This is a genomic window from Chryseobacterium sp. LAM-KRS1 (assembly GCF_013184525.1).
In the GTDB taxonomy this organism is placed as follows: Bacteria; Bacteroidota; Bacteroidia; order Flavobacteriales; family Weeksellaceae; genus Chryseobacterium; species Chryseobacterium proteolyticum.
In genome coordinates this window covers 57,672-173,014 of sequence record NZ_JAAOIZ010000007.1, presented here as the reverse complement: position 1 = coordinate 173,014, position 115,343 = coordinate 57,672, and the positions used below count along the sequence as shown (strand labels likewise).

Genomic DNA, 115,343 nt, shown 5'->3' with positions numbered 1-115,343 from the left:
CCAACGGATCAGATAATCTCCAAAACCAGCCTGGTATCCGTCGATTTTTACCACACGGATTTTCATTACTTTTTTTCCGGGAGTCTGCCCTTCCATTAAGCTTTCCAAAACCAAAGGATAGATGTAAATGGGAAATGTGATGGCAATATAAATAGCCATCTGAGACCATTGATCCAGGCCATTTAATAAATATCCCAAATCAAGAAAATTGAAAAATACATAGAAAGTAACGACTGCATAAGCGACTTTGATCAGGAGATCTATAATAAATGCAAGCATTCTTTCTCCAACACTGGCAATGTTGAAATTAATATTTACATTTTGTGAGGTATTAATCGCAATTTGAGACATAATTTTTATTATTTTAGCCTTTAGATTATGAGAGAAGTTTATTTCATAAAACAAAATAAAGAAAAATGGTTGGGAATTGAACAGGTTATTCAAGGGAAAATAAAAAAAAATCCGGATGACCTGTCATCGTTGTATATCAACCTCATTAATGATCTTTCTTTTGCTCAGACTTATTATCCTAAAAGTAATACTACGGTTTATTTAAATCATCTTTCTTCACAGATATTCCAGAAAATTTACAAAACAAAAAGGGTAGAGGAAAACAGAGTCCTTTATTTCTTCAAAACAGAGGTTCCTTTGTTAGTGTATCAATACAAAAGATATTTGCTCTACGCGTTTTTGTTTTTTGCATTGTTTACTTCAATAGGAGTCCTTTCAGCAATTTATGATAAGGATTTTGTAAATATAATTCTGGGTGAAAGTTATGTGAATGAAACAATAGAGAATATTAAGAAAGGAAATGCGGTTGGTGTCTATCAAAGTGGTTCTACATGGGGAAGTACCATTGGGATTATCTTTAATAACATTGGGGTAGGTGCTAAATTGTATATTTACGGAGTTTTTGGAGGAGTAGGTACACTGTATGCATTACTTTCAAACAGTGTGATGCTCGGATCCTTCCAGTACTTCTTTTATGACTATGGGGCACTTAAGGATAGTGCAAGAGGAATATGGTTACACGGTGTTTTTGAAATTTTCGCAATGGTTGTTGAAGCTATGTGCGGATTAATTCTCGGGGCATCAATTTTATTTCCAAGAACCCTGTCGAGATTCAACTCATTTAAAAATGGATTTAAAGATTCCTTCAAAATATTTTTAAGTACAATTCCTTTTACCATTTGTGCGGGAATTATTGAAGGCTATGTTACAAGGCATGCTTTAAAAATGCCATTAGCTTTAAACTTAATTATTATCCTAGGTTCGCTAACGGTTATCGGATATTATTATTTTATTTATCCATCCGTTGTCAATAAAAAAATTAAAAACACAGATGATGCAGCTATATAAAAAAAGAGATTTCGGGACCTTTATCAGTGATAGTTTTAATTTTTTCAAATTATATGGAAAGAATTATTTCAAAAACTATATTTTGCTGAATGGTTTGTTGCTGATTTTAATGACTACCATTTTTGTTTTTGGATACAGGGAACTGTTTTCCCAGATATTCGGGTCAAATATGAATGGTAACAGTTACTATTTTCAGCAGTATTTTGAAGATAATGCAGGGATGTTAATTGTTGTTTGCTTGCTTACGTTTCTGCTTTTTTTTATCCTGGTGATTGTCAATTATCTTTATCCTGTTTTTTATCTGAAAAGACTTTCAAAGGGCGAAGAAAAAATAAGGACAGATGATATTCTCAGCGATTTTAAAAATAACGCAGGAAGAATAGGTACACTTTGCCTGGGAATGGTATTTATTGTAACTCCCCTGGCTTTGATTATGATCGGCATCTCATACGCATTGATACTAATTATCATCGGATTATTTATTATGTTGCTGGTGTATCCGACATTGTTTAATGTTGTTACATTTTTGATGTATGATTATTTTAATAGTGGCCGCGGTTTTTTTGAGAGTTTAAGTTATTCGATAAGATCACAGTTTTCTTATACCAACGGAAGGGAAAAGTCTCCTTACTGGAAGTATTGGGGAGCTACAACGATCATTTTTCTTATCATGTATACCATAACCACCATTTTCACATTTATTCCCATGATATTTTTCTACAGTTCAATTCTTACTTCAGCTCCTGATGGAAATTTTGAACAAAATCCCTTTCAGGGAGCCATGGGAGTGCTTTTTTTTGTGATATATGGGATTTCCATGCTGCTTTCATTTTTTCTTTCAAATATTATGTATATCAATTCTGGATTGATGTATTACGATAGCAGGACAGATCTGCATCAGAAGGTGGAACTTGCAGAAATAGAAACCATCGGTAATAATGAATAAAATTGTTTTTTTCTTACTGATCTTTTTCTCAACAGGATTCGTGTATGCTCAGGATGACATTGAATTGCCGCCGGAAGCATATGTTGAAGATTCTTTGAGTACAGGGCATTATAAAAATATGTACCGTGCAGATTCTGTATTGATAGAACACCCGGTTTCTGAAAATACGGTTTATCCTAAAAAATTCAGGGAAAATCTTAAGTCAAGATACAAAGGAAATGAGTTTGATTACACAACGATAAAACCCAAGGAATCTTTCTGGCAAAAACTGCAACGGAAAATAGCAAGAATTCTTGAGGGTATTTTCGGTGAGGATACCTTTGGAACCTCTGCAAAGGTTACCACTATTGTGATGCGTTTATTTGCCATTCTACTTATAGGTTTTCTGCTATATTTTATTGTCAGGTATCTCATAAGTAAAGATGGCAATTTCTTCTTTGGGAAAAAGAATAAAAAAGTAAATATCAATGAAGAAGAATTGCATGAAAATATCCATGAAATCAATTTTCCTGAGAGCATTGCAAAATTTGAAGTAACAGGAGATTACCGTTCCGCAGTACGTTATCAGTTTTTGTACGTTCTTAAAAAGTTGAGCGATAAAAAGCTTATCATCTGGAATCCTGAAAAGACGAATAAAGATTATGCAGCAGAGCTTAAAACAGAACACCTGAAAAAAGAATTTTCAAACCTTTCCTATATATTTGATTATGTATGGTATGGTGAATTTAGTATTACCGAACAGGATTATTTGAAATTTAAAAATCAATATCAGACATTTAAGCCATAATAAAATCTTTAAAAATGAATAAAACTTTCAAAATATATGCTGTAATTTTCATCATTATCATGGTGATTCTGGCATTGCTTGAAGTTAATAAAAAGGAAGTTACAGACTGGCGAAAGAACTTTGATCCAAATGAAAAATCACCTTTTGGGTTATTTGTATTTAACAAAGAGTCTAAAGATCTTTTTAAAAATCAGCTTAAAAAAATAGCTGAAACACCATATGAATATTATAATGAGAATAAAAAGCAGTCTCACAATATTTTAATAATAGAAAAAGAAATTGACAGGGAATCCTGGCGCAGTATCTTGAATGAAGTCTCCAAAGGATCGGATGCTATGTTGATTGCAGGCAGGATACCAAAAGAAATTTCTGATAGTATAGGCTTTTGTGCTTCTCAAATCTCTTTTGAAGATCAGAATGTGTTAAAGCTTACAGATAAGAAATATCAGAATGATTTTATTAACTTAGATAAATTTCCGTCTGGAAGAGGATTTTCTTATGTTAAACCCGGTGTTGAGATACTAGGAAAGACTGTTGAAAAGAATAACACTGATCAGGCAAATTTTATAAAAGTAAAGTTGGGAAAGGGAAATATTTTCGTTCATAGTGAGCCACTTTTTCTCACCAACTATTATCTTCTGAAACCTGGAAATATAAAATATGCACAGGATGTTTTTTCGTATCTTAACGATAAAGAAACCATTTGGTTTGTGGAAGCTGCAGATGCCAAGGCTTCTTCCCGCTTTTTTATGAGATTTATTCTGTCAAAACCAGCGCTGAAATATGCATGGTGGGTATTTTTAGGAGGGATGATCTTATTTATTTTTTTCAATGCAAAAAGGAAACAGAGAATTGTTCCTGTAATAGAACCTCTGAAAAATACTTCTGTGGAATTTGTGAAAAGTATCGGAAATCTTTATCTGCAGGAAGGTGATTTTCATGATATGATGGCTAAAAAAGCCCAATATTTCCTGAATAAAGTTAGAATGGATCTTCTTATCGATACCCAGAATCTCGATAATGCGTTTGCAAAGAAACTGCAATTGAAAACAGGGAAAAATATAGAGGTAATTACCGAAGCTATTGCTCTTATCCGGAAAGCTCAGGATCCTTATGCCAGTGTAATGAAAGAAGATCTCACCAGAATGAATACGATCCTGGATGAAATAATACGATAAATAATATAACGATGTAGTAACTGTGGTTACGGATACATTGACAAATGATAAATTAAAATTGTATGGAAAACCTTGAGAACGAAAATTTAGAAAATCAAAGTTCTATAAATCTTGATAAAGAAGAAAACGATTTTCAATCGAGAATCGATATGATTGAACTCCGTGTGAGTTTAGAAAAAGTAAAAGCCGAAATAAGTAAGGTGATTGTGGGGCAGGAGAGTATGATAGAACATCTTTTGGCAGCGCTCCTTTCAAATGGACATGTTCTCATTGAGGGAGTTCCCGGAGTTGCAAAAACCATTACGGCAAAGTTGCTGGCAAAAACTATTGATGTAAATTTCAGCAGAATACAATTTACCCCTGATCTGATGCCTTCGGATATTTTAGGGACTTCAGTATTCAGCGTGAAAAATTCGGAGTTTGAGTTTAAAAAAGGACCTATTTTCTCCAATTTTATTTTAATTGATGAGATCAACAGGTCTCCGGCAAAAACACAAGCTGCTTTGTTTGAAGTAATGGAAGAAAGGCAGATTACAATGGACGGTATCCGATATACGATGGAGGAGCCGTTTTTAGTCGTTGCTACACAAAATCCGATTGAGCACGAAGGAACATACAGGCTTCCGGAAGCACAGTTAGACCGGTTTTTGTTTAAAATAAATGTTGGGTATCCTAATCTTGAACAGGAAGTTCTGATTATTAAGAATCAACATGAAAGCAGGACCGAAGATAAAACAGAAGCAGTAGGACGTGTTATCACTGCGCAGCAATTAAAAAACTATCAGCAGTTGGTGAAAGAGATCATTGTAGAAGCACAGCTGATGGAGTATATTGCTAAAATCATTGTTAATACAAGAGAAAATCAGTTTTTATATTTAGGAGCCTCACCAAGGGCAAGTTTAGCCTTACTTACGGCATCTAAAGCCTTTGCGGCTTTAAGGGGGCGGGATTTTGTAACTCCGGAAGATATCAAAGAAGCCAGTTATGCAGTGTTGAGACACAGAGTAATTGTTTCGCCGGAAAGAGAAATGGAAGGTTTAAGTGCTGACGAAATTATCAGACAGATTCTGGAGGGAATAGAAATTCCAAGATAAATAATAAGTGATATTATAAAATTTCAAAATGTTGAAGAGAGTAATAGATTCCTTGTAGTGGATTTATAAGGCTGTCATAAAATTTGTTATCCACAACCTGAAAAATGAGAAACTTATACATTAATAATCGCTTTTTCTTCACGCTCATTGGAGTGGGGATACTTTATGTTCTGGCTTTTTTCTTTCCAATTTTTATTTATGTAGCTCATATTGTGCTCTTGCTTTGCTTTTTGGCTGCAATGGTAGATTATCTTTTACTTTTTAATCAAAAAGAAGGTGTTTTAGCACAAAGGATCTTACCTGAAAAGTTATCAAATGGTGATGAGAATCCAATAAAAATTGATATTAAAAATAATTATGGTTTTAAGATCAATACTAAAATCATCGATGAAATTCCGTTTCAGTTTCAGAAAAGGGATTTTTTAATTCGAAAAGAAATTGATCCCGGCAGAAATGCATTCTTTCAATATATTCTTGAGCCTAAAGAAAGAGGTGAATATAATTTTGGTAGCTTAAATGTTTATACTTCTTCTCCGATAGATTTTGTTTCGAAAAGATATAGATTCCAGAAAAATGCAAATTTAGCGGCATATCCTTCTTTTGTTCATTTACGGAAATATGAATTAATGGCTCTTCAAAGTGAATTCTTATTGGGGGGTATCAAAAAAATCAGAAAGCTCGGCCATACCATGGAGTTTGAGCAGATCAAGGATTATGTTCCCGGGGATGATATCAGGACAATCAATTGGAAGGCTACATCAAAGACCAATCGTTTGATGGTTAATCAGTTTCAGGATGAAAAATCTCAAAGGATTTTCATGCTGATTGATACTGGGCGAACCATGAAAATGCCATTTAAAGAGCTAAGTCTTCTTGACTATTCTATCAATGCGACAATGGCCCTGTCTCATATTATATTAAAAAAAGGAGATCGGGCAGGGATGATGACATTCTCTAAAAAAACTGAAAACAAGATAGCTGCAGAAAACAAATCCGGTCAGCTAAAGAAAATTTCGGAATCACTTTATAATATAAAAACCAATTTTTTTGAAAGTGATTTTAATCGCCTTTATCAGGATGTAAAATATTCAATCAACCAAAGAAGCCTGATTTTACTTTTTACAAATTTTGAAACGCTGGATGGTTTGAACAGGCAGTTAAAGTACTTGCGTGGCATTTCAAAAAATCATTTGTTGGTCGTTGTATTTTTTAAGAATTCGGAACTCCAGACTTTAATTCATAAGAATCCGGAGAGTATGCAGGAGATTTATGATGAAGTTATTGCTGAAAAATTTGAATTTGAAAAGAAACTGATCATTCAGGAACTACGGAAATATGGGATTTATACAGTATATACACTTCCTGAAAATTTAAATATCGATGTTATCAATAAATATCTGGAGATAAAAGCCAGAGGAATTTTATAATTTTGCCTATGAGAATAATAACTGTTATCTGTCTTTTGGCATTTCTGATAAATTGCCAGGAGAAGCGAGAAAAACTTAAGAGAGAAGGTAAACCCGATATCATGTATTTCAAAAATGCTGATGAGGAAATGAATAGTGCTGTAAAAAACGCGAAAGAAACTTTACCCGAATTTCAAAACGCGATACAAAGTAAAAACCCTGATTATTCCAATTTTACATTAAAACAGCAGTTTGACACATCTGATGGAGGTGGAGAACATATCTGGATCGGAGATATTCAGTTTAAGGATGGGAAATACTATGGGATTGTTCAAAATGAGCCGTTTGATAAAAAAATATTGGTCAAGTTAGGAGATTCGGTTGAAGTTCCCATTGAAAGAATTAGTGATTGGAAATATAATGACAAGAATATTGTAAAAGGGGCTTACACAATAAAGGTTGTAAGAAAATATATGAGTCCTGAAGAAAAAAAAGAAATGGATGCAGAAGGATTAATTTACGAATAAAGAAAAATATTAATTAGAATGAAAATTACATTAAACAGAATAAACGACGACTTTTTATTTGAGTGTACTAATTCTCAAGGAAATTCAATCCTTTTGGATAATACATCACAACCCGGAGCAAAAGGTGTTTCTCCCATGGAAAGTGTTTTAATGGCAGTTGCAGGATGTAGTGGAATAGACGTCGTGTCCATATTAAAAAAACAAAGACAGGATATCACTGGTTTTAAAGCAGAAGTAGAAGGAGAGAGAGTACCTGTCGATGATGCTAAGCCTTTTAAATCAATTAAAGTTCAGTTTTTTTTGGAAGGTAACATCGACCCTGCTAAGGCTTTGAAAGCAGCGCAGTTATCATTTGATAAATACTGTTCTGTTTCTAAAACTTTGGAGCCGAACGTAGAAATCGGTTATGATGTATTTGTAAATGGCGAAAAAATTTAAGGATGTTATAAACAAAATAAAAAAGCCGGATTGTTAAAATCCGGCTTTATGCTTATTATGTGTTGTTGAGGGTATTTTCTTTCTTTAAGATTTAAACATTGAGTTTCATTTTCTTAAAGGTTAACGATGTAAATATATGAAATATTTATCAATAATCTATTATAATTATTATTTTTGTTGCTTGTTTTGGTTTATGGCTAAAATTAAGGCATCAATGATGTTCAATACTAAAGGTTAATTAATTGATAAAAAAAATGTACCACTTAAGAAAGTGGTACATTTTTATTCTATCTCGGTTTCATCAATTTAGCGACCGTTGCCGTCCATCCTGTTTGATGTGAGGCGCCAACTCCACGTCCGTTATCTCCGTGAAAATATTCATAAAAGGTGATATAATCTTTGAAATGCTCATCGTGATTAAACTTATTGTTCCCCCCATTAAAAGCTCTTTGTCCCTGTTCATCTTTAAGGAATATAGAACATAGCCTGTTACTGATATTTTGTGCTACTTCATCCAGATTCCTTTTATCTCCGCTTCCTGTTGGTAATTCCACTTTCAGGCTGTTTCCATAATAGAAATGAAAACGCTGCAGACTTTCGACAATCAAAAAGTTAATAGGGAACCAGATCGGGCCTCTCCAGTTACTATTTCCTCCAAACATTCTGCTGTCACTTTCCGCGGGGGTATAATAAACCACATTTTCTGTCCCATGAACAGAGAAAATAAAAGGATTTTCTTCATATACTTTAGACATAGCCCTGATCCCATAAGAACTTAAAAATTCTTTTTCATCCAACATTCTTGTCAAGACTTTTGTTAGTCTGTTTTTACGAAGAATACTCATTAAATGTTTTCTGCCATGACCTTCTTCATCCCAATGGGAAACCAGTTTCGTAAGTTCCGGCTTATTTTTCAGCACCCATTCCATTCTTATTTTAAAGTTGGGCATTTTTTCCAATAATCCATGATCGATAATCTCCACAGCAAATAAAGGAATAAGTCCGACAATACTTCTTAAACGAAGCGTAACACTTTCGCCGTTCCCAAGTTGTAGTACATCATAGAAAAAACCATCTTCTTCATTCCAAAGGCCTTCTTTTCCATCACCCATGTTTTCCATCGCTTCCGCGATGTAAAGATAATGCTCAAAAAACTTAATGGCCATGTCTTCATATACCTGATAGTATTGGGCAAGTTCCATTGCAATTCTCATCATATTCAATGCATACATTGCCATCCAGCTTGTACCGTCTGCCTGTTCAAGATGCTCACCGTCTTTAAGTTCCATATTACGATCGAAAGCTCCGATATTATCAAGACCTAGAAAACCGCCGCCGAAAATATTTTTACCGTTTTTATCCTTACGGTTTACCCACCAGGTAAAGTTCAAAAGTAATTTTTGAAAAACCTTTTCCAGAAACAGGAGATCCGGTTTTCCATTGGTCTTTTCATCAATCTTAAATACCCTGAAACAAGACCAAGCATGGACAGGTGGATTTACATCACTTAAGTTCCATTCATACGCCGGAAGTTGTCCATTAGGATGCATATACCACTCTTTGGTTAACAAGAGAAGTTGGTTTTTTGCAAACTGGGCATCAATTAATGCATAGGGAACGCAGTGAAAAGCGAGATCCCAGGTAGCATACCATGGGTATTCCCATTTGTCCGGCATTGAAATAATGTCCTTATTGTGCATGTGGTTCCACTCTGTATTTCTTACATAGTGGTTGAAATCCCTCGGTGCATCAAAATTAGGATCTCCCTTAAGCCATTTCCCAACATTATAATGATAAAATTGTTTGTTCCATAATAGCCCTGCGAAAGCCTGACGTTGAACATTTCTTTCATCATCATTCGTTACATCGTGCTGAACTTCTTCATAGAATTCGTTGGCCTCAGCAATCCGGGTGTTGAAAATCTCATCAAAATGATGAAATGGTTCATCGGTGTCGTTTGGCGACAGCCTGAAATCAAAGGTTTTTGATTGTCCCCCACCAATAATTTCTTCAATCACAAAAGCCGCTTTTGAGCCTCTTTTTTCCGGATTAACGGTATTGGAGTTATGAATAATGTGATCGTTTATACCATCCTTGAAATAGGTGTTATCTGTTAAAGGAGCTCCGTATAATTTAGGTGTATTGGTTTCATTATCACAAAAGAGACTTTTGGCACCGGTGTTTCTTGAATAGAATTTTTTGATGGAAATACTATCATGGTTAATATCAATACAGCCGTCGTATGAGGCGTTTAGCTGCCCCTTATAAGTATTATATCCCCATTTCCAGTTGTTACGGAACCAGGCTGTTGGAGCGACAACAATAGGTGCATCGTTTTGGCTCCTGTTACAAACTGTGATACGGACTAAAAAATCGTCAGCATCTGCTTTACAGTATTCGATGAAAATATCAAAATATTCATCATTATCAAAGATTCCGGTATCAAAGATTTCAAATTCAGCTTCTTTTTTGCTTCGTCTTCCGTTTTCAGATAGCAGGTGATCATAAGGAAATTCATGGATCGGATATTTATACACCATCTTCATATAACTATGGGTAGGCGTGTTGTCCAGATAGTAAAAGATCTCTTTGATATCTTCACCATGATTGCCCTGGGGATTACTCAATCCGAAAAAACGTTCTTTGATCATTTTGTCCTTTTTGTTCCAAAATGAAAGAGCGAAACAAAAAAGCTGTTTGGTGTCCGATATTCCGGCAATCCCTTCTTCACCCCAACGGTAGGCATAACTTTCAGCTTTATCATGATTGGTGAAATTCCACGCATTGCCATTGGGACTATAATCCTCACGAACATTACCCCATTGTCTGTTGCTTACATAAGGCCCCCAGTTTTTCCATTTTATATCCTGTAATCTTTGTTTTTCTGCAGTCATAGTTCATCATTTTTCACTACGAAGGTAATTTTTTTGAAAAATAATTCCAATTTTTTCTATCTGAATAATTCTTAACACATCCTTGTAACTATAATGATTACAGGGATTTTCAGAATAAATTAATTTTTTCATGAAAAAATTAAATAAAATATTATATCTTTGCAGCATTCGATCATTCAAATATTGAAAATGTTATCAAGAAAGGTTGAGGGATTAGACCCGATGAAACCTTAGCAACCCTTTGTGCAAGCGAAGAAGGTGCTACGTTCTACCAAATTATTTTTTGGACAGATAACTTACTGAGTTTTTCAGCCATTTCCTGTGGCATTTTCAATTGTATTATAAATAATGTATAATAGAATTGAAAACAGAACTAAAACATATTAATCTTTCATATCAAACTAATTCCGGAAAGGAATGCAATATCCCGTTGAGCTATCAGACCTTCGGGAAAGAGCTGTTTTCGGCACCTGTTATTTTAATCAACCATGCTTTAACGGGAAATTCCAATGTATCGGGAACAAATGGCTGGTGGAAGCAATTAGTAGGAGATGGCCAGGTGGTTGATACCAATGTCTATACGGTTTTGTGTTTCAATATTCCCGGAAATGGGTACGATGATTTTTTAATTGAAGAATATGAAGAGTTTACTCCTTCGGATATTGCAGGCATATTTTTAAAAGGGCTAGAATTACTTAACATTAAAAGCCTATATGCGATTATCGGAGGTTCTCTTGGTGGAGGAATAGGATGGGAAATGCTGGTTAAACGCCCGGAACTTGCAGAAGTATTTATTCCCATTGCCTGTGATTTCAGAACTCATGATTGGCTGCATGCGCAATGTATGGTTCAGAAATTTTTATTAAATGGAAATGACGCTCCGTTACAAAAGGCAAGAATCCATGCAATGCTATGTTATAGAACCCCACAATCTTTAAACGACAGATTTCAAAATAAATACAATACCACAAAAAATAAGCTTGAATCGGAAGATTGGCTTGAATATCACGGAAAAGCTCTTAATGAAAGATTTAGTTTAAAATCTTATCAACTGATGAATCATTTGCTGATGAACATTAATGCCGAGGAAGAAAGGCTGGAGAATATACAGGCACGAATGCACTTGATCTCCGTTGATACAGATTTGTTCTTTCCTGCTTCCGAAATCCGGATGTGTTTTGAAAAACTGAAAGGTAAAAAAAAGAATGTTTCTTATCACGAGATCACCTCAGTTCACGGGCATGATGCCTTCCTAATGGAATACAAACAATTAAATAATATCATTAAAACCATTTTATTACAGAAAGAAACTGAACAATTACAAGAAACCTGTAATAAAGCTAAACAATAAAGAATGAACAGATGAAAAATGTTAACGAAATAAAATTTTTAAAGAACAGATCAATCATCAAATTTGAAGGAGAAGATTTCTTAGGGGAAATCGGTATTGACGGTAGAATTTTTAAAGCACTTACTTTAGCCAGGATTAGTGTAGGAGTGATCTCACAACAAGCTATAGAAAACGGAATATCAATTTTGGTTCACGAAAATGATTCTGAAAATGCGGTTAATTGTCTGATTGAGGAATTTGAAGCGGAAAGGAAATCAGGAGCAGTATCTCAGATTTATAGTATTAATAACGTTTCAGTTCTGGGGTTTGTAGCTGAAGATTTTAATAAAATACTGGCAGAACTTGCAAGAAATAATGTTTTTCCTTTGCTTCTGAATCAGATAGCAAGTGAAAAAAGAGTAAATATTGTAGTTACTTCTTCTCAGGATGAGAAAACTAAGAATATCATTGAATCTGAAATATCCAAAAAACCTAAAACCGTTCATCTTGCAATCATTGGACATGGGAATGTGGGTAAAACTCTGATTGACCAGGTATTGGAATCTTCCGAAGAAATTAAAAGACGAAAAAAAATAGATCTTAAAGTAGTGGCTGTTGCTAATTCAAGAAAAATAGCATTCAATAAAAAAGGCTTTGATCATAATTGGAATGATGAGGTTTTAGTTGCTGAAAGCCCTTCCAATGTTGATGAACTGATCAGTTTCTCCAGAGAGAATCAGCTGGAGAATCTTATTGTGGTTGATAATACGGCGAGTAAGGATTTTGTTAAGAATTATCATGCTTTAGCTGAGAACGGATTTGATCTTGTATCTTCCAACAAGATTTTCAATACCCTTCCAATAGAAGAATATCGTAAACTAAGATATACGTTGAATAAAAATAACAGACGATATCTTTATGAGACCAATGTGGGAGCAGGTTTGCCTTTGATCGATACCATTAAACTATTGCACCTGTCAGGGGAAAATATTACAAGAATTAAAGGCGTGTTTTCAGGTTCTTTAAGTTATATCTTCAATAATTTTTCAGTTAGAGATGAGAAATTTTCAACCATTATAGGAGAAGCAATGGAGAAAGGATTTACTGAACCGGATCCTCGTGAGGACCTTTCAGGAAATGATGTTGCAAGAAAGCTTTTGATTCTGGCGAGAGAGTTGGATCTGATTAATGAATTCAATGATATTAATATTCAGAATCTAATTCCTGAAAACCTTCTTTCTATTGACAAAAATGAATTCATTTCCAGATTGGGAGAATTGGACGAGGAATACCAGAAAATTAAACAAAATCAGGAGGCAGATCATGTTCTACGATATGTAGGCGATCTACATGGCGATCTTCAAAAAGAAAAAGGAGAACTTGATGTAAAATTAATTTCTGTGCCGGCTACTTCCGCATTAGGGCAATTAAAAGGATCAGATTCCATTTTTGAAATCTATACGGAGAGCTATGGTGAAAACCCTATTGTAATTATGGGAGCCGGTGCGGGAGCACAGGTAACCGCGAGAGGTGTTTTTGGTGATATTTTAAGAGTAAGTGAAACAAAATAAATCAATGTACGAATGTAACGATATAACAGTGTGTCGATAAAAATGGCTCAGATCAGATTCGATCGATTCATTGGTAAACTGTTGCATTGATACATGATATTAAAATTAAAACTATATGGAAAATTTTGAAACGTTTGCAATAAGGACGCAGACTGAACGAACTCAGTTTGATGAACATTCTACTCCGCTCTATCTTACATCCAGCTTTATTTTTCAGGATGCAGAGGATATGAGGGCGAGCTTTGCAGAAGAAAAATCAAAAAATTTATACAGCAGATTCTCTAATCCAAACGTTACTGAATTCACCGATAAAATTGTGAAAATGGAGGGTGCGGAAGCGGGATATGCTTTTGCTACCGGAATGGCAGCAATTTATTCAACATTTGCAACTTTGCTTGATGCCGGAGATCATATTGTAAGCTGCCAGTCTGTTTTTGGATCTACACACACACTTTTTACAAAGTATTTCCCGAAATGGAATATTGAGACTACCTATTTTAAGGCAGAAGATGCAGAAAATGTTGAAAAGCTTATCAAACCTAATACAAAAATTTTATATCTGGAAACTCCGACTAATCCGGCAATTGAGATTCTGGATCTTAAGTTTTTCGGGAAAATTGCAAAAAAACATAATCTTATCTTCATTGTAGATAATTGTTTTGCCACCCCTTATCTTCAACAGCCGATCAGGTACGGAGCTGATATTGTGGTTCATTCGGCAACAAAATTAATTGACGGACAAGGAAGGGTTCTTGGTGGAGTTGCGGTAGGAAAAGAGGACCTTATCCGGGAAATCTATCTTTTTGCAAGAAATACAGGTCCGGCCATGTCTCCTTTTAATGCATGGGTTTTATCTAAAAGTCTTGAAACTTTAGCCATCAGAGTTGAAAAGCATTGTGAAAATGCATTGAAAGTCGCTGAATTTTTGGAAAGCCACCCGAATGTGGAATTAGTAAAATATCCTTTTTTACCTTCACATCCAAGTTATGAAGTAGCAAAAAAACAGATGAAATTAGGAGGGAATATTGTCGCTTTTGAAATCAAAGGAGGAATTGAAGGCGGTCGGAAGTTTTTAGATAAAATAAAGATGTGTTCACTTTCAGCAAATCTTGGTGATACCAGAACAATTGTTACACATCCTGCTTCTACTACACATTCCAAATTAACCGATGAGGAAAGGAATGAAGTGGGAATCACTGCCGGCCTTGTACGTTGTTCTGTAGGGTTGGAAAACGTGGAAGATGTTATTGCAGATTTAAAACAGGCTTTAAATTAGTTGACAGTTGAGAGTTGACAGTTTATAGATAAATCATATCCTTTTTATTTTTATGAATAAAGATTATACAGAATTAGAAGTTTGGATAGAAGGGAGGCAATTAGTTGATTTAGTATACACTTTAACTAAAAAGTTTCCTAAAGAAGAATTATTTGGGTTAACTAATCAAATCAGAAGGGCTGCTATTTCAATTCCGTCGAACATTGCAGAAGGTTGTGGAAGACGGACCTCCAGAGATACATTACAGTTCCTTCATGTCGCAAGAGGTTCTCTTTATGAACTTGAAACTCAGTTTTATCTTGCCTTTGACCAAGAATATGTTACAAAAGAAGATTTTGATGTAATAAGCACTAGAATACTTTTATGTAAAAAGCTCATTAGTGGGTTTATTAATTATTATAAAAAAATAGAAAATGGAAAATAAAATAAAGAACTCTCAACTCTCAACTCTGCTCTCTCAACTTGAGAGTAGGATTTTAGTTCTTGATGGGGCGATGGGAACGATGCTTCAACGATACAAATTTGAAGAAGAAGACTATCGTGGTGAGCGTTTCAAAGATTATCCGCATCTGGTTAAAGGAAATAACGACCTACTTTCCCTCACACAGCCTCATGCTATTGAAGAAGTTCATAGAAAATATCTGGAAGCGGGAGCTGATATTATCGAAACCAACACATTCTCGGGAACTACAATTGCAATGGCAGATTATCATATGGAAGACCTGGTTTATGAGCTGAATTATGAATCTGCAAAAATTGCCAGAAAAGTATGTGATGAATTCACAGCTAAGAACCCGGATAAACCTAGGTTTGTAGCAGGATCTATTGGTCCTACGAACAGAACGGCAAGCCTGAGCCCTGATGTAAATGATCCGGGATATCGTGCCATTACATTTGATGAACTGAGAATTGCTTATAAACAGCAGTCCGAAGCTCTTTTGGATGGGGGTTCTGATATCTTGCTGGTAGAAACAATCTTTGACACCTTAAATGCGAAAGCAGCTTTATTTGCCATTGATGAAATTCAGGATGAAAGAGGAATAAAAATTCCGATAATGGTTTCAGGAACTATTACCGATGCTTCGGGAAGAACTTTGAGTGGTCAGACGGCAGAAGCATTTTTAATTTCGGTTTCACATCTGAATCTTTTGAGTGTCGGATTCAATTGCGCGCTGGGAGCTAATCAGCTGACACCTTATCTGGAAACATTGGCTCATAATTCGGATTTTTATGTCTCAGCATATCCCAATGCGGGATTACCGAATGCTTTCGGTAAATATGACGAGACACCCGAGTTTATGGCAGAACAGATACAAGAATATGTGGAAAAAGGTCTGATCAATATTATTGGAGGATGTTGTGGTACAACCCCTGAACATATCAGGGCTATAGCAGACTTAGTGAATAAGTATGAGCCAAGAAAATTGAGGAAATTTGCATGATTTGATAGATTTTTTTCATTGAATCAATTGTAAGATAACGGTTTAGTATTATTATTTTTAAGTTAAACTAAAACTAATCATATGGAAAAGCCGAGTTACTTAAAGAGTGCAGAAGACACAAAAATCTTTAATGAATTAAGAAAAAAGGTGAACCAGAGAGTCGAAAACATAGAGGAAAACAGAGATATCTACATTCAGATTAAAGCTGTTTTATTGCCCCTTATTTATATTGGGCTATATGTTTTTGCGTTGATTAATGTTGAGAAATCTTTGCTTTATATTTTGAGTTTTGTGTTAATGGGAATTATGTTGGTGTTGATCTATCTGAATTTAATTCATGAAGCAGCTCACAATAATATATTCCAAAACAAAAGATTAAATAGCTGGGTACTGCAAATTTTTGATTTTGTGGGAGCCAATTCTTATATCTGGAAGAAAAGGCATATTGCAAGCCATCATGCATATCCGAATGTAGACGGATGGGATACTGATATAGAGCAGAGTGGTTTACTGCTGATTGTTCCATGGATCCGGGCAAAAGGAGTGCAGAAATACCAGCATCTGTTTTTCTTTCTGGTGTATCCTTTATATTTATTCAACTGGATGTTTATCAGGGATTTCAGGGATTTCTTTGATAAGGAAAGGGTTATTTTAAAAACCCAGGGCGCCATTCCGGTTGTTGAGAAAGTAAAGATGGTTGTTTATAAACTCTTTTATTTCTTTTATCAGATTGTTGTTCCTGTTGTATTCTTTAAAGTTTCGATTGGATTGGCGATAGGAGCCTGGTTTTTACAGGTCATTACAGCAAGCATTTTTGCTTTGTTTGTTTTATTGCCATTACATCCGCTTCCCGATAATGCTTTTCCAAAATTAGATGAGAAAAACTCACTTCCATACAGCTGGATTCGGCATCAGTTGGAAGTAACCAATGATTTAACCAATAATAATTGGATGATCAGAAATGTATTGGGGAATTTCAATTTTCATGTGGCTCACCACCTCTTTCCAAATTATAGTTATATGTACTATAACGAGATAACAGAAGAAATAGAAGAGTTTGCTAGAGAACATGGTTTAGTATACAAAAGATTTCCAATTTTTACCGCTTTAGGCAAACATGTGGAGTTGCTGAGGCAAAATGCAAATAATGCATATTACATTTTAGAAGAATAAAAAATTGATGAAATATTTAAGATTATCGGGCCTTGAGCCTCTTATCATAACACCGGAAAGTAATTTCATCAACGTTGGTGAAAGGACTAATGTTGCCGGTTCTAAAAAGTTTTTAAGATTAATCAAAGAAGAAAAATTTCCTGAAGCATTAGATATTGCAAGACATCAGGTGGAAGGGGGAGCGCAGATCCTCGATGTTAATTTTGACGACGGATTGATTGATGGAAAAACATCAATGGTTAAATTCCTGAATCTGATTGCTTCCGAACCTGATATCGCGAGAATTCCCATTATGGTGGATTCTTCCAAATGGGAGATCCTGGAAGCAGGACTACAGGTTGTTCAAGGAAAATGTGTGGTGAATTCTATCAGTTTAAAAGGAGGGGAGGAAGAATTCATCAGACAGGCAAAAGCAATAAAAAGATATGGTGCTGCTGTTATTGTGATGGCTTTTGATGAAGAAGGACAGGCAGATACCTTAGACAGAAGAATAGAAATTTCAAAGCGGTCATATGATATTTTAGTTAATCAGATTGATTTTCCTGCTGAGGATATTATTTTCGATTTAAATATCTTCCCTGTTGCAACAGGAATGGATGAGCATAGAAGAAATGCTTTGGATTTTATCGATGCAACGCGATGGGTTAGACAAAACCTTCCCTATGCCTCTGTAAGTGGTGGAGTTAGTAACGTTTCATTTTCCTTTCGGGGGAATGATACGGTAAGAGAAGCGATGCACTCGGTTTTTCTTTATCATGCGATCCAGGCAGGAATGAATATGGGGATTGTGAACCCTGCGATGCTTGAGGTATATGATGAAATCAATAAAGAATTACTGGAGCTTGTAGAAGATGTTATTCTAGATAAAAGGGAAGATGCTACTGAACGGCTTCTGGATTATTCTGAAAAACATAAGTCTGTAAAAAAAGAGAAAACGGAAGATCTGGAATGGAGAACAAAACCTCTTCAGGACAGAATTACCCATGCTTTGGTAAAGGGGATAGATCGTTTTATAGAAGAAGATGTAGAAGAAGCAAGAAAAGAAGCAGAAAAACCATTGCATGTTATTGAGGTCAACCTGATGACGGGAATGGGTGTTGTAGGAGATTTATTCGGAAGCGGAAAGATGTTTCTTCCGCAGGTAGTAAAATCTGCACGCGTAATGAAAAAGGCAGTTGCCTATCTTCAGCCTTTCATCGAAGCGGAAAAAGATGGTTCAAGACCTGCGAATGGTAAAATACTTATGGCTACCGTAAAAGGAGACGTTCACGATATCGGAAAAAATATTGTTAGTGTTGTTTTGGGTTGTAATAATTATGAAATCGTAGACCTTGGAGTAATGGTTCCGGCTGAGAAAATTATTCAGACGGCAATTGAAGAAAAAGTGGATGTTATAGGACTGAGCGGCTTAATTACACCAAGCCTTGATGAAATGGTGTATATTGCTGCTGAGCTGGAAAGACAGAATCTGGATTTTCCATTACTAATAGGAGGAGCTACAACATCAAAAGCGCACACAGCCGTAAAAATAGATCTGAAATATAAAAACGCTGTTGTACATGTAAACGACGCTTCCCGGGCGGTAAATGTGGTAAGTTCTTTATTGGGAGACCGGAATAAGGAGTACGTGGATGACTTAAAAAGTGAATATTCGGATTTCCGTGAAAAGTTCCTGAACAGACAGATCGATAAAGATTACGTCTCTATTGAAGAAGCCAGAAGAAATCATTTTAAAATAGACTGGGAAAGCGAAGATATCTTTACACCCAACAATATCGGTGTACAAATCTTTCAGGATCAGGATCTGAATGAATTGGTTCCGTTTATTGACTGGTCACCTTTCTTCAGGAGTTGGGATCTTCATGGGAAATACCCGAACATATTAGAGGATGAGGTAGTAGGGGCTCAGGCAAAAGAACTCTTTAAAGATGCTCAGGTGATCCTGAAAAAAATTCTTGATGAGAAGCTTCTTACTGCAAAGGCCATATTTGGAGTTTTTAAAGCCAATGCTAATGAAACGGATGATATTATCATCTTTGATGAAAATAATCAGGAACAGACCCGGTTTTTGACTTTAAGACAGCAGGTTCAAAAGTCCAAAGGCAAAGAGTATCTCGCATTAAGTGATTTTATCGCTCCCCAAAGTTCAGGAAAGACAGATTATATGGGAGCTTTCTGTGTAACAACAGGTTTTGGAACAGATGAGCTTTCTGCAGAATATGAAAAGGCGAATGATGATTACAATTCCATTATGGTAAAGGCCTTGGCAGACAGATTCGCTGAAGCATATGCCGAATTTTTACATAAAAAAATAAGAACAGAATATTGGGGGTATGCAAAACAGGAAGAGCTAAGTAATGAAGAACTTATTGCCGAAAAATATAAAGGAATACGTCCTGCTCCCGGATATCCTGCTTGCCCTGACCATCTGGAAAAGAAAACCATTTGGGATCTTTTAAAAGTAGAAGAAAATATAGGCGTTTATCTTACCGAAAGTTTAGCAATGTTCCCTACAGCGTCAGTTTCCGGATATTATTTTGGCAGCCCTCATGCAAAATATTTCGGGTTGGGGAAAATCACAGAAGATCAATTAAAAGACTACGCCGTACGAAGGGGGTGTAGCATTCAGGAAGCCAAAAAATGGCTGTCACCTAATTTAGCAGATTAAAACAAGCATGAAGATTACTGAACATATAAAAAAAGCAAATGGAAAGACTTTATTCTCTTTAGAAGTGGTTCCGCCACAAAAGGGAATTGGTATTGAGGACCTTTACAGGAATATAGATCCTTTAATGGAATTCAAACCGCCTTTTATTGATGTTACAACTTCCAGGGAAGAATATATTTATCTTGATAAAGGAAATGGTCTGATGGAACGCAGAATTACAAGAATGCGCCCCGGAACCTTGGGGATATGTTCTGCTATTCAGCATAAATATAATGTAGATACCGTTCCCCATTTATTATGTGGAGGCTTTACAAAAGAAGAAACAGAGTACCTTTTGGTAGATTGTATGTATCTCGGGATTGAGAATATTATGGCACTGAGAGGAGATGCGATGAAAGGACATCAGTATTTTGAAGCAACACCAGGCGGACATGAAAGTGCGATGGATCTTGTATATCAAATTAATGATCTCGGACGTGGAAAATACCTTCATAATGAAGATGAGGTTGGTGACGAACTGAATAAATTCTGCATTGGAGTTGCAGGATATCCAGAAAAGCATATTGAAGCCCCTTCAATGAACTATGACCTCAAATGGCTAAAACAAAAGGTAGATGCGGGTGCAGATTACATCGTCACGCAAATGTTTTTTGATAATAAAAAATACATTGAGTTTGTTAACAAAGCAAGGGAAATGGGAATTACGGTTCCTATTATTCCGGGAATCAAACCCATTGCAACCAAAAAGCATTTAAAATTATTACCACAAGTATTTAAAATCGATTTGCCCGAAGAATTGATCAGTGAAGTTGAAAATGCCAGAAACAATGAAGCTGTAAAGCAAATTGGGATAGAGTGGGCAATCAATCAGTGCCGGGAACTTCTGGATTTTGGAGTGCCTGTTTTACATTTTTATTCTATGGGTAAAAGTGATAACATAAAGAAAGTCGCAGGGGAATTATTTTAATGAAGGAGTATTAATGAAAGGAATCCCTGTTGTTCTGTCAACAGGGATTTTTTTATAAAATAGGATAATCCGAATTATTGCGGGTAATGAATGTTTATAGAATTTATCTTCTTTTCATTTAAATTGAAATAATATATATTATTTGTATTGTCGTTCTGTTGATAAAAAATTATGTCATTTACACTTCTTATAATATTATAATGGTAACCTGTAGATGGCAAAACAGGAAATTCTTTTTTAGCTTTTAAGTCTAACATTACTAATTGATATGATGATGCACATAGTACATTATTATTTGTCAGTAATACAGGGTTAGAATACATTGTAGAATTTCGTAATGTGTCGTTTGTAATCATAATTTTATTAAGTGTTTTTGGATTCGTTATGTTATGGTCTGTATTAAAGAAAAACAAACCACTTTCATCTGGGTATCCTTGCATAGAAATTACTAAGCTATCTTTTCCTAAATTTAAAATCTCCTGTATAGAATATGAGTTTAAATTTGAAATTTTTTTTGATTTTAAATTATTTATGTCTAATTCATAAATGTCATAATTATGATAAGCATTTGGCACAATTGGAGAATACGATTGAAAAGTTTTCGCTTGCAGATAAAATATTTTATTGGATTGTGAAAATATATAATCGGAAATAAATCCATCACCAACTTTAATTTTCTTAGTTATTTTATGACTAAGGAGATCGTAAAAGTGAAATTCGGGACGTAATTTATTTTTAGGATAATATAAGGCAATTATAGTTTTACCATTATCAGAATATTTTGGGTTAACATAATTTCCGGGACCTTTGAAAATATTGTATGTTATTCTATTATTGGTATTAATAAGCTTAGCATATACAGAATATAGTGAATCCTCTTTGTAAGAGAAAATTATAGTCTTAATATCAGGTGAAACATCAAATCCATTCAAATATGATTTCTTTTTATTTTGATTACAAGAATATAACAAAATTAATAAAAATATATAGGGTAGTCTACTCATCTTATGCTTCGAGGTATTTGATTAACTATAATATAAGTGTATTGTCATCCGAAATTATTCAAATAATTCATTGTCATTCTTGTAGCGGAAGAATAATATCTCAATCCACCACCTATCCAATCTCCATTTACAGAAACCCCTGCTTTATTTATATATAGCTAATCTTAAGCATCAGTGTTTCCCGAGTTACTTATCAGAGCAGCATCAGTGTTGTGGATGATAATGACTGTGTTATAAAAACTAGCTCCTCGCAAAGGCAAGGAGCTGGTTTTTTCATTCCGGATCAAACCATTTCTGTCTTTTTGCTACTTCTATCATGTGAGCGATTGTTATTGAAGGTTTAGAAATGGTATTAGTCTTAATTCCTATTTTTATTAAAAATTTCTCTATCAGAAAATTGTTGTAAAAATACTTATTTACATTAAACTCATTACTGTTTTTAATATTGAAATCTTTAAAAAAAGATTCAAATAGACATTCCATATCCATAAAATCTTCATTTTTATCATTAATAATTGTTTTATATTTCAGTTCTTCATTATAATACCCACGTTTTTTAAAATAATCTACTACAATATCAGTTGTATCCATTTAATTATTTGTTTATATTATTATAGATTAATCTCCTATAGTGAATCTTCCTGCACCTAACCAAACAGCATTTCGACCATAAAAACTAGCCCAATTCCTTGTCATCCCGGCTTTCACATAGATGCTACATCCCAGCCAGCCTCATAAATGGCTCCTCCGATTCCAATAGTTCTTATTCTGTATCCATAACCTTCTACGCTTGAACTAACTTCTCCACCTTGGAATGTACTTATTTTTACCGATGTAGAAGATATTGCATTTCCATTGTCATCATACATGTAATCAGTAGTATCACAATTGTTTTTGTTATTATCCACCACACAAAAGGTTCGTGTGGTAGCCGGGTGTAAGGGTTTTATCTTTATCTAGGGTTATTATCTAACCTCCTTTTCTTCAACCATACAAAAGGATTGACTTCGTTGATTTTCATTTCGTGCGATAATGAGGAGTTATTTTTTAGTATACAAATTCTACCATATTAGATTTATATATTTTGGATTTTATCTTTAACTGAACTTGCATCTTATATTTTTACCCTTTTTCAAAGAATAAAACTCATAAACAATTAAACATTTCGCAAGGATAATCTTGGAAAACAGCTTCTACACTAAGATATACTAAAAGGCTTTTATTTAGTAATATCAATGTCTTCCAAAGATTTTTCTTTTATTAGGTTTTTTAATTCGTCAAAGCCAATCTCTTTATTTAAAACATTCTTTTTAACATCATAAAGATAATATGCTAATTTTGATTTACTTACTTCTTGAGGCTTCATGGAATAAGTGGTATCAACAGAAAAAGTAATATAGTTGTTATTATATTTAAAGTCTACAGCCCCGCTATCAATGATAAGTTTATCATCTTTCATTATACTATTTTGTTTGCCTCCTTCAAAAATAAATACATATCCAGAAGGTCCTTTTTCTGTAAAATCAGAAAAATTGTAATTAGTCGTTACTATCAAAAAAATAATCAATAAAGATAAAATACCCAATGATACTATTAACAAATGCTTTTTCATTCTGATAAAAATTTTAAGGATAAATTCTTGTTGGTTAAGTTTTATGTATGATTGTATTTACACCTTTAAAGTTTATTTGAAACTCCGTTCCTTTTCCTGCAACCCATCTTCCTATAGAGTTTGCTGTATTTCTTACAGGAGAACTAAACCCAAGGACTATTTTGTCTTTGTATTTTATAATTTGTTTATTATTACCATTTCCTGATCCTTTGGGAGTATGCAATGTGTGATTTAATCCAGCAACAACCCCTCCAATCAAAGTCCTTGCTGGATGTTTCCTCCGGTGAGTTCTGATTCAATTCCTCTGGCCTTCGGGGTAGTGAGACTAAAATGAGATTGACCTACCTTACAATCGTTTTATCTATTCCCACTTTCCTGTTTCAATCCACTTATCTGTTTTCTTCTTCTGTTTATAATATTCTTCATTATCTTCTCCATATTTCAGATAAAAAAACTTTTTTCTCCTAAAGCCTTCTTGGCTACCAAACATAAAATTGGGGAAAATAGAATAATACTTATTAAAATCCAGGACATTTGCATTGTACTCATCAACGATTCTATTCAATTTTTCGGCATTTAGCTTTAATGAATCCGTTTTGATTTTAGTATTTGATTTTCCTTCGAAACATTTCCCTAACTGAATATAAGCTTTGTTAGTTGTATATTCCAAATTCCATAATTCCTCTACTTTATTAGGATCTCTATTACTCTTATTCTTAACAATAGTACTGTCAATAGAAGATCTATCACAGTTTGAAATGTTTATAAGATTTTCTATTACTAGTGTTCTTTCCAAGCTCTCTTTGTAAAGCGAGCTCCATACTTCTTTAATATGATTATCTTTTTGTCTTAGCTTTTCTAAAACAAATGACTTGTAGCTGTAAAATACTGCAAAACATATAGCTACGAATGATACGGTACTTGCTAATAGTATTAATAAAAACTTTTTCATTTTTTTACCATTTTCCTTTTGTGCCCCCGCCTCCAAAAGTTCCTCCTTTTGGTTTTAGATCAGGGCGAATATATTCATAATAAATACTCTTACTCAAATATTGAATTCTGTATTCTAAAAATAAGTTTCTTGCTTGTAATTTAATTACATCTGCTCCTAATCCAGCAGCTATTTTTGCTTTAATAATATCAAACCTTTTACTTGATTTATTAGCTATGTCAAAACTCTTTCCAACAAGTTGTTTACTAGTTTCACCAAATACATCTCCCATAGTAGAATAAATTTCATTCAATCTTTTCAAATCGTGATCTCCATATGTATCTATTGCTTTTTCTCTGGCAGCCTTTAAAGTAAACTCTCCAACTTCAGTTGATTCCAAAAGAGTTTCTGCAACTAGACTTTCAACTACTATCCGGTCTTCATTAGTCTTATATTCTTTAACTCGCTTTTTTGCTTTAGCATCATCCCCTGGTCCCTTTGGAGTATGCAATGTATGATTTAACCCCGCAACGATACCACCTATAACGGCTCCTTGCCAGAAGTTTCCTCCTGTGAGTTCTGATCCAATCCCTCCTGCTAAGGCTCCAAAAGCAATCGTACCCACGGTACTGTTGGCAGCATCGCCTACAAGTTTCTGAAAACCTGCTGCCCCTAAACTTCCCAGAGCTCCTGAAGCAAAAGCCTGAAGAAACCCACTGCCATTATTCTGCACCATTCCCAATACTCCTTGTGAGAGGCCATGAGCCCCGGCTTGTAATACTGCATTACCAAGGTTTTCGCGGCGGCGGAAAAAATAGTTCCTATCCCAAAGGTAGCAGCACCCCCGACTGCGCCAAAGAACAGCGACTTTAAAGCTGCTCCTATATTCCATCCGTGTCCAGTGTGAGTAGTGAATAAACTATTATGACTAAAAATGGTACGAACCAGAAGCTCGTACCAGTATGGGGAGATATTTTAAAGTTTTAATGTTATATTTTTTCCATATTTCTTGAGTCCCTCAAAACTATTAAAAACAATTTCATTGTCTTTGAAAACAATTTTATCAATGGGAGGTTTATCATCAAAAATCAAGGAGTTTGTTAAAGAAGTAAATTTATTAGATTTCTCAGATTTTTGAAAAACTGTATTCCCAAAAAATAAGAACTCTCTTTTGCCCCCATCTACAATACCAATCATATTGTACTTCGGAATAACTAAAATTGGATTGTAGGACTTCATATCTTGGTTATCATCAAAAAATATAAGAATTTCATAAACCCTTTCTTCTTTATCGCTTATTTTTGATTGAACAGTCCTTGAATATATTTTTGCAGGAATAGTTTTCCCACCTTCATTGATCACATTATATTTGTATTCGTATTTTAGAAAAGTTCCTCTTTGTATTGTGTAGATAAGTAGGACTAACAATACTACTATTATAATTACCATTACTTTTTTCATTTAATTACTGTCCAAAAAGTTTAAAACCGCTATATTTTATTGCTGTGTTAACACTTGGTAATCCCACATATCTTCGATAAATATATCCATTATTTCCTGGATAATTAACAAAATGACGTGAGCTAGATCCAAAATCAGATATTTTAACTTGATTATGCGCGGCATATATAGATTCTGTAGGAGAAATCATTATACCAACATGACCTGTAGCATCTGAAAAATTAGCTGAAATTGCAACTATATCCCCTGCTTGTGGAGAACTAACAACTTGCCAACCTGGAATATTATAATTTGGATCTGCCCATTGTCCAGCAGTTACAGGTGTTCCAAATCCGATCACAGCAAGGTTTCCATTAGGATCAGGAGTATAAACTCCTGCCTCTCCTAATATATCATCCACAAATAAATTGCATTTATTGGTTCCTGCGCCAAAACGCCCTTTTTTATTATCATACGACCAATCCCCACTTCCATTATGAGCCTTTGCTTTTCTAACAATTTGTTGTCTCCTTTTTGTAGGATCATCGCCATTTCTATGCAACGTATGATTCAACCCCGCAACAATACCACCTATAACGGCTCCTTGCCAGAAGTTTCCTCCTGTGAGTTCTGATCCAATCCCTCCTGCTAAGGCTCCAAAAGCAATCGTACCCACGGTACTGTTGGCAGCATCGCCTACAAGTTTCTGAAAACCTGCTGCCCCTAAACTTCCCAGAGCTCCTGAAGCAAAAGCCTGAAGAAACCCACTGCCATTATTCTGCACCATTCCCAATACTCCTTGTGAGAGGCCATGAGCCCCGGCTTGTAATACTGCATTACCAAAGGTTTTCGCGGCGGCGGAAAAAATAGTTCCTATCCCAAAGGTAGCAGCACCCCCGACTGCGCCAAAGAACATCGATTTTAAGGCTCCCCCAAAACTCCATTTATCTATATTTCCTGTGAGTCCCAGTGTCAATGTATAAGATACCAGCCCTACAGCAGCTCCTATAAATACAGCTTTCCATATTGCAAACATTGAAATCCCTAATAATGTGACCAATTCTTCTCCACTAGGATCATCAAACATTAAAGGATTATTCAATACATATCCATACTTATTATAATTCTGGGTGTTGGTGGGGTCCTGGATATTCTCATCTGCGTTCAAGAATCTTCTTAAGAGAGGATCATATAATCTTCCGTTCATATGAATGATTCCCACTTCTGTAAAATGCTCATGACTGGTGTAGCCTCTTTCAATTAAGAGTGATGAATTACGAATTACATTTTGATCGGTAATAATAGCTCCATTCCCAATTTTAAGATGGGTAAAGTTACCCCATGCGTCAAAATGCCTTTGTTCCAATTTATTTCCTGCCTCATCACTAATCGCCAGAATACTTCCTATATAATCTTTATGCAAAAATTTATAAGATCCACTGCTCTCTGTATAGTCTTTCAAATATACAATATTGCTGTCATATGGATTGCCACCAACGTAAAGGATATGTTTCTCTCTTCCTGTAGCGTTATCTTTAATTACTTCAAAACTTCCGTCTTCACTATAAAATTTTGTAAACTTTCCTTCTCCATTAGTAGTAAAGTTACCGCCATAGTTCACCCTTTGCCTCATACTGGTTAATCCATACTGGAATGCCACATCTCCTTTTTCACCATCGATGTATACCGGGTCATTGTTTTCATTATAAACAATGTTTTGAATCAAATCATTATTGTAGTTCTGTGTTCCTGCTGCATTCAGGGTCATCCCGGTAGGTTGATAGATCTTCTGGCTGTTTTCAAACTTAATTGTTCCTACCTGATCGTTTTGGGTGATTCTTCCCTTTACGTCGTAGGCATTCCTATTATTTGATGGTTTAGCCCCTGTTACCGGATTGGTCCAGTTAACCAGACGGTTATTGTCATCATAATCAAAAGATTCAATGATGTTAAAATCTCCTCCGGTCGTTCTGCTTTTCAACTCATTTTTGATGGCATCAAAAGAGTAGGAAAGCTGTAAGATACTTGCTTTTACTTTGGAAGAGTGATTGACATCCGATAGGAAGCCATTGCCATCATAGGTGTTTCTAATATCCGCTGATCCCAGACGAGCTTGTAAGACCAGGCCTTTGGCATTGGTAGCATTCAGAAGCCAGAGAACCTTACCTGTTATTTTATCTTTGACTTGACTCAATTCTCCATTCCATGGATTGTAGACATTTTCTATTTGTATCTTAGTCAACACTCCAGAAGAGTAGAGCTGTTTTTCATAGGAGATAACTCTTGCTTTATCATCGTAGGTAATTCCTTTTTGGATAAAGTATTTTCCATTGCTGCTTTCCGATGAGGATAAAACTCTTCCATGTGGATCATAAATTATGCTGGAATTGTATGCCTGACCTTTAGAGGCTCCTGATTTTGAAATCACCCTTCCTTTATCATCATAAGAGAAAGTGATATTTTTGTTAGTGGCTTCCCCACCGTCCATTGTAGAAATTTCTTTCTGGGAAATAAGCTGACCTAGATTATTATAAGTATATTCTTTCGTTCCCTTTGGGCTAATAATCTTTTTAGGTTGTCCGGAACCATTATATTCATATTTATAGATTCCATTCGACGGATCATTAAGTTCTGATTTTCTGCCCCAAGGGTCATATTTTGTCGTGACAATATTTTCAGCGTATTGGGCTTTGATTTGTTCACCAGCAGCATTATAGCTAAATTGAATGGTTCCTCCTTTATCAGTACTTGAAATTACATTTCCTAAGGCATCTGTTGTTTTGGTGGTTGTTCTTTCATAGCCATTCAATTCTTTGACCGTTGTGGTCAGCCCTGAAACAGAAGTCTCTGCTTTCTGGCCATTGAATGAGGTCGCCGTTATCTTAGCTGGAAATACAGTATCATCATACGAAATACTATTCCACTGGTTGGCTGATTGACCTTCAAAATAGGGTTCGCTTTCTTTGATTTTTCTACCCAATACATCATATTGAGTTTCTTTAGAAATATATTGCCCTTGTCCAAAGGCTTTAGTGGAAGTCTTATATTCCTGGCCTTGTTTATTGGTATACTTTTTAGTTATATTCCCATCAGGATCATTTTGAGTCATCGTAATATTAGTATTACTATCTCTCTCATATTGATAAGAAGTGATTCCGCTCAGATTGGTTTTAGAGGTTAAGAGTTTACCCCATCCATCATATTTATTTTCTAAGGTATTGCCTAATGGATCGGTTTGCTTTTCAATCTGCCCCCAGTCATTATACACAATATTGGTTTCAAGACCTAAATTGTCCATTTTCTTTACCACAAAACGGCCTTTAGGATCATACCTGTTTTCCGTACTCTGAATCCGTGAATCTATACTATTACTTATTGCCCTTTTTGTAATATTTCCGAAGGCATCATAGTTATAGGTTTCTGTTATAGATTCGGTATTATTTCTGTTCCAGGTGATCTGTGTTTTTAACAGGTTATTTTCATAGGTATATTCTTCTTTGGTTCTTTTGGTGTCACCATAAGCCTGTACGACATCCTCTTTAATTTTCGGACGGCCAATATAATAATTAGCTCCTGTTCCTGATGGATTATGGAAATAGTCAAAGGTTGAAGTAGTTATAGCAAAGTTATTGTTGATTCTGGTTTCCCTTTTTGCAGGAAGATAATAATCTCCATAGATAATCGTGCTTGCTGTAAGGGTATTGGTTAAAAAATCCTTGATTTTATTAGTCGTAGGTATAATGGCTACCACTACCTTATGCCGGTTTGCCTCCGTAATATTGGTTGTAACCTGTCCGTCTACCAGTTGTTGTCTTTCGTAAATGGTTGATTTAAAGCTTAAAAGCTGGGTGTTGTTTTCAGAGATGTTGGCGGGGAAGATCAAATTTTCGTTATTGGTACGGATAGACCATTCTTTTACAGGAACGCCCTCATTCAATGGATCGATCTCTACTCCGGACCAGATTTTGGTAGCTTCAAACCCATCTGCATACCACGAAGAACGGGCGGTCTGGCGGAAGCCAATACTTCCCCGACCCTGCAAATGACTTACAAATCCTCTATAACGGAAATCTTGTTTACGGACTCCATTATTGGTGGTCTGAAGTAGTTGTGATACTGCATACAATCCAGAAAATTTATTTACCTCAATATAAGGGTATTCTTCTTTTTTTACTGAAGCATAAAGATTGGGATTGGTAGAGGGGTTCAGTTCCTTGTATTCTATATTTGTACTTAGATCTCCTTGCACAATGGAAGAAATTCTTGAGTAAGTGCCGGTATCTCTAAAGCCATTAGCTTCAAGAAAAATAAACCTTTCACAATCGGTTTTGCCACAGTTTTGAGGTTTCCCAAGAATAATGACTTTCTTTCCATCTCTATACATCGTTGTTGTTGCAAAAGGAACGACAACCTGATTAAAATAAAAATTCTTTGTCGGCCCATGTTGAGTGAATACGATAGGTGCTCCATTAGAATTTGCTGTAGTAAAAACTTTTGAGGAAACGCTGGTATTTTCCCAGTTAAAATGATTGTTCCAACTATGATCAACAAAAGAAACAGTAGTTGCAATGAATTCTGATCTTCCGTCTCCGTCTAAATCATCAGCAGCAAAAAGTTGCCCCGTAAACGTGGCATACCTACACCCTGATTCGAAAAACGTATTATGCACTCCCTCCTTACTCGTTTCGTAATTCAAGGTAAAATAGGCAAGGTTATTTTTTACTTCTTTTATAAAACCCACTCCATTGGAAATATATAAGTTCCAATGAGATGATTTGTCTGCTTGGGGAATCATTAAATCCGCTTTTCCGTCTCCATTAAAATCTCCTACAATAGCCCTGTCAAAAACGCCTTCCAGGCGAGATATATTTCTTATTGTTGCAGTAAAGCCATTTTGCCCTTTTTTATAACTCTCTATGGACCCATTATAAGAAATAAACTCAAGGACACCATCGCCATCGAAATCTCCGGCTAATGACTCAAATAAAGATTTTGTTCCCCCTCCCGCATGAGAAACTTGCATATCATCATACAGAGAGACAATCATCGTTCTGGAATTATTATTACACTTCCTATCAATGATAGGAAATGTTTGATCCTGATCCGGATTATTAGTTACCTCATCGTTACAATACATATCTGTAATTTTCAAGATCAGTTCAGACTGATTGTCTCCGTCAAGATCAAGTTCTTTACTTGCTTCAAGAGTTGAGTTTAGAGAGCTGTTTAAAGTTATAGTATAGGAGGGGTTATTAGGATAAGGTGCATATTCGTAATCATTGGATGAAGAATAATCATATTTGTCTCCAGATAAAGTTTTCTCAAACTCTGCTATAAGTTGATTATCATCGTTCACAGAATACCCACGTATGATTAAATCTTTTTTTAGAGTTCCATTAATTGTTTTTTGCTCTAGTGTAACCCAACCTTGTCGTGTTAATAACTGGTTTTGTGTATTTTTTATGGTAAAAGAAGTACTTGATGACCAGATTTGGGCATTCATGTAAGCAAGACTTCCAACAGGGACTTTGATATTATTTCCAAAAACATCTTTATATAAAATAATATTGGTTCCTTCATTTCTTAATACATCAACTTTTCCATCGCCATCAAAATCTCCATTAATTCCTTTATTATCTCCATTCACATCGTAAATTCGGGATTCTTTCCAATCTTTCACCGTGGCGTTTTCATAGGTGAAACGTATAGGATTGGCAGACTCTTGCTTAGCATTCTGCTCAGTAATCGACTTTACCAGCTGATATTTATTATCACTATTAAGCTCATTGAGAATCTTATATTTTTTAAATAAGAGACCATTGGTATGGACGGTAATGTCTTTTAGTAAATTAGACTGGATAAAGCTCTGTGTCTTAAGATAAGAAGTCTCTGTCAATTGTCTTGCTTCATAATTAAATGAAATAGTGTTAAAATGAGCGGTATTACTATTTTCATTTCCTCCCCATTGTATATTTGAAATGATGGCTACATTATTGGATTGAGTATATTGATAGCTAATATAATTACCTTGAGCATCTTTCCATTTTACAATATTGTAGTCTACCGGAGTTCTTGCCGGACTATTTCCTGAAGTGGTCGCTCCATACCAGGCTTGAGATCCGTCTTCAAAAGTAATCACCCAATATAATGGCCCTTTCCATGCTTGCCCGGTTATTGTTCCTATTGATTTTACTTTAATATTAGAGTATTTTTCCGTCACATATTCTGAGCCATCTTTTCCGTATTCCCCGGATTTTAAGATCAGTCTTTGTCCATTGTAGCTGTAATAATCCGACTCATCTAACTGAACTCCTTTAATCTCACCATCTTTTTCCATATTCCTTCCAGTTCTTGAAATCGAGGTGATTCCTGATAAACTCCATCCATATCCCGCAATTCCATTTCCGGAACCACTGGAATAAATAAGATTAGCCTGTGGGGCTACACTTTTTATCCCGGGAGGCAAAGCTATGGGCAGGGTAAATTGTAATTGACTTGACTCGGATACTTCAATATTTCCTTTCGTATCATGGAAGCTTTGTCCTTCCGGGGCAGTTGTGCCGTATGGATTGGTTACTCCTGCATTAGAATCTGTTGGACCTCCTCCCGGATTTTCTGTAGCAGGTCCAATCTTTGCCACAAATGGATTTGAGGTATCTGCAGCTGCTTTGAATCCCTGTGCCAGTAGTATGGCCTGTGGATCCTGTACTGTTCGTGAGGCGTTTTCCTGTTGATATAAAATTGTTTGTGAAAAGCCCAATACTGAGCAGAATGAAATAATAAACGAGTATAAAAATTTCATAGATGATAAAATAATAAGTAATACTTAATTTTTCTTGTCTAAACAACTACCTTTTTGTAACATTCCTGCTGAAAACTCTTCCGTCTTTTAAGGTAAACTGAAGGATATATACTCCCCAATCGTAGCCGGACATATTGATTTTAATCTCTTTATTAAGATCAGGCATGTTTTGCTTCCGGAATTTCCAGTTGATGGTGTTATGTTGATACAGTGCTATAGATTCAATAAGACCGTCTGCTTCGTTGGTCCAGTCTATAGTAAGAATATCGTTCACAGGAACCGGATAAAGCCTGATTTGTTTCCAGAATGTTTTTTCATCCATGGCTGGATTTTGCTGCAAGGGAGCTATGGTTCTGGTTTCCTGACTTTCTTTCTTTGTTTCATCTGAAGCCATTTTACTCGTGTTATTAGTACCACGATATCGCTGGTTTCCAGCCTCATCGTATTTGAAATAAACTTCAGTTTGCGAAAAACCAAAGAATCCCATAAGTAAGGCAGAGAAGGAAAATATTTTTCTTTTCATAAGTTGCATTTACTTGATTTTTCCTGAAAAAAGAGACTTTAATAGTTTTTCTAGTTGCTTTATTTTTTCAGATTGAAATTTTAATTGTTTGTTTTGTTCAATAGAATATAGTGTCAGCTCTTCAATTTTTTCCAGTAGCTTGGCGTCCATCTCACCCACATTGATTCCGTTTTTTACAACTTCTTCAGCGGAAGGAATATTGGGCAAATGCCCTTTTTGTTCAATATGCTTTTCGACTTCTTCCAACGAACGAAGGTGATAATCTTTCCCGAAGACATAATCAGCCCATCCATTGGTAGAAGGAACTTCAATCTTTACTTTTTCTGTTTTTATTCCGTCTTTTACAAACAAGCGATATTCATTACAGTCATTACAGGCGGATAGTGCTGTATTATTCCATGAAGTTCCGATAAGGACCTTACCATTTGCTCGTACAGTGAACACGTATTTTGCCCAATCCCCTTGTGTGTGGGGAGAAGAAAGTGTAAGCAATCCTACATCATTAGATTGATAGTGGTCATATACAAGCCACATCAGGTCCATTCCTGAACTTACATTTTGTACTGTACTTCTTACCTGAACACCATCACTGTTGATATTGGTGTAAAATTGAGCTCTTCCATAGTTTTTAAAAGCAATATTAGGGTCTGTTGGACCTCCGATGGCTACTGTACCTTCACTTGATTCGATAAGAAATTTGCCCCATTTGCTCCATTTGGGATCATTAGGAAGAGCATTTCTATAAAATACACCTCCATCATTAAAATTGATCTGATGATTTTTATTTCCTGAATTTCCTGACCACGGAGCTATAGTTAGTAATCCTGAAAATTTTCCGGCGCCGGGTGCTTCAATGATAGCTCTGTCCTTAAATTCAGCTTTAAATTCACGATTATATTCAGATGGAAGTGGATTTACATTTCTTGTATCCTGAACCTGCAGATTAGCGGCCTGCTGTGCAAAATGTAACTGAGTGAATAAAATAATGCCAATGAGTAAACTTTTTTTCATTATTGAATTTTTTATTACGATAGTTGTAGATTTAAATATACTTTTGGGTATAATGGTTAGATGGTCCTGATTTTTGAATCAGAATCATTAAAAGGATTAAGTCCATAAAAAATTAAAGGGAATAAACCTTTAAAAATGGAAAGTCATTAGAAATACATTTTATCTGTTAAAATGTATAGGGGAAATTATTTTTCATGTAGTGATCAAATTTATTTGTGTTTTTGCAAACATATGAAATGTTCACTATATGTAGATTTAAAACACGTAACAATTTGATATTCTGGTCTGTATTTGTAATTTATTTAAAAAAATAAAGAAAAAAATAAATCTGGATTTTTAAAATTTTGAAAAATATTCATAGAATGGAATGGGCTTTTAGCAAAAAAATGCTAAGTAGATTGTTGTTTATCTCCCAAAAAAAATGTTCAGGAGATTATAGCCGAGTTTAATACATTAAAAAAAGCCATCAGTTTCCATTTCTGCAAACGTTCTGAAATAGAACTAAAGGATAGGATGTCTTTCAAAATGTTTGTTCCTATCAAAAAGATACCGATAGGTAATTAACTTTCTGGTCACAGTAGTATCGAGAGTTTCTGCAATTTTTATCATTTTCGGATTAAAGTCTCCGATCCATTGAAGCTCGGTCACTTTAAAATCTGTATGTTTTCTCAGATGCTGGGTTCCTTCCCAGATCATATATCCATCAATTCCTTTCCTTTGCCATTCGGGAATAACGCCGAAAACCAATCCGATCATTTTTTCATTTTTTTTGAATGTTTTGTACCAAAGGAACTTCAATTTTTCTATACATCCGAACTTTCCGTTAAGGTATCTGATCCATTGATTCACGTCCGGAATATTCATCCACATGGCAATCGGCTTTTCATTTTCATAAACGAACCATGAAATGTGTTCGTTGATAATAGGTTTCATAGTTTTGAACATTTTCAGCACCTTACCTTCTTCCAGTCTTTTTCCTTCTCCATGCGCTGCCCAGGCACTATTATAAACCTCCGTGAAATCTTTTGCAAATTTTTCCAGATTATTTTTTTTCATGGGCTGTGCAGAGATGGACGGATTTCGGCGGTGCTTTTCATGCATTACCTTAAATACCCGTGAAACGTCCGCGAAGATAGGTCTTGAAAAGCAAAGCTGTTCAAAATATAACCTGAATCCATAATTTTCAAAGAGATCTTTGTAATAAGGAAAATTATAATTCATGCCAAATAAGGGAGGTGAAAATCCATCTGAAAGGAGACCCCAGAATTTATCTCTTTCTCCAAAATTAATAGGTCCATCCATTGCCTCCATACCTCTTTCGTGCAGCCAGTTTTTACAATAATCAAAAATAAAATTAGCTGTTTCCTGATCATTAATGCAGTCGAAAAAACCTAATCCTCCGGTTGGCTGATCCTGTTTGTAGAAAGTATTGATAAAAACAGCGACCTTTCCAACAGTCTGATTGTCTTTATTTTTAAACAAAAATCTTTGGCACTCACCGGTTTTGAAAAATTTATTCTTACTGGGATCGAAAACTTCTTCGATATCTTTGTCTAAAGGTCTGATGTAATTTTTATCGTGCTGATAAAGTACAGCTGGAAACTGCAGAAATTCTTTTTTTTGTTCTTGATCCTGTACTTCTTCAACAATAATCATAAATTTTATAAAAATAGAGGGTGAAAGATAATGTTTTTGGTTTCAATTGAAATCAATGAATCGATTTTATCCGTATTTTTGTTGCAAATTATAAAAAATGGTTGATTTTACTGATAACGACGATGATATTTTCACTGGAAAAGAACATACGCCTATAAGGGAAGATGCTTTTGATAAATCGCCACAGGAAAAGATAGAAAAGATTACCCAGCTTTTTGGGGAAATTATGGAAACTTTGGGAATGGATATGACGGATGACTCCTTAAAAGATTCTCCCAAACGTGTTGCAAAAATGTACGTGAATGAAATTTTTGGTGGACTACTTCCGGAAAACAAGCCGGGAATTTCTACTTTTTCCAATAAATATAAGTACCGTCAGATGTTGGTGGAAAAAGATATTACAGTATATTCGTTCTGTGAGCATCATTTTTTACCAATCATTGGAAAGGCACATGTTGCCTATATTTCAAATGGTGAGGTAATTGGTCTTTCAAAAATTAACAGGATTGTAGACTATTATGCAAAGAGACCTCAGGTTCAGGAAAGACTTACAATGCAAATTGTAAATGCCCTTAAAGAAGCTTTGGGAACAAAAGATGTAGCGTGTATTATTGATGCGAAACATCTTTGTGTGAACTGCAGAGGAATTAAAGATACGGCAAGTTCTACGATTACGGCAGAATTAAGTGGGATATTCAGGACTAATCCTATTACCAGACAGGAATTCCTGCACTATGTAGGAAGTCATACGACTTTGGATTAATCGAAATGGATTATCAGATTTTAAAAGATACCGTGGAGGCGGAGGTGAAAAGATTTGGAATGATTTCTGAAGAAGAATGGAGTTACAAATTTTCTGCTGAGAAGTGGTCCAAAAAAGAAATTTTAGGTCATCTTTGTGATAGTGCACTAACCAATATCAGGAGATTTGTGGTTACCCAATACAAGGAAAATGAAAATATAGTGTACGATCAGAATTTTTGGGTGAAAGCTCAGAATTATCAAAATATTCCGATAGCTGACGTGATCAATCTTTGGAAATATCTCAATCTTCAGATCGTGAATGTTGTTGAAAATATGCCGGATGAGGTTTTGCATAAAAATTGTGATACTTCAAAGACAGAGCAGAGAGTGTATACGCTGGAGTATCTGATTCAGGATTATATGGATCATTTGCAGCACCATTTAAAAACAATTTAATAATGATAAAATTTAAAAAAGTTTCAGATAAAATTTTTGTAACCACAATCATTTGTTGTTGCCAGAAATGCTGCTGTTAAAAGGTCACAATCTTTTAATACTAAAACTTTAAACTAAATTATAAATCATTAAATCTTTTAATTTTAAAATCAATGCAATTAAAAATATATAATTCGCTAACTGCTGAAAAAGAAATTTTCAAACCTATTTTAGAAGGAAACATTGGGATGTATGTTTGTGGCCCGACGGTTTATAGCAATGTACACTTAGGAAATGTAAGAACGTTCCTTTCCTTCGATTTTATTTACCGTACTTTAATGCACTTAGGGTACAAAGTAAGATATGTTAGAAATATTACAGACGCGGGACACCTTACTGATGATGGGAATGTAGATAATGACCGGTTTGTAAAGCAAACTCGTCTTGAAAAATTAGAGCCTATGGAGATCGTACAGAAATATACTGTGGATTTTCATAAAGTTTTAGATATGTTCAATCTTTTGCCTCCTAATATTGAGCCTACGGCGACCGGGCATATTGTAGAGCAGATTGAGCTGACTCAAAAGTTAATTGAAAGAGGTTTTGCATATGAAAGTAATGGTTCTGTTTATTTCGATGTTCTGGAGTATAATAAAAGAGGATTGAATTACGGGGAACTTTCAAAACGTAATATAGAAGAACTGTTTGCTAATACCCGTGATCTGGACGGGCAAGGGGAAAAGAAAAACCCACAGGATTTTGCACTTTGGAAAAAAGCGTCGCCTGCTCATATCATGAGATGGAATTCTCCTTGGGGAGAAGGCTTTCCGGGATGGCACCTGGAATGTACTGCAATGAGTACTAAATACCTCGGTGAGAAATTTGATATTCACGGTGGTGGAATGGATCTTAAGTTCCCACATCATGAATGTGAAATTGCACAAGGTAAAGCCTGCAATGATGTAGCTCCGGTTAATTACTGGATGCATGCCAATATGTTAACTATGAACAGCCAGCGGATGAGTAAATCAACAGGAAACTATATACTGCCGATGCAGCTGGTTTCCGGTGAAAATGATTTCTTTGAGAAGCCTTTCCACCCGTCAATCGTACGATTTTGCTTCCTTCAGGCTCATTACAGAAGTGTCCTGGACATTTCTAATGATGCTATGATTGCCAGTGAGAAAGGGTTTATCAGGCTGATGGAAGCCGTAAAAGTGCTGAATTCTGTTGTGCCGGATGATAGTAAAGAATCAGGTTTCAATCTTAAAGAGTGGAAGGAGAAGGCTTATGACGCGCTGACAGATGATTTTAACTCACCAATACTGATCGCGCATTTGTTTGAAGCGGTGAAATTTATTTTTGCTTTGAATGATGGGAAAGAAACCATTTCTACAGAGGATCTTGCTGATTTAAAATCTACTTTACATGCTTTTATTTTTGATGTCCTGGGCCTACAGCCTATTGAAGAAAATAATAATGAAAAGCTTGATCAGACCTTACAGGTTCTGATTGAATTAAGAAATCAAGCCAGAAAATCTAAAAACTTTGAGCTTTCAGACCAGATCAGGGATAAGTTACTTGCTGAAGGAATAGAGCTAAAAGATGGAAGAGACGGAACTACTTATGTTTTGAATTAAAAGTAGATCTTTTTACATATTACCTCCCACAGGTTTTACGGATTACGCAGCTTTCAAATAGAATGTCTGTTCAAATCAGTAGAATCTGTGGGATTTTTTTATTTGAATAAATATTAGATTTAATGAATATGCTAATTAAAGCTACTGATGTATTATTAAATTTTTAAATAATTGTATTTTTTATTATTTAATCTAGAAAATATGTAACTTAGTGATAATAAATCCTATTAATTATGAAAAAATATTTATTCCCTGTCATCTTACTGTTATTAGGAGTGAAAGCCTCCGGGCAGCAAGATTTCTTCGCACTTACCGGAAAAGATACTCCGAGCATTATTTTTAATGATTTCCGGGCCCTGGATGTTATCAATGGAACTTCCGGTGAAACTGTGTTGGCAGCTGATTCTATGGCAAAAGTATTTTCACAGTCGAGAAACGGATCTGTTATTGAGGATAAAAACTCTTATAACCATGCCCAGTCTGCAACGATGGCTGCTTTAGCTTATGATCCGTCGGGAAATAATCTGATATACATGCCGATGTTTTCTTCTAATGTATATGTTTTAAACAATAAAACCAAAGAAATTACTTTGGTAGAAAATAACGTAACAAGAGTAACCGCGTGTGATATTAATTCCCATATAACGAGAATGGCAACAGGATACGATGGAAATGTTTATGCTATTAATAATGCAGGAACTCAATTTTTACAAATTACCAGAACAGGTAATCAATATTCGGTTCATGACCTGGGAATTATTAAAGATGATATATCCAACGGAAAGAATTCTTTTACAACTATTGAAACAGGTTTTGGTGGAGATATGATTGCTGATGCAGACGGTAATTTCTATGTTTTTTCGACATCAGGAAATGTCTTTAAAATTCTGAAAAAAGAACTTAAGGCAAGGTTTGTGGGGAAGATCACCGGTCTACCTGAAAATTATTCAGTGAATGGTTCTGCCGTTAATTCAAAAGGAAAGGTAGTGATTGCAAGTGCAAAGGGAGCCCCATTGTATGAGGTGGATATGCAGACATTAACCGCGGATAAAATTCCCGGAGATCTGAATCTGCATATTTATGACCTGGCAAGTAAGTATTTTGTAAACGATAAGTCCGTAAGCTCAAATATTTTAACCCACGTAGATATTTATCCCACAAAGGTTAACGAGCATTTTATTACAATAGATATGAATGATCAAAAGATCAAAGAAAATATTATACTTAATGTGTTTGATATGTCTGGTAAAAATGTGATGAAACAAAATATATCTGCTAAAGGAGGAACTTTAAACCAAAAAGTATTTCTGAATAATTTAGTGGACGGAGCATATATTGTAAATCTTACAGAAGACTCAGGTAAAATATTATTAAATAAGAAGATTATTGTCACTAAATAATATCCTGAATTTTTATGATTTTAAAACCTTTTCAAAGTGACTGAAAAGGTTTTTTTAATGAATATTTGATCTTGAATAAGTTTTGTTTTTCGAGATTATAGTGTATTTTTATAAAAAAATAGAGATGAAATTATACTTTAATGTAGGATACAGCGCGCAAATTGGAGAAGGATTACAGTTGGTGATCAAAGAAGAAGGAGCTGCATCTAAAGTTCATAAAATGTTCTACACAGAAAACGGTTTATGGAAATGTGAGGTAGATTATTTCTCAAAATCTATTTCTTATAAATATCAACATATCAATGAAAGAGGGAATGTCCTGAGGGAAGAGTTTGTATCCCATCATTTGAATTTTCCCCATAATTATAAAGAATTTTTAATCTTTGATGAGTGGAATAATAAGAACTTTCCTGAAAACTATCTCAACAATAAAATTCTTTATAATAAACTTAATCACTTTGTTCCGGAGAAAATTACGGTTCTCAAGAAGCATACTCATTTATTCAGGATTGAAGCTCCTATTTATAACCCGGACTGGCAGGTCGTTCTTTTTGGGAACACTGAATCTTTAGGTAGCTGGGATTATGAAAGGGTAATTCATTTATCCCAAACTGACTTTGGAGTTTGGGAAGCAACAGTGGAAATTCCTGAAAATGAATTTATACAGTATAAATATTGTATTTACGATAAAAGTTTACAGAAAGTTGTAGACGTAGAAACTGGTGAGAATAGATTTACGGTTCCTAATCTTCAGCCTGATGTTTTACAGGTCCTTGCCAACCATTATTTTAAATTTAAAGCTTATCAGATGTACCATGATGCAGGAGTTGCAGTTCCTGTATTCTCTTTGAGGAGTGAAGATGGGTTTGGTGTAGGGGAATTTGCTGATATGAAAAAGTTAGCCGAATGGGCACAAAAGACTGATCTTGGTATTATTCAGATTCTTCCTATTAATGACACTACAGCTAATTATTCCTGGACGGATTCCTATCCTTATGCCGCTGTTTCTGTTTATGCTTTACACCCACAATATATTTCACTGGAAAATCTTGATTATGCTTTACCTGATGATTTAGTTGAAGAATATCAGTCAGAAAAAAAAGAATTGAATGCTTTAGAATTGATTGATTATGAAAAAGTAATTGCCGGCAAATGGAAATTTCTGAAAGCTGTTTTTAGCTTGCAGAAGACCAAGATTTATAAAGACAGAAATTTCAAAAAGTTTATAAAAGATAATGAAAGCTGGCTGATTCCTTATTGTGCGTTTTGTGTATTGAGGGATAAATATAAAACGCCCAACTTTAATAACTGGAAAACACACAAAAAATATATTGCCGGAAAAATTGCCCCATTTTTTTCTGCAAAAAGTAAAGATTATGATGATTCGATGCTTCATGCCTGGGTTCAGTATCAGCTTCATAAGCAACTGAAGGAAACTATAGATCATATTCATAGTTTGGGTGTTTCGGTAAAAGGAGATCTGCCTATTGGTATTTACAGGTATTCTGTAGAAGCCTGGGCTGAACCAGAACTGTTTGGAATGGATTTCCAGGCTGGGGCACCACCTGACCAGTTTACTGAACTGGGACAAAACTGGGAATTTCCAACCTATAACTGGGAAGCCATGAAGAAAGATGATTATCGATGGTGGAAGAACAGGTTTAAAGCTTTGGAGCAGTATTTCGATGCCATGAGAATAGATCATATTTTAGGCTTTTTCAGAATATGGAGAATGCCCATATCCGCCACTCAGGGTATACTCGGATATTTTTATCCAGCTGTTCCTATAGTAGCTGAGGAATTTAAAGCTCTGAACATTCCTTTTAATTTTGAGCGGTATTGTAAGCCTTTTATTAATGACCATATTTTATGGAAGTATTTTGCAGACGAGAGTAGTAAGGTTCTGGAGTTTGTAAATAAGAATGCCGATGGAACTTACTCATTTAAAAAAGAGTTTGATACACAAAGGAAATTATCGGACTATTTCAAAAAAAATAAGGAGAATTCTTTTTTGGAAGAAAGGCTTCTTTCTCTTTGCGCAAATGTTTTGTTTGTGACAGAAGAGAGAAATGGGAAAACTGTGTATCATCCAAGATTCAATGTATACAATACGGATTCTTATTTTTATTTGTCTGATTGGGAGAAGAATTCGATCTATAATTTGTATCACGACTATTTTTTCAGAAGGCAAGACCACCTTTGGTACGAAAAGGCCATGGAAAAATTACCTATGATACTTAACGCAACAAAAATGTTGATCTGTGGGGAAGATTTAGGAATGGTTCCGGCTTGTGTGCCTGTAGTGATGGATGAGCTCGGTATCATAGCTCTAAAAGTCCAGCGTATGCCTTCGGATGATATTCCATTTTATAATCCCAAAATTGCAAATTATATGAATGTGGTTACGGCATCATCACATGATAGCTCAACTTTACGGCAATGGTGGAAGGAGGATCCGGATTTAACTCAAAAATATTTTAATAATCAGCTGATACAATATGGAAAGGCTCCAAAAGATCTTAATGCTTATTTGGCGGAAATCATTATGAAGCAGCATTTGTACAATGATGCTATGCTGGCGGTTTTTCCTCTTCAGGAATATTTAGCGACTGATGAAGAGCTTGTAAACCCTGAAATGGATAATGAAAGAATTAATGATCCAGCTGTTTTCCCTCATTACTGGCGTTACCGCATGCATTTGAACCTCGAAAGCTTAATGGACAAAACTGCATTTAATGAAAAAATCAGTCACTGGGTAAAAGATAGTGGTCGGAAGTAAGATTTAACAATTGATTATCAATTAATTAATGATATTTTAAAAGAAGTTGAATGAAAAGATTTAACTTCTTTTTTTTATTCGTATCAAAGAGATAGAATAGAGATATTCTACTATATATTAACCAATTAACGCTATTGAGATGAAAAATATACTTTTAGGATTTGCACTGGGTTTGGCGACTTTGTCGTTCGGCCAGCAGTATCCAAATAACGGATGGGATGATGATGGGTATGATAATAATAACGGATACTACAGCAACCAGGACGATCAGAATTATTTCCCTGACGATTACTATTACAACTATCCTCAGGACTATTATCCTAATGATTATTACCAAAGCTACTACAATGATTACAGGAACAGTATCATCAATGTAAACTGGAATGTATTCTTTGCTCAAAACAGATTAAACCGGTGGCAGATTGATCAGATCTTATATCTGAATAATCTTTACTCCAGTTTTTCAAGCTGGAATAACTTCTACAGGTACAATCCGGACAGATGGTATTATGATAGATTTTATGCAATGCAAAGAATTTTAGGACCAAGGGTTTTTGTTGTTTTCCAAAACAATTACTATCACGGTTCAAGTCCTATTGTTTACTTTCAAAACTACAGAAGAAGCTATTATGTTCCAAGATATGCTGTGATGCCACGTTACAGAAATATAAACATCAATGTTTATAGAGTAGATAGGGCAAGATTCCGAAGAATGGATAATCCTACTCTTAAAGTTGTTTCCACTAGAAACTATTCTGGCTTTAGAGATAATGACAACAGAAATCAGGGAAACAATGGATTCAGAAGCCAGGGAGGTTTCAGGAATCAGGATAACAACGTTAGAAATAACAGCGGATTCAGAAGTGATAATAATATAAACAGAGAAAGATCCGGAAACAGTGGATTCCGTACAAACCGAAATCAGGATGCCGTAAGGGACAATGGACCGAGAAGAGAAAACAATAATGGTTTCCGGAACGGAGGAGGAGAAGGATTCAGACAACAAAGAACTGAAAACTCCGGTTTTAGAAAGCAAAATAATGGAAACGACAACAGAGGTTCCGGATTCAGACAAAAACTGGCAAATAATTAATTTTCATATATTATATTTAAGTGGTGTGAAGGGCAGGTTTTTATAATCTGTCCTTTTTTAATGTTATGTTTTTATTTTATGATTTTTATACTTTAAATTAACATTTTTTATGAATATTTTCATTTAACTTCTGTTTTGTTTGAGTATCAAAAAGATGTATAACAATTAATTAAAGATATAAAAAATGAAAAAATTAATTTTAGCAATAGCTTTTATCGGAATGGGAAGCTTTGCAATAGCTCAACAAACAACTCCTCAGGATCAGCAGGCAAAAAAGGCTGAAATGCAGCAAAAAATGCAACAAAGAGAACAGGAGCGCCTGGATCAGATGCAGAAAGATCTTAATCTAAACCAGAATCAGGTTGCTCAGATTAAAGACCTTCAGGCTAAGAGAAAAGCGGAAATGATGGCTGATTTCGAAAAGAATAAAGGAGAGAGACAAGCGAAGATGGAGGAAATGAAAGCTAAAAGAGCACAAATGGATGCGGACATGAAAAAGATATTAACTCCAGAGCAGTATGATAAATGGCAGGCTGATAGAAAAGCTAAAATGGAAAAAAGAAGGGCAGAAATGAAAGACAGAAAAATGATGGTTAAGCCGATGCCTGCGGGTACTGCAAATACAAATTGATAGTTTATAATTGTGTTTTTTTAATGTGTTGAGGACGGAAGTAATTCCGTCCTTTTTACATTAATTTTCATTAATTTTTTTGAAATCGGGCTTTAATTCCGTAATTTTGAATATAATCTTTTATTATGGTAAGCGAAAAAATTGCAAAATTAATCAACGAACAAATAGCCCACGAACAATATGCCGCACAATATTACCTTTCAATGTCTGCTTGGTTTTCAAGTAAGGATCTTGACGGGATTGCCAATTATTTCAGGGTTCAGAGTAAGGAAGAATTAATGCATGCAGATAAGATGTTTGATTATTTAAATGATGTAGGAGGAGAAATCATTATCGGAGAAATTCCAAAACCACCTCATGAGTTTGATAATGCAACAGATATTTTTGAAAAAGCACTTGAACACGAAAAAATAGTAACTAAAAGTATTTTCAATATTGTAAAGAATGCAAATGATGAGGGAGATTTTGCAACAACTTCTTTTTTACAGTGGTTTATTAATGAGCAGGTAGAGGAAGAGGCAAGCGCATCTCAATTGGTTACTAAAATCAAAATGGTTTGTGATAATCCTTCGGCATTGTATCTTTTTGATCAGGAATTAGCTCAAAGAGTTTTTGTTCCTGCTGCAGATGCATAAGACTTAATAGCTTTAAGATATAAAAGAGTGAACCTTATCCAGGTTCACTCTTTTTATTTTTTACGATATGATGTTTCTATTTTGATACTTTTAAAAAGATTTGTTGATGGTCTTGATTAATATCGATGGTTGGAAATTTTTTATCATAATCAATAACGATATCTCCTTTATCTTCAACTCCGTTTCCATCGGAATCCCAATTAATCGTAACGTAATACTTTACCGGATCTCCTTTCTTTACTTCCGGTTTAATTAGACTTTCGGGGTTGTTAGGTACAGGAAGTTCAATGGTAAAAGGAATTTTTTCCTGTGAATATTCTTTCTCTGCGATTAAGGTTGCCGGTACATCAGCCATATTAGCAGGTACCCCATACAAATTAACTTTAAGCTTTGCATTTTTGGGAATTACATTGTCTGTACCTGTAAACTCGATTTTTACATTTTTTCCCTGAGAAGCTTTATCTGTTGCTATTGCTTCTTTTTTGGGAGCATTGCAACTTACCAGCAATAGGGCGCCCAGACTCATTAAGGTTATAAATTGTTTCATCTTAAATTTGTTTTAGAAACTAAATTTATGAAAAAAAACCACAAGTAGGGATATATTTTATTAACGTTTCATATCCTGCTCTTTTGAAGACAGAATATTCCACTTGTTTTCCTTTAGCTGAAAAATGGTAGTATTTATTTTACAGCAACCTAATGGCGCAATGGTTGTCAAAGTTTTATTGTTACTATCTATAATTTTTGGAAAGGCTCCTTCGTTTAAAGGAAATTCTTTATTCATTTTAAATGTGCCATCATTTTTATCCTGGAAATAGTAAGAGTATGCAGGTCCACCATTGCCTCCGGAATCATACAGAATGGCAAAATCTTCAAGCTGGTCAAAATTAAAATCAGCAATGATAAAATCATGATAATTTTCGATTCCTTCTTTTATTTTTTCTCCGGATAAGAAATAATTAATTCTGTTTAAACTCAAAGAATCTTCAACGACAGGCCACGTCCCTGGTGTATACATGATTTCCTGAAAACCCTTATTATTTTTAAAGATGTTAATTTTTAATTGAACAGGCCTGTTTTCGTCATCTTTAGCAGCAACACTAACCTTAAAATCAAAATTTTCATTTTTAGATGTTTTGACTTCTTTTTTTTCTGTTGTAGGGTTTCCTGAGCCTTGTCCTTTTTCAGGGGTAGGCTTACTGCAATTTATAAAGAAAATGGAAGTTAATATAATACTTAATAGGGTTGTTTTCATTTTTACATTAAAAGGTTTAAGTATATTTTTAATTGATCATTACTGCGCCATTCGATCCAAAATATTTGGTTATTTCTGGTTATGTTTTTAACCTGTAACCAGGTGCCCTGGATTTTCAGTACTTCGATTTCATCATCAGATTTCCAGTTTTTTATATCTAGTATTTTGCCATTAATTGCTTCACGCGGAGGATTTTTTTTAGGATCCTTCGTTTCAATACTAGTTATCTGATCCTCCAAAAAATCCTTCCAGCTATAAAATAAATAGTTTTCTGAAGGTTTTATATAGGCATAATTATTTTTGGATGTTACCACCTTGTAAAACTTATCATTTTTTTCTACACAGCTGAAGAAAAGAATACCATAATCTGCCTTATTAAGAAGAGGAATAATATCTTTTCCTGGTTGTGCTTTTTTTATTTTAATATGAGATAAGGATTTATCAGTATACAGAACAATATCCTTATCCGTTTTTACTAATTGTACCAGACCTATCCCAATAGTTTGTATTAAATCATCATTCTGATAATTTAGCTCTCTTTTCTCCTGGCTTTTAAAATTATTAAAAAATAATAAAACAAACGCTATGAGTGTATAAAGGGAAAAATTTGTTTTCATCATATTTGTTATCTTAATCCTAAATGGAAATGATCCTGGTGAACTGAAGTCGCCTTACCGGTAGTATGCTTGATATCTTTTTTATAAGCATAGTTTTTATTAAAGCCCCATTTGGTTCCCACCAGGAGTATATTTTCCAAAACTTCAATAAATTTCTCTTCTGTTTTATAGGCTTCTTTTGCATCACTCCATAAAGTTTGGCCACCGTTTGAACTACCCGGATATCGTATATCGATGTCATTTCCTGCTTCATTATGTCCGGAGTGCCCTATATTTCGTCCATCATTTGCAGATATATCATTGAAATACAAGGTTTCAGAAAAATTATTTTTAGGTAATGAATAAAAGAATCCTAATAATGCTGCACATACATCTTCCGCAACCCAGTTATCACCTCCTCTGTCTCTCGTTCCGAATCTACCCCAATTAGGTCCTGTCTCTGGAAAAGGTAATAGGTTATGCTCATTTTTCTCCAGAGTAATTGTTTTCACTAATTGGTTATTGTCATAGATATCATATTGGTATTTTTTAGATGTATCGCATTTCATAACCTTAGGGCAAGTGTATTTATCTACATCAATTTTGTATTTATTAATATCTCCTGCCACTGCTTTCACTTCGTCACAACACTTCTCGCCAAATTCTTTGAGAAATCCTTTTTTCAGATGTAAATGATTGGTTGGCCCTTTTAATTCTTCCTGATAGAATTGCTCATATTTTTTCAAAACATGATCAAGTGCTTCTTCTCTTTGACCATATCCTGCCCCCGGTAAACTTGCCCACTCAGTTCTACACTTACTGATGGCTCCTTTGATATCGTCTTTTTTAATTAAATCTAATGCTTTTTTCTTTTCTTTAATCAGGTATACACAATATTTATCCTGGCTTTCAGGTGAAAAATCTGTGATACCATGATTGGTTCTCCATGTTGCAAAACCGTTATCCTGCCAATTCTTTTTTGTAATCTGGTAGGCTCCGGCGGCTGAAGAATAGTCATTTATTTGATCTATCCAGACCATTACTTTAGGGTGGTCACTGAAATCTTTTCCATGGTCTTTTAATGTACTTCCTCCTACAATTCTTGAATAACCTCCTTCATCCTGTGTACCTTCACCCACCCGTAGCATTCTCATGAATGCTCTTACTTTTGCTTCACATTCACATACTCCATCTTCATTTTTTCCTGTTGATAAGGATTCTCTTCCAACTTTTACCGCAGCTTTGTTTTCTACCATATTAGGAAGGCTGGCAGTCGCATATAAGATAGCCATATCGGAATGATCAAGATACACTGCCCTTTCCTTGGCTTCTTTTCCTTCTCCTTCTGTTACCTTAATAATGGCGGAAATTTTAAAATAATTTTTAGGCTTTCCTAATTTCGTAGGATCAACTTTTAATATAAGCTCACCTTTTTTATTGATTTTGCCTGTTTGTGTATTGAAAAAAGTCTCTTTAGAAAATTTTTCTTTTACGTCTTTCCAGTCTTTCCATTGTCTAGGACTCCATGCTATTCCGAAATATATGTCTGATTTTGTAATAAAATGCACCTCAACATTTTTGTCTACCATATTAATGGCGTAAATTTTAAAATAGAGCGGAGTGGTGATGGGGGAGTTGTATCTTTTCTCAGTGTCTGATGCATCACAAAAATAAGCATCCACGATTTTGGGAACATCAGAAACTATAAGAGAAGAGGCGAGTGCCTTATCTGCATTCTGAATGATGAGCGAAGGGTTTGTGGATTTCATTTTAAAGAACAATTCTCCTTTTTTAGTTACTCCCTTGCTTTCTATTTTCTGTTTTATAGAGTCATCTAACGTGAAAGGCCAGTAAACCGCTGTAGCAGTTTCATTTAAAGTTCCTGTCTTCTCAAAAATAATATTACTTCCCGTGCTGTCATTATCGTATACTTCCAGCTTTACTTCCTCACCTTGTAATCCCTCATATCTTACATAAGCAGATATATCCTGGCCGTAGCCGGCCTCTTTTATAATATTCCCGCTGCTTCCGTCATTATCCATCCATTTTGCAGTATCCGCAATTACTTTGGGCTGAATAACATCCAAAGATAAAGGCTTTTCACAATTTCTACCTCCCATACTGCAATTGATAGTATATTTTCCGGGAACTAAAAACTTATATGAAAATTTTTCACCTGTGCCTCCTGCCGTAACCGGACCTGTGATCTTCCAGATAATAGGTCCGTCTTTTGAAACATCGTAGTCTTTAATAAGCATTTTGCTTATTTCAAATAAAATATTGACTCCAACTTTTGGTTTTTTATCATATTTTATTTCGGTGACCACATTATTTTTTACTTCGAAACGCCAGTCGTCATCTTCGTCTTTTGCTCGTTTTCCCGTAGCGTTGGCAACTTTGCTATAGGCTTCCACAACATATTTTCCAGGCGCCATAAGCAGATTGCCAGGTATTGTAATGCTTTTACCTGTGCCCTGTAATATTCCGTTTAAATTCCACTTGATCTCCGAAGACTCATCTGAAGTAAGGTCATAAAGAGGATTGTTTCCGAAGTTATATTTCATTTTCGAAACACTGAATGACATGGCGGTTCCCGGTCTTACTACTTCGGCACCATGGCTTATTCCGATTACAGCATTACCCTCAGTTTCTCCGGACATTTGTTTTTCTATAACGTTTCCTGTATCATTTATATACCGGGCTATAATAGTATATTTTGCCTGGGTATTTTGAGGAGTAAACGTCAATGTATCTCCATCTTGAACAGCATCCGTAACAACATTTCCGCTTCCATCAAGTAAAGATAATGTAAGTCTTGATTTTTCTTCTTCAGTGAGATCAGGAATAAAAAATTTAGCTTTAAAGACAGAAGGAACACCCCGTCTGAATTTTCTGTTTTTAGAAGGATCAATCCTTGTCGAAAAATCTCCTGATGTACACTCTATATCGAGCAGAGTGTTTTCTACCACTTCAATATCGATTGAGCATGAAGGGTCACATTTGTCATATTTTCCTTTTTCAAAATCAGGACTTTTAGGCTTCCCATATCCTTCTACTCTGAATTTGCCTGTTTCTGCAAAGCTCTGTGAAAACTCAGTTCCGATTTGTTCTTTGAGAAGAATCCTGTCTTCTTTTTTACCCTGATGATTCTTGTAAATCATCCAGGAGGTAAGCTGCTTGTTTCCGCTCTTCAGGTTGGCTTTGAAATCAGTTTCTTCATTTTTTCGAAGATAAATGATATCTTTTTTACCTTTTGAATCGATTTCTTTAAAATCTTTTCTGTTTTCTATTTTTGTAAGCGTTATAGAAGTAACTACAGGATATTCCTCTTTTTTCTTAGGCTGTGCTACTGCAGGATTTACCATGGCAAGCTCTAAGGGATTGGTATTATCTGCATGTGCGTTACTTACAGAATCGGTCTGTCCATGTTTGTCTATGGTTATTTTGCCCCCAACCATACATTGCAATTCGGATATTTCTGTAAGAGTATTTTTGCCCATTACCTGTGTGCTTTCATAGGTTTTGCTCCATTTGGGTGCTGGAGCCAGAGCGCAAGGCAGGTTGCCTCCGGCAGAGGGCTTAAGGGTACATTTTCCGAATGTTGCTACCGGTGGATTGAAGGTTTTGTCCTCTTCCGTAGCAGCCAGCTTACTGCTATCGTCATTAAGAACAATTATTTTATGAGTCGTTACTTGAAGGTCAGCGGTTTGTTTTGGATTTTCAGCTTTATCACAAACACATTTTGCATTATGTACGACAAAGTATTTTCCATCGTGATCACTTTTAGCAGCGTTCTCTTCTTTTTTCTGCTCTTCTTCCTTCTTTTTTTCCTCCCCTTGTTTTTGTTCGGCATTTTTTTGTTCTTCAGCAGGGTCGGGTGGAGGAGTTTCTCCGTTCATCTCATATATTTCCTCTTTTGACGGAGTCAGGAGATTAAACCCCGGATAGGGAACATTCGGAACCTTTGGGTCAGCGCCTGCATTTTGATCATGGTATTGTTTGAGCTTAGTCCAGTCTTTGATACCCAATTTTTTGGCTATATCCTGTAACGTCTCACCGCTCTGTACCTTATATGGGATGGAAGCTGCCATATCGTTATTTTGTTTGTATGGTTATAATGTGTTGGTAATAGAATTTATCTTCTACTTCTATACAGACATCGGTTTCGGCTGATTCAATTCTTGCTGTTTTACCCGTGTAGCTGATATTATGTTTAAAATCTGCATAGAGAGGGACGTTTTCTTTCTCAAAATCAACGGCATATTCATGTTGATGAATATATCTGATAACGTCATTCATAATTTCCTGGGCATTATCTATTTTAGGTTCAAAGAATAGGATATTTTTTTCCTTTTCATAGAAAGTTTCTCCCTTCCATTGTGATGTCCCGATCGGAAGTACCTTCCAGGAAGTGTCATATTGCTTTTTATTGTTGAATTTTTGCATACTGGCTTCAGCAACTTTCATGAAATGGAGCTCTCGGATAAATTGCATAAGTTTTTCTTCAGTTTCTGTAGCATTGAAAAAATGATTCCGGATATGATTTGTGCCTTCTCCACTATAAACAGATCGTATTTCTGAGTCCGTTTTTTGTATGCGTTTTTTTATCTGATTTATATTGTGGATGCTAAGTTTGTAGTTTTCTATTTTACAGTGAATAGGAAATAATGCTTCCATATAACTGTTTGATATTTCAAGGAACTTCGTATCTATTTTTTTATTATTTACTTTAAGATTCGTCCTGCTGATAGATACATCATAATCTTCATCCTCTTTGGTTTCTACGTATAATGTATAAGACAGTAAGGCTTCATGTTCCTCTCTTCCTATTTTCACGGTACATTTATCCTGTAAAAAATAAGTGGATGTTGGGAATATGTCAGCTTTAGAAGGTATCATTGCGTTCTTATAAATGTGGTTAGAAAAACATTCCTATTGATGTTAGTGATTAAGAGCTTTTATGGCCTGAGCATTGTTAATGGTATATAACGCAAAAACTGAAATAATACTTAAAATATATAATACAAACAGTATCAATAATTTCATTGTTTTTTTGTTGCCCTTTTCCTTTCGTAAACTCAATATCTGAATTAAAAAGAGGATAGGATAAATAAAAGCCATAGCTATAAAAAAGACGAAAAGATAAGTCATTAGTAAAGAAAACACGGCCTGGAGGTTTGAAGTGTCAAAGCTTCTGTTGAAATAGGTATGTGCTGGTTTATCCCAGTAATAAATAAATGTAAGGATAGCAAATGCCACAAATATGACTACCTGAATATTGAAAATTGTTTTCCAGTTTTTTATTATAAAATTATTTATCATAATCCGTTCGTTAGTTATATCATTGAGTTATTTTCCTGCTACATACCCGAAATATCCGTCTTCAAAAGGATCAAAAGATACAGTCCATACCTTACTGATATCCCCCCATGTAAACAGGGTCAATATCACTTTTTCATTTTTTTCATCTAATGTAACTCCTTTAAGTCCTACCCAGTGGTTAGGAATCGTAAATGTACCTTTGCTGTTATTCTGAAAATTACCCGCAGTAATAAGGAGGCCAATACTATAGCCGCTGGTGAGAAGCCCGGACAATTCATTTGCCGAATTTTTTGCACTTGCCCATTTACTTGTCACAAGGTTGGTCTCATTTTTCACATCAGTGTAAGAAAGAATGTTCTTCATCATGCTTGCCACTTCGTGAGGAAGTGTGAGTCCAGTACCTCCTTCTACAAAACCGCCTGCACTTGTACCGTCGGGATCGTAATCAAAAACACTATTCAAATAGTCCTTAATTGTGAATAAAAATATAAAGTCAGCATAAGACATTTTTCCACCATTGCTGTTATTCGGATAGCTGGCATCGGAATCTTTCACTTTGATAAGGTGCTCATCCTTATCCATTTTAATTTTATATTGAGTAGACGGAACTATAGCTTCACCCGTACGGTGCATGTCTAAAATTATTTTTTCGTAATCAGAGGGTTTCTGGATAGCCAGAAAGTGCCCGATCAGTGCAATAGCACACATTGAGCTTTGTCCCTGATCTATATCTTTTCCGGTATTCATCCTTTGCTGGATTTCCGATTTTAATGTTTTGCGGTCAAAAAACCGGAATCTGTTGTGTTTGAAAAGGGTTAATTTTCCTTCATTATCTACATCGTTGATATATGCTTTGATCTCCAGATTATTTCCACATCCGTTGGCATCATTAAATGTTATACTGATTTCTTCACCAGTATTGGGACCTTCCAAAGCATTTTTGTAGAATTTACCTGTTTCAGTATCTGTATAGCTAACCGCCCACCGAATCATACTAGGATCCTTTGGTGCATCGTTGGTATATGTTTCTACTTTGAATGTATAGGTCTTTCCGTATACAAGCCCTGACTTTTCCTTGATCGTTTTACTTCCGTCGTTTAAAGAACCATCATCCAGGTCAGAAATCAGCTTAATACTTTTGACTTGCGTTGCCTCAATCCCTTTTCTGGGAATGTTGGTCTTTTCATCAAATACTACACCTGCGCCCATGGTTGCTTCTAGTTTTTGTATTATTGTTCAAACTCAAAATCTTCTTCCTTGTTTGAAAGAACATCATAAACCACATTGCCTCTTTCGGTTATATAAAAAATATCCCTGTTTCCTTTATCATATCTGATATAAGCAATGAGATCCTGGTTGTGACCGTCTAATCCTTCTCTTCCAGCCTTATACTGTTGATTCAGAACATCTGTTTTTTTATAGATATAAACAGAATATAACTGATAGTTCTTTATATCTGTCCCTGCTGTTTTGTCATCAATTTTCTTTTTCAATTTTTCATATTCATCAACGTCGTATGAAAAATTTCCTTCAACATAAAAATAGTCGATTCTATTTTTATTTTCTCCTGCTTTAAACTCGTAGGTAACGGGAGATAAAGCAACTAACTGAAAGTCTTCCGACTTGTTTTGGATACATGCCACAAATAATGTTAATAAAATGATTAAGTTTTTCATGATAAATTTAGTCCTTATCGGAATTGCCATTTAAATCTACGCTTTTTTCCATTTCTGTAATGAAAGGTCTTGCCGTTCTGTAATGCTGTAGAATATACCAGGCTTTGAAAAAATCTCCGGTATGGTATTGCGGGATAATGTCACCACCATGTTTTACGATATCATCCCAATCCAGACCATAGTGATCGTAAAACGTATATTTCAGCTTTCCGCTCCATACTTTGGTACATTTGTTATAAGAATAATCCTGGATTTCTGCTTTGGCACTCCATACCTGATGTACTGTAATCCCTAATCCTGATACTTTATCCCAGAATGACGAAAAATTTAAAAGTCCCATCGAAACAACTCCCATTGCAGCTGGATCATAATTACTTTTTTTCAGCTCCTTTTTAAAATCCGTTAGAAATTTATTATGATAAGTGATAAAGGCATCATTGCCTGCAATTTTTTTATTCAGAACATCACTCTTATAAGTTCCACCTGTGCCCTTTTTAAATCGATCCGACATTTCCAGGGCTACAGTTTCCATATCACCAATAGATAAAGACTTCATCAGCTGATCCAGATATGCTCCTAATGTTGCATCATTTAATTTAAAAACCGGATCATTTTGTATGGAGGCGGAAGATGCCGGCTTATCGGCAAAATACATGTCTTCGGCCTTTGTTCCGTCAAAATTGAATCCAGGATCCCTTTTGGCCTTGCCAATGAGCTTCTGGCTTATTCGGACTACCCCTTCTTTGCATCCTTCATCACCTTTTCCATCTTTTCCGAAACCTTGTAATATGGCACGTTTCTGACTTGAGAGCTCAAGATTTTGCTTCGTAGCCTCAATAATTACATGTTCCGATTCTTCATTGGAAACTTTGCATAGATTAGTATAGTTATTACTGACCTGTATATTGATATTATTAGCTTTTTTTACAATGGCCATATCACTGTTTTTAATGTGAATTTCCTTGCTCTCCGCTTTGAGATTTTACGGTTTTCTCACTTTGTAAGATCATATTTTCTTTAGTACTCACAACGGTAACCTTTTCAGCATAAGAGTCGCTCTTTTTGGACTGAACATTTCTTTCATTTTCAGCAATCTCTGTTCTCATATCAGAAGACTCATGAATATTTCCTGTAGCAGTTTGTAAAAGATCTCTTCCGGCTGTATCAACCATGTTTACTCCCGCATTCGATACGATATTGACATTTGCTGTAGCAAATATATTGCTGCCCGCTATGGAAGTGATATCATTTCCTGCGGACATTCTTATATTGTTTCCTGCAGTAAAGGTCATATCTTTTGGGGCATTCACAATAATGCTTCCTTTTCCATCCATAAAGTAGGTATTCCCACTCGGATCTTCTATGTAGATACTTCCTTCTGCGTCATTAAAAATTACCTTATTTCCACTTCGCGTTTGTATCGATTTTATATGATTGTTAACGCCTCCTCCTAAACCAACAGCTCCATGAAACATTCCACCCATGGCGAAAGGGAAGTCGGGATGATGATATTCAAAGCCAACCATTACCTGATCTCCAACTTCCGGAATCGCTACAAACCCTCTGTTTTGAGTGATTACATCTGTCCCTCCGGCATCAGGGCTCATCATTCTTATAAAATGAGTGGTGTCATTTAGCTGCCAGTCAAATTGTACTTGTATCCGTCCCTGATTTAACGGATCTGTATTGGAAACTACTGTGGCAATCTGTGGTTCTGCACTTGGGGTAATAAATTCCGGTTTTGGAATAAATCCGGTCCCCTCGGCTATTGCTTCAAATGATCCTGTATAGATACCTCTGGTATTAACTTCGTGAGAGACTTCAGTGATCATAAGCTTGGTGAAATAAGTCGTCTGGTTGCTATCCGGTTTTCTCATTTCTATATCTGCAACACAACCAGGATGTAAAAAAGGAACAGAGGTTGTCCCTGATACGGTAAAGACTTCTACTGCGGCACTTCCCGCAGCACTTTTTTGGGAATCATCAACATTTAACGACATATTGGCATTAATTGGAGATGGGTTCAGGGAACGGGTTTTATAGATGTCATTATTAAGATCATAAGCCTTGGCAGCCAGCTGTCCCAAATGCTTTATGCTTGCAGATGTACTTAATAATTTTGTGTGATTACTGCTGTTATATCCAAAAAACTCCGGTTTAGTATGCACCGCTCTCAGTTCCACGGAAACATCACTTACATTACTTCCGTAAGTAAGGCGTATGGGTTGATCTTTGGGTGGAAGTTTACCGAAATACAGTGTTTCGCCATCATAATAGAATTGCTCTCCGTAGGTTTCGGCAAGCCTCGCAAGGTAATTGTAATGGGTTTCCTTGTACTGGGCGCTGTAATTAATATAGCTTTTGTTCTGGGTATCAACTTTATAGTCAAATTTACCTGAATTAAGGGTCTCCTTTAAAATCCTGTCGGCAATGATAGAAGTATTCACCGGTTTATCACCGCCAAAGCTTTGTGTATGTGGAGCGGAATCCATTAAAATAGTAGGGCTGTATCCTTTCAGAACAATATTGCCTAAACTCATTTTTTCCTGACTAAAAGCCACTTTGGTAATGAGTCCGACGAAAGTTTGTTCAGGACTCTCATTTTCAGCATCCTTATATTTAAAAACGACCGTTAAGCGTTTTCCGAGAAACTGCTGAGCCTGATCAAGCTCATGATTTTGCAAAGACCCTAAAGAATCGTGAGCTAAGGTCAACTCAAAGCTATGATGTCTTCTTGTACTTTGCTGTAAGCGGAAGTGTTTGAAATGGTTAATAATTTTACCTTCAATCACTACGTCCAGCTTCACCACACGCTGTACTCCTGCAATATGATTTTCAGCAATTTTATCTGCGTTGGTAGTCTTATTTTTCATTCTTATGTTTTTGGTGTTCACTTACTAAATTAGAAATGTTTTCCAATTCAAGTTGATTAATTTTGTTAAATTTTAAAAACTGTAGTAGAATTACGACTTTTATAGATGTAAAGGTTTATTTTATAATCGCTATATTGAAAAACAAGTATAAAATATTTTATTTACTAACTGAACAATTTAAGTGACCAAAGAGAATGATTAATTGTATAATATTCTCCCGGAGAGATAAAAAGATCATCCATAGGGATGATCTTTTATGTATAAATGTTTGTAGGCATTGATTATGCACCTGGCCAGATACCTTCATAGATACCGTTACCATAATGAATTTTTTCTGCACTTACGATGAAGCTGATCAGCATACTGTTGTCATCCACAGCATCAAAGTCTACTTCATGTTGAATTACATATCCGTTCTCCCATGTTAAAGTAATTAATGTTCCTTCTTCGTGAGATTTGTTGAAAGTAACTTCACCTGTTGTAGGCTTATATTTCCCGTTAAGTAAACTTTCTAAGATGTCAGATTTTTCTGTAGCCTCGATCGTTAATTTGATGATTGCATTGGAAGGGTCAGAAGCTACACGTCCTGAAACGTCTGTAGATCTTGATACGCTGTAGTTAAGCTTTAATAATTTCTGACCTTCACTTCCGTTGAATTTTAAGATTCCTCTTGAATTTGCTGCCATAATGGTAAATTTTAATCGTTATTAAATATTATATAATTCAGTGATTATGTAGCAAATGTATAGTACTTTAATCGGACTCAAAAATTTTTAAAGACAAGATTTGATTTTTGTAGTGGTTCTACGATTTCATGTCGTAGTTCTACGATATTTTGTCGTAATTCTAAGATTTATAAATTTTAAAGATCCCTGTAATCCTTCTGTTAAAGGGATTTTGCGTTATAAATAGATGAGCTGGGTCTTGATAACTTTCCTTCCGAGACTTTCCAGTACACTTTTATAAGTTTCAATTTGACGGTCATTTTTTTCAGTGACTTCTCCGGTTTTAAAATCTACAATGATATAATCTTCACCATTTTTCAGAATTCTGTCGGGCCGGTAAATTCTGCTTTCCCCTCTTTCGGAGATCATGATATCTTTCTCGTTGATTACTTCCCATCTTTCGTCAAAGAATTCAGCATGAGTTGTAACGATTTCCTGAAGCGTTTCCTCAATTTCATTCTTTTCAGTTACTGTGATTTGCCCTTCCAGAAGGTAGCTTTCCAATACTTTCTGAATATCTTTTTTAGTATTGATCTTAGATAACAGTTCGTGAACGAAAAGTCCTATCCTCACTTTCTCATTGCGAACCTGATAGTTCTTGGATGGTGTCGCTATTTTTACAGATGTATTTTTTTCGTTGATATTTTTGAGATTCCTGATATCTTTTGTCCTGAAAGATGAGGTTTTGACTTTAGAGTTTTTTTTGAGCATTTCAGGATGTACCTCATAAAGATCAAATTCATCAGACTGTTCTGTATTTTTACCTTGAATAAATTCCAGGATTTCGAGATTATTTGAAGTTTTATTTTGTTTCTGAATATAGAAAAACAGCTGTTCTACAGGTCGAGTAGTGGCGACATACTGAAGACACAACCTGTCTATCAGATTTTTATAGGAATTCTTCTTATTGAATTTTTCAATTTCTTCATCATAGACTTCCAGGCTTTTGCTAAACTGATTGATATTAACAGATTTCAAAGCTTCATTGCTGTTGGTTTCAAACCAGTTGGAAAATTCAGCATCACGGTTTTTATTCATCATAGGAATAAAAACAACCGGAAACTCAAGTCCTTTGGCTTTATGAATCGTCATGATCTGGATAGCATCAATATTTTCTGAGGCCTGAATGGTATATGTGGAGGCTTCTTCATCCCAGTATTTTAAAAATTCTTTAGTGCTCGCTCCTGCATTTTGAGTAAAGTTAAAGAGCATTTCAAGAAAGTTTAACAGGAAGTCGGTTTCTTTATTATCAAAAGAAAACTCATTAATATAGTACTCTACAAAATTGTATAAATTAAATCGGGGGAAGTGATCTTGTTTTAGTCGTAAAGCATATTTGTTTTGGATAAACGGGAGGATGTCATCGTGGGATTCAATATCCAGAATTTCTTTCATACTCAGGGTAAAATCTGGCATGTTTACTTTTCCCAATTTATTCAGATAATACATCATCATGATTAAATTGGTTTTGTTTTTAGGATTGGTTTCCCATTTTAAGAACTCAATGACAGCCTGAATGGTATTTGAGAGTTCTAGTGTCAGTCCTTTATCTGATATGGTTTTAATATTGGTTTCTTCTCCTCTATACCTCACTTTCAGGTTCCCTAACTTCTGTGAATAGCTGAAAATATCAAAATTGCCACGACATAGAATAGTAATATCTGCAAACCTGAATCCGTTGTCAAGACAATCCTGAATGTCTTTCTGCATTCTTTCGGAAGTGTCATTGTAGAAATCCTCATTGGTGAGATTTTCAATAAGATTTACTTTGACCCTTCCATCAATTTCTGATTTAGGATTTTGTTCGGCATCCGTCCCAAATATATTTTTATGTTCCTCTTCAAGATTTAAGGCATGAAATTGATACAGTTCATTATTGAATCGAACAATATTTTTTGCACTTCGCCAATTATCTTTTAATACAAGAAGTTCGGCTTGTTTGGGAGAAATTTCTTTTTTGTTGATAATGTCCAGCATGAGCTTGCTCTCACCACCCCTGAATCTGTAAATACTTTGTTTGGGATCACCTACCAATGTAAATGTTGTATTCTCTGTCGAGACACTATGGTCTCTTAATGGGACGAAATTTTGCCATTGTAATTCCGAAGTATCCTGAAATTCATCAAAAAAATAGTGCTGAAACTGGGAGCCTACTTTTTCATAAATAAAAGCCGAAGGTTCATTTTTCAGGTTTTCATTGATGAGGATATTAAATTTGGAAAGGAGAACAAGATCATTTTCCTCTTCAATTTTTTTTAATTCATCCTGAATGTCCTTGTTTACTTTTAAAGGAAGTAATGCAGATAATATTTTCTCCTTTTTCTGTGTTTCAATATAAAGAAGAATAAGCTGCATTCTGTTTTCTAATAATTCATCAAGAATTTCTAGAATTTCAGGTTCTTTACTTTTTGATTTTGAGGCGGCTCCTTTTCTGTAATTATTAACCACAGAGTCTTCCTGAGTTGTCGGAAAAGGAAAACCAGGTCTCTTCTGATGGTAAAAATCCAGAACTTTAGTAAAAAATCCTCCAATACCGTTTTTACCTTGTGCAAAGTCCTCAACATCGATATTTCTTGATTTAAAAAGATCAATAGATTTCGTAGCGATTTCAACAGCTCTTTTCTTATTAAATACAATCTCTTTCCGGATAGTATTCTTTATATTTTCATAATTGGAATCGTCAAAATTGGTATTGCTTTTCAGCTGTTCATAGTGAATATCTTTTACAAACTCTTTTGCAGAGTGATAAAGGTTCTTGTTAAGATTGATTCGCTCGTTATTTTCGAGGCTGTAATCAACATAATCCATGAAAGAATTTGATATTGCATCATTCTCACCGATCTGATCAAGCATTTTGTCTACAGCTTCAATGAGGAAAGGCTCTGCTTCAATCTCGAGATTAAAATTTTTAGCTAACCCTAATTCGTAAGAAAAACTTCTTACCAGGCGAGAATTAAAACGATCGATTGTACCAATATTTAAGGTAGAATAATTATGAAGAATATAATCCAGTAATTTTTTAGACCGGATGTGCAATTCATCAATGGTTATCTTTAAACCTTCTTCTTCAAAAACTTTCTGAATGTTTTTTAAATCATTATTATCAGCGAAGTTGCTTGCAGAAAAGGCTCCCAACCAGGATAAAATTCTTTCTTTCATCTCATTGGCCGCTTTGTTGGTGAACGTTAATGCCAGAATATTTCTGATGGCATGCTGCTGATTAGGATAACGAAGACAGATCATCAGAAGCCTCTGAACCAGCGCATAGGTCTTTCCGGAACCGGCGGAAGCATTGATTACTGTATAAGAATTTTGCATTTTTTGAGATGAATTGAAGATGCAAGTTAGCTAAAATTTAAATGAAATTTTAACAATTGAAAATGGTGCTTTAACAAAATCAGAATGGAAAATCAAAAAAAATGCTAAAACGCGTTAACTGTGGTTAAACTTGTGGAAAACATTAAAAATAAGTTTAGATTTGTTTTATAAAAAAACTTTCCGTGAAATTAAAACTACTTTTTCTTTTATCACTCATTTTCTTCATTCAAAAAATAAAGGCACAGGATTATCTTTTCGGAAAAATAACTTCAGAAGAGCATATAGAAATGCCTGATGTTACTGTAATCAACATAAGAACTGATGAACGTGTAACCACTAATGCTGATGGACATTTTATGATCTCAGGCAGGGAAGGAGATGAACTTCGATTTATAAAAAGCGGTTACGAAAGGATGAACAGGAGAATTACAAAAGACAATATTTCAGCTCCTCTAAGCATAACGTTAATCCGGCAGACTACTCTTATTGAAGAGGTCGAAGTAAAGAAGGGACTCACAGGCGACCTGAAAGTAGATTCTAAAAACCTGAACAGACCCAGAAAAGTAGAAAAGTTAACCCAAGATATTGACAAATACATTGCCCAAAAATCTGATCCGAGAATCCTGGCGGCAAAAGCAGGAGAGTTTGTCCAGCCAAAAGGACAAGGGTTTTCAATCGGGAAAGTGAAAGATAAGTGGGACGATGTGGATCTCATGCGTTACTTGCGTGAAAGCCTCGGAGATCAGTATTTTATAGATTTAAAAATAGATAAATCTTTAATCGAGCATTTCATTTATTATGTCTTAAGATCAGGTTTTGAGAGGAGACAGATCCTTAAATACGGTTTTTGCAGTGATGCAGACCTGATGAGATTTCAAAGAGCTGTACTGTCTAGAATTTCCTCATATCGCGCTCCTCAAACCCAGAGATAATCTATGAATGTTTTATGATCAAAAATACTTTGTATATCGTACCGTGCTTTGCTTTTGCCCATTTTTATTCGCAACAAAAGATTTCAGGCAGAGTAGCGGATGAGAATAATAATGCTCTGGCGTCTGTTCTTATCTACAATATTTCCAACAACACAAAAACTCAAAGTAATTCTTCCGGTCAATTTGTAATTGAAGCTAAGGAAAACGAAGAGATCCGCTTTGTAAAGCAAGATTATTACCGTGTTGATAAGAAGATCAATAAGGAGAATATAAATTTACCATTAGATATTAAACTCCTCAAGATTGAAACTCTAATTCCGGAAGTTGAAATTCCTTATAAACCCACAGGTAATCTGGAAAAAGATAGCAAACATTATGATCAGGCAAGGAAGACCCTTGTATTAAAATCTGAAATGGATGCCTATATGAGAAGCCCTTTGAAAGAGCCATTACCCGAGAACAAAATTCCTAAAACCTTTAGTGGACATGATTTTAATGTAAGACAGGTCGATATGGTCAAATTGTTTCTCACGGGTATAGGTCTTGTAAAAAAAGCAAGCCAACCCAAAGTTACCAAACCTGATTATTATGAAACCCAAAATTTCATTAACAGGCTTAAACTGGAGATCAATTTAGATTTTCTTATAGAAAAGGGAATGAATGAAGAGCAGATAGATGAATTTCTGGTATATGCTAACGATAAAAGGTATCTTGCAAAAAAATACAGGAAAACTTTTAATAAAAGCGTGATCGAATCAGAACTAAGAATTGCTTTCATAGAATACGACAAGACCCACGTAATTAAAAATTAATAGTGCAATAAAACAATCATAATTAAATGAAAAATATAATTTTATTTATTGTTTTGTTTATATATGGAATTGCCTATTCGCAACAGATCGTTACGGGGAAAATAACAGATGATAATGACATTAATCTTGGATCTGTTACGGTCATCAACCTTTCAACAGATAAGAAAGTCTATAGTAATTCTTCGGGCGAGTTTTCTATTGAAGCTTCAAAAAATGATGAATTAAGGTTTGTAAGACCTGGATATGAAAGGATTTCTAAAAGAGTTTTTGCAGATGGTGTTGATTCTCAACTTTTCATAACAATGATAAAAATTCCTGAAGAAATAGAGGAAGTAGAGGTAAAGAAATTATCCGGGGACCTGGCTAAGGATTCAAGAAGTGTTGCTAAAGTTGATAAAGGGGAAATTGTTCAGCAGGCAGTGGGCCTTCCACAACCTGTTGGAAAAATGAGGGAAAAACCGGCAGAAGTAAAACAGGTACTACTTCCGATACTTTTAGGGCAGCTGAATGTTCAGGGAGCCTTTGATCTCATTAGTGGAAAAGCAAGAAGACAAAAACGTCAATACAGATATGACGATCTGCAGGACAATATTTTATGGGTGAGAAAGAGAGTGGATGATGATTATTTTACTAATGCAGGAATTCCTGCGGAAAGAATCTCGGAATTTATAGAGTTTTCTTTTGTTATCAAACCACAGGCCCGAACTTATGTAAAAGCAAGGAATCTCTCGGGGGTGCTGCTGAGATTAGAAGAAACTATGCCGGCATTTTTAGAACGATTAAAAAAGGATTGAACGATTTGTTAAAGAAATCTTAAAATTACGGAATGGAAATTGATGTATCCGTTCATAAGAAAATTTAAATTTAAATGACCAATCAATCAAATTCACAAAATTTTATGAACAGAAATATCATAGTAATGGCTATTGCAGCCATTGGTTTTGTTCTTGGACTAGGACTATTGGGAAATGCTATTAAAAACAGAAATAAATCTGAAAATACAATCTCTGTAACTGGATTGGGAACAAAGCAATTTACATCAGACCTTATTACATGGTCCGGAAGTTTCTCAAAAAATAATTTTGACTTAAAACTTGCTTACGACGGGCTGCTTGCTGATAAAAAAGTGATCAATGATTATCTGATTTCAAAAGGAATAAAGCAAAATGAAATTATTTATTCCTCAGTAGACATTCAGAAACAATTTCGTAATTATAATGATGCCAATGGAAATAGTGTTCAGGGAGAATTTTCAGGATATAACCTAACGCAGACTGTTTCTATAGAAAGTAAGGAAGTGGCTAAGATCGAAAGCCTTTCAAGAAATATTACGGAGATTATCAATCGGGGAATAGAATTTACATCCTCTTCGCCATCTTATTTTTATACAAAGCTAACTGCTGTAAAGCAGGAAATGATCGCTACCGCTACAAAAGATGCCAGAGAACGCGCGGAAAAAATTGCGGAAAACTCAGAAAGTGGTCTTGGCAGTTTAAAAAAGGCAACCATGGGAGTTATCCAGATCACTGCACCTAATTCAAATGAAGATTATTCTTATGGTGGTGCTTTTAACACAACTTCTAAAGAGAAAGTGGCAAGTATCACGATAAAACTGGAGTACGAAGTGAATTAATGGGAACTGTATTAAACTTATTGACCATTTAAAGTTCCAAAATGTACGATAAAATTAAAGCCGGCAGATTGTGCTGGCTTTTTATGTTTTAATGATAAACAACATCATAAATTTCTTCTTTTATTTTTTTAAGATCTGCAGGAGAATAATTTGCCAGCAGCCATAAGTCTAAGGGCTGCTTACCTTCCCCGTAACTTGGCTGTACATACATTTCTTCTATTAATGAGAATCCGTTTTTCTGGTAAAAAGAATATCGTCTCTGAGCATCTTCCCCAATATGGGCTGGTTCAATTTCAAGAATAATCCTTGGATAATTTTTGAATAAGTATCCTGTAATATGAGAACCTAGTTTCTGGCTTCTGAACTCTGCAAAAACCTCAAAATGTTCTACGAAAATGTAATCGCTTAATTCCCAGAAAATAAGATATCCAATCGCTTTAGATTCGTGCAATACAGAAATAACCTTCACATGAGGATTGCTGAATAACTTCACAAACTGGTCCCAGTCTCTTCTTTCATCCTCCGGAAAGGTTGTGGAGTAGGAGTGATAAATATCTTTTATTTTGTAATCTTCCGGTGAAGTTATAGGTAAAAATTCCATAATTATAAATCAAAAACACTTGGTCTCCTTGTGATGAAAATATCTTTAATCCAAAGCGTAAACGCTAATCCCAGATAGATAAGAAAGAAGAAACCCGCCGTGGCGAAAGTTGAGTAAATGAAGAATACCCGAAGTTTAGAAACAGGAATTCCAAGTTTAGCGCCCATTCTTGTAAGAACACCAAACCATTCTCTTTCCATTTTGTGACGGATATTATCAAGCATCTGAAGAATCTTTTAAAAGTTTAAATCCAATACTGCAATTTAAGCAATTTTTTTCTTCACAGGAATTTTTAAAATGATAAATGAGGCTTTGGGTTTCTAAGGAACTGGTAATTTTCATGTTCAGATTTTTCCAGGACTTAATAATAGTATTCTTTTCCGGGGCTATTTCTGTATAAAATTTCAATATATCGTCAGTAATTTCTTCATTATGATATTTATGGTAGGTGTATTTTAATGGCAGAATCGTATTTAATATAATCAGCTCAATAAAGTCATTACTTAATGTTTTAACCTTATTAACTGAGGAAATTTTCCCAAATTTAAAATGGGTATTCCAGTAGCCGGACGCCTGTACGTTCTTAAAAATATCAAACAAGTCCTTACTATTTTTTGAATGTATGACTTTAGAAAATAAATTTTGATGCCGGTGATAAAGATCGGCTAGTTGTGAAAGTCTAATGGTAGGAAAATTAGGGGGTCTTAACCTTAAAAATTTAGGTGGAAACCTCATTTCCAGGATTCGGTATTTTACCTTTATGAACTGAAATTCCCGTTTCCAGATTTCCATTTGTTCGTCTTCCGTGTCCTCAAGCCATCCCGAAATCCCAAAGAATAAAGCTTCAAGATGTGTTGGGTTTTGCCTGATTTTATTGATGACACTGTAATCAATACTTTCAGCAATTTGCCTGAATATATAGGCATTTACTTTTAGTCCGAAAGAATAGGCAAGACTATGAAAGAGGATAGCTTCGAAATTGTTTTTTGACTGTTGTAAAGCATATTCCAGTTCCTTTGATTTCTCATTTAGTTTCCTTAAAACATTTTCTTCGTGGAAATGAAGAGGAACATTACGCTGATCAAAAATACTTTCGCAGGGAATAAACTGATTTTTTTTGATGAGTTTCTCATATTTCCACAGAATATTTTCATCAATATAATTCTTCAGTTCAAGAGTAGGAATTTTTTTATTATTAAATTCTTCAATCTCAATATCATTTTGAAAAACAACATGAAGAATAATATTTTGATAGTTGGGATCCCCGGAATGATTATGGAAGATCCAGTCTGAAGACTTTACATGAAGCTCTATGTTTCCACTCAGGATGAGGTTATTGATTTTAATGGAAGCCAGAAGAAAATCAGGCCCGGCATTGGTATTCCATTTCCCGAAATGTATGATCTCAACGGAATTTCCTTCAATATCCTTGAAGTCAAAATTTTTGAAAACTTTAAAGTTCCAAAGATATTGAAGTAATTTTTCCGTCATGAGTGTGTCACAAATATAATAGATCTATTATACTTTTGACAACTCGTTTTTAAAATTTTCTATGGTTGTTTTGTACATTTCTTCATATATAGGAAGAACGTTTTTCAAATCGAATTTTATCGCCTGTTCTTTCGCATTTATCTTCATTTTGGCTAAAAGTTCATCATTGCTCAATAACTTGATCGTATAGTTGCTCATAGCTTCTACATTTCCGATTTCAGCTAAGAATCCTGTTTCTCCCTGGACATTTACTTCAGGAATTCCTCCTGCGTTGGAACTGATTACCGGAGTATATGCTGCCATGGCTTCCAATGCAGCCAATCCAAAACTTTCCTGTTCTGATGGTAATAAGAAAACGTCAGAAAGCTGAAGAATTCTATACAGGTCATTTACCTTTCCAAGAAGCCTGATTTTAGAAATCAAATCCGGATTTTCTTCTAAAAACTGGTTCACCTTCTCCATATCCGGACCTTCTCCTATAATGATCAGTTTGGATTTTACCTTCTTATGAACATTCTTGAAAATTTGAAGAACTTCATCCACACGTTTTACAGGGCGAAGATTGGAAACGTGTATTAGTATTTTTTCATCCGGATCAGCGAACTGTGTTCTCTGGCATTCATTACATTCATCAAATTCAGAATTGTCGATGAAATTCGTGATCACCTGGATTGGTTTTTTAATATTGAAAAACTGTAGCGTGTCTTTTTTTAAACTTTCAGATACAGAGGTAATTGCATCGGATTTGTTAATTGAAAACTCTACAGCATGTTTGTAGCTGGGATGTTGTCCTACCAAAGTAATATCTGTCCCATGAAGTGTTGTTACCAAAGGAATGTCGTTATTATCTTCCTGTAGCATCTGTTTAGCCGTAAACGCTGCATAAGCATAAGGAATGGCATAGTGTGCATGCAATAAATCCAGTTTATACAGATTAACAACTCTGTAGATCATCGAACTCAGTGCAATATCATAAGGTTGATATTGAAACAGGGGATAAGTTTGAACATTTACCCTATGAAAAAAAATATTAGGATTGGTAATATCGAGTCTCGCAGGAAGGGCTGAACTAATGAAATGGACTTCATAGCCTTTATTAGCAAGAGACATTCCCAGTTCTGTTGCTACGATACCGCTTCCGCCGTATGTTGGATAGCAAAGTATGCCTATTTTCATTGGAATATTATTGTTTTGATGTTGTAAATATAGTTGAATTCACTTTTGTTTCAGAAGCAGTTGCAGGATTCAAATCGAGTCCCATTCCTGCTTTTAGTTGATCATTAACAAGTACCGGAAGTCTTCCCTGGATCTTTGTCTTTCCCAATAGCGCATTAGCTGTAGCAATCATGGAATCGTCATTGTTTTCATAAGAAACAAGAACCGTGGAAATTTTTGAAGTATTGATATCTTTTAAAGCATAAGCACTTCCAAATACATTTAAAATAACTTTTTGATTTTTAGTTAAATCAGCAAGAATCTTTTTAGATTCTCCGGAAATTTTATATGGTTTATATGCTGTTGCATTATCCTTATGAAGTCCTGCAATAACTATAGAATTAGCTGGAATTGTACTGATTTCGTCAGCTTTTTTAAGAATGATATTTGAACCTAGCTGATTGGCAAACGTCTGATAAGGAGCTTCTTCTAAAGGAACATAATACACTTGTTTTCCGGCAATGGGAAGTAGCTTTTGCTCATCTTTTAATAGGGTAAGTGCATTAGAATAAAGATTCTGAACCAAAAGTTTGTGTGAATCATTATTCAGGTCGTTATTAATGTTTTCAGAATTTTTGGAATTGTATTTATCCAGCCCTAAATAATATTTGGTCAGTAATATTTTTTTTACACTTTCTTCAACTCTTGATTGTGGAACTTCTCCATTGTCAATAGCCTTCTGAATTAATTTTTTTCCTTCAGACACTCCCTGCGAGAAAAGCATAATATCATTACCTGCTTTAAAGGCTAATGCATCTAATTCCCCGGGCTTATATTTATTGGCTACTGCACCCATATTGAGTGCGTCCGTAATAATGAGGCCTTTATACCCTAACTTCTCTTTTAAAAGTCCGGTGATAATATTTTTGGAAACCGAAGCAGGAATTCCTTTTCCCGATTCTAACGTTGGCACATATAAGTGAGCCACCATTACTCCACCGATACCTTTAGTCATAAGAGCCTTAAAAGGTGCCAATTCAACAGCATTCAGCCTTTCGAGTTGGTGAGGAACTACAGGAAGATCCAGATGTGAATCTGTACTGGTGTCCCCATGGCCAGGGAAATGCTTAATGGCTGCTAGTATGTTGTTGTCCTGTAATCCATTAGAATATGCTATTGCAGAGCTGATGACATTATCTACCTCTGAACCAAAGCTTCTGTTTCCAATGATTGGGTTATTAGGATTTGTATTCACATCAACTACCGGGGCAAAATCCCAATTGATTCCCATCCTCTTACAGTCTTCGGCAATTTTAGAGGACATCTGGTAAATAAGATTTTTATCCTGTATGGCTCCTAAAGTCATCGCCCACGGAAATTTGTGAGCCGCTGCGATTCTCTGATATAATCCCCATTCAGCATCCATTCCGATCATCAACGGAACTTTAGATTTTTGCTGAAACTCATTTACCAGAGATATTTCTCTTGCTGCATCATCCTGCATCAGAATCAATCCACCGATCTTATCACGGGTGACAATATTTCTTACCTGGTTGATATAATCCTCGCCTTTGTTGGTATAAAGAGCAACAATGAAAAGCTGTCCTAATTTTTCATCCTGGGAAAGCGATTTGTATGTTTGATTAACCCACTGGTTTGCTTTGCTTACATCAGACTGTGAAATGCCCTTTGGTATATACTGGGCAGCGATTTTTGAACTGATAGATAAGAATATGAATAGAGAAGTGCAAACTATTTTGTTCATAACTTTTGAATAAGAACAAAAATACAATTAAAAAAATCATCAGAATGGATGTTTTTAAGTTTTTTGGTATATGTTTTGGATGTGCTTTATAAATAATATTAAAACTTTTATAAAAATGAAAAAATTTCTTCCAATCCTACTATTAGCTTTTGTCAGCTTATTTATATTCAGCTGTGATAATAAAGACGATGATAATAATTTTGTGGATCATGATACAATAGGGACTGCTTTTGACATTACCCCAACTTTTACGAAAACCAATGATAATTTATATCAGTATTCAGATGCATTTACAAATGAGTTAGTACAATCTGATGTTGTGCTTATTTACTTACAAACGGGTCTTACTAATAACAATGCTCCAATCTGGAGATTACTACCTTATACGTTCTTTACTAATAACAACGTTGCTGTTGATTATTCATTTGATTTTAGCAAATTTGATATAGGAATTAATGTTAACTCAAGCTTGAATCTAACGGCTAATCCAACGTACTATACGAACAAAAGATTTAGAGTGGTAATCTTACCTGCTAATACAGGTGGGAAAAATTCCAAGACTGCAGCAGCTCCTGTCGATTACAATGATTACTACAGTGTAATTAAATATTATAATATTGACGAGTCTAAAATAAAGACTAAGAATTAAGATATATCTTTTCAGTTTTTTTATAATTAAAAAGGGCTCCAGAATTTATTCCGGAAGCCCTTTGTTTTATTTTTAATTATCATTGTCATCCAGAAGATGACCAAAATAATCTTTCTTTGTTTTTAAATAACCTCTGCTGATATCATTCGCGGGTATTTGCAAAGGAACCCTCGAATTAAGGTGGATGTTACTTTCCGTAACATATTTTACTTTTTCAGGGTTATTGGTCAGAAGATTGATATCTTTAATTTCCAGCACATTTAAAATTTCAATGGCTACATTGAAGTTTCTGTCATCTGCAGGAAGTCCAAGTTTTAAATTAGCTTCTACTGTATCAAATCCTTTTTCCTGTAAAGAATAAGCCTTTAACTTATTTATTATTCCAATGTTTCTTCCTTCCTGACGAAGGTAAACAATAACTCCTCCATTTTCATGGATATATTTCATGGCTGCATCTAATTGCTGCCCACATTCACATTTTTTTGAATGGAAAACTTCACCGGTAATACATTCTGAGTGGAAACGTACATTAACTGGTTTTGAAAAATCTGTATTTTCAGCGATAATAGCCATATGAGGCATCCAGTCATTTTCGTTTTCAGAGAAAGCGATCATTCGGAAAGTTCCGTGTTCCGTTGGAACGTTTGCTTCCGCTTGAATTTTAATCATTAATAATAAGGTCGTTGAACTAGTTTTTAATTTCCTTTAAGAGAATCCTCTATAACAGAAATATTGGTTTTTAACCTTACCAAATATCTGTTTAGGATTTCATCATCATCTTTTGGAAGATCCTGTCTGAGTTTCTGAATTTTTTTATAAGATTTTTCAAAGCTTTTAATGGCTCTGTTCTTTCCTGAAATATTGTTGGCATCAATTGCATACAAATAATTCTGTAGGCTGTATTTTAGCGACAGAACCTCTTCATTTATACTAATAGTTTTGAATTTAGGAAAGGTGGAAATTAAATTGGATATTTCAGAAGCATTTACATTTTCTTTGATATTGATGTCTATGCTTTTTTTTAGTCCTCTATCAGAATCTGAACCTTTTGCTTCACTATAAAAATTATTAGACAACGGAGAAAAATTTAATTTTTCCGATGCGCAAGAAGAAGTTAGTATAAACAGTATTCCAAAAAAAAATAATCTTTTCATTTTTGTTGCCCCTTTTGATAAAGGATTGGGTTAAGACTTTCATCATTATACATTTTCATTTGTTTGTATACTTTCATCTTAACATCACCGTTTTCAATATCAGTAAGCAACTGATTAATAGAAGTCGACAGATCCTCTTTCTGTATGAGAAGTACATCTAATTTTGCCTGGCAATTTAATCGATGTTCTTCTGAAGCAGATTCTCTGTTTGCTTCTAATGACATATGATAAACCTTTAACGCAAGTATTGATAATCTGTCTACAGCCCAAGCGGGTGTTTCTGTGTTTATCTTTGCATGAGGTTTAGGAGTTGTATTTTTAAATTTATCAAGAAACCAGCTGTCAATAAATTCCACCAGATCAGTTCTTTTCTGATTAGAGGCGTCTATTGTTCTCTTTAATTGAAGAGCTTCAACCGGATCTATGTTCTCATCTCTTATAATATCTTCCAAATGCCATTGAACGGTATCAATCCAGTTCTTTGCGTACAAAATTCGTTCCAAACTGTCTTTTTCGAAAGGATTATTAATTAGATGGTTAACGTCATCAAATACGTGGTAGTCTTCAATAGATTGATTGAAGACTTTCCATGCAGTCTCAGTGAAATTCATTAATTCTGAAGAATTTTAGTTGCTTGAAGGATTGTTCGTCGAAGAGTTTTTATTTTCAGTAGGATTTTTATCTTCTTCCTTTACTGCGTCTTTGAATTCTTTGATCCCTGATCCAACACCTCTCATTAATTCCGGAATTTTTTTACCTCCAAAAAGTAAAACAAGCAGAATTGCTACGATAAGGATATGCTGCCATGATAAGGCAAGTATTGTTAATGTTTCCATTTCTAAATTTTTTACAAAGTTAGTCTTTTTTTAATAAGAAACCCACCCTAATGGATCAACAGGTGTAGTTCCGTTCCATACTTGGAAATCAAGGGTATAAGACCCATCAAAGTCTTGTCCTACGGTACCTACAATGGTACCTGCGGAAACCTGCTGGCCTTTAGAAACATTGACACTTCCCAGATTTGAATAAATGGTAAAATAATTTCCGTGTTTCAGCATTACCGTTTTGGTTCCGTCACTGTTAGCCAGAACTGAAGATACAGATCCCGGGAACACTGATTTTGCCCGTGTACCGGATGGTACGGAGATTTTAATTCCGTTATTCTCTTCTGTGATATTTTTAAAAACAGGGTGTGGTTGTCTTCCGAAACGGTGGGTGATCTGGCCTTTGTCAACAGGGAAGCCTAGCTTTCCTCTGTTTTCAGCAAAATTATTGCCTGCCGCAGTAGAAACTCCAAAATTCGTCATCGCTTTGGTTTCTGCTGCTTTTTTCTCGTCGTCTTTTCTCTTTTCTAATGCGGCCTCAGCTGCTTTTGCGGCTGCCAGTTTGCTGGCTGCTTCTTTTGCCCTTGCATTGGCTTCCGAAGAAGCTTTTGCTGCGGCTATTTTCCGTGCTTCATCCCTTGCATTAGCTTCAGCTCTAGCTGCTTCTTCTGTACGTTTTCTTTCCTCTTCAGCTCTTTTTGCGGCTAGCTCCTCGGCTCTTTTAGCTTCAGCTTCAGCTAATTTTCTTTCTCTTTCAAGTGCTTCTGCTCTTGCTCTGTTTTCGGCTTCTATTCTTGCCTTTTCTCTTTCCGCTGCAATTTTAGCTAAACGGATTTTCTCAGCTTCAGCCTTTCTTCTGGCTTCTTCTTCCGCTTTCGCTATTCTGATTTCTTCTGCAATGATGCTTCTGATCTGCCCTTCAAGAGCTTTGGATTGGACTTGTTTTTGTTTTAATTCAGCAGTTAATTTCGATTCATTTTTCTTAAAATCCTCAACAAGCTGCTCTTTCTGAGCTCTTTCCACATTAATAGTAGCCAGATCTTTTTGTTGATCTATCAAAAGTTGTTGCTTATCTGCAACCGATTTTTGTCTTTGGGCAATTGTTTTTTTGATCTGATTTGCAGCGTCTGTAATTTCAGCTGCTTTTTTATCCTGATAGTCCGAATATTCTTTAAGATATTGAACTCTACGAATAGCTTCTCCAAGGTTTTTAGCAGAAAGAATAAAGGTTACTTTGTTTTGTACTCCCTTGTTTTTATAAGCATTCACTAAAACTTCTGCGTAATTTTTTCTAAGTACCGCCAATTCTTTATTTTGACGGTTGATCTCCAGTTGACGAAGATAAATATCATCTTCTATAAATCTTTTTTCCTTTTGAGTGTTGTTGTAAACTTTTTCTCTTAGGGTTAATTTTTTGTTGATATTATTAAGATAAGCTATGGAGAGTTTAGATTCGTTTCTTGTTTTAGCGAGATCTGAATTTATTTGTGTGATTTGTTTTTTAAGTTCAGCATTTTGCTTCTGCAATTGTTCTTTATTTTGTTGCCCATTGTGCAATCCGAACAATAAAATACCTATTAAAAAGCTAAATTTTTTAATCATTTAATTTCAATTTTCTTATAATTGGCTGGGACTGAATAGGCCACTTCCATCTTCGAAAAATCAAATTTCGTATTTTCTAATAAAATCTGGCTTGTTTTTGAACCTTTTATAATTATTTTAACATTTTTTGGTAGACGAATTTCATTATATTCAGCCCAATTGCTATAAGAAATTTCTAACTGGTCCGGAGATAAAACATCCTTTAACTGAACGTTCAGCAGATCATAATTATCATCATATTGTAATGAGATTTTATACTCTCTTGTTTTTTCATCAGTAACAATCTTTTGATTCACAGAAGAAACCAACTGATAACCCTGCGCATTTTTTGTAAGGATGAACTGAGAATCGTTAACTTTTACGAAAGTTCGTCCAAGAAGTATTTTTTCCAGGGATTGATAATCGATGAAATTTACATTTAAGAGATGGTTCAGATATTCAAAGTCAGAATCGATATAGGATTTACTTGTCCGGTCAAATCCCTTTACTCCTTCCGGAGTAGCTATTCCTCTGGCAGCATTAATAAATAGTACAGATAAATTCATCCATACTTTTTTATTTTTCTCAATATAGATCGTTGCATCCAGGGTAGGGACGAAATTTCCCGTTTCTACGTTAACTTTGCTGTTAATTTTAATCTGTTCGAATTGAGGAGGGATTATTACATGCTCGAAAAATGTAAGTTTATCCCTTACCGGTTCTCCTGCATCTTTTGGATTGTTGTTATTCTCCACAACTGTGCTGTCCTTAATTCCACCGTTGCCACTTTTGGAAACGTGCCGTGTTTTACAGGATGACAAGATAAGAAGTAATAAAACTAATGGGATCCAATTTTTCATGTATTTGTCTTTTCGATTAAAAATAATACTTTGCAATATTAACGCCAAACCACACAAAACATTTTGTGTGGTTTGAATATATCTTATTTATTGCTGCTTTTCTTATAACTATTTAGATAGAAAATCTAAAACAGAATAATCACCCAAAGAAATTTCTCTGGCAACTCCAAAATACTGTGCTGAATTACCAATCATAGAATTAGACAGGTTTCCATGGTTGATTCTTGTGTTTTCCTGGATCAATGAATTTTCAATATTAGAATTTACAATAATAGTATTGTTACCCAATGAAACCCCGGGACCTACCTTAGAATTCGAAATCTTTACATTTTCACCGATAAAGCAAGGCTGGATAATCAGCGAGTTTTCGATAACGGCCGAAGATGGATATTGAGACATCTCTTCTCTTTCGTAAGCAAGAATTTTGCTATTGGTTTCTACCGTAGCATTTTTGTTTCCACAATCCATCCAGTCATTTACTTTTCCTAAAGTGAATTTGGCACCTTTTGCTCTTAAGTTTTCCAATGCAGTTGTTAACTGATATTCTCCTCCATTTTTTATATCATTATCCATGATATAATTGATTTCATCCATTAACTTCTCAGCACTGTTAAAGTAATAAATACCTATAATGGCAAGATCGGACACAAAGGTTGTTGGCTTCTCAACAAAATCTGTAATAAAACCATAATTGTCTAATTTCACAACACCAAATGCAGAAGGATCTTCTACACTTTTCACCCAGATAACACCATCTGAATTCTTATCAAGCTGGAAGTCCGCACGGAAAAGAGTATCAGCAAACGCGATAACTACATTGCCCTGCATAGAGTCTTCCGCACATTTAATGGCATGAGCCGTTCCCAAAGGGTCATTTTGATAATATATGCTTCCTTTTGCACCTAGTTTTTCTGCAATATGGATCAGGGATTTTTCAATTTCAGGGCCAAAATCTCCGATAATAAAGGCTACTTCTTCAATTTCTTCACCGGCAACTTTAGCAATGTCTTCTACAAGCCTTTGTACAATTGGTTTTCCGGCAATGGGAATCAAAGGTTTTGGAACGGTTAGGGTATGTGGACGTAATCTGGAACCACGTCCAGCCATTGGAACGATAATTTTCATAAGTTATATTAGGGTATTTTTAGTTGTTTTTAATCTGATGGCTTTTGTTCATAAATAAAGCCATAGTATTGAAACGGTGTATTATATTAAATATTTGTTTAATTTTTCAAATTCATTAGCATCAAAATAGAGACCAAAGTTTAGTTTTTTCTCATTCTTGCTAATAACATATTTTTCTCAGTATATAATAGAATTCCTGTGTAGAACAAAAACAATAGGTTTCCGATCCAGAAGTTATAGTCGGATACATTTGCTATGATATAACTGAAAACTCCCAAAAGTAATATGAAAAACGCGATTTTTTTCATTCGGTAAGGGATAGGATAATATTTTTGGCCCAGGAAATAAGATAGTACCATCATGGTAAAATAAGCAGTTAACGTTACCCATGCCGAAACCATAAAGCCATATTTAGGCAAAAGCACAAGATTCAAAACAATAGTAAGAATAGCTCCGGTCCATGAAATATATGTTCCTACACGTGTTCTGTCTGTTACTTTATACCAGGTTGAAAGGTTATAATATATTCCGAAAAACAAGTTGGCAATTACAATAATAGGGATAATGTTGATGGCGATCCAATAAGAACTATTGGGAACCAGAAGAAGCTTTATCCATGATACATTCGCAATGATTCCCAATGCAACGATGGAGGCAAAAAAAGAAAAATATTCAGTTACTTTCGCATAGGTTAGTTTTGCATTTTCATTTTGCATTTGTTTGAAGAAAAATGGTTCGATTCCCATTCTGTATGCCGTTACAAACAGCGTCATGAGTACCGCCATCTTGTAGCATCCCCCATAGGCTCCTGCTGAGCTGTCATCAATAATGAATTTTTGAATAAATTTATCAAAATTTTCATTCACCATAAATGCAAGACCAGCAATCATTATCGGCCAGGAATATTTGATCATCTGAAGGAAAAGACCTTTAGAGAATTGGAATTTAAGCTTCAGAATAATGGGAAAAACCAGAAGAAATCCCAAAAAGCTTGCGACTAAATTACTATAAAACGGATAAGTTACTTTTTCCCTTAGCCCAAATTTGGAGCTGATCGTGTCAGGAATGTATAAAAATAAAGCAATTACAAAAATACTTTGAAATACTGCCTGAATTACCCTTACAGCAGCATATTTTATTGGTTTGTTATGGAACCTCAGCCATGCCAGAGGAATGACAAGAAGATTGTCAAAAAAAGCAATCCATGCAAACCATCGTATAAATTCAGGAGTCTTTGAATAGCCAAAAATATCGGCGATAGGCTGGTTGAAAAGCAATACTAAGATAAGGAAGACAAGAGATAAAGTGGCTAAAAACCAAAAAGAGGTATTAAAGACTTTTTGCTCGTCATTCTTGTTGGAGGAAAATCTGAAGTAAGCCGTTTCGAAGCCGAAAGAAAGAACAATATTAACAAAAGAAATTAATGCATACAGATTGGTGAAGATGGCAAAATCATTAACATTAATATGCTTAATGAATAAATAATTCAGCAATACTACAATCACTCTCGGCATAATTGCCCCTATTCCATAGATAATAGTTTCGTTAAGAAGTTTTTTCAAAATGCGAAATTTCTTGCAAATGTAAATATTTAGAAATTGATTTTTTATCAGGGATATTAAAATTCATTCATAAACCTTAATTTTGTAAGGAATATAAAGTCTAAAGAAAAGTAAATGAGGACCCTTATCAAAAATGCTACTATCGTAAATGAAGGAAAAATCTTTGAAAGCGATATTTTAATTGAAGACGATTTAATTTCTAAAATACAACCCCATATTTCTGATGAAGCAGATCAGATTATTGACGGCTCCGGAAAATATCTTTTACCAGGGGTGATTGATGATCAGGTGCATTTTCGTGAACCGGGGTTAACTCATAAAGGAGATATTGAAAGTGAATCGAGAGCAGCAATTGCAGGTGGGATTACCAGTTTTATTGATCAGCCGAATACTGTACCTAACGCTGTAACGCAGGAATTGTTGGCGGATAAATATGAAATAGGATCCCAAAAAGCATACGCTAATTACGGATTTATGATGGGAGGGACTAATGATAATCTTGAAGAGGTGCTTAAAACCAATCCGAGAAATGTTCCGGGAATCAAGTTATTCTTAGGTTCTTCTACAGGGAATATGCTGGTTGATAATCCTGAAACCCTTGAAAATATTTTCAGCAATACAAAAATGCTGATTGCTGTTCACTGTGAAGATGAAGCAACGATAAGAGCAAATACCCAGAAATACATAGAACAATATGGAGAAGATATTCCTGTTAAGTTTCATCATCTCATCAGAAGTGAAGAAGCTTGTTATAAATCTTCCTCCAAAGCCATCGAATTAGCAGAAAAAACAGGAGCGAGACTCCATGTTTTCCATCTGTCAACAGCTATAGAGACAGCCTTGTTCAGAAATGACATTCCTTTAAAAGATAAAAAGATCACCGCGGAAGTTTGTGTACACCATTTAACATTTACCAACGATGATTATGAAACAAGAGGAGGTCTAATTAAATGGAATCCGGCAGTAAAGACTCAGAAGGACAAAGACGGACTTTGGGAAGCTCTTTTAGATGGTAGAATTGATGTAATTGCTACCGATCATGCTCCTCATACCTGGGAAGAAAAACAAAATGTTTATACAAAATGTCCATCCGGAGCACCGTTGGTTCAGCATTCATTAAATGTAATGCTCGAAAATTTCAGGAATGGGAAAATTTCTCTGGAAAAAATCGTTGAAAAGATGTCCCATAATCCCGCAATTCTTTTCAGAATAGAGAAAAGAGGTTTTATAAGAGAAGGATATAAAGCAGATTTGGTTTTGGTGGATTTAAATGAAAACTGGACAGTAAATAAAGAAAACATTCTTTATAAATGTGGTTGGAGTCCTTTAGAAGGTATGAATTTTCATTCTAAAATTACCCAGACATTTGTCAATGGGAATCTTGTATTCGATAATGGAAAAATTGCTGACGAAAAATTTGGTGAGCGATTACTTTTTGAAGTTGAGGAGTAAGTTGGAAGATTGAAAACCCAGCTGTGTATATAATAAAGAAAAAGACTACTCACTGTAGTCTTTTTTTATTTTTGTTTCGAAAAACGGATCTTGTAAATCTGCAGACTGATTATTTTTTTGCTTTGCCGCTCATATAAAAACTGAGTTTTCCACCTTTTATAATATCGGAATGCTTTAAAGTAAAGTTTTTAATTTCTTTACCATTTAAAAGAATCTTTTGAACATATACATTTTGTGGACTCTGATTAATTGCTTCAATTTCAAACGTTTTTCCATTTTCCAGATTAAGTACTGCGTAATCAACTGCCGGGCTTCCAATCGCATAATCTTCTGAACCCGGAGCTACCGGGTAAAATCCGAGTGAGCTTAAAATATACCATGCACTCATCTGTCCTGTATCATCATTTCCGCCTAATCCATCAGGAGTAGCTTTATATTGCATTTCAAGAATATGGCGAATCTGGGATTGTGTTTTCCATGGCTGCCCAGCCCAGTTATACAGGTAAGCTACATGATGAGCGGGTTCATTACCATGGACATATCCTCCAATGATTCCTTCTCTCGTAATGTCTTCAGTATCGGCAAAAAATTCATCGGATAAATGCATCGTGAACAATTCATCAAGTTTGGATGCAAATTTTTTCTTTCCTCCCATGATGGTAATAAGTTCATTGGGGTTTTGTGGAACGAAAAAGCTATAATTCCACGAATTACCTTCAATAAATCCCTGTCCGTGAGTACTCAGAATATCGAAATCCTTTTTGAAACTTCCATCTGCTAAACGGGGCCGCATGAAACCAATACTTTTATCAAAATTATTTTTCCAGTTTTCAGAACGTGTAATAAATTGATTGTAAATTTCTGTTTCTCCTAAATGTTTTGCCAGTTGAGCAATTGCCCAGTCATCATAGGCGTATTCCAGAGTATTGGACACAGAAGTCCCGCTTTTTTCAGCAGGAATATATCCTAAATCAATATATTGCCCAATTCCTTCATAATCCCTTTTATTTGCTGTTGCAACACAGGCATAGAGCGCTTCTTTTGCATCACCGGTATAAACACCTTTGATGATAGCATCTGAAACAACACTCACACTGTGATAACCACTCATGCACCAGTTTTCATTGGCGTAATGAGACCAGATCGGGAGCATTTTCAAAGAGAACTGGTTATAGTGGGCCATCATGGATTTTACAATGTCATTATTTCGTTTAGGCTGAATAATATTAAATAAGGGATGTAATGCCCGATAGGTATCCCAGAGGGAAAATGTAGTGTAATTTGTAAAACCATCTGCTTTATGAATATTCTGATCTAAACCTTTGTATTCTCCATTGCTATCCATATATATTGTTGGATTAATAAAGGTATGGTACATGGCGGTATAGAAATTGGTCTTTTCGGTATCGGAACCTTTAATGATGATTTTATTCAGCTCTTTATTCCAATTTTCCTGTGTTTGGGCTTTTACCTGATCAAAAGATAAATTTCCTGTTTCTTTCTCCAGATTATCAAGAGCATTCTTTTGGCTCACCGGGGATAAAGCAAGTTTTACCTCAATGGCCTCATTTTCATAGGTGTCAAAATCAAAATTCATTTTCAGATTTTTTCCGGCTATTTCCGGGAAATTTTTAGTCTGGTCGAATTTTCTCCAGAATCCTCCATACACTTGCTTCCCATCATAATTTTTCTGGCCGTATGATTTGAATGGTTTTGAAAACTGTATCGCAAAGTATACTGTTCTGGTTCTTGCCCAACCATTAGTCTGTCTGTATCCGGTAATGGTATGATCATTTTCTACCCGAACATATGTCCAGACATTCTTTCCTTCGTAATTATAAATTCCGGCCATCAGATCCAGAATAATGTGGGCCTGATCAGACTTTGGAAAAGTATATCGCTGAACTCCCACTCTTGTAGTAGCTGTAAGCTCTGCCAAAATATTAGAATCATCCAGTTTCACTTTATAGTAACCGGCTTCTGCTTTTTCATTCTGATGAGAGAACCTGCTTCTGTAACCACTTTCCGGATGAGAAGCGGTGCCCGGATTAAACTGAAGTTTTCCAACAGTAGGCATCATTAGAAAATCTCCTAAATCAGAATGCCCGGTTCCACTAAAGTGTGTAGAGCTGAAACCGACGATGGTTTTGTCTTCGTAGCGGTAGCCAGCACAGTATTTATAGACTTCTCCATTATATTTTCCATTAAGTTCATATGAAATGGTATCTGTTTCAGGGCTGAGCTGTACGGAACCAAAAGGAAAAGTGGCTCCGGGATAGGTGTGTCCCATTTTTTCAGTACCTATAAGAGGATTTACATATTGAGCTAGTTTTTCAAATTTTTGAGCGTTATAATTAAGGCTAAAAAACAGGAAGAATAAAAGAAATGGAGTTCCTGATATTTTCATGGATGCATAAATTTTAGAGTGGTAAAATTAAATAAAAAACAAAGAACAATTATTTATAACATTTATTTATAAACTTATTCTGAGCTTTATCCGTTGAATATTTATTATTTTTAGGAAAAATTAAATCGTATGAATCTGTATACACAACCAATGTTGCGTGAAGACGCATTAAAAGATAAAGTAGCTATTGTAACGGGAGGAGGAAGCGGCTTGGGAAAAGCAATGACCAGATATTTTCTTCAATTGGGCGCTAAAGTGGTGATTACTTCAAGGAATATCGAAAAATTACAAGGAACGGCCAAAGAACTGGAAGAGGAAACAGGAGGAAAAGTGCTATGTGTGGCTTGTGATGTGAGAAACTGGGATGAAGTGGAAGCTATGAAGGAAGCCGCATTAAAGGAGTTCGGAAGGATTGATATTTTGCTTAATAATGCTGCCGGGAACTTTATTTCACCTACAGAAAGATTAACACATTCTGCATTTGATTCTATTTTAGATATTGTTTTAAAGGGAACGAAAAACTGCACACTTTCCGTAGGAAAACATTGGATAAATTCCAAAACTCCCGGAACTGTTTTAAATATTGTAACGACTTATTCGTGGACAGGTTCTGCTTATGTTGTTCCTTCCGCATGTGCTAAAGCAGGAGTTTTGGCAATGACTCGGTCTTTAGCGGTAGAATGGGCAAAATATGGAATACGTTTTAATGCAATCGCTCCGGGACCTTTCCCCACAAAAGGAGCATGGGATCGATTATTGCCGGGAGATCTCCAGGAGAAATTCGATATGAGAAAAAAAGTTCCGTTGAGAAGAGTCGGAGAGCATCAGGAGCTGGCTAATTTAGCAGCTTACCTCGTTTCGGATTATTCTGCTTATATGAACGGAGAGGTTGTTACTATAGATGGTGGTGAATGGTTGCAAGGAGCAGGAGAGTTTAATATGTTGGAAGATATTCCTCAGGAAATGTGGGATGCTTTGGAGGCAATGATCAAGTCTAAAAAATCAAATTAATTCAAAATAAGTTAAAAAATCCCGGATTTGTAACAATTCCGGGATTTTTTTTACCTATCCATTAAGTAAGTTTATAAATTTTTAAAATGAAGTGTAAAGTATCAACCTTTGTTTCTGCGATAGCGGTTTTTCTGTTTTCAGGATCTGCTTTTGCTCAGGAAACACCTAAATATGATTATGTAGAGGCATTTAAGCCGTTTTTCTATCCACAAACAGGCACGGAAACCCGTTCTGCAAGTGGACAGCCGGGACATGCTTATTGGCAAAATTCTGCAGACTATAATCTTAACATAAGCTTAAATGACACTAAAAATGAGTTAACCGGTACTGCTGAAATAAAATATACCAATAACAGCCCGGATCAGCTGAGTTTTCTTTGGCTTCAGCTCGATCAGAATTTGTTTAATCAGGATTCCCGGGGTAATGCGGTAGTTCCTATTTCAGGAAGTAGAAATGGAGCCCATGGAGAAAAGTTGGAGGGTGGTTACAAAATTAAATCGGTAAAACTTGATGGTAAAGATGTAAAATATACGATTACCGACACCAGAATGCAGATTGATTTACCAAAAGCTTTGAAGGCAAAAGGAGGAGTAGCGAAAATTAGTATTGATTATTCATTTATTTCTCCTGAATATGGTTCTGATAGGATGGGAGTACAGGAAACTAAAAATGGTAAAGTTTTTACGATTGCACAATGGTATCCGAGGATGTGTGTGTATGATGACGTTCTGGGATGGAACACGTTGCCATATCTGGGAGCTTCGGAGTTTTATCTGGAATATGGAAATATCAATGCCAGTATAACCGTTCCTGCTAATCATTATGTTGTTGCCTCAGGGGAACTTCTTAATGGGAAAGAAGTGTATAGCAAGGAGGAAAATAACCGTTGGGAACAGGCAAGAAATAGTGATAAAACAGTAATGATCCGCCCTGAATCGGAGATAGGTAAAAATCAATCTTCAGGAACGAAAACATGGAAGTTTAAAATAGAACAGGCCAGGGATTTTGCATGGGCATCATCTTCTGCATTTGTTTTAGATGCGGCAAGAATTAATCTGCCGAGTGGCAAGAAGTCTTTGGCAATATCAGCGTATCCGGCTGAAAGTGGAGGTGAAAAAGCCTGGGGAAGATCTACCGAATACACGAAAGCTGCGATAGAACATTATTCTCAGAAATGGTATGAATATACCTATCCTGCAGCTACAAACGTTGCGGGTAATGAAGGTGGAATGGAGTATCCGGGTATTGTGTTTTGCCATATGGATTCCAAGGGAGATGATCTTTGGGGAGTTACGGATCATGAATTCGGACACAACTGGTTTCCGATGATTGTGGGATCTAATGAAAGGTTATTTGCCTGGATGGATGAAGGTTTTAATACATTCATTAATCAGCTTTCTACTGAAGCCTTCAATAAAGGGGAGTATTACAAAAAACAAAATATTGCACAAACAGGAAGTTATCTGATGAGCGATAATTTTGAACCGATTATGGTAGGACCGGATAATATGAAAGAACACAGTATCGGAGTTCTTGCTTATTTCAAACCGGGTATGGGCTTAGGCATTTTGAGAGAGTCAATCCTTGGACCTGAAAAATTTGATAAAGCATTTAAAACATATATAGATCGTTGGGCTTTCAAACATCCTACTCCCTGGGACTTTTTCCATACCATGGAGAACGTTTCGGGTGAAGAGCTTAATTGGTTTTGGCGAGGATGGTTCTTTAATAAATGGAAAATTGATCAATCCGTTAAAAGTGTAAAATATATAAGTGGTGACTTTAAAAATGGAGCTCAGATTACGGTAGAAAACCTGGGGCAATTACCTATGCCAACTACAGTTCAGGTAAGATTTAAAGACGGGACAACACAAATTGTAAAGCTTCCGGTTGAGGTTTGGAAACGTAATAAAGAATGGACTTTTCAAATTGAATCTGCTAAGGAAATCGAAGAGGTAAAGGTGGATCCTAATTCTCAGATTCCCGATATCAATCCGAAAAACAATTCTGCTTCTGTAACAGATACCAAGAAAATTGATAAAATTGATCCTAAAGATTTTACAGGGACATTTGGAAGCAAAGAGATTCCATTAAAGCTGACATTTAAAGTAAAAAACGGACAGCTTTTCGGCCAGGCCGGTGGAGATGCACAATTTCCTCTTGAATACAACGGAGATAATAAGTTTCTTTTCGGGCAGTCTGTTTTTACATTTGCTAAAGACAAGAAAACAATGACGATTACTCAGGGTGAAAAGGAAATTAAATTAACGAAGGAATAATAATTCTGTTTTAAAAAAGAATACAGAAAATTAACAATATAATCATGGTTTTAAGGCTTCTCTCTGGTAGAGAAGCCTTATTTTTGTTTAATTATTATTTAAAATAGGTGATTATGAGTTTTAGATTTTCAATTGTGTTTGTCTTGTTTTTTGTTATAGGGTTTTCACAAAACCTTAAAGTTATGAGTTTCAATATCAGATTACAGGTAGAATCTGATAAGGAAAATGCATGGACAGAACGAAAGCAAGATGTACAGGATTTATTAATGTATTATCATCCGGATTATTTTGGGGTTCAGGAAGCATTGCCAGAACAGATGAAAGACCTTAAAAAAGGATTGCAAAATTATAATTATGTCGGTGTGGGCAGGGACGATGGAAAAGAAGAAGGTGAATTTTCAGCTATTTTTTATGATAATGAAAGGTTACAGGTTGTGAAATCCGGTACATTCTGGCTTTCGGAAACACCGGATAAGCCTTCCAGAGGCTGGGATGCGGCATGCAACAGGGTATGTACATATGCAGTTTTTAAAGATAGAAAATCTAAAAAAGAATTCTTAGCAATGAATCTTCATTTTGATCATGTTGGAAATGTTGCAAGAGTGAAATCTGCGGAGTTGATTCTTAAAAAAATAAAAGAATTGAATCCTGGAAATCTGCCTTTAACTTTAAGTGGAGACTTCAATTTAACAGACAACAGTGAACCTATAAAGATTATTTCCCAAAATCTGAAGGATAGTTTTTATAACTCTGAAACCCAACACTATGGTCCAAAAGGGACATTCACCGGATTTAATGTCAATGAAATTCCTAAAGACCGAATTGATTATATTTTTGTAAAGGGAATGAAAATAAAATCTCACAGGCATATTAATGACAGAAGAGAAAACCTGCTGTATCCTTCGGATCATTTTCCGGTTATTGCAGAGCTTTCATTATAATTTAATCTTCTTTATTCGGAAAATTAATTTCAAATCCAATTCCTCTCAGGGATTGGATTAGCTTATGTGTTAATAGTGCCAGAACAACAAAAAAACTGATAAACGAGGGTGGATGTAAAAAACATACGTTAAAATTTGCTAATATCAGCATCTGTGCGGTGATTAATTATATTTCTCTGTTACATTTTACCTAATTTTGAGACTTATTTTTAAAAAATAGATATGAAGAGATTGCTTTTTGGATGTTTAATGGTTGCTTCAGCACACTATTTTTCAGGACAAGAACTATACATACCAAGAAATGTAAAAAAAGCATATGAAAATGGGACGCGTGATATTTCCGGGGCTCCGGGTAAAAATTACTGGCAGAACAAAGGGATATACAATGTAGAAGTAAAAGTAGATGATAATACAAAAATCGTTTCCGGAAAAGAAACGATTACTTATAGTAACAATAGCCCCGGCGATTTACACTCTTTAGCCATAAGGTTTGTCAATAACCTTCATAAGCCGCAGGCTCCGAGATCAGGCTTTGTGTCCAAAGACTTTCTATCTTCAGGATTGCATATCAAATCTTTTATTGTAAATGGGGAAAAATATAACATAAACAGTGATGATTGGGGAACTGTTGCAAGTGTAAAGCTGCAAACCGCTATTAAATCGAAATCAAAATCAGAAATTAAAATAGAGTGGGAATATCCATTGTCTGTAAAAAGTGAAAGAGAAGGACAGATTGATCCTGAAACATTTTATGTTGCTTATTCTTTCCCAAGAATTTCAGTGTATGATGATTATAATGGCTGGGATATGCTGCCACATTCGGACAGGCAAGAATTCTACAATGATTTTAATGATTATAATTTTGCAATCATTGCACCCAAAAATTATGTGGTTTGGGCAACGGGAGAATTTCTCAATCCCGAAGCTGTTTTACAGCCTAATTATTTAAAAAGATACAAGACATCTCTGAGGAGCGATCAGGTTGTTCATATTGCAAGCCAGGAGGAAATGAAATCAGGAAAGGTAACTAAGCAGAATAAGTGGAATACCTGGAAATTCAAAGCCGCTAATATCACGGATTTTTGTTTCGCCTTGAGTAATCATTATGTATGGGATGGGGCAAGTGTTCAGCTCAAAACAAAACGAGCAAGTGTGCAGTCTGCATACAAAGCAGGTGCTAAAGATTTTGAACATTATGTAGACTGGATGCGTTATAACCTTGATTGGTATTCTAAAAACTGGCCGGGCGTGGAATATCCATACCCTGTAATGACTGCTGTTCAGGGATATGCTGATATGGAATATCCAATGATGATTAATGATAACAGTATTCCGGATAATTTTGAAGATGCGAGATTAACGGCAGATCATGAAATTGCTCATACCTATTTTCCTTTTTATATGGGGATCAATGAAACACGATATGCTTTTATGGATGAGGGTTGGGCAACAACCCTCGAATATCTGATTGGAATTGATGAGAATGGTGAAGCTAAAGCAAAGGATTTTTATAAAAATTTCAGGGTAAAGAAATGGATCAATGATCCTTCTGCCGAACAGGATCAGCCCATTATTACCATGAGTACACAGGTAAGTGGAGCAGGATATGGGAATAATTCTTACGTGAAGGCATCTCTGTCTTATCTGGCTTTAAAAGATTATCTTGGAGATGATCTGTTTAAAAAAGCATTACACCATTATATGAACAATTGGAATGGAAAACACCCAATTCCATGGGATTATTTTAATTCTATGAATACAGGATCAGGGAAAGATTTGAACTGGTTCTGGAATAATTGGTTCTATACAAACAATTATATAGATCTCAAAATTACAAAAGGAACTCAGGAGAACGGATTGCTTACAGTAAATATTGATAATGTAGGAGGTTTTGCAATTCCTTTTGATGCTATAATAACTTATGACGACGGAGGAATTGAAAATCTTCATTTTACACCTTCATTATGGGAGAAAAATCAAAAACAGGCAGTTCTTACGATTCCTGTAAAAAATAAAGTAAAATCGATTAAGCTGGATGGGGATATTTTTATGGACTATACTCCTGAAAATAATTCTAAAAATTTATAATCAAAAAGCCTTCAGAATACTGAAGGCTTTTTGATTATTAGAAATATGCTGTTAATCTTAATCCAATCGTTATATATCTAACTTTTTCTTTAGCAAAAGAAGTGTTGAATACTTCGTTCATTTCTTCGTCGTCTTTCACCAGGTCGCTAAAGTGGTAATTCATCGTGGACTTAATCTGGTTGTATTCGGCGTAGGCGGTAATCCCGAGTTCAGGATTGAATTTATAAGTAATAGCACTTCCTAAATTAAGCCTGAAAGCCTTTGATGGTTTATAAGTTGCCAACTCCAATTGATTGTCTGGAGTGCTAATATGCTCACTTTTAACAAAAATTTTTCCGCTTGCAGGTATTGAATAGCCACCTGTAGCTTTTAACATGACTTCCCAGTTTTTTGCAAATTCATGAGAAAAATATGGACCCAAACCAAAATTGAGAAATCCTAATGACTGAGTCGTGATATCAAAGTTTTCATAGTGTTCCTCATCATCCAAAGTAAGTCTTTGAGGTTTGATCGGGAAACTACTAAAGCTAAGATCTCCTCCAATTCCCCATTTTTTTGAAAAAAAATAGGCTCCTTCTAATCCTGCATCAAAGCCAACCTGCTTTCTGTTATCGAGCTCAGATTCTTTCAGGAAGTTTGTGGTGGCGAGTGCTGATCCCACTTTTATAGACAGAAAAGAAGGGTATCCGTTACTTTCTATCCTGGAAAGCAGGCTTAGATTATCTCCTTTATTCTTGTAAAATTTATCAATGAAAAAATATCCTAATTCAATAGAAATAATCCCTACTCCTGCACCCGCAAGAATATCAGGCATCCAATGTCTGTTATTCAGGTTTCTTCCAAGTCCTGTCAATGTAGCCGCGCCATATCCTCCAATACTGTAAGCCGGATTTACGAGTCCATACTCCTTGTGTAGAAAGCTGGCGTTGGCAAAAGCCATTGCAGCGTGCCCGGATGGAAAAGAGTTTTTGGCTGATGCATCCGGACGTTCAACTTTAGATGTGTACTTTACAGAATTGACGATGATTCCCATAATAGCTAAACTTGTGGCATAAGATAAAGTAGCTCTCCCAATATTATTACGTCCTTTAATTCCCGCTAACTTCAAACCGTACACCGTAGCAGCAGGAGCATATTGAAGGTAATCGTCAAAACTAGCCTTAAAATCCGGCAGATATCGATTTCTTATGTCACGGATGTTTTTACGCTCACCCCAGGTAGCTGCTGAAGCGGTAAATAATAATGTTGGGGCAATTGATTTTTGGACCCATTCTTTTTTTAAGAAAGGTACCTTCTCTGAAAGTGCGGGAGGTTCTGAAATAGAATGAGAGAGATTGTTTTCTTGCTGAAGAGTATCCTGTGCCTTGTATAGGCATAAGGTAAGCAGCATAAAAAATGCTAATACTAATTTATTCATCATTGTGTGTTTTTTATTTTAAATTTTAAAATTTGCCAAAAATATAAAAAAAAACCTTTCTCAAAACTGAGAAAGGCTTTTTTAACATATTAAGAAAACTTATAATACTCTTAAACCTGCTCTAGGACCAGAAGAACTTACAACTGCCTGCATTCTTGTTTTTTGCCCTGCAGAGAACATAAACATTGCAGCATCATCTACATAGTCCATATAGTTCATGAACATAATAGATCTTGATACCCCACTACAAGTATTATATACAGGATATGTAGGTTTGTTATAATTAGCTCCCGTTTGTGTAGGTGTATCCGCTACCTGATCGTTTCCGCAATTTGCATCACCCCAGATATGTCTAAGATTTAAATAGTGTCCTACTTCATGAGTAGCTGTTCTTCCCAAATTGAAAGGAGAAGATGCTCCTGTTTTTCCAAAATAAGGAGCTGCAATCACCACCCCATCATTCCATAATCCTGCTGATTCAGGGAAGGTCGCATATCCAAGAACTTGTCCCATGCTACCTACTACCCAGATGTTGAAATAGTTGGTAGGATTGGTGGCGTCAATACCGCCGGAAGAAGCTTTTTTCATAGCATCATTAGTGCTCCAGCTTGTTTTAGTTGTAGATTTTCTTACGGTATTTGCTAGTCTGAATCTCACTTTTACATCCCCTGATTTTACAGATTGAAATTCTGTTGGTATTTTATTTACATCACTGTTCGTACCTCCGTAGTCAGCATTAAGAACAGCAATTTGCTCTGCTATTCTGGCATCAGAAACATTTTGTGCAGAAGTATTGTACAATACATTTACTACCACAGGGATTTCAACAGTACCATCTGCAAGAACTTTCCCCATTTTAATTGCGTTTGCAAATCTTTCAGTATTCGCTTCAATAGCTGCATACTTTTGTCTGAGTTCAGGATTGTTCTGAAGTGTTTGCTTTCTGATTTCTTCTGAAGGACAAGATCTTCTGTTGGCTAAATCTGAAGCAGTTGCAGATTTGTTTGCAGTCTCTTCACCTTGATTTGAAACATTGTCGCTGTTACAAGCGGACATGAATCCTAATGCCAGGATTCCAAATAATAGTTTTTTCATAGTTTCTATAAATTTATTTGTGGAAAAACGAAATTATATTATTTTGGGTGAGTTTGCAAGATCCCATTTTTGTGAATTGCTATTGTTTTATGGATTTTTATAAATTTTAATTCAGTAATTTATTTCATTTTATGGTGATTTTATACTTTACTGGCGGTGTTTTCGTGTTTTTATTCATTTTCATAATTTCCATATCTAAATCTTTATTTTAGTTATAATTATGTAAGTAAAATTGATATTCATTGCATAATTAATAAAAACATATTGTGTGGAGGTATGATTTACTGCTCTTCGAATGTTTTGTCTTTCTTTTGCCAGTATTTACAGTGTAAAAAGTCCCTTTCTGAATTTCAGAAAGGGACTTTTTATAATTTAAATTTGAAAAGGTTTTAATCAGTAAACAATTCGAGAAGCTAGTCGAATCCATTTTTCATGGCGAAAACAGCGAGTCCCACACGGGTTTTCAAATCTAATTTTTCACAAAGCTGGTCTCTGTAACTTTCCACAGTTCTTGGACTGCAGCACATTTTATCAGCTATTTCTTTATAACTTAGTTCAGTAACTGTATATTTCAGGAATTCTTTTTCACGCTCAGAAATCCGCACTGTATCTTTAGATTCAGTTTCATTGTTCAGATTAGAAAATATAATGCGTGACGCCCATTCCGGATAAAAGAATCCTTCCGTATTTAATTTCACAAGAGCTGTTTCCAGTTCTTTAGGGTGGGTGTTTTTTAATAAATACCCTTTTGCCCCGTTTTTGATCATTTTGATGACGCTTTTGTCATCCCCTTGCATGCTCAAGGCCATTACTTTAATATCGGGGTGGTTTTCTTTGAGCCACAGCACGGTTTCGAAACCGTCCATAATTGGCATGCTGATGTCGAGTAAGATAATATCAGGAATTTTATTGTTATTTTCGAATTTCTGAATAAGATCTTTTCCGTTTTCACAGACATAAATAACTTCAAAATCTTTAAAGTTGTCAATAATACCTTCCAATGCCTTCGCAATAAGGATGTGGTCGTCAACGATAACAATTGTTTTTTTCATGGCTGTCTTTTTAGTGTAATATTAACGGTTGTTCCTTTGTTCTTTAAGCTTTCCAGAGTGAAGTCTGCTCCTATGATTTCCGCTCTGTTTTTCATATTGGTTAATCCAATGCCATTAGATCTTATGTTAGTCCTGTCAAATCCGATACCGTCATCCTGAATATTCAGTTCCCAAAGTGCTTCACTCGAAGTATTGAGGTTAATGAAAATATTTTTGCAGTGGGCATGCTTTATACTGTTCTGAATAAATTCCTGGGTGATTCTCAAAAGTACATTCTTATGTACGAATCCCAGATCCAGTTGTTTAAAATTATGTTTAAAGCTTACATTACATTTTTTAAAAGCATTGGTGTTGTCAACTTCTTCCTGAATTAAGGTTACGATTTCCTTTTGATTGATATTATCATCAGTTAAAGTTTTCGAAAGACTTCTAAGGTCCTGAAGGGATTGGTTGATGATCTGTGATACCTGTTCTATTCTTTCATTGACTTCAGGAACTTTATTTTCGTATAAAAGCTGCTGAGTGTACAAGCTTACTAATGTGAGTTTCTGTCCTATGTTGTCATGAAGTTCACGGCCAATCTGTTGCATAGTAGCCTGTTGGATCTCCAGCTGAGTGGCCAAGAGCTCCTTCTGATGGATTTCATTTTTTATTTCAATTTCATTTAAATACTCTTTTTTTCGCTGTCTGTATTTTCTAATGTATACCATTAGCGCAGCTACGAATAATACAAAGAATACGTTAAATAAAATAATGGTTATTAAAAGTTCCGTTTTCCCCATATGAATGAAGCTGAAAATAATAAATACATGATAATATCTGAAATCTGTGAGTAATTGCAATAAATACTCCAGATTTCCCGGTTGTCATAATATAGAAGTGTATAAAATGTAAAAAATGGAAGTGTTCCAATATAAAATAATGTTACTCCCAGGTTTATATAAAACATTTTATTATTACTGAAATTGATTATATCTTCAGAATTCACCTGTTTATAGTACTCCATAATAACTAAAATCATTAAAAGTAAACACCCAAAAGTATAATTAAATGAATAAATTATTTTACTTTCCTTAAAATACAGTTCACTGGGAATAAATGAAATCAGATAAAATAAGGAAAGGATCCCGAATAGTTTTCTATTGTTGAACGATTTTGCAGCATATAACCAATAGAAAAACAAAAATTCCATGGGGATTACAAAATAATTATAATATTTGATTTTTGAGAATAAGGAAAAATTTCCATACCTGCCAAAAGACTCAAATATAAAAATTGCTATCAAATATATTGAAAAGTACTTCCAGTATTGATTTTTTAATGATTTTAGAAAAAAAATCGAAACTAAAGCGGATAAACCTTCTGTACAATATAATGAATAGTCCAGTACACTTCGCAATGAATCCATTTTTTACTTAATAGTTTTGAACAATTGGAGAATCAGGAGGAATTAAGCTTCCGTGGTTTTGTGCTAGTCCGCCTTCTTCTTCAATAGGATCTGTTGTATTTCGAGATTTTAATGCCATAGCGATTACCTGACCATTGGAATTGGATGGATTGAAATCGTAATGTAAAATCTTTCCGTTTTTGTCTTCTTTTTTTAGAGTGGGAACCATTATTAAAGTATGTCGTTCAGCGTATTCTTTTGGAACAGTATGACTTTCCATAATTGTCCAATTGTCAATCTTAGGATAAGCAGCATAATAAAATCTAATACCCAAATCACTTTCACTGGTTGCGGGATTCACTTTCTTAGCTTCTGTTTCAAGATCGTTAATGAATTTTTTCAATTTAGGTAAGTCGAACCAGATAGAATCTGCATCAGTCATTTCAAGAGTAGAATTAATTGCTTTCAGTTGATTATTACGGTAATTATTAATCAGCTCCTGAATAAAGACATTACTCATGGTGTTTGGAAGACTTAGTGTCTCCACATCACCTTCGAGAATAGGTTTTGTTTCCATAATGTTAGTTTTTTAAACACAGTGTTAGTTAGTAATGCAAATCTCGGAAAAATTTTAGGTTAAATGACAGGGATTTCTCCTATTTGTTATCCGTGATTTTACGGGAAGATGGATTTTCTTTATAAAATGGCAATTTTTTGGTGAAAAAATTGATGTTTCGAATCTTAATTAGATTTTATTTTTATGTTAAAATAAATGCTTATTATATTATAATTATTAATAATTGAATATATTTACTTGTAGAAAAAAAAATAATTTTGAAAACAAAACTTTTTAGCATTGCCATATTGGGACTTTTATCGGTTGGAATGTTATTTCAATCATGCAACAGTGATAATGAAAGTGAAGCATCAAGCGATAAAGTAATTTCTCAAAATTACAAGGACCGATTAATTGATAGTAAAACAGCTCAGGCGCTGGGAGATACTTATCTCACTAATAACTACGCTGTATTATTAGGGGGACGAACAGCTAGGGGATTGTCAGCCGAAGATGCAAGACAGGTAATTTATCCAATAGAAATTTTGGAAGCGTTTATTGCAAGTGTAGAAGAGAAAGCAGGGCAAGATGCATTAATTGGGGTTAATATCGGACAATACCCTTCTTCCGAAATAGTGGACGCTCATCAGAGAGAAGATTATAAAGGATATCAGACTATGTATCTAATGTCTTACAAAACTCCTGCAGATACTGTTTCTGCAGCTAATTGTGTAGAGGCAATGAATCATGGTAGTATTATTCCTCCTGATGCGACGGCAGATAAAAATGACATTTTAGATAAGAATATTAATAATTATCTCATAGCTAATGAAACGGCTTCACTTCTGGATAAAACCTATGCATTAAACAATGAAAAGACGTTGGATGCAAAGGGAATTGAAGTTAAAAGGCAATATTTTTATAGTATTGGTTTATTGAAGGGATATCTTCAATACGTAAAAGAACAGGCTGTGATTAATGGTATTACTGACGTGAATATTGCAATTAATATGGGACAGAATAGCTTCAGTTCGGGCGCTGTGAATAAAGGGAAGCAAAAGGCAGGAAGCCAATGTATCTTTTTTACAGCATTTCCTAAGGGGAATGATGCAAATAGTAAAAATTTGAATATTCTAAATAATCTCCCGGCTCTTAAATAACTTTGATGTCCGGATAAAAATAAAAAAGCGGTAGAAATAATAATTTCTACCGCTTTTTTTACACTTGAATCTTTTTTGATATCGTTATGTGTTACTTTCATAGCGTTGTCCAGATTTATGTCAATGTGAATTAACAAAAATAAGTGCTGTAGATTTTGTCTACAGCACTTACTACAAAAATAATATATATGAAAAAAACTATTTATTTTTCCGCCGGTCTGAAAACCAGACCTGTTTCATCGAAATAATCCAAAGTGATTCGGTCTCCTTCATTTACATTTCCGGCCAGAATCTCGCGGGATAGTTTATTTAAAACTTCCTGCTGGATAACTCTCTTTAAAGGTCTTGCACCAAAAGCAGGATCATATCCTTTATTCATTAAATAATCTACGGCATCCTGAGTTGCTGTCATGATAATATTTCGTTTTGCTAACATATCATTAAAGCCTCGTAACTGATACTGAACAATTTTTCCAATTTCCTTTTTTCTTAAAGGCTGGAATAATACAATCTCATCAATTCTGTTTAAGAACTCCGGACGAAGAGTTTGCTTTAATAAGTCAAAAACTTCTTCTTTTGTTTTCTCTACGATTTCATCCTGATTGGCTTCAGTAATGTTTTCAAAATTTTCCTGAATCAAATGTGAGCCCAGGTTAGAAGTCATAATGATAATTGAGTTTTTAAAGTTGACAACTCTACCTTTGTTGTCTGTCAAACGACCATCATCCAAAACCTGCAATAAGGTATTGAAAACATCAGGGTGGGCTTTTTCAATCTCATCCAAAAGAACAACTGAATAAGGTCGTCTTCTCACTGCTTCTGTAAGTTGTCCTCCTTCATCATATCCAACATATCCCGGAGGCGCTCCTACTAATCTGGAAACAGAATGACGTTCCTGATATTCACTCATGTCGATTCGGGTCATATTGTTTTCATCGTCGAATAAAAATTCAGCCAGCGCTTTTGCTAACTCTGTTTTACCGACACCTGTTGTACCGAGGAAAAGAAAGGATCCTATTGGTTTTTTCTCATCACTCAATCCTGCACGGTTTCTTCTGATCGCATCAGAAACAGCCTGAATGGCTTCTTCTTGTCCTACAACCCTGTGATGAAGTTCTGTTTCAAGGTGCAACAATTTCTCCCTTTCCGATTGTAAAAGTTTTGTTACAGGAATTCCTGTCCACTTAGCAATTACTTCCGAGATATTTTCTGCAGTTACCTCTTCTTTTATTAATTCGTTCTGATGATTTTGCATTTCAAGTTCCAGCTTCTGCAAGTCATCTTCTTTTTCTTTGATTTTTCCATATTGGATTTCTGCTACTTTGGCATAATCTCCAGCTCTGGAAGCTCTTTCCGCTTCTAGTTTTAAAGATTCAATATCTTTTTTAATCTGTGTAAGATCTTCACTTTTTTGTTTTTCTTTCAACCATTTTGCATTAATCTCATTCCGTTGTTCGGAAATTTTTGAAATATCTTCTTTTAAATGGTCTATTTTAGTCTGATTGCCTTCTCTTGAGATAGCAGCCAGCTCAATTTCCATCTGCATAAGCTTTCTATCCAGGACATCAAGTTCTTCGGGTTTGGAGTTGATTTCCATTCTCAACTTGGCAGAAGCCTCATCAATAAGGTCAATTGCTTTATCCGGTAAGAATCGGTCTGAGATGTATCTCTGAGACATTTCAACTGCTGCAATGATAGCCTCATCTTTGATCCTTACTTTATGATGCGCTTCGTATTTATCTTTAATTCCACGTAAAATAGAGATCGCAGATTCTGTATCCGGCTCTTCCACCATTACTTTCTGAAAACGTCTTTCAAGGGCTTTGTCCTTTTCAAAATATTTTTGATATTCATTCAGGGTAGTGGCACCTATTGCTCTCAATTCTCCTCTTGCCAAGGCAGGTTTTAAAATATTTGCTGCGTCCATAGCGCCTTCACCACCACCAGCTCCTACTAATGTGTGGATTTCATCAATGAAAAGAATAATTTGTCCGTCAGATTTTATTACCTCATTAACGACAGACTTCAAACGCTCTTCAAATTCTCCTTTATATTTTGCTCCGGCGATTAATGCTCCCATATCTAATGAATATAAAGTTTTATCCATCAGATTTTCAGGAACGTCTCCGTTAATAATTCTATGTGCAATCCCTTCTGCAATTGCAGTTTTACCCACACCTGGTTCTCCAATTAGGATCGGATTGTTTTTTGTTCTTCTGGAAAGAATCTGTAATACACGACGGATTTCTTCATCACGTCCGATTACCGGATCCAGTTTTCCTTCTGCAGCTAATTCATTAAAATTTTTAGCATATTTATTGAGAGATTGGTAAGTTTCTTCTGAACTTGCAGAATTGGCTTTGCTCCCTTTTCGTAATTCCTTAATAGCGCCTTCCAGTAAGCTTTTGGTAACCCCCATATCTTTAAGCATTTTAGAAACTTCAGATGAAGTATCCAAAAGTGACAGCCACAAGTGTTCGATTGTTACATACTCATCACCCATTTTCTTTGCAATGTTCGGCGCATCCAATAGGACTTTATTTGCTGATTGTGAGAGATAAATATTACCTCCCTGAACTTTAGGAAGTCTTTCTAAACTTTCACGGTTCCTCTCTCTTACCAAAGATGCATCGGCTTCCGATTTTTTCAGTAAAAAAGGTGAAATATTTTCATCTACCTGAAAGATTCCTTCCAGTAAATGTTGAGGTTCTATGCTTTGATTACCCAGTTCCATAGCAACTTGCTGAGCTGCCTGGATGGCTTCTTGTGATTTTACAGTATATTGATTTAAATTCATATTTTATATTTTTGGGTTGACTTAAAGTGTATAGATTTTAGACATCAGATTTCAGACCATTCAGACTTTGAATTAAATTTAATTTCTTAAATCCGTATCTAAAGTCTGATGTCCTTGATCTAATTTAATCATTTAATTCGGGTCGTATAACACAAAAAGTGTTCAATTATTGAATTTATAAATAAATTGGACAAAATTTCCGAATATTGTATTTTTAACACTGAAGTAACTAGACAAAATTTCCATTTTCATCATATCATCTGTAAATTTTGACATTCTTTTTTATTTTGAAATCAGATTAAAAGATGTATGTAAAACTTTTATGAGGCAAAAAACAACAGTTTGGATCAAAAAAGTTACTTTTGCAATCTACTGATGGAGCTTAAAGAAAAACAAAAGAAAATATTAGACGAAGCCGTTCAGCTTTTCAAAGAGAAAGGCTATATGGGAAGTTCTGTAAGAGATCTGGCAACTCAATTGAATATAAAAGCTGCCTCTCTCTATGCACATATACGTTCTAAGGAAGAAATCCTTGAATGGATTTGCTTTGGTATTGCTCAGGATTTCTTTGTTGAGCTTCAGGAAGTATTGAACACAGATATCAAACCCAGTGATAAGCTGAATTTATTTATTGATAAACACTTATCTGTTGTTCTCAAAAATCCCGATGTTACTCATATTTATTCCAATGAATGGAAGCATCTTGAGGAAAGGCTTCCTGAATTTGTTGAGTTGAGGAAAAAATATCAACAGGAAGTCGAACAATTAATTTCCGGGATCTATAAGGCCGAAAATTGGGAATTAAAATCCCCATCCTTTACTACAAGGTTTATTCTTCATACACTCAATAATTCTTATTTCTGGTTCAAAAGAAACACAGGATCAAATGTAGAGATCACTGATGAAATCAGGAATAAGATACTCTTTGGACTGCTTGGAAATCAAAAGAGATAAAAAAATTACCGTTCTGGTTATTTAGAATCATTCAAAATATGATGAAAATCATAAAAATTTTGTCAGCTTCCAAAATCTTTTTAAATTTACACCTAACAAATGTTAGTTAGTTTTATGGATTTTTCAGTTGAATATTTAGAGCTCGACCAGCTTAGGGAGCTCCAGTCCAAAAGATTGGTAGATCTCGTAGGTTATCTTGAGGAAAGATCAGATTTTTATAAAAGAAAATTTAATGAAGCGGGAATATCACCTCAGGAAATAAGGTCGATTGAAGATATTTCGAAATTACCCATTACTTATAAACAGGATTTGCGGGATCACTATCCATTTGGATTATTTACGGTTCCGAAGAATGAATTACAGAGAATACATTGTTCAAGTGGAACCACAGGAAAACCAACGGTAGTAGGATACACGAAGGAAGATGTTGATCTTTTCAGCGAGGTGGTTGCAAGGTCTTTGAACGCAGCAGGAGCCCAACCCGGGATGCAATTGCATAATGCATACGGTTATGGAATTTTTACCGGCGGATTAGGTCTGCATTATGGAGCTGAAAAGCTTGGAATGAGTGTTCTTCCTATTTCGGGGGGAATGACAACGAGACAAGTGGATTTGATAATGGATTTTAAGCCTGAAGTAATTTGTTGCTCACCTTCGTATGCTTTAACAATAGCTGATGAATTTGCTAAAAGAGGAATTTCTGCTGATGAAATCAGTTTAAAGTATGCTGTGTTGGGTTCTGAACCATGGACAGAAATCATCAGACATCACATTGAAGAGAGGCTGGGGGTTCATGCGACTAATATTTATGGATTAAGTGAGATTATTGGACCCGGAGTATCGATGGAGGATTTCGAAGAAAAAGGCGGTTCCTATATCTGGGAAGATCATTTTTATCCCGAAATTTTGGATCCGAATACAAAACAACCGGTTCCGTTTGGAGAAGAAGGCGTACTGGTGATTACCACTTTGACGAAAAAAGCGATGCCACTTCTAAGATATTGGACAAATGACATTACAAGTCTTTACTATGATGAGAGTGGAAAAAGAACGATGGTAAAAATGAGACCTCTTATCGGAAGAGCTGATGATATGCTGATTGTAAGAGGGGTAAATGTTTATCCAAGCCAGATTGAAGAAGCTTTTTCACATGTAGAAGGAGTCGTGCCAAATTACTATCTTACACCGATCGAAAAGGAGCAAATGTGCGTTGCTTTAGACATTGATCTGGAAATAGATAATGATTTTATTAAATCTCATCAACTTGAAATAAATACCGATGATTATCTTATTTTTGTCGGAAATTTTGGAAAAAATATTGAAAACGAAATAAAGAAAAGGGTAGGAATAACCACAAAAGTGAAAATCCATACTCAGGATAGCTTACCTAAATGCGAAGGTGGAAAAATTAATAGAATACTAAAGAAAAAATGAATTCATTTTATAAACTAAAAACGGTAAAAGTTCAGAAAGATACCGATGAAGCTGTGAATGTAGCAGTGGAAATTCCTGATGAACTAAAAGATAAATTCAGATTCAAGCAGGGACAATACCTTAACTTCCGGATGATGATCGACGGAAATGAGGAGAGACGTTCTTATTCTATCTGCAATGCTCCAAGTGAAAAAAGCAATACATTGGAAGTATTGGTCAAACTTTTAGAAGGTGGAAAGGTTTCAGGATATTTTAATGAACATCTTCACATGGATGAGGTGCTTGAGGTAATGCCCCCTATGGGAGGTTTCAATACCACCTATCACCCATCGAATACCAAAACATATGTTGGTCTGGCTGCAGGAAGTGGAATCAGTCCAGTTCTTTCCAATATCAAGGAAAGTCTTTACCAGGAGCCTAATAGTAAGGCATATTTATTTTACAGCAACAGAAGCATGAATCATGTGATGAAGAAAGCTGAGATCGATAAACTGGTTGAGCACTTCAAAGGAAGGCTGAATGTAGTATATCTGGTAAGTCGTGAAAAGCATGAAGATCCTATTTTTGAAGGAAGAATCTCTCCGGAAAAACTGAATCATTTATTTGAAAGATATACCGATATAGATGTTAAAGAAGCTACCTATTTCATTTGTGGTCCTGCAGAAATGATCAAAGGTATTGCTGATTATCTGAAAAAAGAAAAAAAGGTACCTGCTATTCAGGTTTTATTTGAATATTTCACAGCTCCCGATGAAGAAAATTCTGAGGAAATGAGTGATGAATTCAAAGCTATCGCCAATATAGAAAGTATGGTAACAGTGATCATTGACGACGATGAATATTCCTTCCATCTTAATTCTAAAAAAGAGAGTATCTTAGATAAGGCATTAAAAGATCAGCTGCCTGTTCCTTTTGCTTGTAAAGGAGGAGTTTGCTGTACGTGTAAAGCAGAGGTTTTGGAAGGAGAAGTCTTCATGGAAAAAAACTTTGCGCTTACCGAAGAAGAAGTAGCCAGAGGTTACGTTCTGACATGTCAATGTCACCCGACAACCAATGTGGTGATGCTTAATTATGATGTTTAAATTGTATTAACGATTAAATGTAAAAAGTATTCATGAATACATTAATACGTTTTACATTTTACAAAAGACAAAAGAAATGGACTTAGAAAAATTTGTTCAATACGTTCACGAAGAAAATAAAGTAGAACCCAAGGATATTATGCCTGATGATTACAGGAAATTATTGGTTCGTCAGATTTCACAACATGCCCATTCCGAGATTGTAGGAATGCTGCCGGAAGCTAACTGGATTTCCAGAGCTCCTTCTTTGAGAAGAAAAATGGCTCTTTTGGCTAAGGTTCAGGATGAGGCAGGGCACGGGTTATATCTTTATGCTGCAACTGAAACTTTAGGAAACGGAACAATCAGGGCAGACAGAGATGCTACTTATGAAGATATGTTGGAAGGAAAGGCTAAATACTCAAGTATCTTTAATTATCCTACACTGAGCTGGGCAGATATTGGAGCTATTGGCTGGCTGGTTGATGGCGCTGCTATTATGAATCAGGTAATGCTGATGGGTAACTCTTACGGACCTTATTCCAGAGCAATGGTAAGAATATGCAAGGAAGAATCTTTCCATCAGAGACAAGGGTATGAGATTTTAATGGCACTTTGCCGAGGAACAAAACAACAGAAAGAAATGGCTCAGGCAGCGTTAGATCGTTTTTGGTGGCCGGCTCTGATGATGTTTGGACCTAATGATGACAGCTCACCAAATTCGAAGATCTCTATGAACTATAGAGTAAAACGAGAAAGTAACGATAGCCTTCGTCAAAGGTTTATTGACGTTACTGTTTCCCAGGCTGAGTTTTTAGGATTAACTATTCCAGATAAAGATCTGAAGTGGAACGAGGAGAGAGGGCATTATGATTTTGGAGAACTTCCATGGGATGAATTTATGACCATTCTGAAAGGAAACGGACCATGTAATAAGAAAAGATTACAAACTAAAGTAAAGGCACAGCAGGAAAACCTTTGGGTGAAAGAAGCTGCAGCAGCTTTTGCGGAGAAACAACAAAAAGAAGTGATATAAGGTGATGATTTGAAAATGTACTGATCGAAAATTAATTAACACATTTTCAAATTCTCAAATTTTCAAATTTATAATTGACTATGGCAAATTTAGATATGTGGGAAGTGTTTATTCAGACTAAACCGGGATTATCCCACAAACATGCAGGAACAGTGCAGGCACCAACCGCAGAAATGGCTCTTCAGAATGCAAGAGACGTTTATACCAGGAGAAAAGAAGGAACATGTGTTTGGGTGGTTCCCAGCAAATATATTGTAAGTTCAGAAGGTATGGATCAGGAATCATTTTTTGATCCGGCAGATGATAAATTATACCGCCATCCAACCTTCTATGACATTCCTAATGATGTAAAAAATATGTAATTAATAAAGACTTCAGTATATGAGACTTCAGATATGAAAATTAAATATCTGAAATCTGAAATCTGAATCTGAAATCCATCAAAAAATGAATCCATTATATAATTATTTATTAAAATTCGCGGATGATAGTTTCATCATGGGGCAGAGACTATCCGAGTGGTGTGGTGAAGGTCCTTATCTGGAAGAAGATATTGCATTGACCAACATTGCTCTTGATGAACTGGGACAAGCGAATAACTTTTATCAGTATGCTTCAAGAGTAGCTGATAATGGTAAAAGCGAGGATGATCTGGCATTTTTGAGATATGAACATGAATACATTAATGCTCATTGGGTAGAGCTCCCTAATGAAGATTATGCCCAGACAATTCTTAAAGTGTATGTTTTTTCTATCTATCAGAAATTAATGTATGAAGCTTTATCAAATTCTTCAGATGAAGACTTATCCGCGCTTGCCCAAAAATCTTTGAAAGAGGTTAAATATCACTATACTCATGCTTCATCCTGGATGAAAATTTTTGCACAGGGAACAGAAGAAAGTAAAGTACGTCTGATAAAAGCAATTGAAAATATCTGGGAATACACAAAAGGTCTGTTTGCAAAGGTGGAAGGCGAAGATGATCTGATCACTCTTAATATTGTACCTGATGTTGATGCCCTTTATGAGCAGTTTATTGCTGTTACAGAAAAAGATTTTGCTGATTTTGGACTAGAATATCCAACGGATCATTTTATGCAGCCAAAGTCAAGAACAGGTTACCATACCGAGTATTTCGGATATATTCTTTGTGAATTACAATATATGCAGAGAGCATATCCGGGGTGTACCTGGTAATAAAATAAGATTTATTTGAAAATATACTCCCATTTAAAAATTAAACAATTGTATAATGGATTTTCAAATAGGCAAATGATTAATAAGTAATGAACCAATTATTAAACATATTATCCCAGGTTCCTGATCCGGAAATTCCGGTAATCAATATTGTGGAATTAGGTATTGTAAGAGAGGCAAAAGCTACCAGCGAAAGTTCTTGCGAGGTAGTAATTACACCCACTTACTCTGCCTGCCCCGCTATGTTTACCATTGAGGAAGATATCATGAAAATCATGAAGGAAAACGGGTGGGATGCAAAGGTTGTTACCAAAATGTTTCCAATTTGGACAACGGATTGGCTAACAGATGAAGCAAGAGAAAAACTCCGTGAATATGGAATTACTCCTCCGGAGAAAGGGGCAGATGAGCACCATATAGGGAAACCTAAAAAATGTCCACGCTGTGGTTCTATGCATTCTAAGCAGATCAGCAGATTTGGATCTACATTATGCAAAGCATCATACCAATGTCTGGACTGTTTAGAACCTTTTGATTATTTTAAATGCCATTGATAAATTAATGTACTTGTTATATTTAAGGCATATGGCTATGTAAAGCATAACGAAGCTACTGCCGGATTACTAAGCTGGTAGATGGTTACATTAATTTATATTGTTAAATTAGAGCATTGTTAAATAATAAATTTAAAAACTATGTATACACAACTTGATATCGAAACTCATTTTGATGGAAAACTCAAAATTGCCTACCTGAATCAACCTGAATCATTAAACGCATTAACAAAACCTTCTTTGGCAGATTTGAAAGATTTTATAAAATCCTGTAATGAAGATGAAACGGTAAGATGTGTGGCGATTTCCGGAAGAGGAAGAGCATTTTGCTCAGGACAGAATTTAGATGATGCTTTTGTACAGGGAAATGAACACCATGATCATGATATCATTAGAAAAATAGTAGTGGATTATTACAATCCATTGGTTACAGAAATCACACATTGCAGAAAACCTGTGGTTGCGCTGGTAAATGGCCCGGCAGTTGGAGCAGGTGCCATGCTTGCCTTGATCTGTGATTTCGTATTAGCAGTTGACAAATCTTATTTTGCACAGGCTTTTTCAAATATCGGGTTGATCCCTGATACGGGAGGAACTTATTTCCTTCCGAAACTATTGGGAAGACAATTAGCCAATTACCTTGCATTTACAGGAAAAAGATTGTCAGCAGAAGAGTCAAAAGCTTACGGTTTGGTAGCTGAAGTTTTCAACGAAGAGGAATTTATTCCAAAATCAATGGAAATTCTGGAGAAAATGGCCAATATGCCTACCGCTGCTATAAAACTTACTAAAAAAGCATTTGCTCAGTCGTACAATAATACACTCAAAGAGCAACTGGAGTTAGAAGGCGACCTGCAACAGGAAGCTGCAGAAACAGAAGATTTCATAGAAGGTGTAAACGCCTTTTTACAAAAAAGAAAACCTGATTATAAGGGAAGATAATTAATTTGAGAATGGGCTAATTTGAAAATTTGAAAATGAGAGATGACAAAGAAAATATCATTGTAAATAAGACTTTTGACTTTGCATTGAACATTATTGAATTTTCTGAAGAACTATATAAGGCTAATAGATTTCCATTGGCAAACCAGATTTTTAAATCAGGAACTTCAATTGGGGCTAATGTTAGAGAAGCTCAAAATGCAGAAAGCAAGGCCGATTTTATTCATAAATTAAAAATCGCTGCTAAAGAAGCTGAAGAAACAGAGTATTGGCTCTTGTTATGTTCTCAATCTCAATATTTAAAATCTCCGGATGAAAAAATACGATCAGATTTAAAAGAGATTGTGTTAATCTTATCTAAAATTATTTCAAGTTCAAAAGCTTAAGTAATTTTCAAATTAGCTCATTTTCAAATTTTCAAATTTAAAATATGAATGTAGGAATTATCGGTGCCGGAACTATGGGAATAGGCATCGCACAAGTAGCAGCAACAAATGGCTGTAAAGTTTGGGTATATGATGCCAACTCAAAACAGGTAGAAACGGCAACGCTGGGTTTGGAAAAAACATTAACCAAATTAGTAGATAAACAGAAAATTTCAGCTGAAAAAATGACCGAAATTCTGGCTAATGTCTCTATCGCTATAGATCTCAAAGATTTCAAAGACTGTGAATTAGTCATTGAAGCAATCATTGAAAACAAAGAAATTAAAACTAAAGTTTTCGTAGAACTGGAAAACCATGTTTCCGAAAACTGTATTATAGGTTCCAATACATCGTCCATTTCTATCACATCTCTTGGCGCAGAATTGAAATATCCTGAACGTTTTATCGGAATCCACTTTTTCAACCCTGCACCTCTGATGCCTTTAGTTGAAATTATTCCTTCCTTATTAACAGAGAAGTCTTTAGCAGAGAAAATGTATCGCCTCATGAAAGATTGGGGAAAGGTTCCGGTTATTGCTAAAGATATCCCAGGATTTATTGTCAACAGAATTGCACGTCCTTTCTATGGTGAAGGATTGAGAATCGTTGAAGAAAACATGGCCACACCAGAGCAGGTAGACGATGCCATGAGGACCTTAGGAAACTTTAAAATGGGACCTTTTGAATTAATGGATCTCATTGGAGTTGATGTTAATTTTTCAGTTACAACAACTGTCTATAAGGATTATTTTAATGATCCGAAATATAAACCTTCCTTGTTACAGCAACGTATGTCTGAAGCAAAACTTCATGGAAGAAAAACAGGAAAAGGTTTTTTTGATTATAGTGAAGGAGCTCAGAAACCGATTGCTCAAAAAGATGATGCGTTGTATGAGCAGATCTTTTTAAGAATCATCTCCATGCTGATCAATGAAGCTGTAGAAGCTAAAAGATTAGGTGTAGCGAATGATGAAGACATCGAGCTGGCAATGCAAAAAGGAGTCAACTATCCGAAAGGTTTATTAAGCTGGGGGCGAGAAATAGGATATACAAAAATCTCGGAAACCCTGCAGAACCTTTATAACGAATATCAGGAAGAAAGATACCGACAAAGCCCTTTATTAAATAAGCTTGCTTAATTTGAAGGATAAAACTATTATAATGGATTTAGATATTTTCGGAGCAGAATTAAAGCAGAGGCTTTTGATGGAAAAAGAATACCTGGTCCGGGAATGTTCTCTGATCAAAGATGATCAGGAAAGGTTGGAATTGCTGGGGAAATTTAATGATAAATATAAGGAGGCGATCAAGAGGATAGCTGATGAAAATAATTTCGATCTGAATGCTTCGTATCCTTTCGAAGACTTTTCATATGAACATATGATTCTAGGTAAAACTATGGGTATTTATGACGTATTGGTTGAAGAATTATATGAAGAAATAACAAGTATAAACTAAAAATGAATCCAAAACAAATTGCAGATTATATGCTCGGTCAGGATTATTTTTCCCAATGGATGAATATCAGAATGATTGAGGTGAAAGAAAATTATTGTCTAATAGAAATGCCTATTAAAAAAGATATGATTAACGGACTTAAGACGGTCCATGGAGGGGTGACGTTTGCCTTTGCAGATTCTGCACTGGCCTTTTCGTCCAATAATTCCGGGGACGCTGCAGTTGCGTTAAATTGTATCATCAATTTTACTAAAGCAGGAAAAGAGGGTGATATCTTTAGGGCAGAAAGTAAGCTGGTTAACGATACCCGGAAAACTGCTGTTTATGATATTCAGATCACCAATCAAAATGAAGAGCTTATTGCAAAATTTGTAGGAACAGTATATAAGATCGGAAAGAAAGTAACAGAATTATAAAATCAGACATAAGACTCAGATATCTGATTAAAAACGAGTGAAATCTTTTTGTCTGGTATCTCAAAATCTAAATAAAAAATGAACAACGTATACATTGTAGATTATATCAGAACTCCTATTTCAAAACTACAGGGAGGATTATCGGAAGTAAGAGCTGATGATTTGGCATCAATTGTTATCAAAGAAATTGTTGCAAGAAATCCCGAAGTTCCGGTAGAAGAAATTGAAGACGTTATTTTCGGGTGTGCCAATCAGGCGGGTGAAGATAATAGAAATGTTGCAAGAATGGGTCTTTTACTGGCTGGTCTTCCTTATAAAATCGGGGGAGAAACTGTCAACAGGCTATGCGCTTCCGGAATGTCCGCCGTGGCAAACGCTTTTCGTTCAATAGCTGCAGGAGAAGGAGAAATTTATATTGCAGGAGGAGTAGAGCATATGACCCGTTCACCTTATGTGATGTCAAAACCAAGTGCTGCTTTCGGAAGAGACAGCCAGATGTTTGATACTACTTTCGGATGGCGTTTTATCAATCCTAAAATGAAAGAACTGTATGGTGTTGATGGAATGGGAGAAACTGCCGAAAATTTAGCAGATATACATCAGATCAATAGAGAGGATCAGGATAAATTTGCCCTTTGGTCTCAGCAAAAAGCAACAAGAGCTCAGGAAAGCGGAAGGCTGGCAGAAGAAATTGTAAAAGTTGAAATTCCTCAGAGAAAAGGTGATCCAATAATTTTTGAAAAAGACGAATTTATTAAACCTTCTTCATCTATGGAGGGATTGGCAAAACTTCGTCCAGCTTTCAGAAAAGAAGGAACAGTTACAGCAGGAAACGCTTCAGGAATGAATGACGGAGCTGCTGCTTTAATTTTAGCGAGTGAAGAAGCGGTTAAAAAGTATGGTCTTAAGCCAAAAGCAAAGATTTTAGGATCCGCAGTAGCAGGTGTTGAACCAAGAATCATGGGAATAGGACCGGTAGAAGCAACTCAAAAACTACTGAAAAGATTAAACCTTTCTCTTGAAGATATGAATATCATCGAGTTGAATGAAGCATTTGCAGCACAGGCACTGGCAGTAACTAGAAGTTTAGGGTTGAAAGATGATGATGAAAGAGTAAATCCAAATGGAGGTGCCATTGCAATAGGTCATCCACTGGGAGTTTCCGGAGCAAGAATCGTAGGTTCTGCAGCAATGGAGCTTCATAAACAGGATATGAAATATGCGTTGTGTACCCTTTGTATAGGTGTAGGACAAGGATATGCGATGGTAATTGAAAAAGTATAATTAATTTGGAAGTGAGTTAATTTGAGAATTTGAAAATGCTTAAAGACATTCCTAATTTTCAATTTATCGCATTCTCAGATTTTCAAATTAAAAAAAGATGAATATCTATTCATACCACGGGATTCGTCCCATTATAAAACCTTCTGCTTACATTCATCCGCAGGCAGTCATTATCGGGAATGTAGAAATAGGTGAAGAAGTATATATCGGTCCCAATGCGGTAATCCGTGGGGACTGGGGGAAAATTATCATCAAGGATGGAGCTAATGTGCAGGAGAACTGTACCTTGCATGTTTTTCCCAATATAGAAACGATATTAGAAGAATCTGCACATATCGGACATGGAGCTATAATTCACTCCGGACACATCGGCAAAAACTGTCTGATCGGAATGAACGCTGTGGTAATGGACAAAGCCTATATTGGCGATGAAAGTATTGTCGGAGCATTGGCTTTTGTACCGGCGAATTTCAGATGTGAACCCAGGAAACTGGTTGTAGGAAGTCCTGCAAAAATCATTCGTGATGTTTCCGATGAAATGATTCATTGGAAAACAGAAGGGACAAAGTTATATCAGGAACTGGCAAGAGAGGGAAAAGAAGCTATTCTGCCTTGTGAGCCTTTTACAGAATATGTCCAGCAGATTCCAACGAAAATTGTGGATTACAGTATCTGGGATGATATAAAACAATAACCATACAATTAAATATGATTAAAAAAATTGCACTTATATGCAGCATGATGTTGACGATGAATAGTGTGGTGTCAGCACAAACTGTTGCTACAAAACCGCTTACAATTGGAGAAGTGAGGACGATTAAGTCTAAAACCTTAAATGAAGACAGGATATTGAATATTTATCTTCCACAAGGATATGACAAAACAAAATCATACCCGGTAATCTATCTGTTGGATGGAAGCATAAATGAAGATTTTATTCACGTGACGGGATTAGTACAATTCTTTAATCAGATGTATTCCATGCCGGAAACCATTGTAGTGGGAGTTGCTAATGTAGATAGAAAAAGAGATTTTACTTTTCATACAGATTTAAAAGACTTGCAGAAAGACTATCCTACCACAGGGCATTCTGATCAGTTTATTACATTTATGGAAAAAGAGCTAAAACCCTATGTTGAAAGCCAGTTTAAAACTACGGAAAAATACCTTTTTGGCCAGTCTCTGGGCGGACTTTTAGCAACGGAAATTCTTTTGAAAAAGCCGGAAATGTTCAATAACTATTTTATTATCAGTCCAAGTTTATGGTGGGATGATGAAAGTCTTTTAAAGCAAGCTCCTCAATTACTTACAAAATCTTCGGATACTAAAAAGTTTGTCTATGTTTCTGTAGGAAAAGGAGAACATCCGGTAATGGTAAAAGATGCCGAAGCTTTCTACGATATTTTGAAAAAAGCCGGAAAGAAAAACTGGACATTAGAATATAAAATGATGGAAACAGACAATCATGCTACTATTCTTCACAGAAGTTTATATGAAGGATTGGTGAAAATGTTTCCTTACCAGGAACCGAAGTAAATCAGTTTCACTTGATCGGTGTTCCTAAAAATATTAGATCGTAATAGTAATTCGGTTATTACTGTGAATACCTTAGGGCTCACTAATTAATTTAAGTAAAAAGTAAAAAAACTATATGGAAAAGTTAAAAAACTATATCTACGGACAATGGATAGAAGGGACCGGAAGCGGAGTTCCTTTGTACAATGCCGTTACAGGAGAGCAGGTATCTGTTTCCGATACTGAAGGCCTTAATTTTGAACAGGCTCTTGACTATGGAAGAACTGTAGGATATAAAAATCTTTCTTCAATGACTTTCTATGACCGTGGAGAAATGTTGAAAAAAGTGGCGCTTTACCTGCTGGAAAGAAAGAAAAAATACTACGAGTTATCCTATAAAACTGGAGCTACCCATGTGGATTCCTGGGTGGATATTGAAGGAGGTTTTGGTACTTTCTTTACCTACTCGGGATTGGCAAAAAGAATGTTGCCTAATACTCCATTCTGGGTAGATGGAGATACACAGAAAATTTCAGCGAACGGAACTCATTTAGGAACTCATATCCTTACTCCAAGTGAAGGAGTATCTATACAAATCAATGCGTATAATTTTCCGGTTTGGGGGATGCTGGAAAAGCTTTCTACCTCTTTGTTAGCAGGTGTTCCGTCCATTGTAAAGCCGTCACCTTTTGGATCTTATCTTACCAATGCAGTATTCCAGGACATGATTGAAAGTGGTCTTCTTCCAGAAGGTGCTGTACAGTTGGTTTGTGGCGAACCCGGAAATATTCTTGATTATGTTCAGGATGGAGATTCCGTATTGTTTACGGGTTCTGCGAATACAGGAAGAAAACTGAAATCATTGCCTTCCGTGGCAGGTAATGCAGTTCGTTTCAATATGGAAGCAGATTCATTGAATTGTTCTATCCTGGGACTGGATGCAAAACCAGGAACTCCGGAATTTGATTTATTCATCAAAGAGGTTCGTAATGAAATGACAACAAAAGCCGGCCAGAAATGTACCGCTATAAGAAGAATAATTGTACCGGAACACCTTATCGGTGATGTACAGCATGCATTGGCAACAGCATTGGATCAAACTAAAATAGGAAATCCTCTAAGCCGTGAAACCAGAATGGGATCATTGGTAGGAAAGCAACAGTATGATGAGGTTCTCCGAAAAGTAGATATTCTGAAAACTGAAACAGAACTTGTTTATGATGGTAAACATGAGCTTGTAGATGCAGACTATGAAAAAGGATCATTCATGAGTCCTAAATTATTCCTGAACGATAAGCCTTTCGAGAAAAATATTTCTCATGATGTAGAAGCTTTTGGTCCCGTTTCTACTTTGATGCCTTACAAAGATGCGGAAGAAGCCGCAGCACTCGCGAAAAGAGGGAAAGGAAGTTTAGTTGGCTCAATTGTTTCCCACGATGATCAATTTGTAGCTGAAACTTCTTGGAAAATGGCATCGCAACATGGAAGAATCTATGTACTGAACAGAGATAATGCTAAAGAGAGTACAGGACATGGTTCCCCACTTCCTACATTGATGCACGGAGGACCGGGAAGAGCAGGTGGAGGAGAAGAAATGGGAGGATTAAACGGCTTGCATTTCTTTTTACAAAAAACAGCTATTCAAGGGTCACCTGATATTTTGACGGCAATCACCAAAATTTACCAGCAAGGGGCGGAGAAAAAATATGCAGATAAGCATCCATTTCAAAAATACTTTGAGGATGTTGAAGTTGGAGATTCTCTGGAAACAGCAGGACGAACAGTTACCGATGCAGATATTGTAAATTTCTCCAATGTTTCGTGGGATCACTTCTATGCACATACAGATGCTACAAGCTTAACGGGAACTATTTTTGATAAGACGGTTGCTCACGGATACTTTATCCTTTCTGCTGCTGCCGGACTATTTGTATCAGGTAAAAAAGGACCGGTAATAGCAAACTATGGTCTGGAAAATTGCAGCTTCTTTAAACCGGTATATGCTGGAGATACAATTACTGTTTACTTGACAGCTAAAGAAAAAATAAATAGAGGAGTCAAAGGAAGAAATATTCCATCCGGGGTTGTTAAATGGTTAGTGGAAGTAATTAATCAAAGAGATGAGGTAGTTTGTGTGGCTACTATTTTAACTTTAGTTGCAAAAAAATCTCCTTTTGTTGATCTTAATATTAAAAATATTCAGAAAATTTTAGGAGGCTTGACCCAAAGTACAAAACCAAGCTGGGGTAATATGTCTCCACAACAAATGATTGAGCATCTTGAGCATGGCGTTTTGGTAAGTATGGGAGAACCTGAAGCTGAAAAATGCTTTACTCCTGTAGAACAGCTCGAAAAATGGCAGGATTCCCTTTACAATCACAGGAAAATGCCTAAGGATTTCCCGGCACCTTACTTGGCTGAAGATGAAAAGCTGTTGGAATTAAGACATAAAAATTTTGATGCGGCAAAAGAATCATTCATAGAAAACCTGAAAAGATTTTCAATTTATTACAAAGAAAATCCTCAAGCAGAACATCTGAATTTTGTGTTCGGAAAACTAAATAAAGAAATGTGGGAATTGATGCATAGGAAGCATTTTACTCATCATTTTGAACAATTTGGATTGATCTGATAATATTAAAAGGAAGCTTTATAAAGCTTCCTTTTTTTGGGTACTGATGTCTTGTTTTTTTAGATATCTCAGATACCAGTAAACCAAAATGGGAAGTGCAAAGATTTGAAATAGAAATATAAAAAGTGAGATGAGACCTTCCGGCTTATGCTCATTGGCTTTAATCAAAACCTGTTGGCCCAGAGGACCGTTTGAGAAAACAACAATATTAAATATATTCCATCCCAGGTGAAGTCCAAAAGGAAGATAAAGTGATTTTGTTTTTGCAAATGCAAATGCAAGCATCAATCCAAATATTCCGGTCATAAAAAAAATAATCACCATTTGAATAGGGTTTCCAAATGCATTATAAGAAAACAAATGGTAGACACCAAAGCAAATGGCAGAAAGATAACAGGCGATCTTAATTCCCAATTTTTCAATGGCTAAGTAAAGTAATGCTCCCCTAAAAATGAGTTCCTCAAATATGACTGATCTTAAAGTCCACCAGACGCTGGTGAATATTGTCTGTAAGGTCATATGTTTATTTAATATCCAGCTGTTATCGCTGAAAGTCTTATTCATTACATGATAAATTAAGCATACCAATGCTGCTAACAGGAAGCCTGTTGTCCAGTTCATAATTCTATTTCTGGTGGGTTTAAATCCTAAAACAGAAAGTGTTTTTTTATCGATATACCATAGCAAGAGCCCTGAAATAATAAGTTCAGCAAGAATTCCGATCATGGGTAAATAGTTTTTATATCGTATTTTCAGCACGATAAGTTCGATGACTAAAATAATTAAAATAATTGAAAATCAGTAGGTAATAGTATTTTGTATATATTTTTGTTTTTAAAAGTCCGTCTTCATTTGATCCGGATTAAATAAATAGTAATTTTAATTTTTAAATGAATTGATAAAAAATAATATCATGAATGAAAGCTGGCTACAAAAATGGGATGAAATGAAAGACCTTCTGGTTTGTCCTACAGATTTAGAAGCTTATTTTACTTCAGACGAGATTTTCGGAAAAAAAATGGAAGTAATACATGTTGGAAATGTTTCTATCCCTTCTGGAAAAGTAATAGTAAGAGATCCTTTGGTCTATTTGAATGCAGCAGAAAAACCTTACTTTATTGACGCTCCGAAAGGAAATTTTCCGGTACAAATAGCATTAGTAAAATCTGAAGATTGGGGGAATCGCTATGCAGCGGTAAAAGTTTCATTTACGGATAAAAGGCCTGTAATTTATCGTGAGGCTTTAATAGGATATGAAGAACTGGAAGGAGTGGGAGAAGGAGAATATTTTGGATTTTCTGTAGACGCTGGTCTTGCTTGTATTACTGATGCGGAGGTATTGCCTTATTTCGGTAAGTTCCTTATCCAAAAAAATGTGGGTAACATTTACGATGATTATTTTGCCGATATCTTTGCTCAGAGTTATAAAAACAACCCCAAAAACCAGAGAGAGTTAGGGGATTGGATCAATTGGACAATACCAGGTACATCTTATCAAATTCCGATGTTTGCCAGTGGGTTCGGTGATGGCGCTTATCCTGTATACTTTGCTTACGACGAAGATAGTCAGGTATGCGGGTTATACATTCAGTTTATTGACATTGAACTGGCACTTTCCGAAGAGCAGGAGGATGAAGAAGATTTCTAATGATGGGAGCTAGTTTTGCTGATAAAGTTATTGACTTTAATAGAAACCTTAATTATAACGGTAAGCTGCCACATAATTTTGAGGTGTTGAATCCATATTTTGACAATCCGGAAACGATGGCTGTTATGGAGCAGTTTTATAAAAAGTATTATAATGATTCCATACAAAGAAAGTTTATGGTAGGAATTAATCCCAGCAGACATGGCGCTGGTGTAACTGGAGTACCATTTACAGATACAAAACGACTTGAAAGTGTTTGTGGGATAGCAATGCAATCTGCACGTACGCATGAGGTTTCATCTGTTTTCATGTATGATATGATCGAACAGTATGGAGGAGCCACTGAATTTTACAAAGATTTTTATATAAACTCTCCTTTTCCCTTAGCAATCGTAAAACGATCCGGAAATGGCTGGCTTAATGCCAATTACTATGATGATAAAGAGTTATTTTCTGATGTTAAAGATTTTATGATTGAATCCTTAAAAAAGCATATCAGTTTAAATCTTGATACTTCAGAAGTATTTGTTTTAGGAAAGAAAAATGCAGATTTTATCTCAAAACTGAATAAAGAAGCAAATCTCTTTGAAAAAATGACCATTCTTGAACATCCCAGATATATACAGCAATATAAACTAAAAGAAAAGCAAAGCTATATTGATAAATATATACTTGCATTAAAAAACAAATCCCTTGAATAGCTCAAGGGATTTTCCATTTGTGTAGTAGAATCTTTCACGGTACAATGATAGCTTATGATATAATTTTCACGGTTATTAGTTTTTATCGTCGTAAGCTATTTCTTTATGATCTTATTTGATCCCAAAGGAATTTTCATTAGATATGCTCTTGCAGGGAACTCAGAGATATCTTTTTCATGTACTCCTTTTTTAATGTCTGTGCTTTTTAAAGAGCTGTCACTGTAGCAGGAAAAAAGCAGCATATTTAGTATCTCAAAGGAACAATAATAATGGGACCCGAAAGTAGAGTAGAAAGTACCAAATTGATGCATCCGTATTTCTACGTAATAGGCTTAAAATAGAGTGACATGCTGATCACTATTTTGCAGGTCAATTTGTTGTGGTTAAATTTTCGTTAACAGGCTGTAATTCGTATTTTTGTAAGAATCCAATTTAAATTAAAATGAACGAATTTGTAGTCTCAGAACTTAAAAACAATATCGCAGAAATCACCTTTGGGACCCCTAAAAGTAACTCACTTCCTGGAGCGATTCTGGAAAAATTAGCACAAACGATCTTAGATGAAGGTGCAAAAGATGAAGTAAAAGCTATTCTTGTAAAAAGCAGTGGTGAAAAAGCTTTTTGTGCCGGTGCCAGTTTTGATGAACTTCTTGCTATTGAAGAATTAGATGCATCTACAAGGTTTTTTGGAGGATTTGCTAAGGTACTGAATGCGATGAGAAATTGTGGTAAAATAGTTGTGGTAAGAGTTCAGGGAAAAACGACAGGTGGAGGAGTAGGTATTGCCTGTGGAGCTGATTATTGTTTTGCAACAAAGGATTCTGCCTTGGCTTTGACTGAAATTAATTTAGGTATTGGTCCTTTTGTAATAGGCCCGTATGTTGAAAGGAAAATAGGAAAATCACAATTCTCTGCAATGGCGATTGATGCCGATTTCAGATCTGCTGAATGGGCTGAACAACATAATGTTTATCATTCTGTTTCAGAAAATATCGAAGAAATGGATGCTAAACTGGATAAATTTCTACAGATATTAGCTTCCAGAAGCAGTGATGCTCTTGCACTTATTAAAAAGGTATCATGGGAAGGAACAGAACACTTCAATGAATTAATGCCGGAAAGGATTCATATGAGTGCTAGTCT

The 115,343-nt window shown here is 35.3% G+C and carries 99 protein-coding genes and 1 riboswitch (2 of these 100 cut by a window edge); of the genes, 54 read left to right on the top strand and 45 right to left on the bottom strand.

All coding sequences use genetic code 11. The features are described 5' to 3' along the window. Positions 1-351, bottom strand: partial view of an RDD family protein gene (locus G9C87_RS19945; protein WP_172284431.1) — the start only. 399 nt of this gene lie to the left of the window's left edge; only the first 351 of its 750 coding nucleotides appear in the window; the start codon lies at positions 349-351; the stop codon falls past the left edge of the window. A gap of 27 nt (positions 352-378) precedes the next feature. Between G9C87_RS19945 and G9C87_RS19940 the strand changes: the two genes are divergently transcribed. The 8 genes from G9C87_RS19940 to G9C87_RS19905 all read left to right on the top strand — a co-directional run bounded on the left by G9C87_RS19940 (position 379) and on the right by G9C87_RS19905 (position 7,735). Then, positions 379-1,359 carry a stage II sporulation protein M gene (locus tag G9C87_RS19940; protein ID WP_172284430.1) on the top strand — a complete coding sequence of 327 codons (981 nt, stop codon included), beginning with the start codon at positions 379-381 and terminating at the stop codon, positions 1,357-1,359. After that, entirely contained in the window at positions 1,346-2,305 is a 960-nt protein-coding gene (locus G9C87_RS19935) for a DUF4013 domain-containing protein (RefSeq protein WP_228457061.1), read from the top strand. The genes G9C87_RS19940 and G9C87_RS19935 overlap by 14 nt, the downstream gene beginning before the upstream one ends. Next, on the top strand, positions 2,298-3,092 hold the full coding sequence (locus G9C87_RS19930) for a DUF4129 domain-containing protein (RefSeq protein WP_172284428.1): 795 nt from the start codon (positions 2,298-2,300) through the stop codon (positions 3,090-3,092). The genes G9C87_RS19935 and G9C87_RS19930 overlap by 8 nt, the downstream gene beginning before the upstream one ends. A gap of 14 nt (positions 3,093-3,106) precedes the next feature. Then, positions 3,107-4,270 carry a hypothetical protein gene (locus G9C87_RS19925; RefSeq protein ID WP_172284427.1) on the top strand — a complete coding sequence of 388 codons (1,164 nt, stop codon included), beginning with the start codon at positions 3,107-3,109 and terminating at the stop codon, positions 4,268-4,270. Positions 4,271-4,332: 62 nt separating this feature from the next. Then, the gene (locus G9C87_RS19920) at positions 4,333-5,364 is read left to right on the top strand and encodes an AAA family ATPase (RefSeq protein ID WP_172284425.1); all 1,032 of its coding nucleotides are present in this window, start codon (positions 4,333-4,335) and stop codon (positions 5,362-5,364) included. A gap of 104 nt (positions 5,365-5,468) precedes the next feature. Then, a complete protein-coding gene (locus G9C87_RS19915) occupies positions 5,469-6,791 on the top strand; it encodes a DUF58 domain-containing protein (RefSeq protein ID WP_172284423.1) in 1,323 nt (440 codons plus the stop codon). Between the two features lie 8 nt (positions 6,792-6,799). Continuing rightward, complete coding sequence (locus G9C87_RS19910) at positions 6,800-7,297, top strand: YegJ family protein (RefSeq protein WP_172284421.1); 498 nt, start codon at positions 6,800-6,802, stop codon at positions 7,295-7,297. Positions 7,298-7,315: 18 nt separating this feature from the next. Then, positions 7,316-7,735, top strand: coding sequence for an OsmC family protein (locus tag G9C87_RS19905; RefSeq protein ID WP_172284419.1), 420 nt, complete (start codon positions 7,316-7,318; stop codon positions 7,733-7,735). A gap of 287 nt (positions 7,736-8,022) precedes the next feature. Here the strand turns inward: G9C87_RS19905 and G9C87_RS19900 are convergent, their stop codons facing one another. Next, on the bottom strand, positions 8,023-10,629 hold the full coding sequence (locus G9C87_RS19900) for an MGH1-like glycoside hydrolase domain-containing protein (RefSeq protein ID WP_172284417.1): 2,607 nt from the start codon (positions 10,627-10,629) through the stop codon (positions 8,023-8,025). 189 nt (positions 10,630-10,818) lie between these two features. Next, positions 10,819-10,927: riboswitch (SAM riboswitch) on the top strand. 63 nt (positions 10,928-10,990) lie between these two features. Here G9C87_RS19900 and G9C87_RS21020 point away from each other — a divergent pair. The 8 genes from G9C87_RS21020 to metF all read left to right on the top strand — a co-directional run bounded on the left by G9C87_RS21020 (position 10,991) and on the right by metF (position 21,056). Further along, positions 10,991-11,980: an alpha/beta fold hydrolase gene (locus G9C87_RS21020; RefSeq protein WP_172284415.1), complete on the top strand. Its 990-nt coding sequence runs from the start codon at positions 10,991-10,993 to the stop codon at positions 11,978-11,980. An 11-nt stretch (positions 11,981-11,991) separates the two neighbouring features. Further along, positions 11,992-13,530, top strand: coding sequence for an ACT domain-containing protein (locus G9C87_RS21015; protein WP_172284413.1), 1,539 nt, complete (start codon positions 11,992-11,994; stop codon positions 13,528-13,530). Positions 13,531-13,645: 115 nt separating this feature from the next. Further along, positions 13,646-14,806: an O-succinylhomoserine sulfhydrylase gene (locus G9C87_RS19885; RefSeq protein ID WP_172284411.1), complete on the top strand. Its 1,161-nt coding sequence runs from the start codon at positions 13,646-13,648 to the stop codon at positions 14,804-14,806. Between the two features lie 52 nt (positions 14,807-14,858). Continuing rightward, positions 14,859-15,230, top strand: a complete 372-nt coding sequence (locus G9C87_RS19880) for a four helix bundle protein (protein WP_172284409.1) — start codon at positions 14,859-14,861, stop codon at positions 15,228-15,230. Then, positions 15,220-16,248: a homocysteine S-methyltransferase family protein gene (locus G9C87_RS19875; RefSeq protein ID WP_172284407.1), complete on the top strand. Its 1,029-nt coding sequence runs from the start codon at positions 15,220-15,222 to the stop codon at positions 16,246-16,248. The genes G9C87_RS19880 and G9C87_RS19875 overlap by 11 nt, the downstream gene beginning before the upstream one ends. An 81-nt stretch (positions 16,249-16,329) precedes the next feature. Then, positions 16,330-17,421: a fatty acid desaturase family protein gene (locus G9C87_RS19870; protein WP_172284405.1), complete on the top strand. Its 1,092-nt coding sequence runs from the start codon at positions 16,330-16,332 to the stop codon at positions 17,419-17,421. Between the two features lie 7 nt (positions 17,422-17,428). Then, complete coding sequence (gene metH, locus G9C87_RS19865) at positions 17,429-20,089, top strand: methionine synthase (RefSeq protein ID WP_172284403.1); 2,661 nt, start codon at positions 17,429-17,431, stop codon at positions 20,087-20,089. Between the two features lie 7 nt (positions 20,090-20,096). Beyond that, on the top strand, positions 20,097-21,056 hold the full coding sequence (metF, locus tag G9C87_RS19860) for a methylenetetrahydrofolate reductase [NAD(P)H] (RefSeq protein WP_172284401.1): 960 nt from the start codon (positions 20,097-20,099) through the stop codon (positions 21,054-21,056). Positions 21,057-21,130: 74 nt separating this feature from the next. Here the strand turns inward: metF and G9C87_RS19855 are convergent, their stop codons facing one another. The 11 genes from G9C87_RS19855 to G9C87_RS19805 all read right to left on the bottom strand — a co-directional run bounded on the left by G9C87_RS19855 (position 21,131) and on the right by G9C87_RS19805 (position 36,035). Next, complete coding sequence (locus G9C87_RS19855) at positions 21,131-22,060, bottom strand: hypothetical protein (protein WP_228457060.1); 930 nt, start codon at positions 22,058-22,060, stop codon at positions 21,131-21,133. A 273-nt stretch (positions 22,061-22,333) separates the two neighbouring features. Further along, positions 22,334-22,651: a DUF1493 family protein gene (locus G9C87_RS19850; RefSeq protein ID WP_172284397.1), complete on the bottom strand. Its 318-nt coding sequence runs from the start codon at positions 22,649-22,651 to the stop codon at positions 22,334-22,336. 113 nt (positions 22,652-22,764) lie between these two features. Then, positions 22,765-22,971 carry a hypothetical protein gene (locus tag G9C87_RS19845; protein WP_172284395.1) on the bottom strand — a complete coding sequence of 69 codons (207 nt, stop codon included), beginning with the start codon at positions 22,969-22,971 and terminating at the stop codon, positions 22,765-22,767. A gap of 308 nt (positions 22,972-23,279) precedes the next feature. Beyond that, positions 23,280-23,672, bottom strand: a complete 393-nt coding sequence (locus tag G9C87_RS19840) for a hypothetical protein (RefSeq protein ID WP_172284393.1) — start codon at positions 23,670-23,672, stop codon at positions 23,280-23,282. 361 nt (positions 23,673-24,033) lie between these two features. Then, positions 24,034-24,624 (bottom strand): hypothetical protein, encoded by a 591-nt coding sequence (locus G9C87_RS19835; RefSeq protein WP_172284391.1) that lies wholly within the window; start codon positions 24,622-24,624, stop codon positions 24,034-24,036. Between the two features lie 4 nt (positions 24,625-24,628). Beyond that, on the bottom strand, positions 24,629-25,495 hold the full coding sequence (locus tag G9C87_RS19830; protein ID WP_172284389.1) for a hypothetical protein: 867 nt from the start codon (positions 25,493-25,495) through the stop codon (positions 24,629-24,631). An 83-nt stretch (positions 25,496-25,578) separates the two neighbouring features. Continuing rightward, a complete protein-coding gene (locus G9C87_RS19825) occupies positions 25,579-26,064 on the bottom strand; it encodes a hypothetical protein (RefSeq protein ID WP_172284387.1) in 486 nt (161 codons plus the stop codon). A gap of 4 nt (positions 26,065-26,068) precedes the next feature. Then, the gene (locus G9C87_RS19820) at positions 26,069-32,845 is read right to left on the bottom strand and encodes an RHS repeat-associated core domain-containing protein (RefSeq protein ID WP_172284385.1); all 6,777 of its coding nucleotides are present in this window, start codon (positions 32,843-32,845) and stop codon (positions 26,069-26,071) included. Positions 32,846-32,891: 46 nt separating this feature from the next. Beyond that, entirely contained in the window at positions 32,892-33,368 is a 477-nt protein-coding gene (locus tag G9C87_RS19815; protein WP_172284383.1) for a T9SS type A sorting domain-containing protein, read from the bottom strand. A gap of 9 nt (positions 33,369-33,377) precedes the next feature. Next, entirely contained in the window at positions 33,378-34,379 is a 1,002-nt protein-coding gene (locus tag G9C87_RS20740; protein WP_185157286.1) for a cell wall anchor protein, read from the bottom strand. 501 nt (positions 34,380-34,880) lie between these two features. After that, complete coding sequence (locus tag G9C87_RS19805) at positions 34,881-36,035, bottom strand: hypothetical protein (protein ID WP_172284381.1); 1,155 nt, start codon at positions 36,033-36,035, stop codon at positions 34,881-34,883. Positions 36,036-36,132: 97 nt separating this feature from the next. Here G9C87_RS19805 and folE point away from each other — a divergent pair, with 97 nt between their 5' ends. From folE to G9C87_RS19765, 8 genes are all read left to right on the top strand, one after another. Next, complete coding sequence (folE, locus tag G9C87_RS19800; RefSeq protein WP_172284379.1) at positions 36,133-36,798, top strand: GTP cyclohydrolase I FolE; 666 nt, start codon at positions 36,133-36,135, stop codon at positions 36,796-36,798. Between the two features lie 5 nt (positions 36,799-36,803). Beyond that, positions 36,804-37,235: a DinB family protein gene (locus G9C87_RS19795; RefSeq protein WP_172284377.1), complete on the top strand. Its 432-nt coding sequence runs from the start codon at positions 36,804-36,806 to the stop codon at positions 37,233-37,235. A gap of 152 nt (positions 37,236-37,387) precedes the next feature. After that, a complete protein-coding gene (gene cysS, locus G9C87_RS19790) occupies positions 37,388-38,854 on the top strand; it encodes a cysteine--tRNA ligase (protein WP_172284375.1) in 1,467 nt (488 codons plus the stop codon). 233 nt (positions 38,855-39,087) lie between these two features. After that, positions 39,088-40,254, top strand: coding sequence for a T9SS type A sorting domain-containing protein (locus G9C87_RS19785; RefSeq protein WP_172284373.1), 1,167 nt, complete (start codon positions 39,088-39,090; stop codon positions 40,252-40,254). Positions 40,255-40,378: 124 nt separating this feature from the next. After that, the gene (locus G9C87_RS19780) at positions 40,379-43,033 is read left to right on the top strand and encodes a 4-alpha-glucanotransferase (protein WP_172284371.1); all 2,655 of its coding nucleotides are present in this window, start codon (positions 40,379-40,381) and stop codon (positions 43,031-43,033) included. A 139-nt stretch (positions 43,034-43,172) separates the two neighbouring features. Further along, positions 43,173-44,126 carry a hypothetical protein gene (locus G9C87_RS19775; protein WP_172284369.1) on the top strand — a complete coding sequence of 318 codons (954 nt, stop codon included), beginning with the start codon at positions 43,173-43,175 and terminating at the stop codon, positions 44,124-44,126. 184 nt (positions 44,127-44,310) lie between these two features. After that, positions 44,311-44,757: a hypothetical protein gene (locus tag G9C87_RS19770; protein ID WP_172284367.1), complete on the top strand. Its 447-nt coding sequence runs from the start codon at positions 44,311-44,313 to the stop codon at positions 44,755-44,757. A gap of 125 nt (positions 44,758-44,882) precedes the next feature. Next, complete coding sequence (locus G9C87_RS19765) at positions 44,883-45,392, top strand: ferritin (protein WP_172284366.1); 510 nt, start codon at positions 44,883-44,885, stop codon at positions 45,390-45,392. A gap of 76 nt (positions 45,393-45,468) precedes the next feature. Here the strand turns inward: G9C87_RS19765 and G9C87_RS19760 are convergent, their stop codons facing one another. From G9C87_RS19760 to G9C87_RS19710, 11 genes are all read right to left on the bottom strand, one after another. Continuing rightward, the gene (locus tag G9C87_RS19760; RefSeq protein WP_172284364.1) at positions 45,469-45,939 is read right to left on the bottom strand and encodes a hypothetical protein; all 471 of its coding nucleotides are present in this window, start codon (positions 45,937-45,939) and stop codon (positions 45,469-45,471) included. Between the two features lie 60 nt (positions 45,940-45,999). Then, complete coding sequence (locus tag G9C87_RS19755) at positions 46,000-46,647, bottom strand: XAC2610-related protein (protein WP_172284362.1); 648 nt, start codon at positions 46,645-46,647, stop codon at positions 46,000-46,002. A gap of 2 nt (positions 46,648-46,649) precedes the next feature. Beyond that, complete coding sequence (locus G9C87_RS19750; protein WP_172284360.1) at positions 46,650-47,267, bottom strand: hypothetical protein; 618 nt, start codon at positions 47,265-47,267, stop codon at positions 46,650-46,652. Between the two features lie 5 nt (positions 47,268-47,272). After that, positions 47,273-51,334 carry a PAAR-like protein gene (locus G9C87_RS19745; RefSeq protein WP_228457059.1) on the bottom strand — a complete coding sequence of 1,354 codons (4,062 nt, stop codon included), beginning with the start codon at positions 51,332-51,334 and terminating at the stop codon, positions 47,273-47,275. Positions 51,335-51,338: 4 nt separating this feature from the next. Then, positions 51,339-52,142 (bottom strand): hypothetical protein, encoded by an 804-nt coding sequence (locus G9C87_RS19740; protein ID WP_172284358.1) that lies wholly within the window; start codon positions 52,140-52,142, stop codon positions 51,339-51,341. A 450-nt stretch (positions 52,143-52,592) separates the two neighbouring features. Further along, positions 52,593-53,774, bottom strand: a complete 1,182-nt coding sequence (locus tag G9C87_RS19735) for a hypothetical protein (protein WP_172284356.1) — start codon at positions 53,772-53,774, stop codon at positions 52,593-52,595. A 20-nt stretch (positions 53,775-53,794) separates the two neighbouring features. Next, positions 53,795-54,241 carry a hypothetical protein gene (locus G9C87_RS19730; RefSeq protein ID WP_172284354.1) on the bottom strand — a complete coding sequence of 149 codons (447 nt, stop codon included), beginning with the start codon at positions 54,239-54,241 and terminating at the stop codon, positions 53,795-53,797. Between the two features lie 7 nt (positions 54,242-54,248). Continuing rightward, positions 54,249-55,178, bottom strand: a complete 930-nt coding sequence (locus G9C87_RS19725) for a DUF3289 family protein (protein WP_172284352.1) — start codon at positions 55,176-55,178, stop codon at positions 54,249-54,251. Between the two features lie 10 nt (positions 55,179-55,188). Beyond that, positions 55,189-57,114, bottom strand: a complete 1,926-nt coding sequence (locus tag G9C87_RS19720) for a type VI secretion system Vgr family protein (RefSeq protein ID WP_172284350.1) — start codon at positions 57,112-57,114, stop codon at positions 55,189-55,191. Between the two features lie 281 nt (positions 57,115-57,395). Beyond that, entirely contained in the window at positions 57,396-57,800 is a 405-nt protein-coding gene (tssD, locus tag G9C87_RS19715; protein ID WP_172284349.1) for a type VI secretion system tube protein TssD, read from the bottom strand. A 216-nt stretch (positions 57,801-58,016) separates the two neighbouring features. Then, the gene (locus G9C87_RS19710; protein WP_172284347.1) at positions 58,017-61,157 is read right to left on the bottom strand and encodes a UvrD-helicase domain-containing protein; all 3,141 of its coding nucleotides are present in this window, start codon (positions 61,155-61,157) and stop codon (positions 58,017-58,019) included. Positions 61,158-61,339: 182 nt separating this feature from the next. On the opposite strand from G9C87_RS19710, the gene G9C87_RS19705 reads away from it, so the two are divergent. The 4 genes from G9C87_RS19705 to G9C87_RS19690 all read left to right on the top strand — a co-directional run bounded on the left by G9C87_RS19705 (position 61,340) and on the right by G9C87_RS19690 (position 64,534). Continuing rightward, positions 61,340-62,089 carry a hypothetical protein gene (locus G9C87_RS19705; protein ID WP_172284345.1) on the top strand — a complete coding sequence of 250 codons (750 nt, stop codon included), beginning with the start codon at positions 61,340-61,342 and terminating at the stop codon, positions 62,087-62,089. A gap of 14 nt (positions 62,090-62,103) precedes the next feature. Further along, positions 62,104-62,901: a carboxypeptidase-like regulatory domain-containing protein gene (locus tag G9C87_RS19700; protein ID WP_172284343.1), complete on the top strand. Its 798-nt coding sequence runs from the start codon at positions 62,104-62,106 to the stop codon at positions 62,899-62,901. A 26-nt stretch (positions 62,902-62,927) separates the two neighbouring features. Next, positions 62,928-63,695 carry a carboxypeptidase-like regulatory domain-containing protein gene (locus G9C87_RS19695; protein WP_172284341.1) on the top strand — a complete coding sequence of 256 codons (768 nt, stop codon included), beginning with the start codon at positions 62,928-62,930 and terminating at the stop codon, positions 63,693-63,695. A 104-nt stretch (positions 63,696-63,799) separates the two neighbouring features. Then, positions 63,800-64,534 carry an SIMPL domain-containing protein gene (locus G9C87_RS19690; protein WP_172284339.1) on the top strand — a complete coding sequence of 245 codons (735 nt, stop codon included), beginning with the start codon at positions 63,800-63,802 and terminating at the stop codon, positions 64,532-64,534. Positions 64,535-64,622: 88 nt separating this feature from the next. Here the strand turns inward: G9C87_RS19690 and G9C87_RS19685 are convergent, their stop codons facing one another. Genes G9C87_RS19685 through G9C87_RS19665 form a run of 5 tightly spaced genes read right to left on the bottom strand, consistent with a single transcriptional unit; the run spans position 64,623 to position 69,546 of the window. Further along, positions 64,623-65,135 (bottom strand): GNAT family N-acetyltransferase, encoded by a 513-nt coding sequence (locus G9C87_RS19685; RefSeq protein ID WP_172284338.1) that lies wholly within the window; start codon positions 65,133-65,135, stop codon positions 64,623-64,625. A gap of 2 nt (positions 65,136-65,137) precedes the next feature. Continuing rightward, positions 65,138-65,359: a PspC family transcriptional regulator gene (locus G9C87_RS19680; protein WP_007839346.1), complete on the bottom strand. Its 222-nt coding sequence runs from the start codon at positions 65,357-65,359 to the stop codon at positions 65,138-65,140. Next, a complete protein-coding gene (locus tag G9C87_RS19675) occupies positions 65,352-66,626 on the bottom strand; it encodes a DUF2851 family protein (protein ID WP_172284336.1) in 1,275 nt (424 codons plus the stop codon). The genes G9C87_RS19680 and G9C87_RS19675 overlap by 8 nt, the downstream gene beginning before the upstream one ends. Positions 66,627-66,653: 27 nt before the next feature. Next, positions 66,654-67,802 (bottom strand): N-acetyl-alpha-D-glucosaminyl L-malate synthase BshA, encoded by a 1,149-nt coding sequence (gene bshA / locus G9C87_RS19670; RefSeq protein ID WP_172284335.1) that lies wholly within the window; start codon positions 67,800-67,802, stop codon positions 66,654-66,656. A 7-nt stretch (positions 67,803-67,809) separates the two neighbouring features. Beyond that, positions 67,810-69,546: a glycoside hydrolase family 3 protein gene (locus G9C87_RS19665; RefSeq protein WP_172284333.1), complete on the bottom strand. Its 1,737-nt coding sequence runs from the start codon at positions 69,544-69,546 to the stop codon at positions 67,810-67,812. 115 nt (positions 69,547-69,661) lie between these two features. On the opposite strand from G9C87_RS19665, the gene G9C87_RS19660 reads away from it, so the two are divergent. Then, a complete protein-coding gene (locus G9C87_RS19660; protein WP_172284331.1) occupies positions 69,662-70,195 on the top strand; it encodes a hypothetical protein in 534 nt (177 codons plus the stop codon). Between the two features lie 72 nt (positions 70,196-70,267). Here G9C87_RS19660 and ribA read toward each other — a convergent pair whose 3' ends face one another. The 8 genes from ribA to G9C87_RS19620 all read right to left on the bottom strand — a co-directional run bounded on the left by ribA (position 70,268) and on the right by G9C87_RS19620 (position 77,301). Next, positions 70,268-70,864 (bottom strand): GTP cyclohydrolase II, encoded by a 597-nt coding sequence (gene ribA, locus G9C87_RS19655; RefSeq protein WP_172284330.1) that lies wholly within the window; start codon positions 70,862-70,864, stop codon positions 70,268-70,270. Between the two features lie 26 nt (positions 70,865-70,890). Then, positions 70,891-71,349 carry a hypothetical protein gene (locus G9C87_RS19650; RefSeq protein WP_172284328.1) on the bottom strand — a complete coding sequence of 153 codons (459 nt, stop codon included), beginning with the start codon at positions 71,347-71,349 and terminating at the stop codon, positions 70,891-70,893. Continuing rightward, a complete protein-coding gene (locus G9C87_RS19645) occupies positions 71,346-71,960 on the bottom strand; it encodes a DUF4254 domain-containing protein (protein WP_172284326.1) in 615 nt (204 codons plus the stop codon). Before G9C87_RS19645 ends, G9C87_RS19650 begins: the two co-directional genes overlap by 4 nt. 15 nt (positions 71,961-71,975) lie before the next feature. Next, the gene (locus G9C87_RS19640; protein ID WP_172284324.1) at positions 71,976-72,185 is read right to left on the bottom strand and encodes a twin-arginine translocase TatA/TatE family subunit; all 210 of its coding nucleotides are present in this window, start codon (positions 72,183-72,185) and stop codon (positions 71,976-71,978) included. Between the two features lie 30 nt (positions 72,186-72,215). Beyond that, positions 72,216-73,775, bottom strand: coding sequence for a peptidoglycan DD-metalloendopeptidase family protein (locus G9C87_RS19635; protein WP_172284322.1), 1,560 nt, complete (start codon positions 73,773-73,775; stop codon positions 72,216-72,218). Then, positions 73,772-74,614 (bottom strand): DUF4292 domain-containing protein, encoded by an 843-nt coding sequence (locus G9C87_RS19630; protein ID WP_172284321.1) that lies wholly within the window; start codon positions 74,612-74,614, stop codon positions 73,772-73,774. Before G9C87_RS19630 ends, G9C87_RS19635 begins: the two co-directional genes overlap by 4 nt. A gap of 108 nt (positions 74,615-74,722) precedes the next feature. Beyond that, positions 74,723-75,739 carry a sugar phosphate nucleotidyltransferase gene (locus G9C87_RS19625; RefSeq protein WP_172284320.1) on the bottom strand — a complete coding sequence of 339 codons (1,017 nt, stop codon included), beginning with the start codon at positions 75,737-75,739 and terminating at the stop codon, positions 74,723-74,725. 140 nt (positions 75,740-75,879) lie between these two features. Next, positions 75,880-77,301 carry a lipopolysaccharide biosynthesis protein gene (locus G9C87_RS19620; RefSeq protein ID WP_172284319.1) on the bottom strand — a complete coding sequence of 474 codons (1,422 nt, stop codon included), beginning with the start codon at positions 77,299-77,301 and terminating at the stop codon, positions 75,880-75,882. 114 nt (positions 77,302-77,415) lie between these two features. Between G9C87_RS19620 and G9C87_RS19615 the strand changes: the two genes are divergently transcribed. Beyond that, on the top strand, positions 77,416-78,753 hold the full coding sequence (locus G9C87_RS19615) for a dihydroorotase (protein ID WP_172284318.1): 1,338 nt from the start codon (positions 77,416-77,418) through the stop codon (positions 78,751-78,753). 109 nt (positions 78,754-78,862) lie between these two features. Here the strand turns inward: G9C87_RS19615 and G9C87_RS19610 are convergent, their stop codons facing one another. Beyond that, positions 78,863-81,160 (bottom strand): GH92 family glycosyl hydrolase, encoded by a 2,298-nt coding sequence (locus G9C87_RS19610; RefSeq protein WP_172284317.1) that lies wholly within the window; start codon positions 81,158-81,160, stop codon positions 78,863-78,865. Between the two features lie 129 nt (positions 81,161-81,289). On the opposite strand from G9C87_RS19610, the gene G9C87_RS19605 reads away from it, so the two are divergent. From G9C87_RS19605 to G9C87_RS19590, 4 genes are all read left to right on the top strand, one after another. After that, positions 81,290-82,171, top strand: coding sequence for an SDR family oxidoreductase (locus tag G9C87_RS19605; RefSeq protein WP_172284316.1), 882 nt, complete (start codon positions 81,290-81,292; stop codon positions 82,169-82,171). 86 nt (positions 82,172-82,257) lie between these two features. Beyond that, on the top strand, positions 82,258-84,450 hold the full coding sequence (locus tag G9C87_RS19600; RefSeq protein ID WP_172284315.1) for a M1 family metallopeptidase: 2,193 nt from the start codon (positions 82,258-82,260) through the stop codon (positions 84,448-84,450). Between the two features lie 113 nt (positions 84,451-84,563). Further along, positions 84,564-85,391 carry an endonuclease/exonuclease/phosphatase family protein gene (locus G9C87_RS19595; RefSeq protein WP_172284314.1) on the top strand — a complete coding sequence of 276 codons (828 nt, stop codon included), beginning with the start codon at positions 84,564-84,566 and terminating at the stop codon, positions 85,389-85,391. Between the two features lie 222 nt (positions 85,392-85,613). Then, complete coding sequence (locus tag G9C87_RS19590; RefSeq protein WP_172284313.1) at positions 85,614-87,479, top strand: M1 family metallopeptidase; 1,866 nt, start codon at positions 85,614-85,616, stop codon at positions 87,477-87,479. Between the two features lie 37 nt (positions 87,480-87,516). Here the strand turns inward: G9C87_RS19590 and G9C87_RS19585 are convergent, their stop codons facing one another. The 5 genes from G9C87_RS19585 to G9C87_RS19565 all read right to left on the bottom strand — a co-directional run bounded on the left by G9C87_RS19585 (position 87,517) and on the right by G9C87_RS19565 (position 93,007). Further along, positions 87,517-88,899, bottom strand: a complete 1,383-nt coding sequence (locus G9C87_RS19585) for a phosphatase PAP2 family protein (protein ID WP_228457058.1) — start codon at positions 88,897-88,899, stop codon at positions 87,517-87,519. Positions 88,900-88,995: 96 nt separating this feature from the next. After that, the gene (locus tag G9C87_RS19580) at positions 88,996-89,991 is read right to left on the bottom strand and encodes a zinc metalloprotease (RefSeq protein ID WP_172284312.1); all 996 of its coding nucleotides are present in this window, start codon (positions 89,989-89,991) and stop codon (positions 88,996-88,998) included. Between the two features lie 413 nt (positions 89,992-90,404). Beyond that, complete coding sequence (locus tag G9C87_RS19575; RefSeq protein WP_172284311.1) at positions 90,405-91,043, bottom strand: response regulator transcription factor; 639 nt, start codon at positions 91,041-91,043, stop codon at positions 90,405-90,407. Continuing rightward, on the bottom strand, positions 91,040-91,825 hold the full coding sequence (locus tag G9C87_RS19570) for a sensor histidine kinase (protein WP_172284310.1): 786 nt from the start codon (positions 91,823-91,825) through the stop codon (positions 91,040-91,042). The genes G9C87_RS19575 and G9C87_RS19570 overlap by 4 nt, the downstream gene beginning before the upstream one ends. Before the next feature lie 633 nt (positions 91,826-92,458). Further along, complete coding sequence (locus G9C87_RS19565) at positions 92,459-93,007, bottom strand: hypothetical protein (RefSeq protein WP_172284309.1); 549 nt, start codon at positions 93,005-93,007, stop codon at positions 92,459-92,461. 257 nt (positions 93,008-93,264) lie between these two features. Here G9C87_RS19565 and G9C87_RS19560 point away from each other — a divergent pair, with 257 nt between their 5' ends. Then, positions 93,265-94,146 carry a hypothetical protein gene (locus G9C87_RS19560; RefSeq protein WP_172284308.1) on the top strand — a complete coding sequence of 294 codons (882 nt, stop codon included), beginning with the start codon at positions 93,265-93,267 and terminating at the stop codon, positions 94,144-94,146. Positions 94,147-94,348: 202 nt separating this feature from the next. Here G9C87_RS19560 and clpB read toward each other — a convergent pair whose 3' ends face one another. Next, positions 94,349-96,943, bottom strand: a complete 2,595-nt coding sequence (gene clpB, locus G9C87_RS19555) for an ATP-dependent chaperone ClpB (RefSeq protein ID WP_172284307.1) — start codon at positions 96,941-96,943, stop codon at positions 94,349-94,351. Positions 96,944-97,285: 342 nt separating this feature from the next. On the opposite strand from clpB, the gene G9C87_RS19550 reads away from it, so the two are divergent. From G9C87_RS19550 to paaZ, 16 genes are all read left to right on the top strand, one after another. Beyond that, complete coding sequence (locus tag G9C87_RS19550) at positions 97,286-97,897, top strand: TetR/AcrR family transcriptional regulator (protein WP_228457057.1); 612 nt, start codon at positions 97,286-97,288, stop codon at positions 97,895-97,897. 114 nt (positions 97,898-98,011) lie between these two features. After that, a complete protein-coding gene (locus tag G9C87_RS19545; RefSeq protein WP_172284306.1) occupies positions 98,012-99,331 on the top strand; it encodes a phenylacetate--CoA ligase family protein in 1,320 nt (439 codons plus the stop codon). Then, entirely contained in the window at positions 99,328-100,413 is a 1,086-nt protein-coding gene (locus G9C87_RS19540; RefSeq protein ID WP_172284305.1) for a 2Fe-2S iron-sulfur cluster-binding protein, read from the top strand. Before G9C87_RS19545 ends, G9C87_RS19540 begins: the two co-directional genes overlap by 4 nt. Before the next feature lie 76 nt (positions 100,414-100,489). Next, on the top strand, positions 100,490-101,428 hold the full coding sequence (gene paaA / locus G9C87_RS19535) for a 1,2-phenylacetyl-CoA epoxidase subunit PaaA (protein WP_172284304.1): 939 nt from the start codon (positions 100,490-100,492) through the stop codon (positions 101,426-101,428). Positions 101,429-101,508: 80 nt separating this feature from the next. After that, positions 101,509-101,790: a 1,2-phenylacetyl-CoA epoxidase subunit PaaB gene (gene paaB, locus G9C87_RS19530; protein ID WP_172284303.1), complete on the top strand. Its 282-nt coding sequence runs from the start codon at positions 101,509-101,511 to the stop codon at positions 101,788-101,790. A 73-nt stretch (positions 101,791-101,863) separates the two neighbouring features. Further along, positions 101,864-102,625, top strand: coding sequence for a 1,2-phenylacetyl-CoA epoxidase subunit PaaC (gene paaC, locus G9C87_RS19525; RefSeq protein ID WP_317168583.1), 762 nt, complete (start codon positions 101,864-101,866; stop codon positions 102,623-102,625). Positions 102,626-102,714: 89 nt separating this feature from the next. Beyond that, positions 102,715-103,179: a 1,2-phenylacetyl-CoA epoxidase subunit PaaD gene (gene paaD / locus G9C87_RS19520; protein ID WP_172284299.1), complete on the top strand. Its 465-nt coding sequence runs from the start codon at positions 102,715-102,717 to the stop codon at positions 103,177-103,179. Between the two features lie 141 nt (positions 103,180-103,320). Further along, on the top strand, positions 103,321-104,121 hold the full coding sequence (locus G9C87_RS19515) for an enoyl-CoA hydratase/isomerase family protein (RefSeq protein WP_172284297.1): 801 nt from the start codon (positions 103,321-103,323) through the stop codon (positions 104,119-104,121). Between the two features lie 35 nt (positions 104,122-104,156). Continuing rightward, positions 104,157-104,507, top strand: coding sequence for a four helix bundle protein (locus G9C87_RS19510; RefSeq protein ID WP_172284295.1), 351 nt, complete (start codon positions 104,157-104,159; stop codon positions 104,505-104,507). A gap of 44 nt (positions 104,508-104,551) precedes the next feature. Beyond that, complete coding sequence (locus tag G9C87_RS19505) at positions 104,552-105,685, top strand: 3-hydroxyacyl-CoA dehydrogenase NAD-binding domain-containing protein (protein ID WP_172284293.1); 1,134 nt, start codon at positions 104,552-104,554, stop codon at positions 105,683-105,685. Positions 105,686-105,707: 22 nt separating this feature from the next. Then, a complete protein-coding gene (locus G9C87_RS19500) occupies positions 105,708-106,004 on the top strand; it encodes a hypothetical protein (protein ID WP_172284292.1) in 297 nt (98 codons plus the stop codon). 2 nt (positions 106,005-106,006) lie between these two features. After that, a complete protein-coding gene (locus tag G9C87_RS19495) occupies positions 106,007-106,420 on the top strand; it encodes a PaaI family thioesterase (RefSeq protein WP_172284290.1) in 414 nt (137 codons plus the stop codon). 78 nt (positions 106,421-106,498) lie between these two features. After that, positions 106,499-107,704 carry a 3-oxoadipyl-CoA thiolase gene (pcaF, locus tag G9C87_RS19490; protein WP_172284288.1) on the top strand — a complete coding sequence of 402 codons (1,206 nt, stop codon included), beginning with the start codon at positions 106,499-106,501 and terminating at the stop codon, positions 107,702-107,704. Positions 107,705-107,801: 97 nt separating this feature from the next. After that, entirely contained in the window at positions 107,802-108,398 is a 597-nt protein-coding gene (locus G9C87_RS19485; protein WP_172284286.1) for a transferase hexapeptide repeat family protein, read from the top strand. 14 nt (positions 108,399-108,412) lie between these two features. After that, positions 108,413-109,240 carry an alpha/beta hydrolase gene (locus tag G9C87_RS19480; RefSeq protein WP_172284284.1) on the top strand — a complete coding sequence of 276 codons (828 nt, stop codon included), beginning with the start codon at positions 108,413-108,415 and terminating at the stop codon, positions 109,238-109,240. A gap of 115 nt (positions 109,241-109,355) precedes the next feature. Next, positions 109,356-111,851, top strand: a complete 2,496-nt coding sequence (gene paaZ / locus G9C87_RS19475) for a phenylacetic acid degradation bifunctional protein PaaZ (protein ID WP_172284282.1) — start codon at positions 109,356-109,358, stop codon at positions 111,849-111,851. Positions 111,852-111,869: 18 nt separating this feature from the next. Here paaZ and G9C87_RS19470 read toward each other — a convergent pair whose 3' ends face one another. After that, positions 111,870-112,577, bottom strand: coding sequence for a CPBP family intramembrane glutamic endopeptidase (locus tag G9C87_RS19470; protein ID WP_172284280.1), 708 nt, complete (start codon positions 112,575-112,577; stop codon positions 111,870-111,872). Between the two features lie 187 nt (positions 112,578-112,764). Between G9C87_RS19470 and G9C87_RS19465 the strand changes: the two genes are divergently transcribed. The 3 genes from G9C87_RS19465 to G9C87_RS19455 form a co-directional block, all read left to right on the top strand. After that, positions 112,765-113,499, top strand: a complete 735-nt coding sequence (locus G9C87_RS19465; RefSeq protein ID WP_172284278.1) for a DUF4241 domain-containing protein — start codon at positions 112,765-112,767, stop codon at positions 113,497-113,499. 2 nt (positions 113,500-113,501) lie between these two features. After that, positions 113,502-114,200: an SMUG2 DNA glycosylase family protein gene (locus G9C87_RS19460; protein WP_172284662.1), complete on the top strand. Its 699-nt coding sequence runs from the start codon at positions 113,502-113,504 to the stop codon at positions 114,198-114,200. 442 nt (positions 114,201-114,642) lie between these two features. Continuing rightward, a protein-coding gene (locus G9C87_RS19455; protein WP_172284276.1) for an enoyl-CoA hydratase/isomerase family protein crosses the window boundary here: on the top strand, positions 114,643-115,343 show its 5' portion. The gene runs 64 nt beyond the window's last position; the window shows 701 of its 765 coding nt (coding positions 1-701); it begins with the start codon at positions 114,643-114,645; its stop codon lies beyond the right edge, outside the window.

Bases quoted from the DNA above. Each gene is read 5' to 3' on its own strand.
- G9C87_RS19480 (WP_172284284.1), top strand. From the start codon at position 108,413: ATGATTAAAAAAATTGCACTTATATGCAGCATGATGTTGACGATGAAT.
- G9C87_RS19760 (WP_172284364.1), bottom strand. From the start codon at position 45,939: ATGAAACAATTTATAACCTTAATGAGTCTGGGCGCCCTATTGCTGGTA.
- G9C87_RS19460 (WP_172284662.1), top strand. From the start codon at position 113,502: ATGGGAGCTAGTTTTGCTGATAAAGTTATTGACTTTAATAGAAACCTT.
- paaB (WP_172284303.1), top strand. From the start codon at position 101,509: ATGGCAAATTTAGATATGTGGGAAGTGTTTATTCAGACTAAACCGGGA.
- paaD (WP_172284299.1), top strand. From the start codon at position 102,715: ATGAACCAATTATTAAACATATTATCCCAGGTTCCTGATCCGGAAATT.
- G9C87_RS19855 (WP_228457060.1), bottom strand. From the start codon at position 22,060: ATGAGTAGACTACCCTATATATTTTTATTAATTTTGTTATATTCTTGT.
- folE (WP_172284379.1), top strand. From the start codon at position 36,133: ATGGTTGATTTTACTGATAACGACGATGATATTTTCACTGGAAAAGAA.
- G9C87_RS19775 (WP_172284369.1), top strand. From the start codon at position 43,173: ATGAAAAATATACTTTTAGGATTTGCACTGGGTTTGGCGACTTTGTCG.
- G9C87_RS19835 (WP_172284391.1), bottom strand. From the start codon at position 24,624: ATGAAAAAGTTTTTATTAATACTATTAGCAAGTACCGTATCATTCGTA.
- G9C87_RS19630 (WP_172284321.1), bottom strand. From the start codon at position 74,614: ATGAAAAATTGGATCCCATTAGTTTTATTACTTCTTATCTTGTCATCC.
- G9C87_RS19795 (WP_172284377.1), top strand. From the start codon at position 36,804: ATGGATTATCAGATTTTAAAAGATACCGTGGAGGCGGAGGTGAAAAGA.
- G9C87_RS19870 (WP_172284405.1), top strand. From the start codon at position 16,330: ATGGAAAAGCCGAGTTACTTAAAGAGTGCAGAAGACACAAAAATCTTT.
- G9C87_RS19915 (WP_172284423.1), top strand. From the start codon at position 5,469: ATGAGAAACTTATACATTAATAATCGCTTTTTCTTCACGCTCATTGGA.
- G9C87_RS19730 (WP_172284354.1), bottom strand. From the start codon at position 54,241: ATGAAAAACTTAATCATTTTATTAACATTATTTGTGGCATGTATCCAA.
- G9C87_RS19805 (WP_172284381.1), bottom strand. From the start codon at position 36,035: ATGATTATTGTTGAAGAAGTACAGGATCAAGAACAAAAAAAAGAATTT.
- G9C87_RS19625 (WP_172284320.1), bottom strand. From the start codon at position 75,739: ATGAAAATTATCGTTCCAATGGCTGGACGTGGTTCCAGATTACGTCCA.
- G9C87_RS19540 (WP_172284305.1), top strand. From the start codon at position 99,328: ATGAATTCATTTTATAAACTAAAAACGGTAAAAGTTCAGAAAGATACC.
- G9C87_RS19675 (WP_172284336.1), bottom strand. From the start codon at position 66,626: ATGACGGAAAAATTACTTCAATATCTTTGGAACTTTAAAGTTTTCAAA.
- G9C87_RS19875 (WP_172284407.1), top strand. From the start codon at position 15,220: ATGGAAAATAAAATAAAGAACTCTCAACTCTCAACTCTGCTCTCTCAA.
- bshA (WP_172284335.1), bottom strand. From the start codon at position 67,802: ATGAAAATAGGCATACTTTGCTATCCAACATACGGCGGAAGCGGTATC.
- G9C87_RS19545 (WP_172284306.1), top strand. From the start codon at position 98,012: ATGGATTTTTCAGTTGAATATTTAGAGCTCGACCAGCTTAGGGAGCTC.
- G9C87_RS19885 (WP_172284411.1), top strand. From the start codon at position 13,646: ATGGAAAATTTTGAAACGTTTGCAATAAGGACGCAGACTGAACGAACT.
- G9C87_RS19505 (WP_172284293.1), top strand. From the start codon at position 104,552: ATGAATGTAGGAATTATCGGTGCCGGAACTATGGGAATAGGCATCGCA.
- G9C87_RS19605 (WP_172284316.1), top strand. From the start codon at position 81,290: ATGAATCTGTATACACAACCAATGTTGCGTGAAGACGCATTAAAAGAT.
- pcaF (WP_172284288.1), top strand. From the start codon at position 106,499: ATGAACAACGTATACATTGTAGATTATATCAGAACTCCTATTTCAAAA.
- G9C87_RS19580 (WP_172284312.1), bottom strand. From the start codon at position 89,991: ATGAAAAAACTATTATTTGGAATCCTGGCATTAGGATTCATGTCCGCT.
- G9C87_RS19575 (WP_172284311.1), bottom strand. From the start codon at position 91,043: ATGAAAAAAACAATTGTTATCGTTGACGACCACATCCTTATTGCGAAG.
- metH (WP_172284403.1), top strand. From the start codon at position 17,429: ATGAAATATTTAAGATTATCGGGCCTTGAGCCTCTTATCATAACACCG.
- G9C87_RS19700 (WP_172284343.1), top strand. From the start codon at position 62,104: ATGATCAAAAATACTTTGTATATCGTACCGTGCTTTGCTTTTGCCCAT.
- G9C87_RS19690 (WP_172284339.1), top strand. From the start codon at position 63,800: ATGAACAGAAATATCATAGTAATGGCTATTGCAGCCATTGGTTTTGTT.
- G9C87_RS19850 (WP_172284397.1), bottom strand. From the start codon at position 22,651: ATGGATACAACTGATATTGTAGTAGATTATTTTAAAAAACGTGGGTAT.
- cysS (WP_172284375.1), top strand. From the start codon at position 37,388: ATGCAATTAAAAATATATAATTCGCTAACTGCTGAAAAAGAAATTTTC.
- G9C87_RS19710 (WP_172284347.1), bottom strand. From the start codon at position 61,157: ATGCAAAATTCTTATACAGTAATCAATGCTTCCGCCGGTTCCGGAAAG.
- G9C87_RS19660 (WP_172284331.1), top strand. From the start codon at position 69,662: ATGAAAAAATTTCTTCCAATCCTACTATTAGCTTTTGTCAGCTTATTT.
- G9C87_RS19585 (WP_228457058.1), bottom strand. From the start codon at position 88,899: ATGATGAATAAATTAGTATTAGCATTTTTTATGCTGCTTACCTTATGC.
- G9C87_RS19595 (WP_172284314.1), top strand. From the start codon at position 84,564: ATGAGTTTTAGATTTTCAATTGTGTTTGTCTTGTTTTTTGTTATAGGG.
- G9C87_RS19610 (WP_172284317.1), bottom strand. From the start codon at position 81,160: ATGAAAATATCAGGAACTCCATTTCTTTTATTCTTCCTGTTTTTTAGC.
- paaZ (WP_172284282.1), top strand. From the start codon at position 109,356: ATGGAAAAGTTAAAAAACTATATCTACGGACAATGGATAGAAGGGACC.
- G9C87_RS19830 (WP_172284389.1), bottom strand. From the start codon at position 25,495: ATGGAATATAGGAGCAGCTTTAAAGTCGCTGTTCTTTGGCGCAGTCGG.
- G9C87_RS19745 (WP_228457059.1), bottom strand. From the start codon at position 51,334: ATGGCAGCTTCCATCCCATATAAGGTACAGAGCGGTGAGACGTTACAG.
- G9C87_RS19930 (WP_172284428.1), top strand. From the start codon at position 2,298: ATGAATAAAATTGTTTTTTTCTTACTGATCTTTTTCTCAACAGGATTC.
- G9C87_RS19495 (WP_172284290.1), top strand. From the start codon at position 106,007: ATGAATCCAAAACAAATTGCAGATTATATGCTCGGTCAGGATTATTTT.
- G9C87_RS19735 (WP_172284356.1), bottom strand. From the start codon at position 53,774: ATGGGCGCAGGTGTAGTATTTGATGAAAAGACCAACATTCCCAGAAAA.
- G9C87_RS20740 (WP_185157286.1), bottom strand. From the start codon at position 34,379: ATGAAAAAAAGTTTACTCATTGGCATTATTTTATTCACTCAGTTACAT.
- G9C87_RS19570 (WP_172284310.1), bottom strand. From the start codon at position 91,825: ATGGGGAAAACGGAACTTTTAATAACCATTATTTTATTTAACGTATTC.
- G9C87_RS19680 (WP_007839346.1), bottom strand. From the start codon at position 65,359: ATGCTTGATAATATCCGTCACAAAATGGAAAGAGAATGGTTTGGTGTT.
- G9C87_RS19635 (WP_172284322.1), bottom strand. From the start codon at position 73,775: ATGATTAAAAAATTTAGCTTTTTAATAGGTATTTTATTGTTCGGATTG.
- G9C87_RS19685 (WP_172284338.1), bottom strand. From the start codon at position 65,135: ATGGAATTTTTACCTATAACTTCACCGGAAGATTACAAAATAAAAGAT.
- G9C87_RS19785 (WP_172284373.1), top strand. From the start codon at position 39,088: ATGAAAAAATATTTATTCCCTGTCATCTTACTGTTATTAGGAGTGAAA.
- G9C87_RS19510 (WP_172284295.1), top strand. From the start codon at position 104,157: ATGAGAGATGACAAAGAAAATATCATTGTAAATAAGACTTTTGACTTT.
- G9C87_RS19615 (WP_172284318.1), top strand. From the start codon at position 77,416: ATGAGGACCCTTATCAAAAATGCTACTATCGTAAATGAAGGAAAAATC.
- G9C87_RS19565 (WP_172284309.1), bottom strand. From the start codon at position 93,007: ATGGAAACAAAACCTATTCTCGAAGGTGATGTGGAGACACTAAGTCTT.
- G9C87_RS19815 (WP_172284383.1), bottom strand. From the start codon at position 33,368: ATGAAAAGAAAAATATTTTCCTTCTCTGCCTTACTTATGGGATTCTTT.
- G9C87_RS19880 (WP_172284409.1), top strand. From the start codon at position 14,859: ATGAATAAAGATTATACAGAATTAGAAGTTTGGATAGAAGGGAGGCAA.
- G9C87_RS19910 (WP_172284421.1), top strand. From the start codon at position 6,800: ATGAGAATAATAACTGTTATCTGTCTTTTGGCATTTCTGATAAATTGC.
- metF (WP_172284401.1), top strand. From the start codon at position 20,097: ATGAAGATTACTGAACATATAAAAAAAGCAAATGGAAAGACTTTATTC.
- G9C87_RS19645 (WP_172284326.1), bottom strand. From the start codon at position 71,960: ATGAATTTCACTGAGACTGCATGGAAAGTCTTCAATCAATCTATTGAA.
- G9C87_RS19465 (WP_172284278.1), top strand. From the start codon at position 112,765: ATGAATGAAAGCTGGCTACAAAAATGGGATGAAATGAAAGACCTTCTG.
- G9C87_RS19500 (WP_172284292.1), top strand. From the start codon at position 105,708: ATGGATTTAGATATTTTCGGAGCAGAATTAAAGCAGAGGCTTTTGATG.
- tssD (WP_172284349.1), bottom strand. From the start codon at position 57,800: ATGGCAGCAAATTCAAGAGGAATCTTAAAATTCAACGGAAGTGAAGGT.
- G9C87_RS19695 (WP_172284341.1), top strand. From the start codon at position 62,928: ATGAAAAATATAATTTTATTTATTGTTTTGTTTATATATGGAATTGCC.
- G9C87_RS19650 (WP_172284328.1), bottom strand. From the start codon at position 71,349: ATGAAAAGATTATTTTTTTTTGGAATACTGTTTATACTAACTTCTTCT.
- G9C87_RS19925 (WP_172284427.1), top strand. From the start codon at position 3,107: ATGAATAAAACTTTCAAAATATATGCTGTAATTTTCATCATTATCATG.
- G9C87_RS19755 (WP_172284362.1), bottom strand. From the start codon at position 46,647: ATGAAAACAACCCTATTAAGTATTATATTAACTTCCATTTTCTTTATA.
- G9C87_RS19820 (WP_172284385.1), bottom strand. From the start codon at position 32,845: ATGAAATTTTTATACTCGTTTATTATTTCATTCTGCTCAGTATTGGGC.
- G9C87_RS19665 (WP_172284333.1), bottom strand. From the start codon at position 69,546: ATGAACAAAATAGTTTGCACTTCTCTATTCATATTCTTATCTATCAGT.
- G9C87_RS19920 (WP_172284425.1), top strand. From the start codon at position 4,333: ATGGAAAACCTTGAGAACGAAAATTTAGAAAATCAAAGTTCTATAAAT.
- paaA (WP_172284304.1), top strand. From the start codon at position 100,490: ATGGACTTAGAAAAATTTGTTCAATACGTTCACGAAGAAAATAAAGTA.
- G9C87_RS21015 (WP_172284413.1), top strand. From the start codon at position 11,992: ATGAAAAATGTTAACGAAATAAAATTTTTAAAGAACAGATCAATCATC.
- G9C87_RS19590 (WP_172284313.1), top strand. From the start codon at position 85,614: ATGAAGAGATTGCTTTTTGGATGTTTAATGGTTGCTTCAGCACACTAT.
- G9C87_RS19940 (WP_172284430.1), top strand. From the start codon at position 379: ATGAGAGAAGTTTATTTCATAAAACAAAATAAAGAAAAATGGTTGGGA.
- G9C87_RS19780 (WP_172284371.1), top strand. From the start codon at position 40,379: ATGAAATTATACTTTAATGTAGGATACAGCGCGCAAATTGGAGAAGGA.
- G9C87_RS19900 (WP_172284417.1), bottom strand. From the start codon at position 10,629: ATGACTGCAGAAAAACAAAGATTACAGGATATAAAATGGAAAAACTGG.
- G9C87_RS19825 (WP_172284387.1), bottom strand. From the start codon at position 26,064: ATGAAAAAAGTAATGGTAATTATAATAGTAGTATTGTTAGTCCTACTT.
- G9C87_RS19740 (WP_172284358.1), bottom strand. From the start codon at position 52,142: ATGATACCTTCTAAAGCTGACATATTCCCAACATCCACTTATTTTTTA.
- clpB (WP_172284307.1), bottom strand. From the start codon at position 96,943: ATGAATTTAAATCAATATACTGTAAAATCACAAGAAGCCATCCAGGCA.
- ribA (WP_172284330.1), bottom strand. From the start codon at position 70,864: ATGATTAAAATTCAAGCGGAAGCAAACGTTCCAACGGAACACGGAACT.
- G9C87_RS19840 (WP_172284393.1), bottom strand. From the start codon at position 23,672: ATGAAAAAGCATTTGTTAATAGTATCATTGGGTATTTTATCTTTATTG.
- G9C87_RS19765 (WP_172284366.1), top strand. From the start codon at position 44,883: ATGGTAAGCGAAAAAATTGCAAAATTAATCAACGAACAAATAGCCCAC.
- G9C87_RS19905 (WP_172284419.1), top strand. From the start codon at position 7,316: ATGAAAATTACATTAAACAGAATAAACGACGACTTTTTATTTGAGTGT.
- G9C87_RS19600 (WP_172284315.1), top strand. From the start codon at position 82,258: ATGAAGTGTAAAGTATCAACCTTTGTTTCTGCGATAGCGGTTTTTCTG.
- G9C87_RS19515 (WP_172284297.1), top strand. From the start codon at position 103,321: ATGTATACACAACTTGATATCGAAACTCATTTTGATGGAAAACTCAAA.
- G9C87_RS19725 (WP_172284352.1), bottom strand. From the start codon at position 55,178: ATGGCCATTGTAAAAAAAGCTAATAATATCAATATACAGGTCAGTAAT.
- G9C87_RS19485 (WP_172284286.1), top strand. From the start codon at position 107,802: ATGAATATCTATTCATACCACGGGATTCGTCCCATTATAAAACCTTCT.
- G9C87_RS19720 (WP_172284350.1), bottom strand. From the start codon at position 57,114: ATGAAAAATAAGACTACCAACGCAGATAAAATTGCTGAAAATCATATT.
- G9C87_RS19470 (WP_172284280.1), bottom strand. From the start codon at position 112,577: ATGATCGGAATTCTTGCTGAACTTATTATTTCAGGGCTCTTGCTATGG.
- G9C87_RS19935 (WP_228457061.1), top strand. From the start codon at position 1,346: ATGCAGCTATATAAAAAAAGAGATTTCGGGACCTTTATCAGTGATAGT.
- G9C87_RS19640 (WP_172284324.1), bottom strand. From the start codon at position 72,185: ATGGAAACATTAACAATACTTGCCTTATCATGGCAGCATATCCTTATC.
- G9C87_RS19770 (WP_172284367.1), top strand. From the start codon at position 44,311: ATGAAAAAATTAATTTTAGCAATAGCTTTTATCGGAATGGGAAGCTTT.
- G9C87_RS19750 (WP_172284360.1), bottom strand. From the start codon at position 47,267: ATGATGAAAACAAATTTTTCCCTTTATACACTCATAGCGTTTGTTTTA.